We start from the raw sequence: 112,175 nt of genomic DNA, 5'->3' as shown, positions 1-112,175 counted from the left end.
GTACAGGGCATCGTGGAATCCAGCCACCAGGCCGTAGAGACCGCCTTGATCGCGCTCCGGACCGGCCAGTGGTATGTGGGAATTGGTGTTGGCCCCATCAATGAGCCGCTGCCCAACCTGGTGAAAGACGCCTCAGGCCACGGGCTGGTATATGCCAGGCGGGCCGTGGACAGGCTCCGGTCCAGCAAGGAGCGGATACCCGTCGCGGTGGACGGCCCTCTGGCCGCTCTGGCTTCCGAAGCAGAAGCCGTACTGCGGCTTCTTGGCCACATTGTTCAACACCGCAGCGCTGCGGAGTGGCGGGTGCTGGACCTGCTGACGCCCGGAGTCCGGGGCCAGCAAAAAGCCGTTGCCCAGGAACTGGGTATCACTACGCAGGCTGTGAGCAAGGCACTGGCCCGCGCGCAATGGGCCGAAGAGCACGCAGCACGCCCGGCTGCTGCGCGGCTGTTGCAAATGATCCTCGAAGTGCGCTGACACCCGGGAAGGGGACAACTTACGTCGCAATGAGGATGCACTGCGGTGTTTGCTGTCCCCTTCCCGGGTTGGCAGGCCGGCTTACTGGTTGCTGACGTTGTCCTTGGCTGTCTCTGCCCGGTCCTGGACGTCGGCGGCCGCAGCCTGGCCTTCATCCTTGACGTTGGCAGCAGCTTCCGTGGCGCTGTCCTTGACGTTCTGCATGGCGTCCTGGGCGGGCTCGCGAAGGTGCTCCGCGACTTCCTGTGCCGCGTGGCTCAGCTCATCGGTCAGCGGCTGGGCTGCTTCCTTGACTGCCTGCGCTGCTTCGCGCTCCTTTTCAGAGGCCGGGAACAGCGAGGAGACCAGAAGGCCGGCGCCGAAAGCAATCAGCCCTGCGGCGACAGGGCTGCCCTGGGCCTTGCGGGTGATGGCCTGTGGGGCATCGCCGATATCCGAAACGACTCCGGACACAGTGTCCTGTGCTTGGTGGGCGGCGGTGCTTGCCCGGTCCTGGACGTCGTCGCGGGCGCCGAAAACAGCTGTCTTGATCTTGTCCACCCGGCGGTTGACGATGTGTGAAGGCGTGACTTTGTCAGCCACGGCATCAACGTTGGTGCTGAGCCGGCGGCGCGTTTCTTCAATGTCCGCGCGCAGGGCGTCGGGGTTCTGCGTCATCGTGTCTCCTCAGTGTTGGGTTTCAAAGCGGGTGGTATTTCCTTGACCGTCTCAGCGGTCCGGGGCATGCCTTTGATGGTGTTCAGTTCCTTGCGGCCCTTGACCGCCAGGACCGCAGCGACGATTCCCCAGATGACCGCGACGATGACGGCGGACCACCCGAGTCCAACGAGCTGGCCCAAGGCCCACCAGAGGGCTATGGACAGGAACAGCACCGTGATGTGGCCGGCGTAGGCAGCTCCGCCCAGCAGTCCGGCGCCCTTCCCTGCCTTGGTGGCGGACTCCTTGAGTTCCACCTTGGCCAGCTCCACTTCCTGGCGCATCAACGTCGAAACGTCACGCGTCAGGTCGCCCAGCAGCTCGCCGAGTGGCAGGTTTTCCGCCTTCTCGTGGGCCGCGGTGGGGGGCAAATCGGTGGGACTGCTCATCGGTTACCTCCGTACTGGGGGTTGTCCGGATCAAGCGGGCCCGCGAGCGGATCGCCCTGGGCCTTGATCCCACCGGCTTCGGTCTCCGGGTACGGGAGCGTGGAGCCTTCGAAGCCTCCGGTGGTTCCGGCGTCGTACCCAGGCGTTCCGGGAGTTCCCACGGTGGTTGCCGAGCCGTATCCTGCAGTGGTTGCCTGCGGTCCGGGCAGATCCACGGCCGGAGGCGTTACCGCTCCGCCGGAAGAGGGATAGTACTCCGCGCGGGGGGTGGTTGCCGGCGTCGTGCTTTGCGCCGAGGCGGCATCGGAGGCGTTACCGGCCATGCCACGGCCCAGTCGACCTGCAAGGACACCGGCTCCGGCGGCCAACAGGAGGAACGTCCCTGGCTTGCGGCGGGCGAAGCCCTTGACCTCGTCGAGCAGCGAACCGGGATCGCGGCCTTCCAGCCACTGCGCAACGGATGAAGACCGCTGGGCAGCCTGTTGGACGAGATCCGTGGCAACGCCGCCGTCCTGGGTGGAATTTGCCATGGTCGACAGTTCGTCAGAGATGGAGCGCAGCCCTTCGGCAACGCGCTGCTGCTGGACCTGGGCCTGATCGGCAAGCTCACCCTTGGTCTGGGTGAGCAGCTGGCGGGCGTTCACCTTGACCTCACGGGCTACGTGGCCGGCCTCGGTTTTGGCGGTGTCCACCACTCCGCTGGCCGCGTCACCGACGGCTCCGGCCACACCCGCGGCCTCTTGCTTGGCAGTTTCAACGGTGCCGGAATCCGCAGATCCGGTACCGGAACCTGCGGAACCAGTTGTTAACGTGGCATCGGTTTCAACGTCCGGCGAGTCCAGGTAGCTTCCGGAAAAAGGCTCGGTCCCTGCGTGGGCTCCGCCTCTCGGCGCCGCGAAGCTTCCGTCCTGCGGCGATTGGCGCTCAGTCATTGTTGCTCTCTTTCCACAGTTGGCAGGCTGCGGACAGCAGCCGGAATAGTAAGCATCATTACTATCAATGGGTGTGTACCCGGATGCCGTGGTTCTAATCACATGAATCCAGTAATCATGGTTCCGCTCACGTTCAGCGCTTTCCGCTCGACACCAGGGCACATACCTGCGACCGTTGGATTGATGAGCCCCATGCCCTCCAGGCGACGGCTGATTCCCGCGCTGCGTAAAACCGTCACACGCCATCGACTCCTGTTCGCCGCCAAAACAGCCATCGCTGCTGGATTGGCCTGGTACATCGCCCCCTTCATGCCCGGCCCCGCCGCTGAATACCCGTACTACGCGCCCCTGGGTGCCTTGGTCAGCATGCACCCCACCGTGGCGGACTCCGCCAAGCACGGACTCCAGAGCCTGGCCGGCCTGGTGCTGGGTATCGGCATGGCCTTCGCCATCACCACGGTCACCGCACCAACGGCCTTTGCCGTCGCCTTGGTCGTGGGACTTGGCGTGCTGATCGGCGGCCTGCCCCGGCTGGGAAGTGCCTCTGAGTGGATTCCCATGGCTGCGTTGTTCGTCCTGGTGTTGGGCGACTCGAACACGGAGGGGTTCTCCTTCGCGTACGTCCTGCAGATGGCATTGGGCGTCGCCGTCGGGTTCGCCGTCAACTGGCTGGTGGTTCCGCCCCTGCACCTGGACGACATCGACCCCGCGATCGCCGGCCACCAGGAAGCACTTTCACGGCAGCTCAAAGACATGGCGAAGGCCATGGAGGAGTCCTGGCCGCCCAACCACGAAGCATGGGCGAGCCGCAGCGACGAACTGTCCCTCACTGCGGCCGCGGTGCGGACAGCGGTGCACCAAGCGGAGCTGAGCGCCAAAGCGAATCCCAGGTCCCGGCGTCGTGCGACCCGCCTACCGGCCGATCTCTCAGGTTTGCGGACCCTCGAACGGCTCACTTTCCACGTCCAGGACATCACCGACGTCCTGGCAAGTGCCATCTGGGAAGAAGGCGCCGGAACAGTCATCCCGGACGCTGTGGTGGGCTACCTTTCGGAGTCATTGGAAGCCGCGGCCTCCGTCGTGGACCACTGGCGTGACGGGGAATCCGGCGAACTGACCAGACGCATGGCTGAGGCGAAGGACAGCATCACCGCCCTGAGCAACGCCGTGGCCGAGGCTGCGGCGGGCCAGGCACCCGTGAACGCACCGGCTTCCGTGGCCATGAGCCTGCGCCGGATCCTGACCGTGGTGCTGTCGTCGGAATAGGCCTGGATCTACCTCAGCGCGGCCTCAGTGGCGGCGAACCCGACCGGCCCTTGCCCGCTCCGATTCCCTCCAGCATCTCTGCCAGGGACTCCAGCGAAGAATGCTTCGGCGACCAGCCCAGCAGGCTGTGCGCACGGGAACAATCCATGATGGGCGCGTTGGCCGCCATGTCCACCCAGCCGCCGTCGGTCACCTGCAGGCGCAAACGCCACGTGGCCTCGACGACGGCGCGAAGCACCGCGAGCGGGAACGGCAGCAAACGCCTGGCCTTGAAGATCCATGCGAGCGCGTTGGGGTCGATCACCGGTTCGGCGGCAATGTTGTAGGCGCCCTCGGCCTTGTGCTGCAACACCCGCCAGTACGCATCCGCGGCGTCCGCCGTGTGTACGGCCTGGAACACCAACTCTTTGGGTAGGGCCAGCACCGGGAGCCATGGCTTACGCGGAACCAGCCGGGGCAGGAGCCGGCCGAGGAAGTAGCGGCCCACTTCGCTTCCGCCTCCGGAGCTGAACATCAAAGCCGGGCGGAGGCGGGCCACCACAATGTCCGGGTTCTCTTTGGCGAACTCGTCCAGGAGGCGTTCCTGCTCCGCTTTGTCCGCGCTGTAGTGCGAGCTGCGGATACCGCCAGTGGGCCAGCCTTCCTTGGTGCGTTGGTCCTTCGGCGCCGGCGAGTAGGCTCCCACGGAGGAAGCGCAGACAAAGTGCCCCACCCCGGCTTTGCGCGCGGCTGCCAGGACGTTGGCCGTGCCCTCCACGTTGGTGCGTCGCAGCAGTTCCCTGTCGTGGTTGGGCTGGATGAGCCAGGCCAGATGAACCACGGCGTCGGCCCCGGCGAGGGCAGTTTCGAGTGCCGGTTGGTCCGTGGGCGAGCCGATGTCCAGGGTGTGCCACTCCACCCCGTGGTAGGGGGCGGCATCCGGATCCGGTTCCCGGCGTACCACGCCCACAAGTTCCAGGTCCCCGCCCTCTTCGGAACGCGCCTTCTGCAGCCGTTTGAGCAGTTCCGTTCCGCCGTGTCCGGTGGCTCCGATGATCGCAATGCGCATGCGTGGTTCCTCAGCCTTCCTGGTTCTCGCCGCTTGAGCGGATGCGTTCGAGCACCGCTGTGGTGGAATGCTCGGGCACGTAGTCCAGGATGGTCACCGTGCCGCCGTAGCTTTCCACGGCTTCCGTCTCCTGGAGCATTTCCGGGGTGTAGTCCCCGCCTTTCGCGTAGACATCGGGCTGCAGGAGTTCGATGAGCGGGATCGGCGTGGGGGTATCGAAAATAGTCACATGGTCGACGCAGCTCAGGGCGGCGATGACGGCGGCCCGGTCGGCTTCGTGGTTGACCGGGCGGTCGGGACCTTTGAGTTGCCGTACTGAGGAGTCGCTGTTCAGTGCCACCACCAGCACGTCGCCCAGCTGCTTGGCCTGGTTCAGGTAGCGGGTATGGCCGCGGTGGAGGACATCGAAGCAGCCGTTGGTGAGCACTATCCTGCGTCCCTCCCTGCGGTGCTCCTGGATGTGCGCAGCCAGCTCTGTGTCCGTCAACGCCGTGTCCGCGAAGCCGCTGAGGTGTTTGGTGAGTTCGCTGGTGGTGCAGACAGAGGTTCCCGGCCTGTGGACCACGACGTCGGCGGCCGCTTGTGCCAGATCCACACTGGTGGTCAGGGGCAAGCCTGCCGCCCGGGCCAGGGTCAGGGCGGCGACGAACGTGTCGCCGGCTCCGGAGGCCTGCTTCTCCGCCTGCGGCCGGGCCCAGGTCCGGTGCGTCGCCGGTTCCGTTGGCGTGCTGTCCGGACGGATGGTCAGCGTCCCCTCCCGGTCCAGGGTCACGACGACGGCGGCCGCACCAGAGGCGCGAAGGAGCTGGTCCGTATGCGCTTCCACGAAGGGGCACCGGGCGGCACCGCCCGGGAATTCCGCACCGATCAGCCTTGCTGCTTCCTGGGCGTTGGGGGTAGCCAGGTCCGGTCTGAGTCCGGCCCAGTCGGCTGGGATGTGGGCATCCACCACAACAAGCGTGTCCTGCCGGGGCTCCGGCACACCGCCGTCAACGCCGGGGGCCAAGTGATCCAGGATCGCACTGCGCACCGGGCCTTCCAGTGCCCCTGCGCCGTAGTCGCACAGCACCACGGCAGCGGAGCCACGAAGGGCCTCCGGCACTGCGGCGGCCATTTCCCCACGGCCCGCGTCGGGAATTTCCGTGGCGGCATCGTCCAGCCGCAACATCACTTGCCCGGCGCTGCTCACCCGGAACTTGGTAGTGGTGGTCATGGCAGGGTGCCGGACCAGATGGGAAACGTCGACTCCTGCTGCTTCGAGGGCGGCGGCCAGTGTTGCCCCGGCAGCGTCCTCGCCGATCAACGACACGAAGCGCACCTCGGCGCCCAAGGCTGCGAGGTTCATCGCGGTGTTGGCAGCACCGCCGGGAGCGAAGTCGCGGCGCTGGACCTGGACTACGGGAGCGGGGGCTTCGCGGCAGAACCTTTCGATGGTTCCCTCCCACCAACCGTCAAGGATGGAGTCGCCGATGACCGTCACGACAGGGCGTTCCTCGGCCAAACGGCCCGGCAACCAGTCAGCCAGGCCTTCTTGATTGGATAGGCGTGCCATGGGGTACCTTCCGGTAGAACGGCATGTTCCTGTTCCCGACAGGTACCCCGCGGCACGCGCTTCACACGCCGGACCCGGGAGTTTTCGCTACCTTGAAGAAAGAAACCGCTCATGGATGTTCGTTTGTGTCCCGGAATGGGGCCCGTGCTGGAAAAGTTCCGTGGAGTCCAGCGGATCGCGGTGCTCAGGGGCGGCGGACTGGGCGATTTGATCTACACCTACCCCGCCCTGAATGCACTGAAAAGCGCCTATCCGCAGGCCACCGTCACGCTGCTGGGCACGCCCGCGCACGCAGCCCTGGCCGCCGCTACGGACGGTCCGGTAGACGACGTCGAATTGCTTCCGGTGGCGCGCGGCGTCCACGACGGTCCCCGCAACGGCGAGCACTTCGAGGACGATGCTGAGGACACGGCCGCCCAGGAAGCCTTCTTTGAGGCGATGCGGGCCAGGGAGTTCGACCTTGCGCTCCAGATGCACGGTGGTGGCCGGTTTTCCAACCCCTTCCTGCTCCGGCTGGGGGCGCGGCACACGGCCGGAACGCGCACCAAGGACGCCGAACATCTGGAGCGGAACCTGGACTACGTCTACTACCAGAACGAACCGGAGCGCTGGCTGGAAGTAGCCGGCCTGGCCGGGGCACCCGGCGGTGTCCCCGCTGTCCTGCTTCCCAAGCACGGGCACCGGCAGAACATTGCCGGGTTAAGGGACCCTCTGCGGTCATCGCTGGTGGTGGTCCACCCGGGTGCCACCGATCCGCGAAGGCGGTGGCCGGCGTCGAACTTTGCCGAAGCTGCGGCGGGCATCGCGGCGGAAGGGGCGCAGGTGCTGGTCGTCGGCGACAGCTCGGAAAAGGCGTTGGCCCAGGAAGTTGCCGGGCTGGCCCGGCGGCAGCTCACGGAGTCCCATCGGCAGGCCGTGACGTCCGTGGCCGGCGAGCTCGACGTCGGAGATCTGGCGGCCCTGCTGGCAGAGGCGTCGGTAATGCTGGCCAGCGACAGCGGCCCACGGCACCTGGCACAAGCACTTGGCACTCCCACTGTGGGGGTCTTCTGGCTGGGCAACGCCATCAATGCCGGCCCGCGCGGGCGGGCCATGCACCGCGTCCACATGTCCTGGGTGACTCGCTGCCCTCGTTGCGGGGCGGACATCACCCAGGTCGGCTGGACGGCTCCGCACTGCGGCCACGACGACACCCTCATCAGGGGCATCGCCGTGGCCGACGTTGTTCAGGACGTGCTGGACCTTACGGCCACGAGCCTTCTTCTGCGGGGCAAATAAGGAGTTCGCGGACCTCGCTGCCGAACGGCTGCGAGAGGGCGAACACCACGGCCTGCGCCACATTGGCGGGGTCGTTGAGCTTGGAGTCGTCCTGCGGCTTGTACTGTTCGTCGCGGTCATCGAAGAAGTGGGTCTTCATGCCACCCGGGATGATGGTGGTGACCCCGATGACTCCCCCGGTTTCGGCCGCGAGTGCGCGGCTGAACCCGATCACGCCGAACTTTGACGCGCAGTACGCGGTGGCATCCGGCAGTGCCCGAAGGCCAAGGGTGGAGGCGATGGTGATGACCCGGCCGCGGGATCCCTTGAGGTACGGCAGGGCTGCCCGGACTACGGAGACCGTTCCCAGGAGGTTGACTCCGATGACCTTTTCCCATTCCTCGGCCGGAACGTCGCCCAGCTTTCCGCAGCGGTCGATCCCTGCGGCAGTGACCACTCCGTCCAGGCCACCCAGGCTTTCGGCGACTTCCTTGACGGCCGATTCCACGGCCTGCCGGTCGGAGACGTCCACTTCCAGGGCTTTGGCCCCCGAGACGTTGCTGACATCCCGGTCAAAGACGAACGGCCTGCCGCCGGCGTCGCGGATGGCCTCAACGATCGCAGCGCCAAGGCCGGAGCCGCCTCCGGTGACGATGACGCGTCCAGGTGTTTGCGTGTTCATGCGGTTCCTTTCGTTGATCCTGCTGATGGTCAGCTGACCTTGGCAAGGGCTGCAGCCAGGCCGCTGGTGGAGCGTGCCGGATGGAAGGGCACTGTGACACAGCGCCCTCCCCACGCCTCAAGGACGCGGGCTTCCGGCAATTCTTCGGGGGTGTAGTCGCCACCTTTGACCCAGATATCGGGCCGGATTCCGCGGAGGCAGGCTTCGGGGGTGTCTTCGTCAAAGACCACCACGGCGTCAACGCATTCGAGCGCCAGCAGCAACTCGGCACGGTCTTCCACACTGACAATGGGCCGATGCGCGCCTTTGAGCCGCCGGACGGATTCGTCCGAGTTCAGGCACACGATCAGGCAGTCGCCCATGCTTCGCGCCGCTGCCAGCGTCCGGGCGTGGCCCGCGTGGAGGAGGTCGAAGCATCCACCCGTGGCCACTACGGTGCCTCCGGCTTCGCGGGTGGATCGGGCCAGGCGGACTCCGTCCTGGCGGAGGTCGGCGCTATCCACCAGTTCCAGACCCTTGGGTTCGACGACGGGTCCCGCCCCGGGCGCCACCTGGACCGCTGTTTCGTCCACCACCATTGCGAGCGCCGCCGCACCGCCGGCGGCCAGGAATGCTGAAGCGTCCCCCACGGCCCGCGCGGCAGCTTCCGCCAGGCCCAGTCCTTTGCCCAGGTAAACAGCGAGGCTCCCGGCAAGACGGTCGCCGGCACCACAGGGATCGCTGACGTGGGTCTTCGGGGCCGGAATGCCCTGCGGCTGAGCGCCCGCCGCGAGCAGGACGGCGCCGTCCTCGCCCTTCGTCACCAGCACGGACGCGCTTCCCCACGCGTCCAGCAGGAACCGCCCGGCAACTTCGGCCCCAAGGTGGTTCCCCTCCAGGCCTGCGGCCTTGGCAAAGGCGAGTGCTTCGGCGAAGTTGGGTGTCACCACGGACACTCCCGCCACGGGGACCGAACCGGCGGGGTGCGGATCCCACACCACCGGAACATGCCGGGCAGCTTCCGCGAGCGACGCCCGGATAGCCGGGTTCGCGGTGATTCCCCGCCCGTAGTCTGCCACCACCACGGCGTCCGCCGACACGATGGCTCCGAGCATCTCCCCGGTGCTGGACGGGACGGGGGCCGGTGAACATCCTTGATCGAACCGGACCATCGGATGCGTTCCGATCCGCACCCGGGTCTTGGTGGGCGTGGGAGCCAGCGGGGCTCCGGCGAGCACGGAAACACCAGCCAGTGCGCGCCTGAGGTGGCTTGCACCGTCGTCGTCCGCCAGCGCGGTGACCAGCGTGACGTCGTAGCCGTCGCGCGCCAGCACGGTGGCGACCAGCCCTGCGCCACCCGCCCGACGCCGGACGTCCGCGACGTCGACCACCGGCACCGGCGCGTCGGGGCTCAGCCGGGTGGCGGCACCGTTGATGTCGACATCCAGGAGCAGATCGCCAACAACCGTGATCTTCATGCTCGGCCACCCACCTGAGTGCCGGCACGCCGTGCGATCTCCGCGTCAAAGGCCCGGCACACGGCGTGGACCGCGATGAGGTGGCCTTCCTGCGCGTTGGCTGCGATGGCGTCCACGGTGACGGCTTGGTCGCAGGCGTCGGCGAGCGGGTTGGGGCCAGGGCCGGTGAGGGCCCAGGTAACGATGCCGCGGTCACGCGCCGCACGGACAGCTTTGAGCAGGTTGGGACTGCGTCCGCTGGTGGACAGAAGCATCAGTACGTCACCTGCCCGGCCGTGGGCCCTGACCTGGCGCGCGAACACTTCCTCATAGCCGTAGTCGTTGGACAGTGCGGTGACCGCGGATGACTCGGCGTGGAGGGAGATCGCGGAGAAGGGCGCCCGTTCGTCGTCGAACCTGCCCACCAATTCGGCCGTGAAGTGCTGGGCTTCCGCCGCTGATCCGCCGTTGCCCGCCGCCAGAAGGCGCTGCCCGGACAGCAGCCTGGCTGCCAGCTCCGTTCCCCACCCGGACAGCCGGTGCGATTGCGAGCGCAAGGACTCCAACGCGGGGAGGACGTTGTCCAAGTGCCGGGTGACTTCGGTGTTGTGGGTTGGATCGCCGGGATCGGTGGCCCAACGCGCCGGCATGGCACCGGGTACGCGGCCCGGGAGCACGGACTCGGTAGTCACACGGCTTTCAAAGGTCACAGCGCCGTTCCTTCCAGTGGTTCCAGGACTTCATCGGCCTGCCGCGACAACCCGGCAGCCAGAACAGATCTGTACGCTTTCTCGGTGTCCGCGGCGATGCGTTCCCAGGAGTACCGGGAACGTGCCCGGCGGGCACCGGCGCGGCCCATGTCAGCACGAAGCTCCGGGTTTCCCAGCAACCTGGCCAGTGCTTCGGCAAGGGCTTCGGGATCCTTGGGCGGGACATGCAGTCCTGTCTTCTGGTCCACGACCGTTTCCCGGAGTCCGCCCACCGCTGCAGCCACCACGGGCACGCCGCAAGCCATTGCCTCGAGGGGAACGATGCCGAACGGCTCGTACCAGGGCGCGCAGACCACGGCATCCGCGCTGCGGAAAATCGCGGGCATGGAACCACGGGGCACTTGGCCGCGCATGGTCATCTTGTCCTCAACGCCGAGCTCTTTGGCCAAGGACCTGAGCCGTTGGGCTTCGGGATCCTCTTCGAGATTGAGGGCGTCCCCGGAACCACCAACAATAAGCAGCTCCACGTCGTTGAAGCCGGCCTCGGCCAGCAGGGGCAGGGCCTGGATGATCAGGTCCACTCCCTTGCGTTGCACGAGGCGACCCACGCTCAGGATCCGGTGCGTGCGGGACTTGGGCTCGGCGTCGGACGTTCCTGTGAAGAGGTTGAGGTCCACGCCGCAGGGCGCGATGGAGATTTTTGACCGGCTGATGCCCAGGGCTTTGAGTTCGAAGACCTCGTCCGGGCACGTGGCGATCACCCAGTCAGCGGTGCGGCCCACCCAGGGTTCCAGCCACTGCCGGGCGGGCGGGCTGGTGTCTGCGGCCCCCTGGTGCCTTCGTTTGACCGAGCCCAGCGCGTGGAAGGTCTGGACCACGGGCACGGGATCGGCAGCTCCCGCCCGACGCGATGCTTGAATTGCCGCGAGGCCGGACATCCAGAAGTGGGCATGGACCACGTCCGGCAGTTGGCCCGCCCAATCGGCGCAGATACCGTCCGCCAACTCGCCCGTGAAAGGCAGCAGTTCGTCCTTGGGAACCCTTTTGGCCGGACCCGCGTCAACGTTGACCACGGTGAGTCCTGGACCAACCTGCACCTTTGCGGGCAGTCCGGGATCGTCACGCCTGGTGTACACCGTGACCTGATGGCCACGGTCGGCCATGGCCGAGGACAGTGCCGCAACGTGGACGTTCTGTCCTCCGGCATCAACGCCTCCCAGGGCAGCCAGCGGACTGGCGTGTTCGGAAACCATGGAGATTTTCATGGGTGCGTCCTCTCTGTGTCATGGCTGGCGCTGGTGTCATGGCTGGCGGCTGTGTAGCGGCCGGCGGGCAGCCCGGCCAGGAGTTCGTCCCAGGCCCGGTGGAATTTGCCCAGACCGTACCGTTCCAAGGCAGCCTCCCTCGCGACGATCCCCATCGCGTACGCGTCCTCGGGGTCATCCAGCAACCGCTTTGCGAACCTTTGGAGTTCGCCGACATCGTTGGAGACCAGGCCTGCTCCGCGCGGTATCGCCCGGGCCGCTTCGGTGGTGGCCAGGGCCAGTACGGGCATGCCCAGGTGCATGGCTTCCAGCAACGCCAGGCCCAGCGAGGTCCACCGCAGGGGATGCAGGTAGAGGCGGCAGCGGGCAAGTTGCCCGTGGAGTTGCCGGGCGGGCAGGTCTCCGGAGATCCGGAGTCTGTCGTTGCCGAACCCAAGGCTCTCCAGGTCCAGTTCCCGGGGCAGTGCTTCGGCGCCCATTCCGAAGACCCTCAAAGGCCCCACGCCCGCGAATCCCGGGAGCAGGTCCGTTCCGGTGACGCGGCCGCGCCGGACGGGTTCGTTGACCACCACACCCATTTCTTCCAGCTCGCCGGTGTAGAGACGGCCAGGATCCGGGATGCCGTGTTCAATGACCGTGGTGCTTGCCGAGCCCGTGTCCCAGAAAAGCTGGTTGAAGTAGGTCACGTGGACCACCGGTATGCTGCTCTGGTCCGCCAACGGATGCAGCGTGAACGGAACGTCGCCTTTGGGGGTGTTGTGTTCCAGGTACACCGCTGGAAGATCGACACCCGGCCGGCGTCCCAGAATCCGCGCCACTGCCGCGATTTCCTCGGGGCGTTGCAGGACCACTGCGTCCACACTGTCCGGATCGAGTCCGGCCAGGTCCACTTCCTGAGCCGCGGCTGGCCAGTCACGGCCACCGCGCCCCAACCCCCAGGCGCCGCCGTCGGACGTTTTCGGAAGCAGGTATTTATGCCGGCCGCGGACGAAAGCCTCCATCCACCCGCCGTGGACGTGCCACACCAGGATCCTCATGGTTTCCACACCTTTCGCCGGCTGGTCAGGGAGGAGATGCCTCCCAGGAGCCTTTCCACCGCTTCGACCACCTGTTCCGGGGTTACGGAGCTCAGGCATGGGTGGCCGGGGACGGGACAAATGCGGGCACGGGAGTTCTTGCAGGCCGCGTCCTGGTCACCCAGCAGCTCCAAGGGGACGCCGTAAGGAGCCCAACGGATGGCCGGGACCACAGGCGCGAACAAGCACACCACCGGGGTTCCAACCGCTGCCGCCAGGTGGGCGGGCCCGGTATTTCCGGTCACTACGACGGCGGCCCCGGCCAGTATCGCCGCCAGCGTCCGGAGGTTGGTTCCGCCGCCGAGGTTCCTGGCAGAAGGGCCGGCCACCGTTGCCGTGAGAGACGCTTCGCTGGGGCCGCCCGTGACCACCACACGGTGACCGTAGGCTTCGAGCAATTCCACGGTTGCCGCATGGTGCAGTGCAGGCCAGGCCCTGGCCGGTGCCGCAGCGCCCGGGTGGACCACGATGTAGGGTCCCGCTTCAGCCAGTTCATCCGCCAATCCCTCATGGTCCGGGCCCGGGGTGATGCGCAGTTTGCCGTCGTCACCGTTGGGCAGGACGTAGCCGCCGGCTTCGGCGATGGTGAGGGCACGCACGGTTTCCGGCTGGTCTTCGGGGAAGTCCTCGCCAGGTTTCAGGCGGACGTCCAGGAGGGAGCCGGCGTAGTCCGTGGATGCGCCGGTGATTTTCGTGACCCCGGCGAGCCGCAGGAGCAACGCCAGCGGGAGCGGAGATTGGTGGAAGGACGTGAGGATCACGGCCTCCTGGATGCGGGAGCTGCGGACGAAATCAATGAGTCGGTTGGTCATTTCCCCGGTTACGGGTGGGGCCGGATTCACTATCCAAGGCGACGCCCACGTGTGCACCTGGGTCGCCCCTGGCAGCATCCCTGCGGCGGCTGCCCCTTCCGGGCCGCAAAGGAGGACGACGTCGTTGGGCCGGCTGCCGTCGGAACGTTTTCCGTTCGCCACAGCACGCAGGGCGGGCCCTGAGAGAAGGACGTCACCCATGCTGTCCAAACGGGCTACCAGGACGCGGCTCATGCAGGGGCGCCCTGTTCTTCCGGCGTCCCTGCGAGAAGCAGTTCCACGGCGTGGCCCAGGTCCATGGCCACCAGCCCTGCAGCGTCGATCTCCTCTTGCCGGGTCACAGGCGTGGGCACCAGCACTCCACGGGAGCCGGCAGCCGTGGCAGCCTCGATGTCGGAGCCGATATCGCCAATGAAGGCAATCTCTTCCGGCGCGATGTCCAAAGTGGTGCACGCGGCCAGGATCATTCCGGGAGCGGGCTTGCGGCATGCGCAGCCGTCTTCCGGTCCATGGGGGCAGATTTCCCACACGTCGAACGGGCCCAGCAGCTGCTCCACCTGGCGGTTCACCGATGCCACTTGGTCCAGGGTCAGCAGCCCGCGGGCCACGCCTGACTGGTTGCTTAACACTCCGGTGGCCAGGCCCGCCGCGCGGACTCTGTCCAGTGCTTCCAGGGCGCCGGCCATGGGCCGCACCAGCTGCGGATCGCCGTTGTACGGCACATCCACAACGAGTGTTCCATCGCGGTCAAACAGGACCGCCTTCAACGTTCCGGTTCCTCCCATACCCGCAACGTTCCCCAGTTCTCCTGACGCTAAACAACGCGGCAGTGAGAAGTTTCGTACCGCTAGACTCACAGCGGGAGGCCTCTATGGACATAGCTTTGGACAGTGACGGGAACCGGAACCAACCCCTGCTGCTTGCCCTGCGCGCCCTGAAACTCGGCGACCTCCTGGTGGCGGTTCCGGCGCTGCGGGGCTTGCGGCGGGCGTTTCCGGAGCACCGGATTTTGTATGCCGGGCCGGCCTGGATCGGGGGGGCCTTGGAGTTGGTGGGCGGTGTTGAACACCTGCCAACACCAGGGTTGGACGAGCCTCTCACCCTTCCGCACGGTTCGGTGGATGTGGCCGTCAACTTGCACGGAAACGGCGCGGAGAGCCGGCTCCGCATTCAGGAACTGGCCGCCAACCGCGTTGTTGCACACGCATCCGACGGAATCGCCGGACCTCCATGGATCACCGGCATTCCGGAACGTGAACGCTGGACCCGCCTGCTCACCTGGCATGGGATCGACGCCGATCCCCTCGACTACCGCCTCAACCGCCCCACCGTCTCCTCGCCACGCCCCGGCGCCACCGTGATCCATGTGGGTGCCGCGTACGGGAGCAGGTTGTGGCCCGTGGAACGGTTCGCCGACGTCGCTGTCGACCTCGCCGCTGCAGGGCACCGCATCGTCCTCACAGGGGGCGCTTCGGAGCGTGCCCGGGCGGAGGAGGTGGCCGCTTTGGCAAGGCTCAAGGGAGCAAACCTCGACGACGGCCTGCTGGCCGGGCAGCAGGGCCTCGCCGAATTCGCGGCAACCATCGCAGAAGCGCGCCTGGTGGTTTCCGCCGACACCGGCGCAGCCCACCTGGCATCCGCCTACGAGCGCCCTTCCGTGGTCCTCTTCGGGCCGGCGCCAGCGGAGGAGTGGGGACCGCCGCCAGGACCGCACGTGGTGCTGACCGCCGTCGAACTCCGCCGCGGTGATGTCTTCTCGGCCGAACCCGACCCCGCACTGTTGGCCGTCAGCGTCCGCGACGTCCTGGACGCCGTGGAGCGTCTTGGCTGCTAGGCAACGGCGGCGGTCAGGGGGCCGTCCCGTTCCGGAGCTGGGCTTCGTCGTCCAGCAGTTGCTTCTGGAGGGCAACCAGAACTCTTGAGAGTTTCCGTGACACCTGCATCTGCGAGATTCCCAGGGCTTCGGCGATGGTGGACTGCGTTTCCTCCTGGTAATAGCGCCGGTAGAGCAGGTGCCGGTCTTCCGCACTCAATCCGCGGATGGCGTTCCGCAGCGCAAGAACGTCTTCGAGCCTGTCTGTCGGGCAGCCGAAGGCGGACAAGGATCCGTGAAGTCCGTCGCGGCCTTCCGCGGCGGGGGCATCCAGCGAATCGGGCCGCTTGCTGGTTCCAGCCGTCAGGGCTTCCTGCACCAGGCCCGGCTCAAGCTTCAGGTCCGTTGCCACATCTTGCGGTGACGGCGTCCGCTGCAGGGTTTGGGTCATCTCTTCCGTGCGGGCCAACACTTGGCGCCGCACGTCCTGGATGGGACGCGGTGGCCGCACTACCCAGCAATGGTCGCGAAGGTACCTTTTCACCTCGCCGGCAATTGTTGGGGCTGCGTAGGCCGGGAAGCTGACGCCCTTGGCTTTGTCGTAGCCGCGTGCCGCCTTGATCAGGCCCATGTAGGCAACCTGGCGGACGTCATCCAGGTCATGGGTGTGGGCGGAGTATCGGGCGGCAATGGACTTGGCCAGATTGAGATGGTCCAGGACCAGGCTGTCCTGGAAGCTTTGCCGGATGCTCCCTTCGGGTGCATTGGCGGGGGGACGTGTCAGGACGTCGGACGGTGGGATTTGTCGCATGGGGCTTCAATCCTCAAACCTGCTGGGGTGGTGAGCCCACGGCAAGACTCCTTAAAAAGAGAAGCACACTTACTATTAGCTTTCAACGGGGTTAGGCTCAAAAGGTAGCCGCGTCCACCGAATCGGAGATTTACATGGAAGAACCACAGCTCGCAGCGCCGAGCACGGTCCTGGCCGATATCCAGGACATGCTGCTCAACACCCCGGATGTGGAAGTGTTCCTCGAGGAGTTGGCACGGCACTCGGCCGGCATGTTCAGCAACTCCGATTCAGAGGTCTACTGCGGAATTACGCTGATGCGTCAGAGGACCGCGGGCACGGTGGCCAGCAGCAGCGAACGTGCGCGGCGACTCGACGAGGTTCAATACGCGTTCGCCGATGGACCTTGCCTCCACGCCTGCCGCGAGGGCACCCAGGTCCACATACCCGACTTTGAAAAAGACAACACCTGGCCGGAATACAACGAGGCCATCACAGGCCACGGTGTACGTTCAGTGTTGGCCGTTCCCTTCCCGCTCCCGGACGACACGTCCACGGCGGGCCTGAACCTGTATTCCGACCGCCCCAACGCCTTCGACGCAGCGGCCGTGCAGCGCGCCAACGACTACGTGGTGCAGGCTTCCAAGGGTCTTCAGCTGGCCATACTGCTGGCACAGCACAGCCAAACAGCGGCAAACCTGCGTGCCGCGATGGAATCCCGCACCGTGATCGACGTGGCGACCGGCATCATCATCGCCCAGAACCGCTGCACCCAGGAAGAAGCGATCGAACTGATCAAGAAGGCTTCGAGCAACCGGAACGTCAAGCTCCGGGTGGTGGCACAGGCAATCGTCGAGTCAGCCGGGGGCGGGCAGGTTCAGACGTACTTCCAGTGAGTACGGATCCTTACAGCAGGCCGCGCAAAACCAGCGCCGCGCCGTCGTCGAGCACTGACGCGGTGACCTCGTCGGCGACGGCGAGCACCTCATCGGGAGCCTGGCCCATGGCGATGCCGCGGCCGGCCCAGGTGAGCATCTCGATGTCGTTGCGGCCGTCCCCGACGGCCACCGTGTTGGCCTGGTCCGTGCCGAGCCGACGGCGGAGGGCCTCCAGGGCGCTGGCCTTGGTGACGCCCTCAGCGGCAATATCCAGCCAGGCAGTCCAGCCGACGGAGTAGGTCACACCGGATAGCCCGATGTGCCGGATGGCCTCGTTGAACTCCTCGGAAGTGTTCTCGCTGCTGAACACCACTACGCGGACGGCTGTGGCATCGAGCATCGTCTGGAAATCGACACCGATGGACTCCACGCCGAAGCTGGCATCCTGGAAACGCTCCGTGGAAAGGAAGTTGCCGTCCTCGTCCTCCAGGGCGTACTTGGCGTTGGGCAGCCGTTCCCGCAGTGCCTTCAGGGCGGGGGCGGGGTCGAACGTTGCTTTGTGGATGATCTCGTAACCGGATTCCAAGGCGGGATCCAGTCGGAGGGTCACGCCGCCGTTGCAGCACACTGCATAGCCCCGCTCCATGCCGATCTGCTGGATGATCGGCAGCGTCGCGTTGAGGGACCGTCCGGTGGCGATCATGACGTCGTGCCCCTTGGCGACCACTGCCTGGGCAGCGGAGCGAACCTCGTGAGTCATGTGGCCGTCATGGTCAACCAGGGTGCCATCGACGTCCAGGGCGATCATGAGCTTGGTGTTTTCGTTGGGCTGGTCATCGATGCCAGCAACTGGAGTATCAGTCAAAATAGTCATGCTTCCAGTAGACCAGACACCGCCGACACTCAACTAGGACCGGCGCCACAGCGGGCGGTTAACGGAGCGTGAACAGTGTCATCACAGTGCGCTCCGGAGGATGGCGAGTTGCTGCGTTGCCCGGGTCATCGCCACGTACCGGTCCACGGCGCCTTCGATCCCGGCACCGAAATCGTCCGGGTCGATGAGGACCACGAGGTCGAATTCAAGGCCCTTGGACACCTCCGGGGTGAGCCGGCTGACCCGCTCCCACTGCGGGTTTTCGCCCAGGACCGGCTGGCTGATGACGCAGGCGGTGCCCTCACTGTTCGCATCGAGCCACGCATCCACTATCGTCTCCAGGTCCTCTCTCACGCCATGGACCACCGGGATCCCGCTGCTGCGGACCGAGGTGGGTGCGTTCGCGTCCGGGAGGGCGGCACGGATGACGGGTTCGGCCTCCACCATGACTTCTTCGGGAGTGCGGTAGTTGATGCTGAGGCCGGCCAGGGCAACATTTTCCATGCCCACCCGGTGAAGGCGTTCCTCCCACGATTCCGTAAACCCGTGCCGGGCCTGGGCGCGGTCCCCCACCACTGTGAAGCTACGGGACGGGCAGCGCTGCAGCAGCATCCGCCACTCTGCGTCCGTCAGCTCCTGGGCCTCGTCCACCACGATGTGCGCGAAAGGTCCGGTGAGGACATCCGGATCGGGTATTTCCACAGCGTCCTGGCCTGCCAGCTTCTCCCTCATGTCGTCGCCGCGCAGCATGTACATTTCCAGGTTCTCGGAATCATCGGCGGCAATGAGGTCGTCCACCACCCGGTCCATGAGTTCGCGCTCCGCCGCCAGGGCCGCCGCCTGCCGCCGGCGTCGCGTGGATGCCTCCGGGTCGCCGAGGCGCAACCGCGCCGAATCCAGCAACGGGAGGTCGGCCGTAGTCCACGCCTCCGGGTTTTCGCGATGAAGCATCTCCCGCTCCCCGGGCTGCAGGTGCGGAGCGCACAACCGGAGGTAGGCCGGCACGCGCCACAAATCGGCTACCAACGCCGCGTAATCAAGCAGTGGCCACGCCCGGTTAAAGGCCGACTGCAGCTCCGGACTCTGACTCAAAGCCCTGCGACGCATGGCCTCCGGCACATCGTGCTCGCCCAGCTTGTCCGCCAGGATCTCAAGCAAAGCATCCCAGACATCGTCCCGGGCTTCATTGTGCGGCGTACCGGGCTCGGCCGCGTCAAAAGCCTCCGCCCAATCGTCGCTGCCCAGCCAAATGTCGGCATAGGGGGTCTCCACTTCCATGCCCTCGGTTGGCGGCTCTTCGTAAAACCTCACACCGCGTTCAATTGCTTTGATCATCTCCACGGAAGATTTGAGCCGGGCCGCCTCAGCATCGCGTTCGACGCCGGCGCCGGCACCTTCGGGGACAAGGTCCCGCAACGTGCACGTTTGCACGCCCTCCTCCCCCAGGCTTGGGAGGACATCGGCCACGTACGCCAAATAGCGCTGATGCGGTCCGACGAACAGTACGTCGCTTCTTCCGTGGTTGTTGCGGTGGCTGAGCCGGGGATCGGAGTACAGAAGGTAGGCCGTGCGGTGCAGGGCAACCACCGTCTTACCGGTACCAGGACCGCCGTCGACCACCAGCGCCCCACGCGAGCCGGCACGGATGATCCGGTCCTGGTCGGATTGGATAGTCCCCAGGACATCCCGCATGCGCGGCGAGCGGCTGCTCCCAAGGCTCGCGATAAAGGCGGACTGGTCATCAAGCGCGGCATTTCCTTCCATGCCGTCAGCGGTGAAAACTTCGTCCCAGTAGTCGGTCACTCTGGCACGGGTCCAGCGGTACCGGCGCCGGCTCACCAGGCCCATCGGGTTGGCGTGTGTTGCTCCGAAGAACGGTTCGGCAGCGGGTGACCGCCAATCGATCAGGAGCCTCTTCCCCTGGCTGTCGGTGAGGCCCAGCCTGCCGACGTAAACCGGTTCCGGGCTACCGGGTGTCACCATGCGGCCAAGACACAGATCCAATCCAAAGCGGCGGAGTCCCCGCAGCCGGGCAGTAAGCCTGTGGATCTCCTGGTCGCGGTCCAAGGCAGCCTGGCCACGGCCGCCGGGCTGCTTGCGGGTGACCTCCAACCGGGCGGACAGTTCAGCGATCGATTCCTCAAGGCTGGTTGCAATGGCGTCGAACTGCCGCTCATCGGCGCCGATCAGTTGCGGATCCGCTTTGCGTGCAAGGTGCCCGGGCAGGGCAAAGGCACTGGTTCCCAGGCGGTTGTTTTCAGGCATCCCACGACTCCCTTTTGCGTTGGTTATGGGGTTCGGGGATCAATTGTTCGGCACCAGGGGGGCCTTGCCGCAAGCCCCCGGGTGGGTTATACATTGAATATGGAAGGGATAATTCCCTTCCTTTTTTGTGCCCGTTTCATGCCCGGGTTGCGTGCCCGCCCCTTGCGCGTTGGGTAGGGTTGCCGGATGCGTTCACGACTGACCGGAACCCAGCTCTCCGCACTCTACGACCTGGAAAACCGCTGGGCAGAGGACGACGATTTCTTCTTCGACTTCGTGAACGAGCAAGCAAACCGACGGGTCCTGGACCTGGGGTGCGGGACGGGGAGAATCACCTTGGCATTGGCCGCCCAGGGGCATGACATGGTGGGCGTCGATCCGAATCCCGACTCCCTCGCGGCCGCCCGCGGCAAGCCTGGCGCTGATGGTGTCAGGTGGATCGCAGGCACATCGGCCCAGATCCCGGAGGGGGAAGTTTTCGACGTCGCAATCATGACGGCGCACGTCGCCCAGGCCATCCACGACGACGGCGAATGGTCCCGTACGCTTGCCGACGTTCACCGCGCGTTGATACCCGGGGGGCGGTTGGCCTTCGATTCCCGGGACCCGGCTGCCCGCGCATGGGAAAGCTGGACGCCGACGGCGACGCGGCGCCGGCACACGCTTCCCGACGGCACAGCGGTGGAAACGTGGATGGAGAGTGATCAGCTCCCCGAAGGACTCGTTACCCTCACCGAATACCGTGTCCTCGACGAAAGCAGCAGTGAGACAGGGACCTCGATGCTTGCGTTCCGCCCAGAGGAACAACTGCGCCGGGATCTGGGCACAGCGGGATTCACCGTGGAAGGGATCCTCGGCGGCTGGGCCGGCGAAAGCGTGGGCAGCGGCCAGGGCGAGCTGATCGTCCTGGCGCGCAAGCCCAGCTGACTAAAGAACCGGAAGGACCTCAAGGCCACCAAGGTACTTCTGCAGCGCCTTGGGAACATTGACCGAACCATCAGGGTTCTGGTGGTGCTCCAGGATGGCCACGATCCAGCGCGTAGTGGCCAGGGTGCCGTTCAGCGTTGCAACGGCACGTGTTCCCTTGGCTACGCCTTCGTCGTTGACCACGCGTTCACGGATGTTCAGGCGACGGGCCTGGAACGTGGTGCAGTTGGACGTGGACGTGAGCTCTCGGTAGGCGTTCTGCGTGGGGACCCAGGCTTCACAGTCGAACTTCCGGGCCGCGGACATGCCGAGATCACCGGCAGCGGTGTCGATGACGCGGTAGGGAAGCTCGCACTTGGCTAGCATCTCCTCTTCCCAGGCCAGCAGGCGCTCGTGCTCGGCGGCTGCTTCTTCAACCGTGGTGTAGATGAACATCTCCACCTTGTTGAACTGGTGCACACGGATGATGCCGCGGGTGTCCTTGCCGTGCGAACCGGCCTCGCGGCGGTAGCAGGAGCTCTGGCCGGCATAGCGGATGGGGCCTGCTGAGAGGTCCAGGATTTCGTCTGCGTGGTAGCCGGCGAGGGCCACCTCCGAGGTTCCCACCAGGTAAAGGTCGTCTTCAGCGAGACGGTAGATCTCGGCGTCGTGCTTTACGTCGAAACCGGTGCCCTGCATGGTCTCCGGACGCACCAAAGTGGGGGTGATCATGGGGACGAAGCCGGCGTCGATGGCCTGCTCCATGGCCATCTGCAGCAGTGCCATTTCCAGCCGGGCGCCCACGCCGCGGAGGAAGTAGAAGCGTGAGCCGGAAACCTTGGCGCCACGCTCCATGTCGATCGCGCCGATCAGTTCACCGATTTCCAAGTGGTCCTTCGGCTCAAAGTCGGTGAACTCACGCGGTGTGCCGACGGTCTTGACCACAACGTAGTCGTCCTCGCCGCCCTCGGGAACGCCGTCCACTACCAGGTTGGGGATGACGCGCAGCAGCTCATCCTGCTTGGCCTGGGCAGCGGCTGCCTCTGCGGACGCGGCCTTCACCGAGTTGGCAAGTTCCTTGACCTCGGCCAGCAGGGCCTGCTTCTCCTCGCCCTTGGCCTGGGCCACCTTTTTGCCGAAGGCGTTCTGCTCGGCGCGGAGGGTCTCGTGGCGGATCAGCGCAGCACGGCGGTCGGAGTCAGCGGAGATGATCGCGTCCACAACGGACTCGTCGGCGCCACGGGCGCGCTGGCTGGCACGGAACTTGTCCGGATTTTCGCTGAGGTCTTTTACGTCGATCACCACACAAGACTATCGAATCAGCCACGGATTTCCGGTCCGCAGGGCCAAAAGCGGGCAGCTCTGCGGACGCGGCAAAGTCAGGGGTGCCCATGAGGATAGTGTTGGAGCACGATGAACGACTGGATCCTGTACGTGATTCTCGCTGGGGGCGTGGCTTTTGCCGTCTCGAGCTGGTGGGGCGTGCGCAGGCTGAAAGCCAGGCACATCAGGAGCGCGGTACGGGAGGAAGCACACAAGCCCGGCCCGGGAGACCAAAAGGTCGCCGTGATCCTCAACCCCGTGAAGAACAACGCCGCAGTGGCCCGCCAGGCGATCATTGATGCTTGCGACCTCGCCGGTTGGGACGCTCCGAAATTCTTCGAAACCACGGTGGAGGATCCCGGTTACGGCCAGTCGCGCCAGGCCTTGGCGGACGGGGCCGACGTCGTTCTGGCGTGCGGCGGCGACGGTACCGTACGCGTTGTGGCCGAGTCGCTGGCGCATAAGGACGTTGCCATGGGCCTGGTCCCGTTGGGCACGGGAAACCTGCTGGCACGCAACGTGGACCTGGACGTCACGAACCTCGCCGCGTGCATCCAGACGGCCTTGTTTGGCCACCAGCGCTACATCGATACCGCCACCATGGGGATCGAGAACGACATCACGGGGACCAAAGGGGAACACACTTTCCTGGTCATCGCGGGCATGGGCCTGGACGCTGAGGTCGTCGGAGACACGAAGGAAGACCTCAAGAAAAGCGTCGGCTGGCTCGCCTACACGGAGGCGGGTGTCCGGCACCTGCCCGGCCGCCGAAAACGCGTCACCATCACCATGGATGACGAGCCCGAACAGGCACGCAAAATCCGCAGTGTCCTGTTTGCCAACTGTGGTTTGATCCCCGGCGGCATCGACTTCATCCCGCAGGCCATGATCGACGACGGCATGCTGGACATCGTGGTGATGAGTCCCCGCAGCGCCTTTGGGTGGCTGGCCATGTACACAAAGGTCCTGTTCAAGCACAACCGGAACCTGCCCATGATGAGCTTCTACCGGTCCGGCAAAGTGGTGATCCGCAGCCAGGAACCCATGGCCACACAGCTCGACGGCGACCCGTCGGGTGAAGCGACGACCGTCACCGTTCAGGTGGCCCCGGGTTCCCTGCTGGTGCGGGTGCCGAAGGCAAAGTCCGTCTAGACCGAACCGGCGTCCGGCTGGGCGGCCTTCTCTTCAGCTTCCTCAGTGGCGGCTTTTGCGGCCGCGCGGGCCTCGGCCTGCTCCTTGATCATTGCTTGTTCTTCTTCAAAGCGGAGCCGGTCTGCCCGATCGGCTTCATCGCCATTCCAGTCGTCCTGGTTTTCGCCTGTGGGCTTCGGATTGACGATCATGCCCTGGCCGTCTTTGTCATCCCGGTGTACAGACATGACCGCTCCTTTCGTTGATGCATTCATCCATCGTTTGTGGATCAAGCAAGCATACGCACAGTTCTGCCAAGGGGAAAGGGCGTTGGCCGTGCCCTGTGGAGAAGGCTTACTGGCCCTTCAGGATCGAGTCGACCCAGGCATGCGCGGACGCGAAGGCAGCGTCTGAAGTGTGTGGGGCAACCACAGCAGGCTGCTTGTCGGCCCGCGCGTAGGAGCCAAGGAAGCGCGTTGCCGGGCTGATCCGGTGAAGGCCGGCCAAGGCATCAGCCACCCGGGAATCGGAGGCGTGGCCGTCGGCGTCGATGCTGAAGAAATAGTGGCCAAGGTACTGACCCGTGGGCCGGGATTCGATGCGGCTGAGGTTCACGCCCCGGGAGGCGAACTGGTCCAGGATTTCCATGAGGGCGCCGGGGTGGTCTTCGGGCAGTGGAACAACGACGGTGGTCTTGTCGGCACCGGTCCGTTCCGGCAAAGCCCCCGGCCGGCTCACCAGGATGAACCGGGTCACGGCGTCCGGGTTGTCTCCGATGTCCCGTGCCAGGACGTTGAGGCCGGGTTGCTCGTCGGCAATCAGCGGGCCGCAGATGGCGGCTTCGTAGGGCGCATCCTCGTCCAGCAACCCCATGGCCGCCGCTGCCGTGGACGAACCCGGTACGTAATCGGCCCCCGGCAAATGCGTATCCACCCAGAGCCGGCATTGCGCCCAGGCGTGCCCGTGCGTGGAGATCCGCTTGATGTCGGAAAGCCCGACGCGGCCTCGCCACGAGCACGAAGGTGATGGGAACAAGGGCCTCGCGGATGATCCGCAGCTCCTGTCCCGTGGCAATCGCGTCCAGGGTGGCAGTAACCCCGCCCTCCACCGAGTTTTCGATGGGAACCATGGCCGCGTCCGCTTCGCCCTGGCGCACCCGTTCGAGTGCCGTATTGACGTTGGTGCAGGGAATCCGTGTGGCGTCAGCAGCACCCGGAACCTGCAGGAGGGCCGCCTCAGTGAACGTGCCTTCAGGTCCCAGAAAGGTGTACGTAGCTGCTGGCATTGAGTATTCCTTGCTGGTTATATACGAGGTTGGTGACGGCCGGGTGGGGGCTACAGCACCACTGGCTTGAGGCCGTTGTCAGAGACCATCGGCTTGCCGGCTTCGAACCACATGTCCATTCCGCCGGCGACGTTCACGGCCGAGTAGCCCTGGCCCACCAGCCACTGGACCGCGCGGAAGGACCGCCCACCGGTCCTGCAGATGACGAAGAAGTCCTCGTCCGGATCAAGTTCGTCCAAGCGCGCGGGCAACTGGTCCATGGGGATATGGCGTGCACCTTCGGCGTGCCCGGCCACCCATTCGTAGTCTTCGCGGACGTCCAGGATGCTGGCACCGGCCGGAATATCGCCCACAGGCACGGTATCGAAGTCGCTCATGGTGGATCCTTCCCATCGATTAAGGTCAGCATCCAGCCTAGTCCCCGGAGCCTGACCCCGTAACGCGGCGGACGGCTTCGCTTGCGCGCAGTGGCTTGGGCGTTAAGACTGGTGACCAAGCACTCCCCCACAACCGGCTACTAGGAGCAACCCATGGCTGCTGGGCAACCCACGATTCTGGCCACCTCCGGCGGATACAAGCCGGGTGAGCGGACCAGGATCGAGTTCAACCACCTGATGCACTACGCCGTGGAACTGTCCGGCGTGACGGGCCGGGCGCCCCGGGTGACGCACATCGGCACGGCATCCGGTGATCAACGATGGTGGGCCGCTGAGATGGACCAGGCTGCGCGCATCGCCGGGTTCGACTTCAGCCACCTCAATCTCTTCACCATGCCCAACATCGACGATCCGGAAGCCCATCTGCTGGAACAGGACGTGGTGTGGGTCAATGGCGGCTCCGTTGTGAACCTGCTGGCCGTTTGGCGTGCACACGGACTGGACCGGATTTTGCGCAAGGCCTGGGAACACGGGGTTGTCCTTGCCGGGGTTTCAGCGGGATCGATTTGTTGGTACCAGGGCGGTGTGACGGACTCCTTCGGGCCGGAGTTGCGCCCGGTCACCGACGCCCTGGGCTTCCTCCCTTACGGCAACGGTGTCCACTACGATTCCGAGCTGCGCCGGGCGCCCGCAATCCACAAGCTCGTGGCCGACGGCACGCTGGGCGAGACGCACTGCACGGACGACGGCGTGGGGCTGGTTTACCGGGGCACGGACCTTGTGGAGGTGGTGTCCGAAATCAAGAACAAGGCCGCGTTCCGCGTGACTGCGGGCGCCGGCGAGAGCGTGGATGCCGTGGCTGTGGAGGAACGGTTGGAGTCGCGTTTCCTTGGCTGATCCGTCGACGCAGGATCTTTCCGGACTAACCGCGGTCCAGCTCCGCGACGCCCTCGCCGCCGGGAAGCTCTCCGCCCGCGAGGCAACAGCACACTTCGTGTCCATGATCGGGCAGCGCAACCCGCACCTTGGCGCCTTTGTCACTGTTACGGCCGAGCAGGCACTCCTCGATGCCAAGACGGCCGACACCCTCCATGCGCGGTTGGTCCGGGAGGGCCCCCTGGAAGAGCTGCCGCTGCTGCACGGCATGCCGACGGCTTTCAAGGACCTCACCGATGTTGCCGGCGTCCCCACTACTCACGGCAGCGCCGCGCTGGACCACAAACCGGCGCCGGAGGACGGAGCCCTGGCGTCAACGCTGAAAGCCCAGGGTGTGGTTTCCCTGGGCAAGACCCAGGTGCCGGAATTCGGTTTGACGGCCTACAGCGAAAACCGCGTCGCACCGCCGTCGCGCAATCCGCATGCTCCGGGGCGAAGCTCCGGCGGCTCGTCGGGAGGCAGCGCTGCCGCGGTGGCCGCGGGACTTGTCCCGTTCGCACCAGGGACCGACGGCGGCGGCTCCATCCGGATTCCCGCCGCCGCCTGCGGGCTCGTGGGACTGAAACCGGGGCGGGGCCTGGTTCCTGCCGGGGCGGGCGCCGGGGATGCCGCCAAGTTGGTGGTTGCCGGGCCACTCGCACGGAATGCAGCGGACGCGGCGCTGCTCATGGACGCGCTGGTTCCCCCGGAACAAGCGCCCGACGGCGGCTTCCTCGCCAATGTCGGCCGGGCGCCGGAACCCCTGAGGATCGGCGTCAGCCTGGACAGCCCGTGGGCCGGTGTGTACCCCTTCGAGATCGGGCAGGAAGCGCGGGATGCCCTGGAACTGGGCGTGAAGCTGCTGGACGAAGCCGGACACAGCGTGGGCGAAGCGGAAATCCGATACGACAACCGCTACCCGGAGGCGTTCACCACCGCCTGGACTGCCGGCGTCGGGAGTGCCCGGATAGCACCCCCGCGCGAGCCACTGCTGACCCCGCTGACCAGAACCTTCCGTCGTCGGGCACAACAGCGCAGCGCTTCCAAAGTCAGCGAGGCCTTGGCCTTTCTTCGGCAATTCGAACACGACACCATCGCGCAGTACGCAGAATGGGATCTCATTCTGATGCCTGCCTTGGCGCAAACGCCGCGCCCCATCGGGTGGTTCACAGGCGGTGGGCACAGCGGCGAGCCCTGGCCGAGCGAGTGGGCGGGCGACGCGGATGAGGATTACAAACGGCAGTGCCAGTATGCACCGTGGTCGTCAATGGTGAACGTGTGTGGACTGCCCGCTGTCAGCATCCCTGTTCACACCACGGCGGCCGGATTGCCCATGGGAATCCAGCTCATTGGCCCGGCAGGTTCAGAACTGAAACTCCTGCAGCTTGCGTGTTCCCTGGAGGCCGCAAAAATGCCTGTCTAGCATATGGAAGGTGGTTGCCTGGGGCATTCATCGATGTGACAATGCCCGCAGTCAGTGCCAGCATTAAGAAAATGAGCACACCCCAAACCACGGCTGAGTCCGCAAAGCCAGCGGGCGATACGTCGTTCTTCGGCCACCCAAAGATGTTGGCCAGCCTCTTCTCCGTGGAAATGTGGGAGCGTTTCTCCTTCTACGGCATGCAGGGAATCCTGCTCTACTACATGTACTTCACCGCCGAGCAGGGCGGTCTCTCCATCGACCAGGGCCTCGCCGCTGGTTTGGTGGGCGCGTACGGTGGCGGCGTTTACCTGTCGACGATCCTCGGCGCCTGGCTCGCCGACCGTCTCTTCGGTTCCGAGAAAGTCCTTTTCGGTTCGGCCATCATGATCATGGCCGGGCACATTGCTCTGGCTCTCCTGCCCGGCATTCCGGGCCTCATCGCCGGCCTGGTGTTGGTTGGCATTGGCTCCGGTGGCCTGAAAGCCAACGCAACGGCGCTGGTAGGTACCCTTTACGGTGAGAAGGATGAGCGCCGCGACGCCGGCTTCTCCATCTTCTACATGGGCATCAACCTGGGCGGTCTTATTGGCCCGCTGGTCACAGGTTGGCTGCAGACGAGTTACGGCTTCCACATCGGCTTCGGCGCTGCAGCGGTGGGTATGGCGATCGGCCTGGTCATCTACTCCTTGGGCCGCAAGCGCCTCCCGGACGAAGCACACCGCGTTCCCAACCCGCTCCCGGCGAAGGACCGCACCAAGTACGGCCTGATCTTCCTGGGCATCCTGATTGTGGTGGCCGTCCTGCTCGGCACTGGATTGGTCAACGCCAACAACCTGGCCAGCAGCATGGCTTACGCCGCGATCGGCGCCGCAGTGATCTACCTCTTCCTGATCTTCCGTAGCCCGTTGGTGACCGGCCTGGAGCGCAAGCGCGTAGTGGCCTTCATCCCCTTGTTCATTGCATCGGCCGGGTTCTGGGCGCTGTTCCAGCAGCAGTTCACGTTCATCGCCGTGTACTCGCAGGAGAAGCTGGACCGTAACCTGTTCGGCTGGGAAATGCCCGCCGCATGGGTCCAGTCCATCAACCCCGTCTTCATCATCATCTTCGCCGGTGTGATGGCTGCCCTGTGGACGAAGCTTGGCTCCAAGCAACCGAGTTCACCGTTGAAGTTCTCCGCGGGCCTGCTCATCATGGGCCTGGCGTTCCTGGCGTTCATCCCGCTGGCCGGAGAAGGCAAGACCCCGCTGCTGGCCCTGGTGGGGATCCTGTTCCTGTTCACCCTGGCCGAGTTGTTCCTGTCTCCCATCGGCCTGTCCGTGAGCACCAAGCTCGCACCGCAGGCATTCCACACCCAGATGGTGGCACTGTTCTTCCTGTCGGTCTCGCTTGGGACCACCTTGGCAGGCATCCTCGCGGGGCTGTACAACCCCGACGACGAGCTCCCCTACTTCCTGGGCATCGGCGGCGTGGCAGTGGTCCTGGCCGTTGGACTTGCCGCGGCATCGCCGGCAATCAAGAAGTTGATGGGCGGCGTTCGCTAGGACTTTTGCCCAGCGACACGCAAACGGACCAGCGCCGCCCACATCCGGGCAGCGCTGGTCCGTTTCTCTGTCCCCGGCGAATTTGGGTGGCGTACCCTGCGCTAACCAACGACGACGCCCCTTGCGTCAGGCGGGATTCCCACCTGACACAAGGGGCGGCGTCGAACGTTTTTGTTTTAGTAGCTGTACCTGTTGGTGGAGGCACCGATGGCTGCGAAGAAGATGATGCCGAACACCACCGTCAGCGCGATTCCGAGGTAACCCATCACCAAACCGGCGATCGCCATGCCCTTGCCTGCAGGTTCACGCTTAAGTGCGAGGTGGCCCAGGATCACGGCAGCGATCTGCGGGAGGATGAAGAATCCGAAGCCGATGTAGACGGCGATACCGCACACCATGCTGGCGATGCTCATGCCCTTGGGCTGGGTGGGCGTTGCGTAGTAGGCGGGCTGGCCATACGGAGACTGCGGCTGGCCGTAGGGCTGCTGGCCGAAAGCCTGCTGCTGGTACGGGCTCGGCGGCTGGCCGTAAGGCGAGGCAGGCTGCTGGCTGTAGTCACCGGGGGTGTAGGCGTCCTGGTTGCCCGGCTGGCCGTAAGCGTTCTGCTGGCCGTAAGCGTTCTGCTGGCCGTAAGCGTTCTGCTCATACGGCGGCAGCGGCTGGGTGGCGTTGCCCTGGTCGAACGACTGGGCTGGCGGCTCGAACGCCGGCGGCACGGGAGCGCCCGGGGCCGGCGGCACGGGAGCGCCCGGGGCCGGCGGCACGGGAGCGCCCGGGGCCGGCGGGTTCTGCTCGGGAGCGCTGAACTGCGCCGGAGGAACGTACTGCGGCGGCTCGTAGCCGGCCGGCTTATCCTCGTTACCCTTGGATGGCTGATCTGACATAGGAATCCCCCTGAATGTGGTCTTTGATCCCAACACTACCGCCGTCCGGGGCCGCATATAAGGTAGCGCGCATTGTGGCGGCCGGCTGTCTTGGCGGAAGGCCGGCACTAAGGTCACTTATGGTAAACGCGGAGTGAACCTTTGGGCGATACCGGGAGATATCGTCCGAAGAAGTCCGCCATTCGGCGTCACAGGGGCCGGATCACGGACATTTCGTGTCAGCGGGGCCTTCGGTCTGGCATGCTGGACCCCATGGCTAGCCGAGCGGGCACAGTTGCCCTTCCCCAGGACCTTGTTGACATCACAGCCCTGCTGGACGCGTATTTCGACGTAGCTCCGGACTTGGGCGATCCCGCGCAGCGCGTGGCGTTTGGAACGTCGGGGCACCGCGGTTCCAGCTTGAAGGCGTCGTTCAATGAGCCGCACATCCTTGCCATCACACAGGCAATCGTTGAGTACCGTGGCCGTCAGGGCATCACCGGGCCGCTGTTCATCGGCCGCGACACGCATGCCTTGAGCGAGCCGGCGCAGAACTCCGCATTGGAGGTGCTGGCCGCCAATGGTGTGACCGTTCTGGTGGATGCCCGCCACGGATACACACCCACTCCGGCCCTGAGCCACGCGATTCTCAAGTACAACCGTGAAGCTGCGCCGGGCACACCCCAGGCCGATGGCATCGTGGTTACCCCCAGCCACAACCCGCCGGGCGACGGTGGCTTCAAGTACAACCCCCCGCACGGTGGCCCGGCCGACACCGACGCCACTGGCTGGATCGCCGACCGCGCCAACCAGTTGCTCGAGAACGGGCTCCGCGGCGTCAAGCGCATGCCGCTCAACGATGCCCTGGCTGCTGACACCACCGGCAAGTTCGACTTCCTCAGCAGCTACGTCGACGACCTCCCGTCGGTGCTGAACCTCGACGCCATCCGCGAGGCCGGCGTCCGCATCGGCGCCGACCCCATGGGTGGAGCTTCCGTGGACTACTGGGGCGAGATCGGCGAGCGCCACCAGCTCAACCTGACCGTGGTGAACCCCACCGTGGACCCGCAGTGGGCCTTCATGACCCTCGACTGGGACGAGAAGATCCGCATGGACTGCTCATCGCCATCGGCCATGGCGTCGCTGATCAAGCGGATGTCCGACTCCACCGGCTCCTCGGGCGCGGGCTCAGCGTTCGATATTGCCACGGGTAACGACGCCGACGCCGACCGCCACGGGATCGTGACGCCCGACGGTGGGCTGATGAACCCGAACCACTACCTCGCCGTCGCCATCGACTACCTGTACCGCAACCGCAGCGGCTGGAACCCGGACTCAGTAGTCGGCAAGACGTTGGTGTCTTCCTCGATCATCGACCGCGTTGCCGCCGGACTCGGCCGCAAGCTGGTTGAAGTTCCGGTCGGCTTCAAGTGGTTCGTCCCGGGCCTCCTGTCCGGCGAAGGTGCTTTCGGCGGCGAAGAGTCGGCCGGCGCCTCCTTCAACAAGCTTGATGGCAGCGTGTGGACCACGGACAAGGACGGAATCCTGCTGGCCTTGCTGGCGTCGGAGATCACCGCTGTGACGGGCAAGTCGCCGTCGCAGTTGTACAAGGGCCTCACCGACCAGTTCGGCGCGCCTGTCTACGCCCGCATAGACGCAGCCGCCACGCGTGAGCAGAAGGCAAAGCTGGGCAAGCTCTCCGCTGCCGACGTCACTGCCACCTCCCTTGCCGGCGAAGAGATCACTGCCAAGCTCACCGAGGCCCCCGGCAACGGCGCTTCGATCGGTGGTCTGAAGGTCGTCACCGAGAACGCCTGGTTCGCGGCCCGCCCCTCCGGCACCGAGGACGTCTACAAGATCTATGCCGAGTCGTTCAAGGGCGCAGACCACCTAAAGCAAGTCCAGGAAGAGGCCAAGGCGCTGGTGGACGGGGTCATCGCGTAGTGTCGGGGCCGCTGATCGATGAGATGTCCCCAGCGGAGGAGGAGTGGATCCAGGATCTTCTCCGTTCATTCCAGCAAGTGGGTTCGGCGGTGGACGGCCCTGACAGGGATCAGCCCCGCACTGATGTCGAGTACATCGACGCGCTGTGGCAGATGACTGTCAACCATGTCGAGGATGAGCCCGATTTCGATCCCAACGCGATGATCAACATCATGGGCGCAGCTCTTGGAGATCACCTCATCAGGGAGGTCCCCGGGCTTCGGTGGGTGCTGGGCACCTACCCGGACGGCGTAACGGAAGCCACAGTGCACCACCAGATCGGCAACATTGTGGTGCATCCGATGAACTTCATCGGCAAACGCTGGCCCACCCGCTCGGAGGAACCGGGCACCTGGATATCGCAACAGGCAGCTGGCCTGGTCCAGGGGATTCAGGGGGCGCTTGCGGCGGCATCTGGTGGTACCAACGCCGCGCAAAACAGCTAGCGACACCCAAACGGATTGAGGACACCTGAATTTGGGTGTCCTCAATCCGTTTCTGCGTCATCAGGCGTTATGGGTGTCCTGGACGACGGCCCCGGGACTAGACGGTGCGGACGACGTCGTCGTAAGCGAACTTCGGCTTGGCTTCGCCCCAGGCGTCCGGGCCGGGCTGTCCGATGTTGACCACGAGGAAGCTCTTCTGGTCGCCGGCCGGGAAGAACTCGGCGTCGATGGCGGCGAAGTCAGCGCCGGTCATCGGGCCCGCGGCGAAACCGAGGGAGCGCACGGCCAGGATGAAGTAGCCGGCCTGGAGGTGGGCGTTGTTGTTGCCGGTGGAGGCAGCGAAGGCGGGATCGGCGTCGTACATTGCCTTGGGGGCGCCGTACTCGGGGAGGAACTTGTCCCACTGTCCCTGCCAGTCGGTGTCGTAAGACAGGATGGCGACCAGCGGAGCTGAGGCGGTCTTCGCCTGGTTGCCGCGGGACAGGTGGTCTACCAGCTTGGCCCGGGCTTCGTCGGAGCGGACGTACGTCACGCGGAGCGGCTGGGAGTTGAAGGCGGTGGGGCCGAACTTGGTGAGCTCGTAGATGGCGCGGGCCTGCTCCTCGGTGACCTCACCGGAGAAGCTGTTGGCGGTACGGGCTTCGGCAAAAATGGCGTCGACTGCTGCGGCGTCAATGACTGCTTCTTCGTGGGCAATCGTCATTTGTGAACCTTTCGCTGGGCCCTGACCCTGGGCTGGCCGGGCACTTCTGCTTTCCATGGTTGCAACTTCAACTTCCGCTGTCCTCTTCCCATGACGGCCCGTGACGTTGGGCACAGCGGGAAAATGGGTAGCATCGTTTTTACGAGCCGGCGCCCGTTGTGGGTTGGCGTCTCAACTGTGGGAATGACGACACCAGAAGGGGCCTGATGCCTACCTTTCCCCTGGCGGCCCCTCGACGGGCCCTGGCAGTGCTTGTCCTGCTGCTTCTGGCGTTCCTGCTCCCCTCCACGCAAGCTTGGGCCTTGGACCGGCAACCGGCCGACGGCGACGATCCCGGCCAGCGCTACTTCGGAACTTTGCTCGACTGGGACAAGGACTCAGCTGCGGACTACGCCCARCGCCTCGGCGAGCCAGCTGCCCTGTACGGACAGAACGTATCCATGCCCATGGACGAAGGCGGCCTGGATTACCTCAGGGGTTACTTCTCCCAGGTAGCCGGCCAAGGCTCCCACGCGCTGCTCACCGTACGTCCCGGAATTTCCCTCCGGGACGTCAGCGACGACGCCGCGGCCACTTTTGCGCGTCAAATCACGACGGCGGCTGCCGGCTTCAGGGGCAAGGTCTTCGTCCGCTTCGCACCGGAAATGAACGCCCCATGGGTGGCTTGGGGCCAGGAACCCGAAGCATACCGGGCAGCATTTGGCCGGGTTGCTGCCGCGCTCAAGAGCAGCCTGCCAGATCCCGTGATGGTGTGGTCGCCGACAGCGGAGAAGGACTACCCGTTCCAGACGGCCACGTCCACGCCACCCAAAGGCGTCCCCTTGGCCTCGCTGGACACCAACGCTAACGGCGTCTGGGACCTCGACGACTCCGCGTTTGACCCCTATTACCCGGGCGATGACGTTGTGGACTGGATAGGCCTGTCCATTTATCACGACACCACCGGTGCAGGCTCCGCCCAGAACACCCTCCCTGCGGCCGACGAGTTCAACGATTCCCTGCACGCGTCCAGTGGTGGCACCGGAACGGACAATTTTTATGGCACCTATGCACAAGCCCGGAACAAGCCGCTGCTGATCGAAACCGGGGCTTTCTACTCGCCAGGAGCCGGCGGCGCCGCAGAGATTGACGTCAAGCAGACGTGGTGGCACCAGGTCTTCGCGTCGGTGGCCCAGCCCGAGAATGGGTCCGTCCGGGCAGTGGTCTGGAACGAAACCACCGATGCTCGCGATCAGAGCAAGGTGTCCATTGACTGGCGCGCCACCGCCCAACCGTTGCTGGCCGCTCCGTTCCGAACCTCTTTGGACACCTCTGGCCTAAGGGTCGGTCCTGTCACCGAGAAGGGGCTGAAGGACGTTCCGGGTCTTGAGATCCCGCAAACGAAGTCCGGCAGTGTGATCCGTGGATGGGCTGCATGGGCTACAGCCGGAACGGTCCTCGTGGCCGTCTCGGCACTCTGGTTTCTGTCATCGCGGGCGGCCCCCAACAAGTGGTCGTACACGGGTTCAGGCAGGCGGGATGCCAGGATCGACATGCTCCGCGGACTGGCGATCGTCTTCGTGGTGGTCAACCACGTGGGCATCAACTCGGTTTTCCAACTGCTGAGCCAGGAGACCATCGGAGTGGTCTCCGGGGCGGAACTCTTTGTCATGCTCTCCGGGGTGGTGCTCGGCATGGTCTACGGGCCGCGCATCTCCACGGAGCTGGGGGACGTGGTTGACGGGACAACCAAGCGGGCGTGGAAGCTCTACTTCACCGCCCTGGCCGTGGTCCTGATTGTCTACGGTCTGAGCCTGCTCCCCTTCATTAACGCCGCTGCCGTCACCACCTTCACCGATCAAGGCACAGGCGCAGCCGGGCATTCAGCCGCCGGAACGACCTATGACCTCTACGCCGGGATGGAAGGTTTGCTGCAGTTTCCGGTCCCGCAAGGCCTGATTCCGGCCCTGCTGTTGTTGCAGGTCGGTCCGTGGCAGTTCAACATCATGGGCCTCTACGTCATCCTGTTGTTGATCAGCCCTTTGATCCTGGTGGCACTGTCCCGCGGACTCACCTGGCTGGTGCTTACGGTCAGTCTGGCGCTCTACATCGGTGGATCCGTGTTCCGGTTCCGGTTGCTTCCCTCGCAGTTCGAGGACTCCTTTCCCCTGCTTGTGTGGCAGTTGCTGTTCGTCCTCGGCATGACTGCGGGGTTCCACCGCCAACGAATCATCGACTGGTTCGCCCATCCCCGTCAGCGGATTCTTCTGGGCGTGTGCGTTTTCCTGGCCGCAGCCTGCGCGCTTTTCTCGTGGAGCGGACCCTATCTGACAAACCAGTTGGATGTGCGCCTTGCCCTCATCCCGGAGACCACGTTCAGGTACCTCTACGACACCTTCTTCGGCCGCACTTATCTGGGCCCGGGCCGTGTTGTGAATGTCCTCGTCATTACCATCGCCCTTTATGCCCTCCTGAGTGCGTTCTGGAAGCCGCTCTCACGCGCTGTTGGCTGGTTCTTCATACCTCTTGGCCAAGCCACCCTGTACGTGTTCATCATGCACGTGTTCTTCATCGTGGCTATCGCCAACATCCCGGCGCTGCGGGACGGCAACCTCTGGCTGAACTCGGCCGTGTACGCAGCTTTACTCGCCATTCTGTGGGTCATGGTGAAAACGAAGTTCCTCTTCAAGCTGGTTCCACGGTAAGCAGCTTTAGCGGGGCGGGGCGGGTACTTTGGCGGTAATGTTGCACCGAATCCCAATACTCTTCTGAGGAAGGCTCCGCCATGAGCATGCTCGGCACCAAATGGAAGCTCCACGGTAATGGCAAGTCCATCCGCCCCGGTCACGTGGTGGCACCCGATGAGCGGCTCGCCTGGCCCCTGACCATCGGCATCGGCATGCAGCATGTAGTTGCGATGTTCGGGGCGACTTTCCTGGTCCCGATCATCACGGGCATGCCGCCGGCCACCACGCTGTTCTTTTCCGGTATCGGAACACTGCTGTTCCTGGTGATCACCAAGGGGCGAGTGCCCAGCTACCTGGGATCGAGCTTCGCGTTCATCGCCCCGATCATGGCGTCCCAGCAGCAGTACGGCGTTGGTGGCGCCTTGGGCGGCGTGGTGCTTGCCGGCGTCGTACTGGCGCTTATTGGTGCGGTGGTCCAGAAGTTCGGCGCCGAATGGATCAACCGGCTCATGCCGCCGATCGTCACCGGCGCCATTGTGGCGCTGATCGGCCTGAACCTGGCTCCGGCGGCGAAGGCGAACTTCGACCTGGCGCCCGTTACCGCGCTCATCACGCTGGTGACGATCATCCTGGTTTCTGTACTGTTCCGAGGCATCCTTGGGCGCCTGAGCATTCTGGTGGGCGTCGTTGTCGGTTACCTCGTGGCGATGATGCGCGGCGAGGTCAGCTACGAAAAGATGGATGCCGCAGCCTGGGTTGGCTTGCCGTTTTTCCAGACGCCCGAATTCCACATCGGCGTAGTGGGTCTGTTTGTGCCGGTGGTGCTGGTGCTGGTGGCTGAGAACGTGGGGCACGTGAAGTCGGTAGCCGCCATGACGGGCCAGAACCTCGACGGCGTCTCCGGCCGCGCGCTGATGGCCGACGGCGCCGCTACGGTACTTGCCGGGTTCGGCGGCGGTTCCGGTACCACGACGTACGCGGAGAACATCGGCGTCATGGCGGCCACCAAGGTCTATTCGACGGCGGCCTACTGGGTGGCCGGCGTCTTCGCCATCCTGCTGAGCTTCTCCCCGAAATTCGGCGAACTGATCGCGACCGTGCCCCCTGGTGTCCTGGGCGGTGCTGCGACCATGCTCTACGGCATGATCGGCGTGCTTGGCGTGAAGATCTGGGTTCAGAACAAGGTCAACTTCTCCAACCCGATCAACCTCACCACCGCTGCTGTGGCCTTGATCATCGGCATCGCGGACTACACCTGGACCATCGGTGAGCTGAAGTTCACGGGCATTGCCCTTGGCTCCGCTGCTGCGCTGGTGATCTACCACGGCATGAAGGGACTGGCTCGCTGGCGCGGGACCGTCGCTGAGCCGGAAACCGAGACGGCGGGGCTGCCGCCAGCGGTGAAGTCGGCGATGAACGCTGCGGCCAAGCGGGGCGGGAAGAAAGGGAAGTAGGCGGTAGCAAGCGAGGCGCCGCATGCGACCCATTACCGACGCTGAGCGGAAAGTGCTCGACCTGTTTCTTTCCGTCGAATTCGACGGCGTCGGTGCCTTCCGGAAGCAAGCGATGCACATTCTTGGAGTCGAGCCGGACTGCATTTGCGGTTGCCCTTCAATCAAGTTCCATGTCGACCGGGCGAAAGCGCCCGCCGCTCCGGAATTTTGCCTGATGCCTACAGAGGTCGAAGAACTTGCTCGGCCCGCCGGTGTCCCATCGTCGGTGCTATGTTTCGTCGACAAAGAGGGCTATCTTGCAAGCCTGGAATGCGTGTACTACGACGGTATTGTCACGGAATGGCCTGACACCGACCGTTGTGCAGTCATCCTCCGGGACACCGGTCGGAAAATGACTTCAGTATTACTACCGAGTGGGGCCCTCGTGCGCCCCGATGATGAGGAAGATCCTTGGGCATCTTTTGGGGAGGCCGGCTTGGGATTCACAGCAACGACCCGCAAGGGCTGGACTGAGACATATAGCGCCAGCGGGGAGTTGGTCTCGCGGGTTAGGTCGACGTAGGGCTGTCATTATCTGATTTCTGCGTGTTGACGGGGAGAACGCTCAAACCTCTAGGCTGAGGCCATGCAAGAAGACCCATCAGGAAGGGCACGCGTGGCGAAGCCTCGGGCGCAGATTACGGTCCGGACCTACCTCATCTGCCTCGCGGCGCTTGTAGCCTTGTCCTTCGGCGCTCCCGCAGTGGAGAAGCTTTTGCGGCCCAAATCTGAAAGGGTCTGCACCACCGAGAACGTGGTCATTTCCCATGAGAACCGAAGCCGCACCTCCTATAAGCTCGACACCTCGTGCGGGCAACTCGTGGTGGACGACTCGATCGCCGAGGAAGCCGACCGGACCATCAAGAAACAAACGACGTACCGCATGGTCATCGCTTCAGGCCTCCTGGGTGAGTACCTGGTTGAGTTACCCGTGGAACTTCAACCCTGACTGCCCTGACAAATGAGATGGCCTATGACGCAACGACACCCGAGCACGACGCAAAGCGCTGATCCAGAAAACGTTCACGTCTCCGTAGTCCGGGAAACGATCATTCCCGTTCTACTGAACGGCTTGGTCGGCATCATCGTGGTGGCAGGGCTTTGGATCACCGTGGTTCCGCCGGAATCACCGGGCAGGCTGGTCCAACTGGCTTTGGGGGGCCTTGTTGTCCTGGGACTCTGCCTTCGGTCAAGGTTTCCTTGGCTAGCTGCCGCTTGGACCGGCGTTGTGACGGCCGTTGGCTGGAGCTTGGGAATGACCGAGGATCCTTTCCTGGTGACAGGGCTCTGCCTGTACGTTGCCGCGGAACGATTCGGGACACGCCTCTTTCCTGCATGGCTGATCGTGCTGGAAATTCTTCTGTTTGCGTCCTTGCTTCTGGTCTCTGCGGAGGGCGCCGAAGCGAGCATCCGGGGCATCATCCTGGGCGCCGTCATCATCGGGGCCGCATGGGTCTTGGGAATTCGCACCCAACGCATGCGTTGCGAAACCGAGCGCAATGCCCGGGCCCAGGAACGGCTTCGCCTCGCACGGGATATCCACGACGTACTGTCCCACACCCTGGGAGGGATTGGGGTGCGGGCGGGCGTCGTGGCCCATGTAAAGTCGTCCACCCCCGACGATCTGCGATCTGCACTGCAGGGCATCGAGTCCGACGCCCGTGATGCGTTGGGCCAACTTCAGGTCTTGATGCGACAGGAACGCAGCGAAACGGCTGATGACGCTCCGCCGGGAAGCCTTCCGGAACTGGTGCGGGAGCTGTCGCAGCCGGCCATACGGGCCGGTATATCTGTGGTGATCGACGCCGACGAAAGTGCCCACGATCTTCCGGCCGCGCAGCGAACCACCGCGTATCGAATCATTCAGGAAGCCCTGACGAACGTGATCCGGCATTCCGGAGCAGGAACCTGCCGGATCACCATCAGGACTGAGGGCGACGACCTGCGGATCAGCGTCCTCGACGACGGCCCGGGGGCGGCTTTGGCTTCCAAGAACGGTCACGGACTCACAGGCATGCGTGAACGGGCTCAGTTATTGGGCGGGACCTTCGAAGCAGGACGGGAGACCAATGGATACCGTGTGGCTGTTTCACTGCCGGGAACTGCAGGGAGGGCGCACAGCCGATGAATGAAATCAGTGTGCTCATCGCAGACGACGATGCTCACATCAGGACGTCACTGCGCCTCTTGATCGACGACGAGCCGGACATGACGGTGTCCGCCGTGGCTGTGGACGGCGCGGAGGCCGTGGAGTCCATCTTGGAGCATCAACCGGATGTGGCCCTCATGGATGTTCGAATGCCACGGATGACAGGCCTTGAAGCTGCAGGCGTTCTGGCCTCCCGGAAATCCAGCACCCGGTTGGTCATGCTGACCACCTTCGATATGGACGATTACGTGTACCAAGCTCTCCGACAGGGCGCCTCCGGCTTTCTCCTCAAGAATGCGCCGCTGCCGGACATCCTCAAGGCAATCCGGACCGCACATGAAGGTAACGCCCTCCTCGCCCCGGAGATCACCCGCCGCCTCATAGACCGCTTCACCCAGAGCCCGGGCGCACACGACCGCATCAGCGAACTGACAGTCCGCGAACGCGAAACCTTGACCCTCATCGGACAAGGCGCCTCCAACAACGAAATAGCGGCTGCCCTGTTTCTCACGCGAACCACGGTGCGGACCTATGTGAGTAGAATCCTGACGAAACTGGACGCGCGGGACAGAGCCCAACTTGTTGTCATCGCCTACGAAGGCGGCCTGGTGCGTCCTACGCCCATCTAAAGCCTTCCCAAGAGCGTGCCACGACTGTCAACACCTGCAGACAGACAAGCGATGCCGGCCCGGATTGACTTGAGTCATGCCAGCATCTTCCACAGCGACCCTCGACGTGCGGCCGGGGTTACGAACCACCATGGCCCGCGCCGTCAGGGCCGAGACCACCAAACTCCTGACGCTGCGTCTTTGCCTCAACACCATGGCGGGAACGGTGCTGCTCACGGTGCTTCTTTCCTGGATACTGACAAACCTGATCGACGCTGCCCATAAGGCAGGGAGGCCGGAGGAGGCAGCTGGCCTTGAGGGAGGTACGGCCTTTCTGGTCATCCTTCACTATGGACAAATAGGGGTCATCCTTCTTGCTGCGTGGTCGATGCACCAGGAGTCGGACAGCGGCTCGCTTCGTAGCACCTTGATCAGCCTCCCGCAGCGCAGTGCCGTGTTGGCGGCCAAAGCGATCGTGATTGTCGTTGCCGTTTTCGTCACGGCTGTCCTGAGCGTATTTGGGTCGGCAGTTATTCGTTGCGCGGTCATCGACTGCACCGCCGAGGGCAGCCGGATAGCAGCAACTCCACAAGCGGCATCAGGAATCCTATGGGGCGTGGTCCTTTACTGGATACTCATCGCCCTGTTCACCTACGCCTTGTCGGTGGTCCTTCGCAGCGGATTGGCGGCCATGGGCACGGTCTTGGCGATGGCCCTCATTGTCTCCACCTATATGGTGAACATCACCTCCCTGGCCAAGTTCCTGCCGGATCAGGCGGGCGCCCAGCTCTACCAACTGCCACCTTCCGCGCCGGGCGATTTGGGACCTGCGACGGGCGGATTGGTCCTCGTGGTGTGGGTGGTCGCAGCGTTGGTCGCTGCTCTTGTTCTGTTCCGCCGCCAACCAGTTCGCCGCTAAGTGACATCGACTACCGAGGAGATCAGACAGTGATCGAGATTAAGAATTTGAGCAAGAAATACGGGCAGTCGGACGGAATTATCGACGTCTCACTGACGGCCGAGCCCGGGAAAGTCACCGCTTTTCTCGGCCCGAACGGGGCTGGCAAGTCGACCACTTTCCGTCTGCTTCTCGGCCTCGACCGGGCGGACAGCGGGTCCGCGCTCATCGAAGGAAAGCCTTACCGGGACCTCATCGCCCCCCTCTGGACCGTTGGAGCTCAGTTCGATGGCTCAGGAGCCCACAAGGGTCGCACAGCCAAGGCCCATCTCACTTGGCTGGCTCAGTCCAATGGCATCCCGCATTCGAGGATCGGTGAAGTCCTCGAGCTCGTCGGACTTTCGGACGCCGCCCGGAAACGCGTGGGAGCGTACTCACTGGGGATGGGTCAACGGCTGGGGATCGCCGCGGCCCTCCTCCGCGATCCACGCATTATTGTTCTCGATGAGCCGACCAACGGCTTGGATCCCGAAGGTATCCGCTGGATCCGGGGGCTTCTGAGAACCCTCGCGGCCAACGGCAAGACTGTCCTTATCTCCAGCCATCTCATTAACGAGGTCCAGCACGTAGCTGACCATATCGTCGTCATTTCCGGTGGCCGCATCGTCCAGTCTGGAAACGTCGTTGATCTGGTAGCCGGTCACCATGACCTGGAAGCCGCCTACTTTGACTGGACCGGCAACGCAGCTAAGGGAAGCGCCGCATGACTGCACTCGTCGACACTGCCCGAACGCCCAGTCTGTTCCGCGCCGAACTCACCAAGCTCGTCACGTTAAGGTCCGTGTGGATCACTGCCGCCCTGACGTGGCTCATCGTCGTCCTCGTCGGGTGGTCCCAGGCGGGTCCGGTGGGGGAAGCGCTCCGAACGAATGACCCCGGCCTGGCCCCAGGGGCGAGTCCGGAGACGGTGGGCTTTGACTGGGTTGCGCTGGGACTGATTGGAATCATCGTTATCGGCGTCATTTCCGCATCGAGTGAGTACGTGTCGGGCCAACTGCGGACAAGCCTGGTGGCCGCGCCGAACCGCGAGCGCCTCTACGTGGCAAAATGCACTGCGTTGACCGTGTTTGTCACGCTGCTGGGTCTGGTGACCATCCCGCTGCTGAGCCTGCTGTCCCAATCCGGTCTCGGCGAACTTTCCGTCGTCAACGGAACCGTTCCGGCAAGCCTTAGTCTCCGCTGGGTTGGTGCCATCGCTTTCTGGGATGCCATAGCCCTCATTGGGTTCGCGCTGGGCATCTTGCTCAAGCAGACGCTGATACCGCTGTTTGCGCTGATTGTAGTGTCGCAACTGTCATTGATGTTGCTCTTGCTGACTCCGGCTTTTGCCTACCTACCCACAGTGGCCGGGGTCCTGCTGTTTGATCCCGGCTTGGTGACGGGGTCATACCCGGCCGCGGACCTGGGTGCTCTCACCGCTGCGATAGTTACCTTCACCTGGACAGCCGGCCTCGTGGGTTTTGCAGGGTTCAAGTTCAGCACGCGGGACGCCCGCGGATAGCTGAACCACGACGGCGGTCCTCACCTCAGACTGAGGCGGGGACCGCCGTCGGGCTTGGCTTAGCGACGTACGAGTCCGGTTTTCGCTGCGACTGAATATGTCCGGTTAGGCGTATGTTCACCAACCCCATCGAAATAGTCAGCTTGCTTACTAAAGCATCCTTCCCTAGGCTGGTTCAGGTCAGACAAACAACTCTCGCAGCACCGGCACATGCCCAAAAAGCAGCCGAACAAGAGGAGGAACAATGTCAGAACACAACATCGCAGGCAAGAAGGTCGCATTCCTTTTGACGGACGGCGTGGAGCAGGTGGAACTCACCAGCCCGTGGCAGGCCATCAAGGACGCCGGAGGCGAGCCCACCCTGGTAGCCCTCGACAAAGGCAAGCTCCAGGGTTTCAACGGCGTGGACAAGGGCGACACGTTCGACGTCGATCTCGCAGTTGCGGACGCCAACGCCTCGGACTTCGACGCCCTGGTTCTCCCGGGCGGCGTCGTCAACGCGGACAACCTCCGCGTGGACAAGGACGCCCAGAACTTCACGCGCTCCTTCTTCGAGCAGCACAAGCCAGTCGCTTCGATCTGCCACGGACCGTGGATCCTCATCGAAGCCGGAGTGATCAAGGGCCGCAACGTCACCTCGTACCACACGCTCCAGACGGACCTGAAGAACGCTGGCGCCAACTGGAGCGATGAAGAAGTGGTGTGCGACCAGGGACTGGTCACCAGCCGCAACCCGGACGACCTCCCCGCCTTCAATGCCAAGGTTGTTGAAGAGATCTCGGAAGGCCAGCACGCCGGCCAGACGGCTTAGCGGCCACCAGCGTCCTTAAGGCGAGTGCCGCCGTCGTACTTTCACAAGAAGTACGACGGCGGCACTTGCGTTTAACTGCCAGGCAGGCCTCGTTCGCCCGGGCACTTGAGTGATTTGTAAAATATATAGACTGGTCTATTATTTCTTTATGCCATCCAAAGGAACCCTGACAAGAGAACGGCTCACAGAGCCCCTGCTCCAGCCCGTCCAGACCAGCGGTGTTGACGCCGAAGACGCGCGGCCGCCGGTGGCCGTTCTTGTGCCATCGGCGGAGACTGCGACCATAGCCTCTCGCGCCACGCAGAGCACCCAACCCCTTGCTGCGGCCGCTGGTGCGGTAGTGGAGCTTGTCAACCAGCGTTGCCAGACCGCCGGGAGGACCCGATGACACCCCGCGCAGACTCCCGCAACGCCCTGGTCTTCGGGGCCTCGGGAATGGTCGGCCGGCACCTCGTCCTGACCCTTGCAAAGGCTGGCGCGAACGTGACAGCGGCAGTCCGGACCGCCGAGTCCGGAGCGCGTGTGGAGCGATGGGTCAGGGAGCATGGCCTGGAACGTAGCATCAGGACGACGATCGTCGACTTCGATGCTCCCGGGATCGTCGCGGGTGGACCATCGACATTGCCGTTCATCACCGAGATCCACAACTGCGCCGGGACCTACCGATTCGGGATGACCGCCCAGGAGGCACGCAGCGCAAATGTTGGCATCGTCGAGAAACTGATCGACTTCGCAAAGGACCTCCCCAACCTGCAGCGCGTCGTCCACGTGTCGGGCTACCGGGTGGGCGGACAGGACCCCGCCACTGTCCCATGGTCAGATGACCACCGCATCGCGGTCTACAAGGAACTTGGCGCCTACGAGGCTTCGAAAGTGGAATCCGACGCCATCTTCCAAGCACGTGCCTTGGAGCACGGAGTCCCCTGGACGATCGTCAATCCGTCCAGCCTGATCGGCGACAGCGTGACCGGGGAGTCCGACCAGCTCATCGGCCTGGCTACCACCATCGCGCAAGTCTGGGAGGGAGCCGTAGCCGCACTGCCCGGAAACGGATCGACGTTCCTCCCGGTCGTCACGGTCGACTACTTGGCTGCCTTCATGACCGCAGCAGCGGTCGATCCCACTGCTGCGGGCAAGGCTTATTGGGTTCTCGACGACGCTACCCCGCCGCTGGCTGACCTGCTCACCCACGTCGGGCGGCACCTCGGAGTCAAGGTTCCGCGGGTACGGATGCCGGTCGGCGTCATCAAGCGACTCCCGCAGCGGATCACCAGGGCGGATCCCGAGACACTTTCCTTCATGTCCGCCGACCGCTATCCGACAGAGTCAGCCATCGAGTTCGCAGACAGACACGGGATACGGATGCCGGACGTACTGGTGTCCCTGGAACGGTGGGCCGACTACTTGGCCGCACACCGGTTTGGCGACGCCTTGGCTGACGGCCGCCGATTCGTCGATGCCGGCGGTGTAAGGACATTCGAACTCGGAGTAGCCGGATCCACCCGGGTGGTCCTTCCCGGCTTGCCGGTCAACGCAGACACATGGGCCGGCGTCGCTTCGGGTGTCGGCGCGCGCGTCGTCGACCTTCCCGGACTCGGCCTCAGCGGAGGAACAGGCATTCAGGACTGGGAGCAGTGGCTTCCCGATGTGCTGGGCGGTGAACCTGCTGACCTCATCGGCCATTCCATCGGCGCGGCTGCGGCAGTGGTCGCGGCGGACCGGTTCCCGGAGCGGGTCAAGTCCCTGACACTGGTCGCACCGTTCTTCCTCCAAACCCCAACGGGCGTCCCAGCCGGGCTTCGGCCGCTCGTATCCACCTACCTGCGACACACCAGTCCGGCGCGGCTGTCACGCCAACTGACCGGATCAGAAGCGAACGCGGCTGCTCTCCAGTCCAGCCTCAGTGACATCAAACGAAGCAGCGCCAAGAAGGTTGCCAAGCAACTCGCCCTTGCAGGATCGAAACAGTGGCGTAGCGAACTCCAGGAGGCCCTGGGGCGATTCACCGGCCCGGTCCGCATCATTACGGGAAGCGAGGACCCAATCGCCCCGGGCATGGTTGGGCAGCTCGAATCACTTCCGAACGTTGAGCTCGTCTCGATGCCGGGCGCAGGGCACCATCCGCAGCTGACTCATATAGATCCACTCGTCACACTCATCACGCAATCCGTCGGGTGAACAGGGCGCCCGGGTCCAGCTGTTGAGAAATACACATGCCGATTGAGATCCACCAACGAGCTCTGACCTGGAGGGTAGCCAGAGGTTCAAACTGGCTACATATTTCAAAGCCAGTTCAGGGGATGCTGGAGTGATGTTGTCTTGCGTGAACTGGCCATCAACGGACGAGTGTGGGCCTCCGGACTGGACCCGCAACCGAACAGCCACTAACTCTCAAACGGGCGAGTAAACGAACACCGCAACCCAAACGCCGGATGTCAACCGCCAAAGCCACAACAAAATGGAGCACCGTCGGTCCACAGGCTGGTGGCACTTAGGAACCGAAGGACGCTGTCCCACTTCCTTGGAAGTGGAACAGCCAAGAGTGGGACGCTGCCCAGCAGCTGATGGGGTCAGTTAGTGCAGAGAAGTTTGGAGCCGATCTTCGCATCCTTGGCCCAGGACGGGACCAGGCCGCACTTTGCGATCAACAGCCGCCGGTCAAGGGCTCCCTCGTCCAGTCGTTCGGCCACGATTGGCACAATCTGGGTCGGGGCGACGTTCCAGCTCGGCCCAGGAGGGTTGCCTTCAACCTCCTTGGCCTCGAAATGGCTCAGAAGATCGCTCGTTGCTTTGGACATCACGTATCTGCCGCAAATGAGCCCATTCTGCCCACAAAACCTTCAAAGCGTGGCCAGCCGCGGGCCGGCGCCCGGGTACTTCTTGAGGACCTCGCGCAGCTCCCCCTCCCATGACGGAGCTCGCGGTCGCTGTCCTGAGGTGTGGTGTCCCGCGTTGGTACCCATACTCAATCATTACCTCGCTGATTCTTCTCTTGCCGTGGCGCTCATTCGAGCGGCTTTTCCCAATCCGCGAGGTCACGCAGGGATCCAATCACTTGGTAGAGCGCTAGTCTGGCAGCCTCCGTTTTCAGGAATGGGGTCAAGGGAGGTGGCCAATTGAGAGGCTTGTTGTCCGCTGGCCAGATCAGCTTTGCGGGAGTGGCATCGACTCCTCGTTGTGCGTCAAGCCAGATATAGCGGTTATCGGCATTCCAGGGAAGATCTGGTTTGAAGTACTGCTGGATGAAATAGATGCCCTCTATTCCAAGGAAAGAACTCGCTGTGTTGTTTGGTTGGGCCAGTGCCGCTTGGGGGTCCGTGCCTGCGTCCAAGACCAAACGATGGGGTTGGTGCCAGATTGAAACGGTGGACCATGGGGAGTTTGTAATCCCCATATAGATGCGTGCGGACGAAGGTGGCCGGCGGGTCTTCATGAAGGAAGTGAAATCTTCGTCCACGAAGACCCTGTCCTCGACAGGAAGGTACTGGTCATACATAAGAAGGCACTTATATACCCACGCCGCCAGATAAAGCTTTCCTTCAGGGGACACCAAGTGCGGCATGGGAGGTGTCTTCTTGGCCATCTTTCTTAGGATCGGTTTGACTGAAGTCTCCAGTCTCGACATCCAGCCGTTGTTGCAAGCAGCGCAGACGCTCTTTACTTTTACCTCGTGGACGTTCGGCGTCCTCGTACCCCGAGCTTCATCGACCTTGACATAGGTTCCTTGAGAGTTCTTCCTCACGACCGTCTGACGGAAAGGAGCCTGGTAGGAGCCCTTGCGTTGGATGAAGGCCTGAGGAGCGGCAAATTGCCGTAACCACTGGGGAAAGACGTGTTCCACCGTCAAAGGAAACCCACCGCAGAAGACACATGTTCTCATGAGCGCAAAGGCTATCCCGTTTTGTCTGGCTTGGGAGCCACCCTCGTTGAGCGGCACTCATTGATGCGTGCAAAGGACGCTTGTGCGCACTTTGGGACGTTCGTCGGCAACGACCTCACCGTTACTAAGTTGGCAAGCATCGGTCCGGCGGTTCCATCGGCGTTCAGGTGCCATGGTTTTATTTGCACATGAGCAATTCGGACCTGATCGCACTAGTCGCTGGTGTCGTGACACTCGTTGGGGCAGTAATTACGGCACTGCAGTACAGGCGCAGCAACCCCAAATCACGGATATCCGCAGACGTCAGGGCCGCCCCAATAGTAAACAAGCTCGGGCAAGGCAGCGGTTGGGACAAGCTCGTGGTCCAACACTCCGGCAACGTTGTGCAGAACCCCTACGTGCTGATTGTCACTCTTGAATCAACTGGACGAGCGGATATCCAGAGCAGCAGATTTGATGCCGGAAAACCACTCATCCTCGAATGTGGCGCGCCTATTATCGCTCTGCTGAGTGACGATCCTGAAGCCGATCTGGGTAGAGTAAACCCGGCTGGGTTGTTCCGGGCCGAAGGCGATAACGTCCTTTTCGGTCCTGCTCTGTTAAAGAAAGGCCGCCCCGCCCAAACAACGGTGCTGCTCGACGGACGACCTAAGTGGGCGTGGAATGACCGGAACCTCATTGACGTCAAGATCCAGCCTGGCCGAGGTCGAGACGCCGTGGGCTTTCTCCGAGGACATTTCTCATTAGGCACCATTGCAGCAATAGCCACCGTAGGTGCCCTACTTGTGGCTGTGGCGACATTTGCCCTGCAGTTCTTCGGACCTCAGCTTGGGATCGGGAGTCGTTCGGTTCCCCCACCCGTACAAACCCGTTTGGACGGCACCTACCCACAAGCTGGTTGCTCCGTAGATGCCATAACGCTGAAGAGTATCCCCATTGCCAGGGCCTCAGAGCCTTCCCCGTTCGCGTTAGTGACCGTACTGCACTCTCCTGGATGCGAAACGAGCTGGGTCCACGTCAGCAACCAACTCAGCGGAACAACGGTCACGAAGTACATCGAACGAGGCCCTGCTGAGGGCCTCCCTTCAGTTAGCTTCACATCGCCGGATATCACTGGAGATGTGCAAGCAACACCCGAGGCAAAGAACTCCTTCACACCCCAGGTGTACGCACCCGGCTGCGTCCTTGTACGAGTGGAGTTCACGGACGCAACCGGTATTCGTCTGGGTGAGGTGCCTCTGCAGCCTGTGTGTTGATGCTGGAGTAGGCGACAAGAGCAACGTGTCCCACTTCCTTGGATACGGAACGCGGCAGCTGGGACTCCGTTGACGTAAAAGAGAGACGCTGTCGGGTTCACCGACCTGGTAGGCCGCTTAGGCGGGAGCTGGAGCCACTCGGTCGTCCTGCATGGGATCAGGAGGAAGCGGAGCTGGCAGCACCGGGGCGTTGATGAGGGAACGGTCGTAAACGACCAAGGCGTTGTTCTCGATGATCTGTTGCTTCGAGGTCACAAGACCTGTCCGTTTGTCCCGGGTCAGCCTCATCACCCGGTTATGGCGGTAAACCTTATTCCCGGACTCGTAGAAGTAGGCGTCCTCTTCACGGATGTGGAATTTCACATCCGGGACGTGCTCGGCGCGAAGTTCACCACACAGGTATTCGTCGTTGGTACTTACCAGGAATTGGAAAGCCTGGTCCGTGTCATTGCGAACCCGGTAGTCCAAGTAGTTGTAGATGATCGAAGTGCCCGAACCAAACGGGATCTGACGATTGAAGTCCGGAAACAAGTCCAGGTCCCCGTGGTGGTGATGCTCCACCACAGTCAGCTCGCTGTGCAAGACCATCCAATGCAGAAGGTTCGTGAATTGACACAGGCCGCCACCAATTCCGGAATCGGCTCGGCCATGGTTGATGACCAGGCCCTCGCGGTATCCCTTGGCTTCAGTGCAACTCCCTACCAGCTTCCAGAACGAAAAGGTCTCGCCGGGACGAATGACGACAGAGTTCACCAGAGGCGCGGCGATCCCCAGACTTACCGCCTTATTTTCCTGGAGGTGCAAGTCCACGTTGCCCAGCTTGCGGCGGATCAGTGAGTTGTGACGGTAGACAACCGCAGGAAGGACCTCTTCCGGCTGGCGCCGCGCAAAGACTGTGGGAGAGAACAGGTCGCGCAATTTGCGGTTCAGGATCATGCGCTGCACAGAAATGCGGTATGTGATCGGCGAAAGTTCGCAGAAGAGTTTTCGTGCCATGGTTCCCCCGGTAAAAACGCCCACCCAGGGCAAGCCAAACCGGAACGCCCGGCGTCAAGGCTATCTTTCCAGACGCTTGAAGAAATCGAGTAATCGGTGAAACGGTCCGTCCTGAGCCAGTGGAACATGGGCCATCCAACCAACGCCTGAGGTTCATGCGATACCAGATGCCGGCGCAGGTGCCTTAGGTGCCGACCGGGATCGTCCCAGTTCCTTAGAAGTGGGACACCAGCAATGGAACACTCCCCCACCCATCCGAATCTGTCGTTTTCAGAAGCCGACTGCACAAAATCCCGCTGAATTTTGGGGTTTGTGCAGACGGGTTGCGATCAGTGACTGGCCGGTACTCCTGTGCACAAGTGCCCGTTTGTTCAGCACTCCTGTTCACAATCCGCGCCATTGATTTGTCTCGGAACGTTAGGGATTCGAGGCACCTCGGTTATAAGACATGGAGGGGGTTCAGAGAAGGAGCCGGCGCCCGCGGGCGGGATCGCTTATCGGATCAGCTGGTCACTTGTAGGACTAGAACACGATCGAGTCGAAGACGGCGCGTGCCTCTCTCATCAACTCCGGATTGATTGATTCGTCGATACGGCCCACCGCGACGACAGCCCGCTTGCCGTTCAGGTCGACCACCCGGTAGGTTTCGCGTTCGCCCCGGGTGGAGTACCAGCGTGAGCAGGCTTGTGTATGTCTTGAGTAAATGCATAATTCACCGCCGTCGCAGGCGTTCATGTCCACGTTGGCCTCGACGAAGTGGTCGAACTCGAAGCCTGAGTAGTTGCCCACCGTGACCTTGACGGGAGGGGTGCTTGCCGTTGACGACTGCGCCGCCATCGCGTCAACGAAGGCCTCGGCCGACGGACCGTCATCGGAAAGGGCGCCCCTCCACTTGCATGCGTCCATCGCCACATAGTTGACAGGCAAAAGAGTTATGTGGACGGCCCATTCAGCTGGATGATCCGGGTCGTCCTTGCCCACACTTCCGCCGTCGAGAGCAAACCAGCCGTCTGGGACGGTGATCTCGAAAGGTTCAGTATGGCCGGCGACGGGGACGAGGTATGTGCCGGCGTCAATGTCTCCACTCTCCGGCAGCGGCGGGAACGGGCGGGGGTCGTTTCCGTCCGGCAGTGGCGGGGCCGTGCGGGCCTCCAAAGTTGGAGAATTGGTGGACGGGAGGGCGACGTTATCGGGCTCATACTCGCACCCGCAAAGACATCCAATCAGGGCGACAATCACCAAGGCCAAGAGATGGCGCAACCGCTGACCGGCCTTTTCGAGGGGTGTCATGGAGCTCATTGATCCACCAGCCACTACAGGGTGCTGTGAGGCCCCGCAGCCGGGTGGCCCCGCGGGCGGCCCGAGATGGAAGGCCGTCGCCTCAAGTCTCCTCCGGCAGAGAACCCGTGACAAGGAAGAACTGCCCGGAGATCAGTTTCGACTCATGCAATCCCCCGAAATGACGAAAGCGCGTCGCTGAAGCAGCGGCGAGGAAACGCCAAATGATTGTGTCAACTTAGATTGGCCCCGGTAGGACGTATATTTTTGGCCCCAGCAGTCTGATGGCGTCGGTTCGCTGCTGCCGGACGTGCAATTGAATCAGTTCTGTTGGGGAACACCTCCACTGTGAGGAGCCCTCTTTAGGTTTGGGTTCCTTCCATGGCGCTGGCTCTACCGGCCATGTGGCCCTACGCATTAGTGGTCGTGGCGTAAACCCTCGTGGAGCTGATCGGGGAACCGGGGGGCGCCTGCCGCAGCCAGCGCGAACCGGGATCTGGCTCCGTCAACTTCCGCGTCGGACGTCGTCAAGAACGACTTTAATGGGGACCGCAAGGCTGACATTCTGGCCCGTGATGGCGCCGGCGACCTGTGGCTTTACCCCGGAAATGGCTCGGCGGGATGGATGCCACGTGTGCAGGTATCCGCCGGCTGGAATAACCAGACTAATAGCCTAGGGATCGGCGACTTCCAAGGCGACGGATTCGTTGACGTAGCCGTCTCCAACCGTGGCGGGATGTGGATAGAGCGCGGTGATGGAAAGGGCGGTTGGCTGAACTCAGCGTGGGCGGGATATGGCTGGTTCTTCGGGTCGGAGGCCATCGGTGTCGGTGATTTCAATAGTGATGGCACAGCTGATGTCGTGGGCCGCGACAGTTCCGGTGTCCTGTGGCTCTACCCCGGCAACGGAACCGGCGGCTGGTTGCCACAGAGCGTGACCGGCGCCGGCTGGAACGCCATGAACTCCCTTGTTGGACCCGGCGACTTCAATGGGGACGGAAAAACGACATCATAGCCCGGGACTCCATCGGCGACTTGTACCTTTACGAGGGCAGCGGTGGATCCGCATGGCCCACATCGAGGAAAGTGGGCAGCGGCTGGAACATCATGACGGAGATCCTATAACTGTCCTAGCCGGACGTGGTGCCCATTTCCGGATCCGAGGCCATGGGATGTAGACGTCCGGTGGAGGATCCATCACCGTACATGTTCTGGCTAACTCGTTGTATGTCGCTGCGTCCAGGCATCGATCCAGTCCGCGATCAAAGTGTTGCCCATGCGACGCGCGTAGTCAGATGCGGTCATGTAAGACTCGCCCGCAAAAATGCCCGGTGAAGCTGCCGAAACGCTACACAGTTTCCTGTCCCATTTTCTTGGAACTGGGACACACTCGGTGGGACACTTCCGAGTCGCGGACTCAGTCGGGGCAGCATGCCGGATGTCGCGTGATGCCGCGCCGACCCCTTGGAGGCATCCTCTAACGTGCATGTTGTGCAGACGGCTTTGGGCACTCATTCAGACACAGTCCAGCAATGATGAAATCCCAGTCCAGCGTCCCCGACACACTGTCGTCCCGCATGTTGTCCCAAAACATCCCCTTCCAACAGCTATAACAAAGACAACTTCCGGGACAGCTGGGTCGCCGACTCACGAGCGAACCCGCACCCGTTCCGGGTACGCAGGGACCCGGCCAAACGGCCTGGCTGGGGATCAAACCCGTGCCAGCTCCCGCCGTCGTAATGTTGCGCAGGTCACACCTGGCACATACGCTGGGGTGCGCTGCAGCGTGGCAGCAAGGATGAAAGGCAGAAAATTGGCCAGCGACAAGCTCTCCGTAGTTGTTCGCGTCGACGTAGACGGCGAACAGATCCAGATCGCAGCAACGGGCCGCGTCACCACCTCGAGCCTTCAGGGGCTTTACCCGGTGGTTCAGCGGACTAAGGGCCTGGGCGGCGGGCTCGGCGTGGAAATGGACCTTTCGGAAGCGACCATCGACGCAGATGCGCTGGACCAACTGAGGATCTACGCTGAACTCCATGAGGTGCCTGTCCGCCTCAACACTGCGCCCGGCAACGTCGGCAATGTGACCGCCCTGCCCTCCCGGAAACTCCAGACAGCAAGCCGGGCAGCCTAAGAGGAGAACGCATGCGAAAAGTAACCGCCGGACTGTTCCACTCCGTGGATGGCGTGGTCCAGGATCCGTTCAAGTTCCAGTTCGACAGCTTCGACGAGGACCTCGGCAAGGGCCTGACCAAGATGATCAACACCGTGGATACCGTGGTGCTGGGCAGGGTCAGCTACCAAGAGTGGGCCGGCTACTGGCCAAACGCCACCCAGGACGATGATTTCGCCGCCTTCATCAATCCTGTCGAAAAATTCGTGGCGTCCCGGACCCTGACCGAACCGCTGGAGTGGCAGAACTCGCATCTGATCAAGGGTTCTTTGGATGACTTCATCACGGGCCTCAAGAACCGCGACGGCGGAGAGATCGCCGTATGCGGCAGCATCTCGGTGGTCCGCCAACTCCTGTTTGCGGGCCTGCTGGACGAGCTGACCCTGATGACGCACCCGGTGGTGGCGGGCAGCGGCCGGCGCCTTTTCGAGGACGGCGATCCCCAAAACCGGCTCGTTCTGGAGGACCAGTACGGCACCAGCAAAGGCAACGTTGTGAGCACCTACAGCCTGCGCAAGGACTAGAGAACGCTCGACGGCGGCAGCCGGCTGCCGTCGTCGACCCGCCTCAGCGCTCACCCCAGCAGCAACGCCGCGCCCAGCTCGCTCCGGAAGTAGAGCACACTGTGGCCGTAGCGCGTGGAAGTCACGAGCCCGGCATTGCGGAGCACCCTGAGATGCTGATTGACCGCGGACGTGGTCACGCCAAAGCGCACTCCAAGCTCGGTGGATGAGGCAGGCGCAGCGAGCGCCGTCAACAGGCTGGTTCGGGCCTCGCCGAGCAGCGCCACCACAGCGGCAGGGCTTCTCACTTGCTCCGCTTCCCACATGGCTCCTTGACCGCGGGCCGGGTACATCAGCATCGGCGGGTCACCGTGGTTCACGGGAGCAGAGGCCCTGCGGGTGAACATGGTGGGTACGAGAGTCAGCCCCAGGCCATCAGTCTTCTCGGTCCGTGACGCAGGGTTCTTCAACCGCACGGAGATGACCCGGCCGTCGAATTCCACGGCACCGGACAAGTCGTTGAGCATTGTGAACAGCCCGCCCTGGGCGAGTTGCCTGCCGCGGTAAACGATGTCTGCTTCCAGGATGGTGCGCATGCGCAGCCAGTGCGGTGCGAAGCACGTTTCCCAAAAGTCCTTGAGGATTTGCACGAGGCGCCGGATCGCCGGGCCAACGGGTCCGGCAAAGACTGCGGGCACTTCGCCATGCACCCGGATCAGGTCGCCGTGGAACTGCTCGGCTGAAATTCCCTCCAATGCCGCGAACTCGTCGTCGATCCTGGTGAGAGGGGAATCAGGCCTGGGATTCAGGAAGTCCGGCGTCCAGAGCCGGTGGTCAACCAGCGCCAGCAGACCATCCAGATCCAGGCGGGAACGGGCTTCCTCCGTGCGGCGCAACCACGGCAGCTGAAGAGGGTACTGGCTGGGATCACGGATGGCCCTCAGAGAGAGCCCCAGTTCACACATGGGCGAGATGCCGAAGCGCACCCCGCCCAGGTCGGCGCCCGACAGTACGTACTTCAACATGAAGCATAACGCTACATCACTACCGGCCATCCTCGGCGGGTGACAGAACTGGGGGGTGACCAAAACTCCGGCAGACACCATTACCCCTCCCCGGCACGGCCTCCGCGCCGCCCTTTCCGAACCCAGCCTTAGGATCCTCGCTTCGGCCATTCTGGTCTCCACGGTGGGTCGCGGCATCTTCCTTACCCTGACGGTTCTGTACTTCAGCCGCTTCGTCGGACTCAGCGCCGTGGAAATCGCCGTCATCCTCTCTGTTTCCAGCGGGGTCGGCGTCGCGACGTCGTACATTGGCGGCCGCCTTGCGGACCACTTATCCGCGCGCCGGCTGCTGGTGGTGATGGTCGCCGTCGAAGGTCTCGCTATCGCAAGCTATACGTTCGCCGGGAACTTCGGCACCGCCGTCGTGATTGCCTGCATTACGGTAGGCGTGGACCGCGCCGCGAACGCCAAGCTCAGCGATCATCGCGCGTGCCTTCGATGGCCCGAACCGCGTCAACGCCCGCGCTGTCCTCCGCACCATCACAAACCTGGGCATCGCGACGGGTGGCATGATCGCCGGATTGGCGTTGCTGGCCGGGACGGCCGACGCGTTCCGCGTGATGATGATCAGTGCCGGCGTCGTCTATGTCCTCAGCGCACTGCACCTCCGCCGCCTTCCCAGCCGCGTCGACGCGCCGCGACACGACCCCGCCAACCCTGCGCCGAAGCGTGGCATCTCCCCCTTCAAGGATCGCCGCTACGTTCTGTTGACGGTGCTGTCCGGTATTTTCGGCATGCAGTTCGGACTCGCTGAGATGGGCGTTCCACTGTGGATTTCACAGGACACCAGCGCGCCGGATGTGCTGATATCGGTGGTCCTGGTCATCAACACTGTGTGCGTCGTCCTGCTGCAGGTGCCGCTCTCCCGCGGCACAGACCATCCTGCCCGTGCCGGGAAGATCGTGCTGACCGGTGGGGTGCTCATGGCCGCGGCTTGCGCGCTCTACGCACTGGCGGGCGGAGTGCCGGTGGTCGCCGCCATCATTCTCCTGTGCGGTGCCGCACTCCTGCACTCGTTGGCGGAAATCCTTTCGCAAGCGGGGGCGTGGGGACTCAGCTTCGAGCTCGCCAATCCGCTCCAGGCCGGCGCTTACCAGGGAATGTTCGGCATGGGATCCGCCCTGGGGGCCATGCTCGCACCTCTCGTGGTGACCGCTACCGTCGTCGAACACGGCACGCTGGGTTGGGCCATCCTGGGAGCGGTCTTTGTTGCCTCGGCGGCGGGCGTAGCGCTGATAGCGCGGAAAGCCACGACGACGGCGGTACTCGCCTAACGGGGCGGGCGCAGGGTCCGCCGCCGCCCACCGGCGGGCTGCGCACTTGGTTCCGGCGGGGGTTCCTCGTCCGAGCATTCCGGACACTGCCCATCAGGAAACTCGCCCACTTGCGGCCAGATCCACCCCTCCAAGCACAGGTCATTCCTGCACGACTCTTGCGCCATTGACTGTCCCCCTAAGCCACGTTCCTTTCTACTAAGGTGCACAAAAGCACTGATTCGTTACGCGAAAATCCGACCCCGGGGCGAGACCGCCGCGAGCAACATCACCACGGAGACGGAGGGATTGAGCCGCCCACCCTGAAACCATGGAAAGGAACGAGTGAAGGGGAATCATGGGGGAATGGGTCTGGCCGGCGTACGTGGGCGTGTTGGGAGGAGTGGCCCTCTTTGGCGTGTTCATGGTGCCGATCGTGGCCGTCCAGTACAGGATGTACGGCCGGTTCACGTGGCGCCGGTTTCTGGGTGCCGCGGGGCTCAGCATCTACGGCGTTGCTCTGGTGGCTTACACGCTGCTACCCCTGCCTGACCCGACCCTGTTGAAATGCGGCCCGGGCGGCAGCACCTTCCAGGCGCTCCCCTTCCAATTCCTGGACGATATCCAACGTGATACCTCGGGCTTGGGGATCACGGGGACACTGACCAGCCGTGCCATGTTGCAAGTTGTATTCAACGTGGTGCTTTTCGTTCCTTGGGGTGTGATCGCGCGCCGCTACTTGTCGTGGAACATTGCCGTCTCTACGCTGACAGGCGCCCTCGCCTCGGGCCTCATCGAAGCGACTCAATTCACTGGTTTGTGGGGCATTTACGACTGTGCCTACCGCCTTGCCGATGTCGACGATCTCATCACCAACACCCTGGGTGCCCTGATCGGTGCCATGATTGCGCCTTTGGTCCTCTGGTTCATGCCGCAACGACGCGACCTCCGCGCAGCCCGTGGCCAGAGCCGCCCCGTCACTGTCCGTCGGCGCTGGCTCGGGATGATCATCGACTACGTGGCGCTAACGTTCCTTGGCTTCGGCTTCGTTGTGATTTACAGGGTGGGGTTGCTCGCGATCGGTGCAGACCTTCCCGGAGCGGACGACGCCGTCTCCCTCGTCCTCATGCATCTCGTTCCCGGGTTCCTGGTGTTCTACCTGCCGGCGCTTGTGGGTTCCGGCGCATCACTCGGCCAGCGCGCCGTGTGGCTGCAACCGCATTGGCCGGCCACCCGCCGTCGGGCGTTGCTCCGGGCCAGCACCACCGGCGGACTCTATGTTGTGTTGTCGTTCCTGACTGCCCTGATACCGGCAACGGCGTTCGGTCCGCTCTCCGGCCTGCTGCTCCTGGCCGCCTTCGTGGCGGTTCCCCTGACAAAATCGCGGGGACTTTCGGGCGTCCTGACGGGTGCGGAGATGGTTGACTCGCGTGAAATCGAACGACGCCGGGTGGCTGGCCCAGCTCCTCGACCCGCCTAGGGGCCGCACGCCACCTCGGCAGCCGGCTGGTGCGCGAGGTGCGTGTGGCCGGCTCGAGGGGGGGTCTGCTTTCGGGCCGGCCACACTGTCCACTTGGGCAAGCGGACGAGCGCACCTCCAGCTCGCCGACAAAAAGCGGCATGGATCGTTGCGCCGTGACCGGCCGAGGAGGGGGTCTCAACACCTCATAGGCCGTGGCTGCTGTTCTACATCCGGAATGCGCTCTGCAACCTGTCACTACTTAGTAGTGGCACCACCTGATGGAACGTGTCATGGTCCAGGTCACTTTCTTTTTATTTTTTTCCGGGTCCGTCTTTCGGGACCGTCCGGCTACTTTTTCCCGGCCTTCAGATCGGAGACAACTTTGGCGATACGTCGCGCGCGGGTCTCAGCAGTCCTGGCGTCTCCGATCGGTTCCACATAACGCCGCTGGGCACTGTAGTTGAGCGTCCGGTAGAAGGCTTTCGCTTCGGGTTCGGCATCCAGGGCTGCAGCGAGATCGTCCGGGACTTCCATTACACGCGGCTGGGTGTCGACTTCCAGGCCGACCTCCACCGTGTCACCGGCAGCAGCGCCGGTAAGCGCGCGGTTCGCCGCGCTCACGCCCACCATGTACTTTCCACCCATCACCGCGATGCTGCTGCGATAGCTTTGGCCGTTGATGGTCACCACCACGGGCGGCTTCTTCCCAGCCCCCAGCGCATCAACGACATCGGCGGGAACCTCTATGCCGGCCTTGTTTCCATCGCCCACGATGGTGGTTGTGAATTGCATGACCCAAGTATGCCGTCAGCCGCCAGTAGACGCACCCGGTCAGTAGTACTAGGTTTCACATAACGCCCGGAACAGCCAACCCAAGGAGCAGGACCATGGACGAGCAGGATCTTCTGGAACGAATCCAGGCATTGGTGGAAGAAGAGCATCATCTGCGCGACTCGGCGGGATCGGAGACCGACGGTGACGACAGCCGCGCGCGTCTCTCCCAGCTGGAAGCCCAGCTGGACCAGTGCTGGGACTTGCTGCGGCAGCGCCGGGCCAAGAAGCATGCCGGGGAGAACCCGGACGACGCCGAGGCCCGCCCGATCAGCGAAGTCGAGGGTTACAGGCAGTAGTTCTGCCGGGCGAACCTAGGCGCCCTCGAGAACCTGGCTGGTCGCCCACGCCAAGTACTTGGCGGCGTTGGCGACTGCATCGGCAACATCCGGAACGCCGTCCTTGCGCTGCGCGACGTCCAGCAACTGCGCCGCAGCCACGATCCCGTGCTTCGCGAGATCCTCGGGGGTCACAGTGATACGGCCTGCCACCGCGATCACCGGAATGCCGTGCACGCTCGCCGCGTCAGCCAGTGCGATGGGCGCCTTTCCGGTGAGGGACTGTTCATCCATGGACCCCTCCCCGGTAATCACAAGATCGGCTTCGCTCAAGTGCGAGGCGAGCCCGGTGAGACCGGCCACCAGCGCGAAACCACCTTCCAGCGCAGCATCCGTAAACGCCAGGAACGACGCCGGGAACCCGCCCGCCGCTCCAGCTCCCGGAACGTTCACGTCGCGGCCGGTGGCTTCCCGGAGGAGCGATGCCCAGTTGCGGAGCCCGGCGTCGAGCTTTTCGACCGCGTCCTCATCCGCACCCTTTTGCGGACCGAAAACGTGCGCGGCACCTTCCGGCCCGTACAGCGGGTTTCGGACGTCGACGGCGATGCGGAACTTCACGGCCGACAGCCGGGGATCCAGCTCCGAGACGTCGAGGGCAACTGCGTCTGCGAGTGAACCGCCGCCCAGCGGGACCACATTTCCTGCCGTATCGAGCGGTTTGAGCCCCAGCGCACGCAAGGCTCCGCTGCCGCCGTCGGACATTGCCGAGCCGCCCACACCGAGCACGATCTCAGTGGCCCCGGCATCCAGGGCGGCGGCGATCAGTTGCCCGCAACCGTAGCTGTGGGCGCGCAGGGAATTCTCCGGAGTCGGCTCCATATGCGCCAGGCCTGAGGCCATGGCCGTTTCGATCACAGCGGTCACCCCGCCGAAGGAGTCCTTCCGGATCCCCCAGGAGGCACCGACCGGCTTGAGGATGGGACCAACTACGGCGTTGTTCCGTTCCTCATAGCCCGCGGCAATGGCGGCATCCAGCGTGCCTTCGCCGCCGTCGGCTACCGGGAACTGCGTGGTCACGGCATCCGGGTAAACGCGGAGCGCGCCCTCGGCCATGGCTGACGCGGCTTCGGCGGCGGTCAGGGATCCCTTGAACTTGTCCGGGGCAATGAGGATACGCATGGGACCATCTTGCCAGCTTTGCCGGGAAAGCGCTTGCCCGAACGTAACGTTGCGTTGACGGCGTCGCAGTAGTTCCCGCCGCACGTCTCCCCTCGCACCAGGGGACTACCCGCCCAGCACCCGCACAGGGTCACCCGCCAACCAGGCCTTGACGTCCTCAAACGCCTCCCCGTAGAACTTCCGGTAGCTCTCGTGCGTCACGTACCCGATGTGCGGCGTGAGGACAGTCCGCCGGGAATGCAGGAGCGCGTGCCCTGCGGGAAGGGGCTCCTCCTCGAAGACATCAAGGGCGGCGCCCCGGATCCAGCCCTCCTCCAGGGCACGGATCAGGGCAACCTCGTCAACCAAGGGGCCCCGGGCGGTATTGACCAAGACCCCGTCGGGACCCAGAAGGCGCAATTCCTCCGAGCCCACAATGCCCTCGGTTCGCTCGGAGAGCCGCAGGTGCAGCGTCACGATGTCCGACTCGCTGAACAACTCCTCTTTACTGACCAAGCGGGCACCTGCCGCCTCAGCGGTCTCCGCGGTGAGGTTCTGGCTCCATGCGAGGACGTCCATGCCGAACGCCTTGGCGTAACCGGCCATGCGCTTGCCGATCTTCCCCAGGCCAACAATGCCAAGCGTCTTGCCTTCAAGTTCAAATCCGACGCCGGTCTGCCACTCCCCCGCCCGCAGTGAGTTCTCCTCCACAGGCAGGTTCCGTGCGAAAGCGAGCAGCAGGGCCCAGGTGAGCTCCGGCGCCGCGGCAGGGGATCCACCCGTTCCGCACACCACGATCCCCCGCTCGGATGCGGCCTCCATGTCAATCGCGGCATTGGCCATGCCGGTGGTCACCAGAAGCTTCAGATTGGGCAAGGAATCCAGGACACTTTGCGGAAAGCGGGTCCGCTCACGCATCGCGACAACGATGTCGAACGGCGTCAACGCGGCCACGGCCTGCTCCTCCGAGACGAACGGTGCGCTGAAAACGCTGACCTTCACGCCGTCGTCGGGCAGTGAATCCCAAGGCGCGTAGTCCCCGGAAACCTGCTGGTAGTCGTCAAGAATGGCTAAACGGAACTTCGTCACGGCTGTCTCCTCCCGCAGCGGCTGGTGGTACTGACCACCATCTCACGTTAGGTTTTTGAGTGTGACGCAAAATGTGACCTCCGCCATGCCCAAGCCCGAGCACCCCCGCCCGCAACTGGTCCGCGACAAGTGGATGAACCTCAACGGCACCTGGGGTTTTGAGATCGACGCCGGGGACTCCGGCGTGGAGCGCGGGCTCGCCACCCGCGAACTCAACAGCTCGATTCTGGTCCCGTTCGCCCCGGAATCGGCCCTTTCCGGGATCGAGCACGTCGATTTCATGGAAGCCGTCTGGTACCGAAGGACCGTGAGCATTCCCCCGGAATGGTCCGGACACAACGTGCTCCTCCACTTCGGCGCTGTGGACCACGACGCGACAGTCTGGGTGAATGGCGTCGAAGTTGCGCGGCACAGGGGTGGTTTCACTCCGTTCACGGCCGACCTGGGTGGCATCGCAGAGCCTGGGACGGATGCCGTCATCGTTGTCCGCGCCAGGGACTCGCGGCACGGGATGCAGGCACGCGGCAAGCAAGCCACCTGGTACAACAACACGCATTGCCAGTACACGCGCACCACCGGAATCTGGCAGACGGTGTGGATGGAGGCCGTGCCCGAGGTTTACATCAAGCGCCTCCGGATGACCCCCAGCCTGGCCGATTCAAACATCACAGTGGAGGTCCCGCTCAGCCGGAACCGGAGCGGGCACACAGTCACTGCCGTCCTCAGCGATAAGGAAGACCTGCGGATTGAGGCGGAGGCCAAGGCAGACCTGGACCTCACGCCGTCGCTCCGGCTCACCATCCCAGCCGAAGCGATGCGCCCCTGGTCGCCGGAGGACCCGTTCCTTTACGACCTTGACGTGAGCGTGCGGGACAGCGCCGGCGAGGTGGTGGATCACGTGAGCAGTTATGCTGCCATCCGCTCGATTGCCTTGGACGGCAAGGTTGTCCGCATCAATGGCAATGCGGTTTTCCAGCGGCTGGTCCTGGACCAGGGCTACTGGCCGGACTCGTTGATGACCGCCCCCGATGAGGCCGCCTTGGTCAAGGACATCGAGCTGTCCATGGCTGCGGGATTCAACGGCGCCAGGTTGCACCAGAAGGTTTTCGAAGAGCGTTTCCTGTACCACGCGGACCGTTTGGGCTATCTGGTGTGGGGCGAATTCGGTGACTGGGGTGTGTCGGGCGGCGGCACCATCGGCCACAACCAACAACCGACTGCCAGCTTTGTGGCGCAGTGGCTGGAAGTCCTGCAGCGCGACTTTAACCACCCGTCCATCGTCGGCTGGTGTCCCCTCAACGAGACCCACCAAGTGCTGCATGACCGCCTCACCGTTCTGGACGATGTCACCCAGGCCATGTTCCTGGCCACCAAGCTCGCGGACCCCACACGGCCCGTGATCGACGCATCAGGCTACTCCCACCGGATCCGGGAAACGGACATCTACGATTCCCACTCCTACGAACAAGATCCCGACCGCTTCCGCATGGAACAGCAGGGCCTTGCTGACGAGAAGCCATACATTAACCGGAAGGACGACGGCGAGGAGTACTCGGTACCGTACGCCGGGCAGCCATACTTCGTCTCCGAATTCGGCGGTATCTGGTGGAACGAGGCCGAAGCGCGCCAAGCAGCAGAGGCGGCAGGCACCGACGTCGAAAGTTCCTGGGGCTACGGCCAGCGCGTCAGCAGCGAAGAGGAGTTCTATGCCCGCTTCGAGGGACTCTGTGGCGTCCTGCTGGATAATCCGGACATGTTTGGGTACTGCTACACGCAGCTGACGGATGTCTTCCAGGAGAAGAACGGCATCTTCACGTTCGATCGCAGCCCCAAGTTCGACCTCGAGAGGATCCGGGCCAGCCAGCTCCGCCGGGATGACACTTAATGCCAATGTGAGTGCTTGGAACCATCATCCAATGCCATGTCGCGGGAGCTCAGCGGACTACCTAGACCCACTGGCCTCGACGGACCAGGACTTCCTTGAGCAGATCCAGGCGGTCGGACACGATCCCGTCCACGCCAAGATCCAGGAGCCGCTCCATCTCGGCGGGTTCGTTGATGGTCCACACATGCACGTGGCGGCCCAGGCGGTGCGCGCGGCGCAGGAACCCGGCCGCCACCACCTGCACCGGCCCGTAGCGGACAGGAACCTGGAAAACGTCGACGCCGGCAAGCAGCCTGCGTGCCAAAGGTGCCGGCAGCACGGGGCCCAGGAGGACAAACAGAGCGGTGAGCGAACTGCCGGCCGAGGAAGCCACGCGACGGGACAGCTTGGCCAGGACTGCCCTGCGGCGCCTGTCGGAAAAGCTGGTGACCAGTACGCGATCATGGATCCCGTGCCGCTCAATGGCCTCGGCCATCGGGCGCACCGAATTCCAGTCCTTGATATCCAGGTTCAACCGGGCATCCGGCAACGCGGCCACCAGCTCATCAAAGGTCGGAACGGGTTCCACACCACCGATTCGTGCCCCGGCTACCTCTGCTGCCGTCAACTCCGCGATCTTGCCGACAGAATCGGTCACGCGGTCCAAGGAGGAGTCGTGGAAGACCAGCAGCACGCCGTCCGACGTGGTGTGGACGTCCGTTTCAAGGTGCACGGTGCCGAGTTCCGCCGCGGCTTTGAAAGCCGCCATGGAGTTCTCCAGGCCATCCAGTGAGAAACCGCGGTGCGCGAAGGCCAAAGGTCCCAGCGAACCGTCCTTGCGGAGGAAATAGGGCAGCGTCACACCCGTAGCGTAGCCGAACGGCTCTCCCGACGGCGCGTGTGCCAAGCGCGTGCGTCACGCGCCGCGCGTCGGGCTTGGCGCGTCAGGCTTCGTGCGGAACTATCGCCACGCCGTCGCTGACGTGAACCAGCGTCCTGCCGCGGCCGCCGTCGAGCTCCACCCACACGGCGGTGGCATCGCCGGTGACGGCGTCAATCACTCCCGCCGACTCATACCCGGGCGTGAGCGTGACGCTGACGCGGTCGCCCTGGCGCAAGGAGCGCCAGTGGTGATCCGGTTCGACGCGCCGCAGCGGCGCCGTGTTGAAATCGTTGATCCTGCGCTTGGCCATGATTCCCCCTGCATTTCGACTGGTAGACACGATGCGAACGGGTCCGTGGCTGGAAGCCTACGGGCGCAAGGTGAACGCCGGTTGTATGGAGGCTGGGAAGTCGGTGACAGCCTGAAACTGCGAGACTAGGGACATGACTGTGTTGATTGCCGGATGCGGCGACCTTGGAACCGAAGCCGGACTTCGCTTCGCTGCGGCGGGCCACGAGGTTGTGGGCTTGCGGCGTTCCCCCGGGAAGCTGCCTCCGCAGATCCGTGGCGTCTACGCGGACCTTTCCGTGGAGCTCCCGGAGCTGCCGGCCGATGTGGACATTGTGGTGGTGGCCGTCGCAGCCGACGCCTCCACAGAAGAGGCCTATCGCGCGGCCTACCTGAACGGCGTGAAGAACGTCCTGGATGCGCTGGAACGGCAATCCATTGAACCGCGGCGGATCCTCTTCGTCTCCTCCACCGCTGTGTACAAGGATTCCGGTGGAGCTGTTGTGGACGAGTCAACACCCACGGAGCCCACGCGGTTCAGCGGCAAGGTCCTGCTGGAAGCGGAGGAACTGCTGTTCGCCCGGACACGCGGAACGGGCACCCGGCCAATCTCCCTCCGGCTCGGCGGGATCTACGGCCCGGGACGCACCCGGCTGATCGACCAGGTCCGGAGCGGCAAGGCCGTCATCCCCGCCCAACCCCGGCACACCAACCGCGTCCACAGGGACGACGCCGCCGCCATGATCGTCCACCTGACCACCATGGGAGCTGCCCCGGACGAGGTTTACGTGGGCGTTGACGATCACGCCGCCGAAATGGGCGACGTCATGCGGTTCCTCGCGTCCGAGCTGCAGTGCCCTGAACCCCCGACGGCGGCACCTGAGGGCGCGTCCGACGCCGGCCCCGGCGACAAGCGCTGCTCCAACAAACGGCTCCGGGCGACGGGTTTCGAGTTCACGTTCCCGAGCTACAAAGAGGGGTACCGCGCGTTGCTTTCCGGCGAGGGCGTACGCCACCCGTGAAGCCCGTGCTGCGTGCCACAGGACAGCAGGGATGGGGGCGGGCCTACTTCGCAATGCAGGCGGTTGCCGGGCTGGCTTGGTGGACCCTGGTTTTCCTGGCACCCCCGGTGCGTGCAGCCACCCTGGGCACCCTTGACCCCGTCGCTGTGGCCGCCCTCGACATTCCGCTGTTCGTGCTCTGTTCGGCCCTCGCAGCTTGTGGCATCCGGTGGGCGGCCGTGGTGGCCACGGGCTGGACTGCTTTGGTGGCAGCCGCGCTGGCTGTCTACGCCACATTCACCACGGAAGCGGGCCTGGGCGTCCTGATGATGATTGCCGCTACCGCCTGCTCAGGCCTGGCGCTCTGCTTCGTCCTGCTGGGGCGGGTTCCCACGGACTGGATCATCCGCGGCCCGTTCGCGTTCCGCTCCGCCGCTTCGAACCGGCCTGCAACGGCCCACGTGAGCGCGACCATCGCGCAAATGATCCTCTTCTGGGGCTTCTTCCTTGTCGCAGTCCCGCTGGTCATCTCATGGTTGGAAGGTCGATGGCTGGTGTCCCTGCCTGTCCCGCAGTTTGCCGTCATCGCAGGCGCCGTGGTCCTGGTGCTGGCGAGCATTCTCGGCGTCTCGTCCGCTGTAACCATGTCATCCAAGGGCCGCGGCACCCCGCTGCCGTCGGCCATGCCCAACCGCCTCGTCATCGCCGGGCCGTATCGCTGGGTCCGCAATCCGATGGCCGTTGCGGGCATCGCCCAGGGCATCGGGGTGGGACTCATCCTGGGGTCCTGGCTCGTGGTCGCCTACGCGATGATCGGCTCGTTGGTCTGGAACTACGCCGTTCGGCCGCTGGAGGAAGCGGACCTCGAAAACCGCTTTGGAGCCGAATTCCGCCGCTACCGTTCGTCAGTGAGCTGTTGGCTTCCCCGCGTCGGGCGGAACTTCGGGCGGAGCTAGACCCGCTGCTCCGTCAGTTTCGCCTCGAGAACCTGGGCCACGCCGTCGTCGTCGAAATGCGGCGCCTGCCGGCCGGCAGCGAGGATCGCTTCCGGGTGCCCGCTGGCCATGGCGTAACCGTGGCCGGCCCAGCGGAGCATCTCGATGTCATTGGGCATGTCCCCGAACGCCACAACATCGGCGGCTTCGATCCCCAGGGACTCTGCGTACTTGGCCAGCGTGACTGCCTTGTTGATCCCCGGCACGGACATTTCCAGCATCGCAGTCCGGGGAGCTGAGTGCGTGGTGGACACGAGGTGCGCGACAGCCGGCTGCACCTCGGCCAGGAACTCGTCCGGCGTCCCCTTGCGGGTAATGGCAAGGAACTTTACGACGGCGTCATCCGCCGTGAGCGTCTGGTCCAGCGGTTTGGGGGTGAACTCGGCAAGCAGTTCGCTGGTTTCACTTTCGATGAACCCCGGTTCCAGCTGGAAGCCGGTGAGCGTCTCCACAGCGAACAGGGCGTCAGGCCGGATGGACTTGATGATGCGGCGGGCCTCAAAAACGGACTCCGCATCGAGGACGCACGAGGAGAGTGCCTTCTCCGTTTCCAAGTCCCACACCACGGCGCCGTTGGAACAGATCACGATTCCGCTGTGCCCGAGCTGCTCCTGGAGCGGGTACAACCAGCGCGGCGGACGGCCCGTGACGAAGACGAGTTCCACTCCGGCATCGCGGCATGCCTGGAATGCCTTGATGGTCCGGGCACTGATTTTTCCGTCGTGACCGAGGATGGTGCCGTCTATATCGCTTGCTACGAGCCGCATCATGCCAGTCTACGTTGGAGCGAAACAGGCGGCTGCGCACCGGAAAGCCTCCACATTTCCAAAACCGGGAGCATAGGCTGAGTTGATGAGTGACAAGACCATGAGCGAAGAACACAGCACACGCGGCGCGTACGTCACCGGCGGTGAGTTCACCCGCGACACCAACTACATCGAGGACCGCATCACCCGCGACGGCGCTGCCGGCCCAAACGGAGAGCCCGGCTGGCCCGTAGAGCCCGGGCGCTACAGGTTGATCGCGGCCCGCGCTTGTCCGTGGGCCAACCGCTCCGTAATTGTGCGGCGGCTCCTGGGACTTGAGGATGTCATCAGCCTCGGCCAGCCTGGCCCCACCCACGATGCCCGCTCCTGGACTTTCGACCTTGATCCCGGCGGCAAGGACCCCGTACTGGGGATCGAGCGCCTGCAGGAGGCGTTCTTCCGCCGCTTCCCGGACTACCCGCGAGGCATCACCGTCCCGGCCATTGTCGATATCCCCAGCGGCGAAGTGGTGACCAACAACTACCCGCAGATCACGCTCGACTTTTCCACGGAGTGGACGGAGTTCCACCGCCCCGGGGCGCCCCAGCTGTATCCGGAGCACCTCCGCGAGGAAATCGACCAGGTCAACAAGCGCGTATTTACCGAGGTCAACAACGGCGTCTACCGTTGCGGCTTCGCAGGATCACAGGAAGCCTACGATGCCGCCTACGCGCGCCTGTGGACTGCTTTGGACTGGCTGGAAGAACGGCTCAGCAGCCAGCGGTATCTTGTGGGCGACTCCATCACTGAGGCTGACGTCCGGCTCTTCACCACCTTGGCACGCTTCGACGCCGTCTATCACGGACACTTCAAGTGCAACCGGAACAAGCTGAGCGAAATGCCTGCGTTGTGGGGCTACGCAAGGGACCTCTTCCAGACACCCGGCTTTGGGGACACCATCGACTTCGTCCAGATCAAGCAGCACTACTACATCGTCCACGAAGACATTAATCCCACGCAGATTGTCCCCGCCGGTCCGGATCTGTCCGGCTGGCTGACGCCCCATGGACGGGAATCCCTGGGCGGCAGTCCGTTCGGAGACGGCACTCCCCCGGGTCCGGTGAAGGCCGGGGAAGAAGTAGCTCCGGGGCATGGCGCCGGCTAGCCGCTGGTGCGTGTCAGGCCGGCCCGTGGTTCAGCTCGGCACGCGTCGGCGGGTTGGCGCCGGCGCGTGAAACGGTCACGGCGGCGGCGCGGCTGGCATGCTCCATGATCGCCGCGAGCATTTCTGCGGGCATGGCCCTCAGTTCCCCGCGGTTCTGCGCGCCGTCCAACCCATGATCCACAATCGCGGACAGCAGCCCTGCCATGAACGAGTCGCCGGCACCCACGGTGTCCACGACATTCACGGACGGGGCCGGAACTTCGGTTTCGCCGGCCCGGGTGATACCCCACGGGCCGCGTGAACCGCGCGTCACCACCACCAGGGCCGGACCTTCTTCGCCGCCCAGGGACAGCCAGCGACGCGCGGATTCCGTAGGATCGACGCCGGGATACAGCCACTCGAGGTCTTCGTCGGAAGCCTTCACGACGTCGGCCAGCGCTACGAAGCGCTCGGCTTGCGTCCGCGCGTACTCAACGTCCGTAATGATGCTTGGCCGGCAGTTGGGGTCGAAGCTGATGGTGCTGTTCGGGTGGGCATGCTCGACGGCGGCAAGAACCTCCGCGGCGCCAGGCTCCAGGAAGGTGGCAATGGAGCCCGTGTGCAGCAACGTGGCGCCCTGCAGCATCAGGGGCAACCTACCGGCGAGGCCGGGGAGTTCCCAGGTGAGGTCGAAGGCGTAGGTGGCGGCGCCGTCGTCGTCGATCCGGGCGGTGGCCACGCTGGTTGGCTTCTCATCCGGCGGAAGCGGCACCATCACGGAGCTTGAGCGCAGGTGCGCTGCGACGGAGTCTCCGTAGGCGTCCTTGCCGTAGCGGCCGATGAACTGCACCGGGTGGTCCAGCCTGGCCAAGCCGACGGCAACGTTGAGCGGACTGCCGCCAACGTGCGCCTCAATTCCAGAGGAGCGTTGGACGACGTCTACCAGGGCCTCACCAATGACTGTCAGCATGGGTCAACTCTGCCAGAGGTGAAGCGCAGCAACCCAACAATTACGACAGCAGTCGCTGCACCAACTCGCGGCACTTCTTGTAGGCAACGGCCTTGGGGTCGATGAGATCGAAATGGTCACCCGGGACCCGCAGCAGCTGGGCGGAGCTCCCGGCCGCCGTGGCTGCGGCAACGTAGGCCTCGGACTGGCTTGCAGGAACGTCCTCGTCTTCCGTGGCGTGAACGGCATAGACGGGGACGTTGATCGGCAGCGAGCTCATGGGGTCGGCGTATTTATGCCGTTTGGGGAATCTGGCCGAATCCCCGCCCATCAGGTTGCAGACGGCGCCGTTGCTGAGGTTGAGCTTCTCGGCTGCCGCAAGGTTCAGGAGGCCGGACTGGCTCACCACGCCCGTCAGGTGCACGGCGTTGTCCTCCGGTGCCCGCTGGAGCTGGCGGTCGGCGTCGGGGGCTCCGATCGCAGAGAGGCGGTGCCTGCCCGCAGCCCATACCGCGAGGTGTCCTCCGGCGGAGTGGCCCAGTGCCACCACTTTGCCGAGCTGGAGGTCGTGGTCCCCGGCTATCTGCGACAGGTGGTCGATCCCGGCCAGGATGTCCTCGAACGTATGGGGCCATCCACCGCCGTTCCCGGCCCGCCGGTATTCAAGGTTCCAGGCGGTAATTCCGTGCGCTGCGAGGTCCCGCGCCAGCGGTTCGCCGAGCTCTGCGCCGTATTGCGAGCGCCAGTAGCCGCCATGGATCACAACGGCTACTCCACCGGCCACAGCTGATGCGCCGCGATGGTTTCCGTTGTTCGGTTCAGGTATGAAGAGTTCGCCCCACTGACTGGGGTGTTCGCCGTAGCTGTACTTGTGCCGCAACATTGCGCCCTCCTTTGTACTGAGCCTATCGTGACGGTTCCGAAGTTTGGCTAGAGGCACCCCGACGGCGGGTGGCCCGGTTCAGTGTCGCAGCCGCCACGTAAGCTGGGGGCATGGCAAGCAATTGGGACAGCCTGGACCAGGCCCAGCGGGATGCAGTGGATGCGAATGTGGCCCTCTACGAGCGTGTCCGCCCTGCTTTGAAGCGGGTCACGCGGGACGTACTGCTGACCCTGCGGGACATGTTGAACGACGCTGAAGTCACCCCGTTGTTCGTCACCGGCCGGACCAAGACCGTGGAGTCGTTCCGGGAAAAAATCTCCCGCACGGATGATCCCCTGGAACCGGGTGGTCCGCGCGTCCTGAAATTCCCGGACCCTTTCCGCACGTTGAACGACATGGTGGGCATCCGTGTCATCACCAAGCTCCCTGCGGAGAACGCAGCGGTGGCCAACATCATCAAGCGTCAGCGCCAGCTCTTCGATTGCCGGGGCGACCGCGAGAAGGACATCGGTTCCATCGAGTCCGGCACTTATGGCTACTCCAGCCGCCACCTCATCCTGCGCACCATCCAGAATGAAACGGTCAAGGAGTACCAGCACGTCTTCAATCCGGACATGCCAGCCAACGGCAGTTACTTCTTTGAATGCCAGATCCGTACTGTTTTCGCGCACGCCTGGAGCGAGATCGAGCACGACATCCGCTTCAAGGCGGAGGACCCGCGCGCATGGACCCCGCATTTCGACCGGCAGTTCACGGCCACGGCGGCCATGTTGGAGACGGTTGAGAGCGCTTTCGCGGACCTTCACGAGCGGTACGAGGAAGTCCGTGGCTACTGGGACCTGGAGGGTGAAGGCGGCTCGCCCCTGACTCCCAACCGCGTTCGTGACGTCTGGCGTACGCTCCTGCCGCACGTTGACCGTAAAGTTGATGACGACTGGGGATGGGCCGCCGAGCTGCTCGCTGCCCACGGACTTACCAAGACCGTGGAACTGGCCGGGCTTCTCAGCGCCAACCGGATCACAGAGGTCCGCAAGGCCCTGGACCATCGCTACTCACCCGGTCCCGACCGCCTCCTGGATGACCTCCTCTTGTGGCAGTACGGAACCGAACACATTGATCTCACTGCTGAGGCGCCCGACGCCGTTCCGCACCCGCGGCGCGACAGCCTCCAGCGGCGTCTTAAGCAGATTGAGCGCTACCGCCAGACTGCACTGTAAGAAACCTGCCCTGTAAGGACCCATGACTCCGGAGCAACTCATGTCATTGCGGGCGACTTTTCGCTCGCCCCGCCGGCTGCTGACGGAGTCCCTCGCGGGACTCGTGGTGGCTTTGGCCTTGATCCCGGAAGCCATCGCATTCTCGGTGATTGCCGGCGTGGATCCGCGTATTGGCTTGTTCGCATCGTTCACCATGGGCGTGGTGACGGCTCTGGTGGGTGGCCGCCCGGCCATGATCTCCGCTGCGACGGGAGCCGTGGCGTTGGTGATCGCCCCCGTCATGAAGGAGCACGGACTCGACTACCTGATCGCTACGATCATCCTGGCCGGCGTCTTCCAGGTCGTCCTCGCGGTCCTCGGTGTGACGCGGCTGATGCGGTTCATTCCCCGTTCGGTGATGATCGGCTTCGTCAACGCCCTGGCCATCCTGGTGTTCATGTCCCAGATGCCGGAACTCTTCAACGTGCCGTGGATGGTCTATCCGATTGTCATTGTTGGTTTGGTGATCGTGTTCGGGCTGCCTCGGCTCACCACTGCCATTCCCGCACCGCTGGTGGCGATCGTGGCCATCACCCTGGTGACAGCCCTCGGCAACATCGATGTTCCCACCGTCAGCGACAAGGGCGAACTCCCGGACAGCCTGCCAGGATTCTTCCTGCCCAACGTTCCACTGAACCTGGAGACGTTCCGGATCATCGCTCCCTTCGCCCTTTCCATGGCGCTGGTGGGCCTGCTGGAATCGCTCATGACTGCCAAACTGGTGGACGACATCACGGATACCCGCTCCGATAAGACCCGGGTGTCTTGGGGGCAGGGTGTGGCCAACATCGTCACCGGTTTCCTTGGTGGCCTGGGAGGCTGCGCGGTGATCGGGCAGACCATGATCAACGTGAAGGGCTCCGGTGCAAGGAGCCGGCTCTCGACCTTCCTGGCCGGGGTGTTCCTGCTGCTCCTGGTAGTGGTGCTCGGTGACGTGGTGGGCATGATCCCGATGGCTGCCCTGGTGGCCGTGATGATCTTCGTTTCACTGATCACATTCGATTGGCACTCCGTACGGCCATCGACGTTGAAGCGGCTGCCCAAGTCCGAGACCGCCGTCATGATCCTGACTGTTGCCGCTGTGGTGGCGACGCACAACCTGGCGGTCGGGGTCGGCGTCGGCGTCTTGGCCGCCATGGTGCTGTTCGCCCGGCGCGTGGCGCATTTCGCGACCGTCGAACGGACCGAACTGGAGCTGAACGGCGAGAGGGTTGCGACGTACACCGTGGATGGGGAGTTGTTCTTCGCCTCTTCCAACGATCTCTATACGCAGTTCGACTACGCGAAGGATTCCTCAGACGGCATAGATCGGGTAATCATCGACCTGCATGGATCGCATATTTGGGACGCGTCCTCCGTGTCGGTGCTGGATTCGGTGACGGAGAAGTACCGGAACCATGGCCGCGAGGTCGAATTCATCGGACTGAACGAGGCCAGCGTCCGCATGCGTGAGCGCCTGGCGGGGAAACTCAACTCCTGACCCGGCTGGGTTCAGAAACAGCGGTCATCTGACATATACGCCTGCCTGCAAGTAAAGAATTCGTTCGGGCTGCCGGGCAGGTGTGAGCATGGATGAATGCTTGAGGCAACCAATAACGCACCAGAGTCTGAAGAAACAGCCGCGCCAGTGAACGCCGCCCTCGCCGCCGAGGCCAGGATTGCGCGGGTTGCCGTCACGGTGTTCCCGCTCCTTGTTGTGGCTGCCGGTGTCCTTGGCTTCCTCGTACCGGACCTCTTCAAACCCATGGGCGTCTCGGTCCCGTATCTGCTGGGCGTCATCATGTTCTGCATGGGCCTGACCCTGACCCCTCCGGATTTCGCCTCAGTGGCCCGACGTCCGTGGGCCGTAGCACTCGGCATCGTGGCACACTACGTGATCATGCCCGGCGCCGGCTGGCTCATTGCCGTGCTGCTCCAGCTGCCCCCGGAGCTGGCGGTGGGCCTGATCCTCGTGGGCTGCGCGCCGTCGGGTACCGCGTCCAATGTGATGGCCTTCCTGGCCAAGGGCGACGTTGCACTCTCTGTTGCCGTGGCATCGGTTTCAACGCTGATCGCTCCTCTGGTGACACCCGCGTTGACGCTGTTCCTGGCCGGTTCTTTCCTCCACATCGACGCCGGTGCCATGGTCCTGGACATCGTCAAGACCGTGCTGCTTCCCGTCATCGCAGGCCTCCTGGCGAGGTTGTTCCTTTCCAAGCTCGTTGCCAAGGTGCTTCCGGCACTTCCGTGGGCATCCGCCGTCGTGATTTCCCTGATCGTTGCAATTGTTGTGGCCGGCAGCGCCAGCAAGATCGTGGCAGCAGGCGGCATCGTGTTCCTGGCTGTTGTCCTCCACAACGGCTTCGGTCTTGGCCTCGGCTACCTGGCAGGCAAGCTCGGCCGCCTGGATGACAAGGCGCGCCGTGCGTTGGCGTTCGAGGTCGGAATGCAGAACTCCGGACTTGCCGCGACCCTGGCCACAGCACACTTCGGTGCTTTGGCCGCGCTGCCCTCCGCCGTGTTCTCGCTGTGGCACAACGTTTCTGGTGCGATCGTTGCAGCGTGGCTCGCGCGACGTCCGCTGAAGGACTGACTTTTGCGCTCTTGGGGACTGGCTTCCGGCCTCAGTCCTTAAGGCTTCCACGAGGCCCGAAAGTCGCGAGCTGATGGGTCTTGACGCCGCACTTGCATTTTGCAAGTATGACCGCATGAGCCTCTTTATTACTTGCCCGGTTGAGAGCGTCGAACGTGCCACCGCCTTCTATACCGCCCTCGGCTGGACCCTCAACACCGAGATGTCCGATCACAACGTGTCGTGTTTCGCGATCGCCCCCGAGCAGTACGTCATGCTCGGCAGCCGTGAGATGTACGCCAGCGTCGGTGGCGCCGAGGAACTGGTCGGTGGACCTGACACTCCCTCGAAGGTCACGGTCTCCTTCGACCTCGGCAGCCGCGAAGCAGTGGACGAGCTCACCGAACGCGCCGGCGCCGCCGGCGGGCGGATCGGTGACACCGACCACTACCCCTTCATGTACCAGCGCCAGTTCGACGACCCCGATGGCTACCACTACTCGCCGTTTTGGATGAAGCCGGACTCCGATCCGACCGCGTGAGCAACCTCGCCGCGGCCCTCGACGTCGTCGGCTCACGGTGGGCCCTGCTCATCGTGGAACGGCTGCTCGACGGGCCACAACGCTACGGCGATTTGCAGCGGGACCTCGGAGTGCCTACCAACATGCTCGCGACGCGCCTGCGTGAGCTCGAAGCCGCCGGCGTCCTGTCCCGGCTGCCCCTGCGCCACAACACCCGGGCCTACACGCTGACCGATAGAGGGCGGGCCCTGGGCGAAGCAATCAACGCACTGGCCCGTTGGGGCGAGGAGTTGCCCGGGAACGACGCCCAGACGTAGGCCTTGGTGCGCCGCGGTCTTGACGCTACTGCGCCGCCGTCTTGCTGCCGTCCACCGTGGCGGCGTCCCTTGTGGTGCCGCGACGGTGCAGCTTCCACGGAGAGGCGACCCGGACGCCGTCGGCGGGAGCCGTTCCCTCCAGGCGGTCGAGCAGCATCCGGACCACCTTCTCGAAAATGGGATCGGGACCCACCGTCGTCAGTGCGGGATCGAACTCCTGCCCCTCGGTGGAGTTCCCCACTCCTACGATCTGCACGTCCTCGGGCACGCGCAGGCCCAGCCGGAAGGCGGCCCGTACCGCCTGGAGCGCTTCCATGTCATCAGTGCAGAGGATGGCCGTGGGGCGGACCGGAAGCTGCAGCAATTCAAGCGCCGCCTGATACGCCTCGGCCGGGCGATGGTGAGATGTCCGGACGAGGGACTGATCGAGCGGAATGCTCGCCTTTTCAAGCCCACTGGCGTAAGCAGCGAACCGGCTCTTGGGCCGGTCAGTGGAATCTGACCTCCGAATGCAAGCGATCCTTCGATGCGACGCCGTCAGGAACTCCATGCAGTCCGCCAGCCCGGCGTCGGTCTCGGGCGCGAGGACGTCGAACCCGGCAGGATTCATGGTTTCCGAAATCACCACTTGGGCTACGCCGCGGCGAGCCAGTTCCGTGACGGTTTCGTCCTCCGTTTTAGCCTCCGGGAAGTACCCGATGATGACACCGTCCGCGCCGCCGGACATCATGAATTTCCGCCAGTCCTCGCCCAAGAGGATCACAGGCTGATAGCCACGTTCCGGAAGGATGTTCGCCGCCGCAGTGGCCAACGCCCGGTCCCACGGCCATTCGAGGTTTCCAATCGCGACGGCCACCACGTCTGTCTTGCCGCGCCGCATCCCGCGCGCGGCCTGGTTGGGAACGTAGCCCAACTCCTTCACGGCCGACAGGACGCGGTCCTGGGTGGGCTGGCTGATCCGGGTAGTGCCTCCGTGGCGGCCGGAAAGCACGTAAGAGACGGTGGTCAGCGATACGCCCGCTGCCGTGGCAACATCCCGGATGGTGGGCTTGAGTCCCTTGCTCACGGCGGCTCCTGACAGACGATTGATTCTTGAACTCTATCTTCACCGAGGTGGACTCCCCTTGACGCACTTAGTTGTGAACGTTAACAATTGCGGGAGCCAACATGCATTCAAAAGGGAAGAATTCAATGAAGAACTGGGCAGGAAACCTTGAGTATTCGTCCGCGGGCATCCAGCGGCCCGCGTCGGTGGAGGAGCTGCGCGAGCTCGTGGCCCAGGCGACCCGGATCAAGGCCTTGGGCTCCCGGCACTCGTTCAATACGGTCGCGGACACCGAGGGCACGCACATTCTCTTGGATGCCCTCCCCCAGGAAATCGTCCTCGACCGGGAAAAGAGCACGGTAAAGGTCAGCGGCGGCATCAGCTACGGAGCCTTGGGCCGCTCGCTTGAAGAGCAGGGTTACGCCATCCACAACCTCGCCTCTCTTCCCCACATCTCCGTAGCGGGCGCCATCCAAACCGGCACGCATGGCAGTGGAGTCAATAACCCCTCCCTGGCTGCCGCCGTCGTGAGTGTCGACCTTGTGCGCGCCTCAGGCGAGCTGGTCACCCTTACAGCCGACGACGACGAATTCCTCGCCAGCGTGGTGGGCGTGGGAGCCCTGGGCATTGTGACAGGACTGGAGCTTGCCGTCCGCCCCAGCTACGAGGTCCGGCAACGCGTGCTCACGGATCTGTCCTGGGATGCGGCGTTGGCCAACTTCGAAACCATCGCTTCCAGTGCCTACAGCGTCAGTTTCTTCACGAACTACACGGGTGACACCATCGCCCAAGTGTGGCTCAAGGCGCTGGACACCGAAGCTCCCCTGGCGGAGCTGTTCGGAGCAACGCCGGCGACGGCGGCACTGCACCCGCTCCCGGACATGTCAGCCGAGAACTGCACCGAGCAGCTCGATGTCGCGGGAAAGTGGCTGGACCGTTTGCCGCACTTCCGCCACGAATTCACCCCAAGCAACGGGGAAGAACTGCAGAGCGAATTCCTCCTGCCGCTGGAACATGCACCCGCCGCTCTGGCCGCCGTCCGAGGTCTCGCGGACAAGCTTGCACCCCTGCTGTTCATCTCCGAAATCCGGACGATTGCCGCCGATGACTTCTGGCTCAGCCCGTTCTACCAGCAGCAAAGCGTGGCGCTGCACTTTACCTGGAAGCCGATGCAGGCCGAGGTCAAGGCCGTGCTCCCAGAACTCGAGGCAGCCCTGCGCCCGTTTGGCGCACGCCCGCACTGGGGCAAGCTCTTCACTCCCGGCGAGTACGACTTCGCCGCCCTCTACCCGCGTTTCGAGGACTTCCGGGCTCTCGTTAGCGCCAACGATCCCACGGGCAAATTCCGAAACGCCCTGCTGGACACGGTGCTGGGCGTGACGGTTACTTCATAGCGCGTCGGGCCGCGGCCACGATCCCGGAGTCTGTGGCGTCCAGCGCCTGTGCCCCACCTCCAGGCCCTGCCGGGTGGGGGTCCACGTAACTCGTACGCGCTGACAAGTGCACGGCTGCGATTCCCGTTGCAAGCAGCGCGGGAATGTCTTCAACACGCACGCCTCCACCTGCCATGATCTGTACCCCGTCAGGTGCCTGGCGGACCATGTTCGCAAGCATTTCCACGCCTTGGATACTCCGGACCGCCCCGCCGGACGTGAGGACCCTGCCCACACCGGTGCCTTCCAGCCGGGCCAACTCGGCGAGGGCGTCGCTGCTCGCATCCAGGGCGCGGTGGAACGTCACCGGAAGCTCTCCCGCGGCATCGACGAATCGTTCCAACGCGGCCAGGTCAATCCGGCCATCGGGAGTGAGGGCACCCACCACCACGCCACCCACTCCAGTACCCCGGAGGGCGGCGATGTCCGCGCACATGGCGCGGACGTCGTCGTCGGAATAGACGTAACCACCGCCGCGGTTCCGCACCAGTACGTGGACGTAGCCCTCCGGGGCCACGTCGACGGCCAACTGCACAGTGCCCATGGACGGCGTCAGGCCGCCAACACCCAGGGCCGTGCACAGCTCTACCCGGGTGGCTCCACCCTCCAGTGCGGCCCGCACACCGGCAACGTCCTGAACGGCTATCTCCAGGTCAACCATCAGCGGCGGTGCACCACGGCCGACAATGCCGGTTGCGCGTCTGTGTCGGAGAAGGGAAAGACGCCCTCGGCCAAGTGGGAGTGGCCCAGCCGCAGCAGGTCCTGGTCCACGCCTCCGGGTGTCAGGAGGAGTTTCCAGCCGGCTGCGGCGTCATAGAGTTCCGGTTCCAGGTAGCCGATCTTGACCACGATGATGTCGAACGACGCCGGATCCAGCCCGAGCTGGGCGAAGTCGCCGATGTGGTGGAACGGCTTTCGGCGCTCGGTCACGATGGCGAAGACGTTGCCTACTTGTATCACTGCCTGGGTCCCCGCCACGGGGTCCCCTTCGGTGATGGAGTAGACAATGCCGTTGAGGCGGACGGGGCCGTGGACGTTGGCGTCAACGCGGGCACCAGCCTCGACGTCGATCTCACTTCCGACGCCGGCGGCCACGGCGGCTGCCACGGCATCGGCGTCGAAAATGGAGGCGTGCACCAAGCGGAACGGACCGGCAGCAAGTTCAGGACTCGTGACAAGTTGCTGCAACGTCCAGGTGACGTCCCCAGCGCCGCCCGCTGTCGGGTTATCTCCGGTGTCCGAGAGGAAGTACGGGCGCGGCGCTCCAGGGTCGAGGGCTGCGGCGAGCCCCTCGGCCAAGGTGGCGGTTTCGGCCACGAACTCGAAATCCCGGCGCGCGTCCCAGTACAACCGGGCGAGGCGTTCCGCTTCGGAGCTGATGAGCTGTTCGTCGTCGCCTGTGACCACTACACAAGCCTGGCAGCGCGGCTCGTCGGCCCATGCGTAGCCCACCCAGATGGCCGCATCCACTACGCCGTCCAGCGCGGCCACCAGCGGAACTTCCGCGTAGATGCTCCGGGCCGGTTCGATGCGCGTGCTGGTCTTTTCACCCGGCAGCAACACCGGAACGGGTACCCAGGCCTTGGCTGGACGTCGGGCTTGCACGTCAGCGCCAGTTGCGGCACGAAGGCGGGTCAGCAGGTTGAAGACCGCGCGTTCCTTGGTGTTCATGGCGTCCTCGTGAGGTGCCATCCGGTAGCACGTGATCAGGTCCACCGCGCTGAGCAGTTCGAAGGAAACGTTGCCGTGCAGGTCCATGGATGTGGAAACCAACGTGTCATGCCCCAGTGCGGCGCGGACATGGCGGGCGAGGTCGCCTTCGGCATCCTCCATTCCCAGCACGCTCATGGCGCCATGGATGTCCAGGTAGAAGGCGTCGAACGGGCCCTCTTGGTGGATACGGTCAACGATCTCGTCGCGGAAGGCAGCGTAGAGGTCCGAATCCACGGCACCGCCCGGCAACGAGCGTGCGTGCATCAACGGAACCCAGTCGGCGGCCTCACCCAGGTCCCTGCCGGCATCCAGGAACGGGTAATAGGCCCGGAGCGTCGCGCCGCGACGAACCGTGAAGGCCTCAGTCCCGCTGATGTGGGGAGAAAACGTGCTTGATTCGATGGAGATCCCGGCGATGCCGATCCGCGGCCGGGCGAGCCCCTCTTCATGGAGTGGAGCCAGGGCGGGGCACCAGACCTCGGACTGTTCAGGGGCGGTGTGTAAAAGTGAAGTCATCGTGTTCCTCGTACGAATCCAGTGCGTTGTTCAAAAGTGTGAATCATGGCGCGCGCTTCCGTGGCACGCTCCTTCCAGATGTTGACGGTTTCGGCCGGGTCCGAGGACAGGTCGAAAAACTGCCCCGGACCGTGGCCGGAGTCGTCCGGCTCACCTTGGGGGGCCGAGAATCCGCCGGAACCAGTGCCGTATATGGCCTTTGCCGGACCGCTGCGGAGTACCAGGGTCCCGTCAAAAGCCTGTTGGGCCAGAAGCCGGCCCTGTTCAGCATCCCGTTCGCCGGCGAGCAGGCCTGCGAAAGACTCTCCGTCGCCGTACTCGGATTGCGCGCCGGCGGCCGCTTCCTCGGAGCCGGTGGAAGAGGGCTCGACGGCGGCGCCCGCGGCTCCGGCAGTTACGTCCGACACGGTGGCGCGAACGTCCAGGAGACTCACGAGGGAATCACAGACTCCGGCTGCGGAGCCTGCGCCAGCGACGATCAGCGGAACCCGGTGCCCTGCCTCCCAGGCGTCCGCTTTCTGGCCGCGCCACGGACCGTTGGGGAGGTGCCCCGTGAGTCCGCCATCGGCGTCGAGCATGTCTTCCGTGAACATCGTCGGTGCGCCGTTGTCGCTGGTGAAGACCACCAGCGTCCGCTCCAGGTCGTCCCCCAACGCTTCCATCAACTGCCCGACCATCCAGTCCACCAGGACCACGGCGTCGCCACGAGGACCGGCAGCCGTGGAGCCGTGCACGAAAGCTGGCGGGACGCAGGGGCGATGGGGTGCGGCCGTGGCGATGTACGCGAAGAACTCCTGGCCCGCGCGCCGCTGTTCCCCGATCCACGCGACCGCCTGCTCAGTGACAGTGGTGTCCACGGCGTCATCCCGCCAACCCGGCGATGCCAGGCCTGGACGTTGCGAGGAGACCAGGTCCGTCTTCTCCACCAACGGCGTGCCGACGGCGTGATCCTGGTCCAAGAAGCAATACGGCGGCATATCAAGTGATCCGGCGATGCCGAAGAAGCGGTCGAAACCCAAGGCCGTGGGCCCTCCCGTGAATGGCGCCGAGTAATCGATGCCACGACCGTTGCCTTGCATGTCAGGGGCGAATCCCGCCGCGAAGGCATCAGGCGCGCTGCCATCCAGCCAGGTCCACCCCAGGCCCAGATGCCATTTGCCGAATGCCCCCGTGCTGTAGCCGCGGGCTTTCAGGTCACGGGCCAGCGTTGGAGCATCGTGGGCAATGATCGCCGGATCCGCGCCGCCCAGGACGCCGCTCTTGAGCGGGCTTCGCCAGGGATAGTCGCCGGTGAGCAGCGAGTATCGGCTGGGCGTGCACACCGCTGAGGAGGCATGGGCGTCGGTAAACCGCATTCCGCGGCGGGCAAGCTCATCGATGTTGGGCGTTTGGATGGCCTCGGCGCCTTGGCAGGAGAGGTCGCCCCAACCGAGGTCATCAGCCAGGATGACCACCACGTTGGGACGGCCGTGCCCGGAAGATCCGACGTCCATCTAGGCTCCCACCTGGTCGACCAGGGACACGCTTCCGGGTACGCTGCCGGACAGCAGGTCCACCGCGTACGCCGCGGCACCAATAAAGCCGGCGTCCGGTCCAAGCTGCGCCAACCGCACCGGCGGGGTCTGTTCGCGTCCGCGCTCAGCCAGCAGCCCCGCAAGCCTCAGCTCAGTGGGGTCGGTCAAGGCGGCACCGGCAGCGCTGACGCCGCCTCCAAGCAGGAACAAGTCCGGGTCCAACAACATGGCCACTTGGCTGAGGCCATAGCCCAGCCAGTGCCCCAGTTCAGCGAAGTCTGCCTCGCTGGCCGCCGGGTGCCCCAAGGCCGTTCCGCTGGCATAGCGATCCAGGCAACCCCGGCTCCCGCAACCGCACGGGCGGCCATCCGGGACCACCGTCATGTGCCCTGCCTCCCCGGCCCAACCATGCGCCCCGGAGACCAGCTGACCGTTGACCAGCAGGCCACCGCCGATGCCCGTGCCCACGGTCAGCATGGCCACGTTGCTCACACCGCGCGCCGCGCCGAACCGGAACTCCGCCCACAGCGCGGCGTTGGCGTCATTGAGGACGACGGCGCGCACATCGGCGCGCTCTTCGATCCAGTCCGCGAGCCGCGCCTCCTTGAGGGCGAGGTTTGCCGCGTTGGCGACGCTGCGATGGTCAGTGGACACATATCCGGGGACGGCTACGCCCACTGTGGTGCCGCCGTCGGCGTCCAATTGTCCCAGCATCCACGCCACCGCAGCGGCGATATTTACGCCACCCTGGGGAGTTGCGAGCTGTTCGCGGGCAAGGATGTTTCCCTTGGAGTCGATGACACCGGCGGCGATTTTGGTACCGCCGATGTCGATGCCCACCAACCGCTGGCTCATACGGGGTGTCCCTGCTTGTTGGTGTGCGGAATGGCGAAGACGGCCACTGCCGAGTCCTTCAGGGTCTCAGGAACAACGAACTTGTCGCCCGCCTCACTGGCACCAAGCCAGTGCCCGCCGGTGGTGGGAAGCGGCAATACAGGGAGTTCCGCGGCAGGATCCATCACCAACACATAGGTGGCGCGGGCGCCAACAGTCAGCGCCACGTGTTCCCGTCCCAAAGGGTCTCCGGCGAACGGACGAGTACAGTAGATCGCTTCCCCGTTGACGTCCATCCAAGCGGCCAGGCCCTCGAGCCTGTCGCGGTAGATCGCAGGAATGGTGCCATCGGCATTAAGCCCGATATTCAACAGCAGGTTGCCGTTGCGGGACACCACAGACACCAAGTGACGGACAATCTCCGCGACGCTGAGGACGTCCGATTCGGTTTCGTTGCGGTTGACGCCAAACGAACGACCCAGCCCCCGGCAAGACTCCCAATTCTTGTCGGACAGCGAGCCGATGTCGCTGTATTCGCGCGTCAGATACCCGTGCGACGGAACGCCCCAGCGGTCGTTGACGATGCCCTCCGGCACCGCTGCGAGGTACTTGCGGAACAGTGCGGCGACGCCGAAATCTGCGGCCGACTTGCCGGCGTCGGGCCATTCGATATCGTTCCACAAAATGTCCGGAGCAAACCGGTCCACCAGCTCACCAACCTGGTCAAAGGCGTAGCGGGCGAACTGCTCGTCGTTCCGGCGCAACCGGAAAACATCGGGATCGGAGTTGATGGCACGCAGATCGCTCACATGCCAGTCCAACGCGCCGGAGAAGTATGCACCGAACTTGAGTCCGGCGTCGCGTGCTGCCGCCGCGAATTCAGCCAGCAGGTCCCGGCCAGGGCCTCGGCGGACACTGTTGAAGCCAGTCGTCTCCGTATCCCAAAGGCAAAAACCGTCGTGGTGCTTGGCAGTAGGCACAACGTAGCGCGCGCCGGCCCGTCGAAACAGCTCGACGCATTCATTGGCGTCGAAGGACTCCGCTGTCCACAGTTCAGCGAGGTCCTCATAGCTCGTACCTGGTCCGAATGTCTCGCGCTGGTAGGCCTCGGCGCTGCTACCTGGAAGCCGGACCGTGTTGCCGTACCACTCAGCATATTTGTGATCCCTATAGGCATCCTCCACGGGGGTGGGCGCATTGCCTGTCTCGGCAAACGCCGGCACTGAATAAAGTCCCCAATGGACGAAGATTCCGAATTTGGCGTCTTTGAGCCACTGCGGGAAGGTCCAATCGGGGTATTCCGGTGCTTCCGCGCCGAAGTCGGGACCTACTCGGTCCTCAAAATAGAACATGTTCAGCCTTGGAGTTAGAAGGAATGTGGGCTAACGGCCGGCCAGGCCAACTGTTGCGATGCCCTTGACCAGGTGCTTTTGGAGTGCGACCACCAACAGCAACGTGGGCAGGATGGCAATGACCGATGCCGCCATGACCAGATTCCAGGAGCTGCCATGCTCGCCGAAGAAGGTCTGCAACCCCAGTGAGACGTTGCCTAGCTCGTTGACGTCGTTGACCACGATCAGGGGCCACAGGAAGCTGTTCCAGAACGTGATGAACGTCCACACGGCCAAGACAGCCAGTGAAGGCTTGGCCAGCGGCAGGATGATCCGGCTGAAGGTACGCCATTGGCTGCACCCGTCCATCCTGGATGCCTCCACCAGCTCATACGGGATATTCACGAAGAACTGGCGGAGCAGGAAGGCGCCGAACGCCCCGAAGGCCCACGGCAGGATCAGTGCCTGCCAGGTATTGATCCAGCCCAGCTTCTGCATGAGCAAAAACATCGGAATGACAAGGACTTCCTGCGGGATCATCATGGTTGCCAGATAGAGCAGCATGAACTTGTCACGCCCGCGCCAGCGAAGGATGCCGAAGCTGTAAGCCGCCAACGCGGATACCGCCACCACGATGACCGTGCCGATGATCGAGACCACCAGGCCGTTGAAGATGAAGCGCAGGAATGGCGTGTACTCGAAGACTTCCACAAAGTTCTGCCACCGGAACTCCGCTCCGAACAGTGACGGCGGCTGGGCGAAGATCTCGCCGTTGGACTTGAAAGCGGAGAAGAAGGTGAAAACGATCGGGAAGAGGAAGAGCAGGACCACCCCTGCAATCAAGATTTCGCTGACCAGTTTGAATGGGCGGAAGCGCCCTTTGGCCTTCTTGCCCGCACGTTCCGCCGAAACAGCGGACGCTCGCGACGTTGTCTGGTTACTGGTCATAGTGGACCCATTTCTTTTGTCCCAGCCACTGGATCATCGTGACTACAAGAATCAAGGCGAAGAGGATAATGGCAGGTGCTGCAGCGGCACCAAGCTCGCCACCCTGGAAGGCTGTTTGGTAGACGTTCATGACCACTGTGACCGTTGACGTGCCCGGACCACCGGCAGTGAGCACGAACGGTTCGGAGAACATCTGGAACGCCGAGATCATAGTGACGGTGGAAGCGAAGAAAATTGCCGGGGTCAGGAGCGGCAGCTTGATCTTCAACAGCGCTGTGAGACCCGATGCGCCGTCGAGCATGGAGGCATCAAGTACGTCCTGCGGCAATTGGTCGATGGCTGCCGAGAAGATGAGCATGTTGTAGCCGAAGCCCTGCCACAGGATCACGACGACGACGGCGAGCATGGCCGTACTGCTGTCCCCGAGCAGGTTGGGCATGTGGAGGCCGAACATGGACTGCAAGGTCGAATCCAGGATGCCGTCCGGCTGATAGATCAGCTTCCAAATGACAGCCGTAGCAACAGACGGTGTCACTACCGGCAGGAAGAACAAGACACGGTACAGCTTGGAAAACCGGCTGGTTGAAACCCAAAATGCCGTAGCGATGGTCAGGACCAGGTTGAGTGGCACCACGATGACGGTGAACAACAGCGTGTTGGTGAGTGCCGCTGGGAACTGGCTTCCCGCAGCAAACAAGTCCTTGTAGTTGTCGAGCCCGGCGAACGTGACGTCACCATACGTAGGCCAATTGAAGAAGCTCGTGGCAATGGCCAGGAGCGTGGGCAGAAGGATGAAGAGCGTCATCCCCACGGCACTGGGCGTCAAAAAGCCCAGTGCCGCGCGGGAGTCCGTCTTCTTCTTCCGTGGCACGCTCACCGGCTCCGGCGCAGGGCGCCGCGGCGGTGAAGCAATGGTGGCCGTCAAGGTGATGCCTTTCTCGTCGGGCTCGGGATTCGGAAGAAACAGCGGACGCTACTTGGCGCCGCTCTCCTGGACGTTTTTGAGGGCTTCCTCCGGGGAGATCTTGTCCGTGTAGGCCTGCTGGAACTGCTGTCCCATCAGCTTGGTGACCTTGTCCCAGTTGCCCGTGCTGATGAATGGCACCGCCTTCTCCGAGGAAGCCTTCACCACTGCGGCCACCTGGTCCGAGTAACCCGGATTGGTGGGATCGATGTCTGTCTTCAGGCCCTGGATGAATGCGTCCGTAGCGGCGAGTCGTGCCGGCTGGTTGCCGGCCTTGGCCGAGGCGGCCTGTGAGGCCGCGTCGGTCAGCACGCCAATGGCCTTGGCCGCCGCTTCCTTGTTCTTGCAGGTCTTGGAGATACCGAAGCCTGAGTTGGCCGAGAATGTACCGGCGCCGTTCGCGCCCTGCGGCAGGGCCACTACTCCCACCTTGAACCCGGCAGCATCGGTGACGTTGCTCTTGATGTTCCAGGTTCCGTCCACAGCCATCGCCGTATTGCCCGCAACAAACTGTTGTTCACCCCAGGCAACATCGGAGGAGCTGGCCGGAACTGAGCTGATCTTCTCGTCCGTCGCCAGTCCGGTGTACCAGCCGAACGCGTCGGTGACCTTATCGTCCGTCAACTGCAGGGCGCCGTCGTCGGAAACCGGTCGGGCTCCGTTGAAAGCCAGCAGCTGGGAGTACATATGCAGGTCCGAGAAGGACTCACCGAAAGCGGGCTTACCCATGGAGGCCGAAACCTTTTTGCCCGCGGCGATGAATTCGTCCGTGGTCCAGCCGCTCTTGGGCTCTTCAACACCTGCGGCCTTGAATGCATCTTTGTTGTAATACATGACCATGGTGGACAGGCCGTAGGGAAGTGCGTACTGCTTGTCCGAAGACTGCAAAGCCTTGAGAGCGCCGGGGCTCCACTCATCGGCCTTGAAGCCGGCGGCTTCGGCCAGCGGTCCCTCCATGGGCTCCATGGCTTTGGCGAAGGCGGGAAGGCGCAGGGACTGCATGCTCACAATGCAGGGAGCAGTACCGCCGGCAAGTTGGGACTGCAGCTTGGTGAAGTAATCGGCGAAGGGCGCGGTGGTCAGGTTCACCTTGATGTTCGGGTACTTCTCAGTGACCTGCGCTGCCAGTTCTTTCCAGGTCTTATTGCCCTCTTCACCCTGGGACCAGAATGACCAGTCGAGCGTGACGTCCGAGCTGGATGCGTCGGAGGAACCGGAGGTGTTTGAGGAACCGCAGGCTGCAGCGCCGAACATGACGGCGGTGCCGGCGACGACTGCGGCTAGCTTCGTTGCTAATTTCATTCTTCGTCCTTCTGAGTTTGGTGGAGGGTGCGGGAACCCGGTCCTATAATTAATTCGGTACCGAATTAACTACGGTCCGGTTAGACTATGCGGACGCTCCGGCCGGAGTCAAGAGAGAGGTGTTTCACATTTCGAGCACTCGCCCACGCGCCCGTCCGACCCCTGCCAGTGAGGTTGTCAGCCGCGCCGAGATCCTGGGACTGCTCGCCGACAGGGGCCCACTCAGCCGTGGTGAGATCGCCAAGCAACTCGGCCTCGGTGCGGCAACGGTGACAGCACAGGTACGTAACCTCATGGCCGAGGGCATGGTCCGCGACCTCCCTGCCGGACAAAGCGCCGGGGCCGGACGCCCCAAGGTGCCGGTCCAGCTGGTGCCGGATGCCGCCGTCGTCATCGGACTGGGAATCACACCCCGCAGCGTAGCTGTGGTGACTATGCTGCTGGACGGAAAGATCCTCACGTCAGACGTCGTCCCTTTCAGCCCCGATAACGACCCCGTGGACCAGCTGGCCGGCGTGGTGATGGGGCAGATGCGGGCCATGGCACACCCCGGGCGCACCGTCGCAGTGGGCATTTCGGTCTCGGGCGCTGTAGACCAGAACTCCTCCACGGTGATCATTTCCGCCACCCTCAATTGGGAGAACTTCGACCTCGGCCAACAGCTCCGACGGGCAGTGGACCTGCCCGTCTTCGTTTCCAACGACCTGTTTGCCTTGGCAACCCGGGAGATCAGTTTCGGCCTGGGCCGCCGGCACGATGACTTCCTGCTGTTGGGCCTCGGGCCCGGCGTGGGCATGGGTATCGTCAACCGCAGGTCGGTTTTCTACGGTCCCGGCGGCGCCTCCACCGAGTTCGGCCACATGTCTGTGGATCCCGAGGGGCCCCGCTGCGTTTGTGGAAACCGGGGCTGCCTCCAGGTCTACGCGGGGCTGCGGGAGCTGCTGGCAGCCGCGCCCGATCTGGCCCCCGAAGCGACACTGGAAGATCTTGCCGCCCTGGCCAGGGACCCGGGCTCTCCTGCGGGTTCATACTTGGACCGGACCGGGCGGCTGCTGGGCCGCTCCCTCGGCGGCACGGTGAACCTGCTCGGCATCTCAACCATCATCGTCACGGGCGAGACGACCGCGTTGTGGGGATATCTGCGCAACGGCTTTGAGCAAGGGCTTCAGGAGACTGTGCTGCGCTTCCACCACCCCCTGACCATCACCGTCCGGGAGTGGACCGAAGCTGAAGGTGCCATCGGGGCGGCGGGCATGGCCCTGCACAACGCCGTTGTGTTGAACCGTTCAGACCCGGCGGCGTAAGACGGTTGCATCACACCCTGTTCCCCTGCCGTTCAGCGAGGGAACAGGGTGTGGAAACGCGCTGGCGAACCCGCTACTCGATGTGGGCGAGCACTGCGCCCGCCAAGACCACTCCACCGGGAGCCGAGAGCACTTCCGAGAGGGTGCCTGCGCGGTGTGCCGGGACCTGGGTTTCCATCTTCATGGCTTCCAGAACCACCAGGGGGTCTCCGGCAGCTACCTCGGCTCCGGGTTCCACCAGCCACTTGACGACGGTGCCGGACATGCTGGAGACGAGGGCGGATTCGGCGGGTGATTCATCGGCGCCGAGGGAACCCGGCAGCCCCGTGACATCCGTAGCGGCCGGAAGCCCTTGTCCGGAGCGCGCCCAGCCATCAAGCAAATCCGCAGGAAGTCCCACGGCAAGCCGCTTGCCGTCGACGTCAACAGTGATGGTCCGGCGTTCTCCGCCCGGCGCCACCGCGCTGTAGTCAGGGTCCACGGGGATCTGGGCGGCGAAGTCAGTCTCGATCCACCGGGTGTGTACGCGGAGTCCGGCCACTGAAGTGAAGTCGTCAGCCTCCAGGACCGCCCGGTGGAATGGCAGCACCGTGGCCAAGCCTGTGATGGTGAAATCGGCCAGGGCCCTACGGGCGCGACGAAGTGCCTGCTGCCGGTCAGCTCCGGACACGATCAGTTTCGCCAACAGGGAATCGAACTGCGGTGGAACGTTCGACCCCGCACGCACTCCGGTATCCACCCGGATGCCCGGCCCTATAGGCACCTCGAAAAGTCCGACTGTGCCAGGGGAGGGCAGGAATCCACGGCCGACGTCTTCAGCGTTGATCCGGAATTCGAAGGAGTGCCCCTTGGCGACGGGGTCCTCGGACACACTCAAAGGCAGGCCCGMAGCCACGCGGAACTGTTCCTGTACCAGGTCGATCCCCGCTGTTTCCTCGGTGATCGGGTGCTCCACCTGAAGTCGGGTATTGACCTCAAGGAACGCGACGGCACCGTCTGCCGAAACGAGGAACTCCACTGTTCCGGCACCGTAGTAGCCGGCTTCACGAATGATCGCCTTGGAACCGTCGTAGATCTTTTGCCGCTGTGCGTCGCTGAGGAAGGGCGCGGGTGCCTCTTCCACGAGCTTTTGGTGGCGGCGTTGGAGGGAGCAGTCACGGGTACCCACCACAATGACGTTGCCCTGCTTGTCGGCGATGATCTGCGCTTCCACGTGCCGCGGCCGGTCCAGGTACTGCTCCACGAAGCACTCGCCACGACCGAATGCGGCCACGGCTTCACGGACAGCGGAGTCGAAGGCCTCTTCCACTTCAGCGAGCTCGCGGACCACCTTGAGTCCCCGTCCGCCGCCACCGAAAGCAGCCTTGATGGCCATCGGAAGCCCGTGTTCCTCGGCAAAAGCGCGTGCTTCCGCCGCGGAGGAGACAGGTCCGTCGCTGCCCGCGACCAACGGCGCACCGGCCCGGACGGCAATCTCACGGGCAGTAATCTTGTTGCCCAACTGACGGATGGACTCCGGAGAGGGACCGATCCACTCCAGCCCGGCGTCGATCACTGCTTGTGCGAAGTCCGCGTTTTCGGAGAGGAAGCCGTATCCGGGGTGGACCGCGTCCGCGCCGGACTGCGCGGCGATGCCAAGCAGCTTCCCGATGTTCAGGTAGGTGTCAGCAGGGCTGTTTCCGCCCAGGCTGTAGGCTTCATCGGCTGCGCCAACGTGCATGGCGTCGGCGTCGATATCCGCGTAGACGGCTACCGACGAGATGCCGGCATCGTCGCAGGCTCGGGCGACGCGGACGGCGATTTCGCCGCGGTTCGCGATCAGGACCTTACGCATCAAATACTCACTTCTCTGGGGTTTTGCTGAAGTCTGGGGAATCGTGGACGAACCGGAATCGGATACGGCCGCCGATGGGCACCTGCGCTGCGCGGTCGAGGTGCTCATCACGCACCACGCCGATCACGGGATAGCCACCGGTGATCGGATGGTCCGCCAGGAACAGGACCGGCAGTCCGGCAGGCGGGATCTGGAGCGCACCCGCCATGGTGCCCTCACTGGGAAGCTCGCCTTCGCGGGTCCGCTTCAACGGGGTGCCGTCCAGTCGCATGCCCACACGGTTGGACTGCGGGGTGACCAGCCAGTCCTGGCTCGTGAGGGAGTCGAGCGCAGCCTGGTCGAACCAATCGGCGCGCGGTCCGGGAACGACGTCCAGCACCGTGACGCCCTCGTCCGGGAACCCGGGTTGCAGCTCAGGGCTGCCCACCGCTGTTGATTCGGTGGCGTCACCGGCGGGAAGCTCCTGGCCGATGACCAGCGGGGCAGGCCCGATGCCGGACATCGTGTCTGCCGAACGGCTCCCAAGAACCTCGGGCACATCCACTCCGCCGCGGATTGCCACGTAGTTCCGGAATCCCGACTCGGGGGCGCCCAAGGTGAGGACTTCGCCGTCGAGCAGTGCGAAAGGTGCAGCCATGGGAACGGTCCGCTGGCCGCCGGGACTGACTTCGTCGCCGTCGTCGTCAAACCACGACGGCGACTGGACGGTCAGCGTTGTCGGCGCACCAGTGACGGCAAGGACTTGGTCTCCAACAGCTTCCACAGTCAGCCCGCCGTTGACGGACTCAATGGCCGCCGCAGAAGGGGCATTGCCCACCAGGCGGTTGGACCTGCGGAGGGAGGCCCGGTCCAGGGCACCGGCCGCGGAGACGCCGAGCGGGCCGAATCCGCGGCGGCCGAGGTCCTCTATGAGGCTCAGGGCACCTGGGTTGAGGATCCGCAGGCCCGGTCCCGTGTGGTGGTCTGAATCGGCGTCGGAATCATGGGCCGAGGCAGTGACAACCTCGCGGACGGCCCGGTATTGGACCCGGTCACCGGGCCTCACGAGTGCCGGTTGCGGACGGTTCAGGTCCCACATCCGTGCACCGGTCCGGCCGATCAGCTGCCAGCCGCCCGGGGAACGGCGGGGGTAGACGGCCGAGTACTGGCCACCGAGGGCGACGGAACCGGCCGGGACCGCTGTGCGCGGGGACGAACGTCGAGGCACGGTAAGGACCTCGTTTTCGCCCACCATGTACCCAAAACCCGGTGCGAAGCCCGCGAAGGCAACGGTCCAGACCTGACCTGTGTGGGCCGCAATGACGCCGTCGACGCTCAGGCCGGTCAACTCCGCGACGTCGGCGAGGTCGTCGCCGTCGTACACGGTGTCGATGACCACCAGCCCGGAGTCAGTAACCTCCGGAACGGTGAGTTCCAACTCGAGCAGCCGGGCGCCGATGGCGCGGGTAGCTGCGGCGGACTCACCCACCACCATCACTGTTTCAGCAGCGGCGAGAACGTCCACCTGTCCCGGGAGCGGGGACTTGTACAGCATGTCCTGGAGGGCAAGGACATCCTGCAGTCCGTCCAGTTCGGCCAGGACAGCACGGGTGCCAACCGGCCTGACGGAGAGTACCTTTTTTGCGGTGGTGGTGTGCATTGCGGTTTCCATGACTCGTTACACTGCCGGCTGGGACTGCGCCGCCTGCAACAAGCGCTCTTCCTCTTCAGGCTCCGGATCGCGACCCAGGAGCATGCCCACGATGGTGACAACGGATGCCACCAGAATGTAAACAGCAATCAGGTACCAGCCGTGATTCGCCGCACCGTAGAGCGCTGTGAAAATGATCGGTGCAACCGCTCCGCCGATCACGCCGGCCAGGGTGTATGCCAGCGAACTGCCCGCATAACGGAGCCTCGCCGGGAACTGTTCGGTGATGAAAGCCGCCTGCGGACCGTACATGAAGGCGTGCAATGCCAATCCGATGACCGTGCCGATGGTCAGCATGAGCACAGACCTGCCCTGGATCATCAGGAAGAACAGCGGGATGAACGCAGCGGTTGCGGCTGCAGCGATGCCGTAGACCCAACGACGGTTGAAGCGGTCAGTCAGTGAGCCGGCCAGAGGGATCAGGAAGAGCTGGAAAGCTGACCCGATCAGGATGGCGGACAGTACGTTGCCGGTGGTCATGCCCAGTTCCTTGGTGGCATAGACGGCCACGAAAACCGTGAACAGCGCGTAAAGGATGTCGGGGCAGACCCGGGAGAGGGCGGCTGCCACCAGGGCCTTGGGCTGTTGGGTGAAGACTTCCTTGATGGGGGCCTTCGGGCGGTCGCCTTGGGCCTGGATGGCTTTGAAGACCGGGGTTTCTTCGAGCTTGAGGCGGATGACCAGGCCAAACACCACGAGGAGTGCGGAGGCAAGGAAGGCTACGCGCCAACCCCAGGAGAGGAACGCTTCGTTGCTCAAGCTGGCGGCAAGAATGGCGAGGACGCCGTTGGCCATGAGGTTGCCTGCGGGCGGGCCGATCTGAGCTGCCGAGGACCAGAATCCGCGCTTATTGGGATCGCCGAATTCACTGGACAGCAGTACCGCGCCTCCCCACTCACCACCTACGCCGATGCCCTGGGCGAGCCGCAGGAGGACAAGGATGGTGGGAGCCGCAACACCGATCACGGAGTAATCGGGCAGCGCACCGATGAGGACCGTGGCCACGCCAATCAGGACCAAAGTGAAGACCAGGACGTACTTGCGCCCGACCTTGTCGCCGAGGCGGCCGAAGATGATGCCACCGATCGGGCGTGCAAGATAACCAACTGCGAACGCTGAGAAGGAGAGGAGCAGCGCAACGAATTCGTCGTTGCCCCGGAAGAAGATCTTTGGGAACACGAGGGCCGAGGCCACCGAGTAGATGGCGAAGTCGTAGTACTCCAGCGAGGTGCCGGTCAGGCTTGCGACGTAGGCCTTGAGTGCGCCGGGCGGTGGCTTCCTTGTCACTGCCTTTGCTGCGTTGTTGGTGCTGGTCATGATGCCCTCCGGGGGGATGAGGTGTGTGGTGCGGAGCCCAGGTTCAAACGGATGGGAGGAACGAGCCGACGGCTACGCCGGCCTCGCCCAGTACGGACTTCACCGCGGTAGCCATAGCAACGGCTCCCGGTGAGTCACCATGCACGCAGATGCTCTCTGCGCGGATCTTGAGGATGGAACCGTCGATTGCCTTTACCGACTGTTCGGTGGCCATACGCAGGACGTGTTCGGCCACTTCGGCTGGGTCATGCAGGACGGCACCCGGCTGGGAACGGGAAACGAGGGTTCCGTCCAGGTTGTAGGCGCGGTCCGCGAAGGCTTCGGAAACGCCCCGCAGGCCGGCTTCCTCAGCGATACGCAGGACTTCGGAGCCGGGAAGGCCAAGAATCGGGAGGTTGGGGTCCACCGATTTCACAGCTTCCACTACTGCCCGCGCCTGGGCTGTGTGCTTCACGATTGCGTTGTAGAGGCCACCATGGGGCTTGACGTATTCGACGCGCGCTCCCGTAGTGGCCGCCAGAGCCTGCAAGGCCCCGATCTGGTACACGACGTCGTCCGCCAACTCCTTGGGATCGATATCCATGAAGCGGCGGCCGAAACCCGCGAGGTCGCGGTAGCCGACATGGGCACCAATTACGACGCCGGCCTGGACCGCCTTCGCGCAGGTGCTGCGGATGACGCTGGGGTCGCCGGCGTGGAATCCGCATGCAACGTTGGCACTGGAAACGGACTGGAACATGGCAGCGTCGTCCCCGAGTGTCCAGCGCCCGAAGGACTCGCCGACGTCGCTGTTCAGATCGATGGTTGCCATGGTGTGATCCCTGCCTCGTGATGTGCGTTACATCCAGCATGCACCAATCTGCTGGATTGTTCAACAATCCAGCGATCCGAATTTTCGGCAATCGTGTAATTTTGGAGTCATGGCCAGTGCAGATCAGGAATCAAGCGAACATGCTGGCTTCGACGGCGCGCGCGCCAGGATGCGCCTCAGGGTGCCGTCCGTGGCTGAGCGGGTCGCAGAGGAACTGCGCTATCAACTGGCCGAAGGCTTCCTTGTTCCGGGCGCCAAACTCACTGAGGCCACCATCGCAGAAGATCTGGGAGTCTCCCGGAACACCGTGCGCGAAGCGTTTGCCGAACTCGCCGGCGAGAGACTGCTCATCCGGCAGCCAAACAGGGGCGTATATGTGGCCACCCTTGAAGCCGGTGACATCCACGATGTCTACACCGTGCGCCGTGCCATCGAGGTCAGTTCCATTCGCGCAGGCGGCTCACCGGAGCGCGTCGCCGCCGTCAGGGCCGCCGTCGAAGAGGGAAAGCTGGCTGCGGCCGCCAATGACAATGAAGGTCTGGGCAGCGCCAACCAGCATTTCCATGGAGCGATCGTTGCCCTCGCGGAAAGCAACCGGCTGAACACGATCATGGCCCAGATCCTGGCCGAGATGCGGCTCTATTTCCACAAGGCCACCATGAACGCACATTTCTACAGTGACTGGCTCGCGGAAAACGAGCAGATCTGCGCTGCACTGGAAGCCGGCGAACTGGAACGTGCGGGCGACCTGCTCCTGGCCTATCTCAACCGTTCGGAACAGCAGCAGGCTGCCATCCACGGCGAGTAGTCAGCGCTTGCCCTTCTTGCGCGAACCCTTGCCCCGGCCCTTGTCAGGATTGGGAGCGTAGCGCTGTGCGACGGCAGGCTTTTTGGGGCCCCCGCCACGACGATCAGGCTTGGGTGCTTTCTTGGGCTTTTCCTGTTGGGCGGATGGTTGACGCGAGCTCTGGGCCGTCCTGCCCCGCACGATTCCAATGAATTCCTCGATCACCGGCGAATCCGTTCCCACCGGCCACGCCAAGCCGATCTGTGTTCCGGGCGCACCCGTCAAACGCCGCATGACAGTGTCCTTGGCGTTCAAATGCCTGGCGACCGACATGGGCATGATCACCAGCCCGGCTCCGGAAGCAACCACCTGGAGGGCCATGTCCGGGCCACCCATTTCCCCTACGTCAAGGAAGTTCTCCTCCGCCAGGTCATCCAGCGCCACTTCCTCGAACACCGAGATTTCGTGGCCTTTGGGCGCCACGACCACCGGCTGCTCTTCATACAAAGGGATGACGTTCAGGCCTTCGCGGTCCACGGGCAACCTGACAAAGCTGAGGTCCGCGGAACCGTCACGCAGCACCGAAAGCTGCGCGTCGTCGTCGGACATGAACGCGTGCAGCGCGACATCCGGCATCCGTTCTTCCCACCGGCGGATCCACTTGCCGGGGGTAACGCCCGCCACGTAGGCGAAGCGAAGCCCGGGTTGGGACTCGGGGGTTTCGGCGGAATCTTCAGCATCTGGCACACACTCACAGTACCGGCCAGATACCCTTGAAGCATGACGTCCTCGAACTCCCAGTCCATGAAGCCGGCAACAGTCGCCAAGAAACTCGGCATCTACCTGCCCGCGACACCCCAGGAATTCCAGGATTCGTCCATCACCCGCGAGGAATTCGCCGAACTTCAGGCAAACCCGCCGGAGTGGCTCGCCGAACTCCGCCGCAACGGCCCGCACCCGCGTCCCGTCGTGGCACAGAAACTCAACGTCTCCATCAGCGGCCTGGCCCGCGGCGGCGTTGAAGATGCACTCACGACGGCGGAAATCACCGAGCTGCTGCAGGCTCCCCCGCAGTGGCTGGTCACCGAGCGTGCCACCCACGCCGCTGTCCGCTCCGAGGCACAGCGTGTGAAGGAAGAGGCTGCCAGGAAGGCCGCCACCAAGGAAGCCCGGGACAACGCCGCCGCAAAGCGCGACGCTCCCAAGACGTCCAAGCGCGACCACGCGTAAAGTTTTCTGAAAGGTGCGGCCGGGGACCGGTGGTCTCCGGCCGCAACTCTTTTAAGCGCTAGTCCTGGTGGAGCTGGACGAAGTTGCCGCAACCGTCGTCGAAAACTGCGCTGATTCCTGACGGATCCTCGGCCGGCTCGCCCTTGAAAGTCACGCCTGCAGCCAGCAGGCGTTGGTACTCGGCCTGGACATCCGGAACGCCCAGGACAACAGCGGGCATCCCGGCTTCGTAGACGGCGTTCATGTAGTTCGCGCCGATCGGGTTGTCGCTGGGTTCCAGCAGCAGCCCGGTTGCATTGTTGTCCGCTCCGGGATTCTTGATAATGAAGAGGTTGTACTCGGGCATGGCCATCAGGGTCTCAAACCCCAGCGTCTCCGTGTAGAACGTGTGAGCTGCTGCCGGGTCCTTGACGTGGATGCTGCACATTTTCAGTCTCATGGTGCCAAGGCTACGCCGGGGGTACGACAGTTGACCCCTCGCGTCCACTCACGCGCTGGCGCATACTGAATCAATAGCAGCGAAGTCGCCTGGAGGTGTCCGATGCCCGCCATGATGCTCCTGTGGGGCGTTGCCCTGGTTCTTGCAACTGCGGCAACCACGTACGTCTTGCATAAGAAACTCACGCATGGACGTGGCCGGGAGCCGGACGGGCTTTTTTGGGACGTGTTCGCCGGGCTCGTGGTCATAATGCCCGCTGTTTTGGTGCCGTCAGTGCAGTGGCCGCCAGCCGGGGTCATCATGGTTTTCGTGTGCTTTGCAACCGCTGCGACCACCTTCGCCGGCGCCCGCAAAGTGGAGCGCATCCACGCCGCCGAGCCCCGCCGTCGTGCCGGGTTTGCTGACGATGCCGCCCTCCATGCCCACATCCTTGCCCAGTGGCGCCGCTACGAACTGGACCCCGCGCAGGCCATCGATTTTCCGGCCATGACGGACGTTCGGACTACGGAAACGGCGGCACTCACCAGGGCCATGCGGGAAGCCGAGTACTGCCGGGTGACTGCCGGCACCGACTATCGCGCCGCCGTCGAGCGCCTGGCCGTGGCCCTTGCGGCAGCGGAGCGGGCAGCAGGTGTACCGACGTCCGCAATCCCTTCACCGAGGTGACACTTAGTGACAATCCCGGCGGGCAACATTGTCATTAGGAGCCAACTCGACGGGAGGAAACTAGAGGACCTTGCCCTTGAAGAACCCGGGCCGCAGCCGATACATCACCAGCATCACCACAACGCCCAGCAGGATCACACCCATCCCCAGCACAAACACCAGGCCTACCCCGCCTACGGACGAGCCCGAGCCATACGCGGGATCCATCGAGTCCATGGCCGTCTTCACGAACATCACCAGCAGGATCACCCCGCCCAGCAACGGTGCCAGGAACTTGAAGAAGAATGCACGGACACCGCTGAAGGCTGAAGCGCGGAAGAACCAAACACAGGCCAGAGCTGTAATGCCGTAATAGAAGCAGATCATCATGCCCAGGGCGGTGATGGTGTCCCACAGGGCATTCTCGGACACAGTCCGGGTGATCACGTAGAACGCGGCTGCCGCGATGGCCGCGGCGATGGTGGCAAAGCTCGGCGACTTGAACGTGGGGCTGATCCGCCCAAAGCGGGGCGAAATGGCGCGGTAGTGGCCCATGGCCAGCATGGTGCGGGCCGGTGAAACGAAGGTCGACTGCAAGGACGCGGCGGAACTGCTCAGGATGGCCAAGGACATGAGGATCGCGAACGGACCCATCACCGGACCCGCCAGAACCGCGAAGATGCTGGACTGGTTCTCCGGGTTGCCGGCGCCCAGGCCGGTCTCGCCGACGCCCGCGAAGGACAAGGTAGCCAGTGCGACGGTCATGTAGATGATCACGATGACCAGCACGGTGATGGTTGCCGCACGGCCGGGCGTCTTTTCCGGATTCTTCGTCTCCTCATTCATGGTCAGAGTGACGTCCCAGCCCCAGTAAATGAAGATCGAGAGCGAGACACCTGCAGCGAATGACGAGAACGAATCGACGGCGAACGGGTTGAACCAGTCAGGCGAAATGGCAGTGGCATCGAAGGCCGTGCCGTTGGCTACATGCACGAACGCCGAGACCGCGAACCATCCCAGGACCAGCAACTGGAAGGCCACCAGCACGTACTGGACGCCTTTGGTGGTTTCCATGCCGCGGTACGAAATCCAACAAGCCAGCGCAATGAAAACCAGTGTGGTGGCAATGTTCAGCGGCAGGATTTTGCTGAGCTCGCCCAGCTCCGGGTTGCTGAAGATCTGCCCGAGCATCAGGTAGAAGAAGTCCACGGCAACGGCCGCCAGATTGGACAGCACAATGATGGTCGCCGCGATCAGTCCCCAGCCGCCCATCCATCCGATCCACGGACCAAACGCCCGCGTCGCCCACGTGAAGGAGGTGCCGGCGTCGGGCATGGCGTTGTTCAGTTCGCGGTAGCCGAGCGCCACCAGCAGCATGGGGATGAAGCCCACAAGGAAGATGGCCGGCAAGTGCACGCCCACCTCGGACACGGTGGGCCCCAGGGCGGCGGTCAGCGTGTACGCGGGAGCGATGCAGGAAACGCCGATCACGACGGCGCCAATCAGGCCCACCGATCCGGCTTTCAGTCCCTTTTCACTCAGGGTTGATTCTTTCGACTGGACCGTCTTTGGTGCAGTAGACATGGGTATTGCCTCTCAGGCGATTGCTAGGAGCTTTGGCGCGTGTAATCGCGGGGAACCACGATCATGGGAACGGGAAGGGCGCGCAGGATCCGGTTGGCGGTGCTGCCAAGGAACGTGGCACGGTGCTGGGCGAGGCGGCTGGAGCCGATCAGCAGGATTTCGCCGTCTTCCCAGTCGAGGCGGTCCACGGCTTCTTCTATGGTCCGGCCCTGCGCCACGACGATTTCGGGCTCAGGCAGCGGTGCGTCCGGGGTTGAACTTCCAACGGCGGCAAGCCGGTCGGCGGCGTGCATCCAGGCGGCGTCTGCCAGCGTCAGCGAGTTACCGCCGTCGAGCGCCAACAGGGAAACGAGCCGAAGCGGCAGGTGCCGGTCGCGTGCGGACTCGACGGCGACGTCGAGCAGTTCGTCTGCGCCGGGACGCGTCCCGAAACCACAGCTGAGCCGGGTGATGGCATCTGTCCGCTGGTAGCCGTGGGGTGCCAGCGCCACCGGGACCGGCGACGAATGAAGCAGTGAACCCGCCACGGAACCAATGGTGAACCGCTTGAACAAGCCGCCGTTCGTGGCGCCGATGACCAGGGCCGCGGCGTCCATCTCGACAGCTGCGTCAATCAGCGCCTGGGCCTCGGAATCACCGCGGCGGATGTGTCCGTGCGCCGTGATGTCATCCGGGACCAAGGCGAGGCCCTCATCAAGCCAGCGCTGGGCTTGCTGGTTGAGGATGTCGTCGTAGCCGGCTTCGGGTGGGTACACGGCATTGAACGGGGAGTCCTCCGGGATCACCAGGACCAGGTCCAGGCTGACATCCTGGTTCCGGGCCAAGGCGACGGCAAGGTGGACGGCGTCGTGGCCCCTTGCGTTGGCGGTGTAACCAACTACGTAGCGCATGGTGGTCCCTTTCAGTTCTTAAACAGTGCAGCCGGCAGGCCGGGAAATGGTGCTCCCCCGGCCTGCCGGTGTGGTTTCACAGCGATCAGACAGTCACTGATGCCAGTTTGTTGGCTTCGACGATCCGCGCGGCGGTTGCCTGGCCCATGCGGACTGCGCCGTCAACGTGCTGGTAGCCTTCGGCGGCGAGGTCGGACGAGGACCAGAAGATCGGGCCGACGTTCGCGTGCTGGTCCTTGCCGTAGCGGTGCAGGCCTCCGAGGTCGTAGCTGGAAGCGTACGCGCCACGGGTCCACTCTTCGGAGCCCCAGTCGGACTCGTAGTAAACCTCGGGGGTGAGGGCCTTGTCGCCCAGGAATCCGGCGATGGACTCCAGGATGGCCTTCTTGCGGTCTTCGGCGCTGAGCTCGAACACGGCGTCGGCCTTCTCGTCGGACACAAAGCCAACCAGGGTTCCGCGGGTGTCGCCGTAGTTGGTGTTGTCGTAGACCTCCTGCACCAGCGCACCGGCGCTGAAGCCCGTGCCGGACAGTCCGTCTTCACGCCAGAACGGCGTGTCGTACACAGCGTGGACCTTGATGACCAGGCCCAACGACTGGTGCTGGTGCATCTGGTGCTGGCGGCGCGGGAGCGGCGGGTCGAAGGAAACGCGTGAGTACAGGTTCGGCGGAACGGCCATGATCACGTAACGGGCGTTGACGGTGGCCTGCTCGGAAACAACGGTCACGCCGTTGTCGTCCCACTTGATGGTGCGCACCGGGCTGTTAAGGACGACATCGGCACCCAGTTCTGCTGCCTGGAGCAGTGAAACCTGCTGCATGCCGCCGATGACGCGCTTGTCCAGGATGAAGTCTTCGTCCGTGAGGTGCGTGAACGAACCGGCAGAGGCGGCCATCAGGACTGCCTGCAATGCCGAGAAGGCGTGCGCGGGCTTGGTGAGCATGCCGCCGGCGATGAAGAGGCCGATGTTGTTGCAGGCTTCTTCGTCTGTGGAGTTCCGGCGGAGCCAGTGGTGGAAGGAGATGGTGTCCAGCTCGCGTGCCTTGGGGTGTGCCCAGGGCTCGGTGGGGCCGATCTCTGCTGCGAGTTCGTCCAGGATGGCGACGAGCTTGTCCATCTCGGCCTTGGTGGTTTCGTTGACCGGGAAGGTGTCACCGGTGTACTGCGTGCGCTTGCCGTCTGCGCCGATGTAGACGGATTCGCCATCGCGGTAGCGTGGGTACATTTTCAGGCCGAGCTCGTCCAGCAGGTCCATGAGGGCCGTCTGGTCCGGCGAAACCCACTGGCCGCCGATCTCCAGCATGGCGCCGTCGATGGTGTCGGTCCAGGTGCGGCCGCCCACGCGGTCGCGTGCTTCGAGCACTGCGACGCTGAGCCCGGCCTTCTTCAGTTCACGTGCCGCCGTCAGCCCTGACGGCCCGGCACCGACGATCACAACGTCGCGATCAAGATTCTGCATGATGTCCTCTCCGTGGCCGTCCGTTGGTGGCTGACCAATAAATGAATGGCATTCATTTATCTCCATAGTAGCGGCTGAGTGCGCGGCTGTGAAGAGCCGATGGAATAATGCTGGGGACACAGGCAGCAGAAAGGCTCCCGATGCCCGAACCCACCCCAGCCCCATCCGCCACTTCCCGGCGCCGCGCCGGCCGACCAACGGCGGCGGTTCTGGACCAGGACGGCATCACGACGGCGGCGCTCAAGCTGATCAGCAGCAAGGGTTACGACGGACTCACCATGGCAGCGTTGGCCCGCACACTGGGAGTAGCCCCCTCTGCCTTGTACAACCACGTGTCCTCCAAGGACGACGTGCTCGTCCTGCTCGAGGACCACTTGGCCGCGATGGTTGATGTGTCGGCGTTCGGGATTGAGCCCTGGGAAGAGGCCGTTCGCAAGTGGGCATGGTCCTACAGGGATGTGTTCTCCGAGCACACGCCGCTTATTCCGATCATCGCCGTCCTGCCTGTCGCCAATGCTCCCAAGACCCTGGCCATGTACGAGGCCGTGACGGCCGGCTTCCGCGACGCAGGCTTCCCGGAGGAGAAAATCATCTCCGCGATTGTGGCTATCGAGGCCTTTGTCTTCGGGGCCGCTTACGACGTCACCGCACCTGAGGACATCTTCGACGCCGGTACCCTCGCCGACCAGGTCCCCAACTTCACTGCCGCCGTGGACCGGCTGGCCTTGGAACAGCATGAGCGGCCCACTGACATTGCCTTCAGCTTGGGCTTGGAGGCTTTGATTACGGGCTTTGGGGCTCTGCGGGGGTAAGGCAGCGTGGCACCACAGCATCGAACCCTCCCGATGCCAATCCGAGCACGCGCAGGGGCGAGACTGGCCCCGGGCAAAATCCTATAAGGTGGCCTAGTGTTGCTTGACCGTGCGGGGATAGCAATGTGAACTTGAGGACAGTGATCTTGTCGAACTTGCCCCCGAGGTCCACGGCACCGCTTGCGCGACGAGGTCCGCCTGCCCGGAACCCACTTGAGGCTGCTGTCGCCCATGGATGAGATATACGCCAAGGAGGCCCCGACGATGCCGCGTCGCAACATGAGTGCTTCGGTGCGTCAGCAGGAGATAAACGCCCGACTGACCACCCTGATCAACCAGTCCGATGCCGTACTCGTCGCCCGGGTCACCGACGTGCTTGTCGGTTTCAACCTCACACCGACGCAGTATGCGGCTCTCCTCATGCTTGAATGCAATCCCGGATCCTCAAGTGCTCAGCTGGCCCGCCTGGTCAATGTGACGCCACAGTCGATGGGGGTGATCATGACCAAGCTCGAAGGACGTGCGCTGGTCACACGGGAGCCGGCCGAGATTCATTCGCGAGCGCTGGCCACCACATTGACCCTCAAAGGCCATCGGGTCATGGAAGCGGCCGACGAGGCGGTTCGAAAGGTTGAGCTGGAGTTGCGCGACGCTTTTACCGAATCCGAGGTTGAGCAGCTTCGCGAGTTGCTGCGGCGAGCTCGCCAAGCCCTCGCATCTTAGGCATCAACGAGTTCTCAGCCTCGCTTTAGGGCGTTTTCCCCAAGACGGCAGTCTTCTCTCGAATCATCCTTGCGCTCTCCGTCGAAGTTCTATATAAGTTAACTTATATGAATAAACTGACTTATATAGGAGGAATCAATGGGGGAGAACCCTGCAACGCACCCCACGCCTCGCGTTGAGGACGGCCATGGAGGCTCTTGGGCCATCCAGCCGCTGGAGGGGCTTGCCATTGCTTTGAGCAACAGCGAGCGCGATCACCTGGCGGAAGTAGCACGGGAAATCGCCCACCGTCACTCGAGTCGGCCGTCTGGCTATCACCTCGACGACTCGGCACTCATGGTTGATTGCAGTATTGCCATGTACCGCGAGGCGCCAGTCAGGCTCGTCAGGACTCTTCTCGAATTCCGTCATCATGGCAACGCGGAGGGTGCGCTCCTGCTGCGCAACGTGCCCATTGACGCAGAACTGCCCATCACGCCACGCACCGGCAATTACGACGGGAGCTGGCGGGTCGTGGAGATCGCCAGCATCATCCAGCTGATGGTGATGAACGTGCTCGGCGACGTCATCTCATATGCCGACGAGAAGCAAGGCCGGATTATCCAGGACGTCGTTCCCGTCCAAGGCTCTGAGCACCGGCAGGAGAACTCCGGCACCTGCCTCCTTGAGTTACACACCGAGGACGGCTTCCATCCGGCCCGCCCCCGTTTCATCAGTTTGCTCGGACTGCGCGCCGACCATGAACGACAGGCATGGACGCTCGCAAGCGGTATCCGCAGCGCTCTGGCCGGGCTGGACGGCGGAAGCCGGACAACTCTTGCACGGCCAATCTTCCGCATTCGAATTGCCAGTTCATTCGTTGGCGATGACAACGTCTTTTCCGCCCCGATGGCGGTGCTCCAAGGATCGCCCTCAGATCCGGAGCTCTGCGTCGACTTCCACGCCATGTCCTCTCTGTATCCGGAGGGAGAGCGCGCGCTTGCCAACCTGAGGCAGGCACTCCTGTCCAACCTGCATGGCCACGTCCTTGAGGGAGGAGACATGGTGGTCGTTGACAATGACAAAGCCGTGCATGGGCGCACCAACTTCAGTGCCCGTGCTGACGACGCGGACAGATGGTTACGGCGTTGCTTTGCGGTGCCGGACCTGCGGCGCTCGATCGCCTCGCGGGTCCCGCAGTCGCGGGTACACGTGCCGATTCACTCTGCAGACCATCCTTTTGCCCGAAGTCAGGTGTCTGAGTGGCTCGATCCCGCAGCCATCACCAAAGGAACCGTTGCTAGATGACTACGAAATCCACCACAATTCCGGCCTCGGGCATCACGAGTGGACGACAAGTCCGGCCCGGCTTGTTGCTCCTGGTAACCGGTGTCTGCTTCCTGATGGTGATGATGGACAACACCATCCTCAATGTCGCTCTTCGCGACATCCAGAACGACCTCTCCGCGACGACGTCCCAACTGCAATGGGCAGTGGACTCCTACATCCTTGTCTACGCCGCTCTCATGTTCACCGCAGGCGTGCTAGCCGACCGTTACGGACGGCGGCGCGTGCTGGCCTTGGGCCTCCTAGTGTTCGCAGTTGCATCGGCATTTTCGGCCTGGGCGGTCACCCCCGAACAGCTGATCCTCTGGCGTGCGGTGATGGGAGTCGGCGGGGCCGTTGTACCTCCGGCCACACTGGCCATCATTAAGGACGGCATCCCGGAAAAGGACCAGGGCAAGGCGATGGGTGTCTGGGCCGCGCTCGGCGGTATCTCGGTCGCGTTAGGCCCGATCATCGGTGGTACCCTCCTCGAAGGCTTCTGGTGGGGGTCGGTATTCCTGATAAACCTTCCCGTGGCCGCCGTCTGCCTCGTTCTGCTGTTCGTTGCGTTGCCGGAATCCCGTAGCAGCGTCAAACCGGCCCTCGATGTCCCGGGCCTGATACTGTCCGCTGCCGCCATCTCTGCGCTTGTGTACGGCGTCATCGAGGCGGGCGCGACTTCTGACTGGCTAGCGCCCCGTACTGGTGGGCTAATCCTCCTGGGGCTGGTGCTTTCAGCGGTGCTGGTCGCTGTCGAACGGCGCAAAACGTCCCCAGCCTTGGACATAACGTTGTTCCGGAGCCCGGCATTCGCCGGCGGGACGCTCTCGATCTCGTTAGCCTTTTTCGCGCTCACAGGAGGGACTTTCCTGCTGGTCTTTTTCGCCCAGCTGGTACTCGGCCATTCCCCTCTGGAGCTTGGCCTGATCCTGCTGCCGGTCGCGTTCGGTTCCATCATCTCGGCGATCAACAGCGCGGCAATGGTGCGCATTGCCGGCTTCAAGGCATCCATCACCGGCGGCCTGCTGCTCCTGACTACAGCGCTGGGCAGCTTCGTCGTCATCGACGCGGACTCTTCGTTGATCCTCTTGGAGGCAGGATTGCTGGTCGCCGGACTTGGCATGGGCTTGGTCATGGGGGCCACCACCACACTGGCCATGTCAGCGGTCGAGGTCGCGAAAGCCGGCGTCGGAGGTGCGGTCAACAACACCCTGCGTCAGGTCGGAGCGGCCCTGGGCGTCGCCGTGATGGGTTCGGTCCTGTCCATGACCTATCAGAACCGGCTTGGCGGCTCGTTGGACTGGCTCCCCGCGGATCTGCGCGAGCGCGCCCAAGGCTCTCTGGGGTCCACCTCATACGTCTTGAACCAAGTGGCAACATCCGAGCCCAAACAGCTCCCAGCTATCGAGGCTGCCCTCGCGAATGCCCAAGCTGCCTTTGTGGACTCCATGCACCTCACGTTCTGGATCTGCATCGGAATCCTCCTCATCGGCGCACTCGCTGCTGCAATCTGGATTCCCACCAGGATCCAGGGCACCGCCGAGGAAGCTCCAGCATGAGGGCCACTGTCACCGGACGAGCCGATCCTCATACCGAGTTGCCTGAAATCGATAACCCGGCCGCTGCGCGCGCACTTGACCCGGATGAGTTCTACAAGGTATTGACCTCCCGGAATACCGGCATCGTTAGCGAGGCCGACCAGCAGTCAGTGGTCCAAGCCCGGATTCTCATTGCTGGTTGCGGCTCCATTGGCGGGGCCGCCGTCGAACCCCTAATCCGGTTCGGCTTCCAAAGACTGGTCCTAGCCGACCCCGGCATGTATGAACTCAACAATCTCAACCGCCAGAACGCCACCGTCGGGGACCTCGGGCGCAACAAGGCGGCCGTCGCGGCCGAGCGCGCTCGGGCGATCAATCCACACGCTGACATACAAATCATCGAGGAAGGTGTGCAGGAGGGCACCGTTGACGAGTTGCTCCATGACGTCGCCCTGATTATCGACGGCGTCGACATCACCACACGTGGTGGGTTGGCCGCCAAAGGGTTGCTGCACGAGCGTGCCCGGGCGGCGCGACTCCCGCTCTTCACCGGATGGGACATGTCAGGGGCACAGTATGTGAGGGTCTACGATTACCGGCGTGGCCTCCGGATCTTCGACGGCCAGGTCACTCGTGAGCAGATGGAAACACTTCCGATGTGGAACCTGCTGGCCCGGCTGGTGCCCGCGCGCCGAGTGCCACGGGACCTGATCCGGCTTGTCCACGCCAGTGGCGGGCAGGAAGGCTTTGCATTCCCGCAGCTGGTGCATGCCGCCGATCAGTTCGGTGCCCTCGCCACAGGCCTTGCCTTCCGAATCGTGACCGGACAGCCGGTTGCCCACCACATCGCCGTCAACATCCACGCCGTAGCTTCGCCCTGGCGGCAACGTCTCGTCGAATCCGTGATGCAACCAGTGGCCGCCGGCCGACTGCTCGCCTCACTCATCTCTCACGCACGGCCCCGCTGACTTCCGCATCATTTTCATTTTTCATCAACCGACAAGGAGTTCCACCATGCCTATTTACGCTGACTCCGAGACCGCCTACGCCGTTTTCGGCGAACTCTTCCGCATCCTGAGCGAAGACAACACCTTCACTGACGGGCTTCGCGAGAACAACTTGAGCGTCCGTCTCCTGCACACCAGCCCTGACGCTGTCATCCATGTATCCCCCGAAGGAGTTCTGCGCGGCGACGAGGCCCCGGACACCGCCGCCATCAGCATCAAAATGAGCTGCGACACCGCTCACAAGCTCTGGAACGGATCACTCCTGATGCCAGCCGCACTGGCCATGGGCAAAGTACGGATCAAGGGCAAGGTCGCCAAAGTACTTGAGCTCGTCCCGATCCTGCAGCCTGCTTTCGACTGTTACCCCCAGATCGCTGCCGCGCATGGCATCGCGGACGTTGCGAGACAGCCCCTGGTTCCCGAAGATAAGGACGAATCATGACTGCAGCTCTTGAGACCGAGTTGAACTTCGACCTGCTTCCCGCCTCCGTGATCGCGTTCCGCGACCTCGCCCGCGAGTTTGCTCAGGACATTGTCGCCCCCAAAGCGATCGAGCTTGACCAACAAGACGCTGACGCTTTTGACTGGGACGTCATCGCGGCGGGCCATGACATCGGCCTGACCCGGGCATTGTTACCGATTGAAATCGGCGGCCTCGGCGTGGGCGTCCTCGGCGTAGCCGTGGCCATGGAAGAACTGGCGGCGGCCTGTCCGGGCATAGCCCTCGCCTTCGGCGCAACCATGCTCGGACAAACGCCGGTTCTGCTCTCCGGCGATTTAAAGCTCCAAGACCAGTTCCTCACGCAGTTCACGGGTGAGAAAGCGGTCCTCGCCTGCAACGCTGTTGCCGAGGAAGACGCAGGCACGGACTTGGTGATCCCACAGCACTTCGCCGACGCCCGCATGCGGACCACACTGAGACGCGAGGGCGACCAATATGTCCTGAACGGACACAAGCGCTTCATCACGAACGGTGCTGTCGCGTCCTTCGCCACGGTCTATGCCAACCTGGAGGACTACCCAGGAGCCACCGGACTGACCTGCATCGTCGTACCGTTGGATGCCGATGGGGTCCGGCGTGGAGTGGTCTTGGACAAAATGGGCTATCGGGCATGTCTGGGCAGCGAAATTTGGTTCGACGACGTGCGCCTGCCAGCAGGCAACCTCATCGGCGGAGAGGCCCAGGGTTCGGCGATCAATATCGCACAGGGCAACATGGCCCGCACCACGGTTGCGGCAGTTTCCACCGGCATCGCCCGGCACGCGTTCGAGCTGGCCCGAGACTGGTGCGGTGAGCGGCTCCGGGGAGGCAAGCTGCTCAAGGACCACCAGATGACCGCGCGCCGGTTGGCGGATATGAAGATCGACGTCGAGGCAGCCCGGCTGATGTACCTCAGGTCCGCTGTAAAGGTCGATTCGCAACTGCCCGCGCCGGAAGTGGAGCCGGCCATGGCTAAGCTGTTTGCTGACCGGGTGGCTATCGACACTGCCAATACCGCCGTCGCGCTCATGGGGTCACGCGGCTACATGAAAGAGTACGGCCTCGAAAAAGTGCTGCGAGATGCGTTCGGTACCCGCATCTTTGAGGGCACACCGGAGGCACTCGCCCTCGGGATCACGGACTGCCTCTACCGGGACGACGATGATGACTTCTGAACCAGCCACAAATGAGGCGATGGCCACATCCACCCAAGAGTCCGAGGCCGGGCTTGATGCGGCGTATGTCCAGCACCTGCTCGGCTTCCAGCGGAAAGTCCGACTGAGGTCACTTGCCAGCGAACTCGGCAACGACGCAATCTGCCGCGTCGAAGGGGTAGGGGACGGGCTCACAACCGTGGTCTTCAGGACCGATCAGGTAGATCGGGAGACACTTCTGGCACTCCTTGGCTTCCGGTTGGCGGAGTTCCTTAACCTGGGCATGATGAGCGCGTCTCTCGCCCGGGGGCTCAACCTGCTGCACGAGCCGGTCGAAGGCACCCAGAACACTATCCATGCAGTATGTCTCGACGAGACGGGCCGGATCCAGGGCTACTTGGCCCTCGTCGGGGCAGAGCTGCCTCAGCCTGGCCTGCTCGACGCCCCGGGGCGGGAGATGTTCCCGGTCGAGACGGCGCATCACGTTGATTTGCTCGGCAGGTTCGCGCATACCGGGCTAACCACGCATGACACATGGGAGATCAAACGGTTCGTGCGGGCTGGTGGTGAGCCACTCGACAGTAATCGTGACCGGATTCCATGGCACCTCATCCTGGCCATGGGTAGGACGAGTTTGGCGCTCGACGAAGTGCGGCTCGTGATCGGAGACAGCCGCAAGGACGGCGCACTCCAGCACTTGGGCCTCATCGGCTTCGACCCTGTCACCTTGCCCCACACCCAACCGTCGTTGCCACATCACCACCTCATGTGGCCCTCGTACGAGCGTGAAGTGACCGCCAGGCCATTCGCCTCGCTTGTGCCCGACAAACTCGGCAAGGTCCTGGATCTCATCGAAGGATTGCTTCGAGGCCAGCACGGCGAGGGCTGGCAGAAGCATCTTGTGCTCAGGCTTCTGGCGATGCAAGCGGAGCGGTCGGTCGTGAGGGGCAACGACGACCCGGCACTCGAGGAGGCAAATAATGTCATCCCTGCATGAGCTCAGCGCAAGGGCACAGGCGGCGCTCATCAAATCAGGCAACCTGACGTCCATCGCGCTGACCGAGCACTACCTCGCCCGGATAAGCCGCCTGGACGGGCGGCTGGGTGCCTACGTCCGTGTAACCGATGAGCTCGCGCTCCGACAGGCCGCGGCAGCCGACCACCTAATCCGGAGCCAGGGCACCGACGCCGTTGGCCCACTCCATGGAGTCCCTGTGGCAATAAAGGACAACATCGACGTCGAAGACGTCCCCACCGGCTGGGGCATCGCCGAGCGGACCGAGGGAGCCGTAGGCGATGACCATCTGGTCGGCTTGCTTCGTGCTGCCCACCAGCCGATACTTGGCAAGACCCACTTGCCGGAATTCGCGCTTTCCTGCCACGCAGAAAACCATATCGGCGGGGACACAAGGAACCCTTGGTCAGAGAAGCACACTCCCGGGGGTTCGAGTGGAGGCTCGGCCGCCGCCGTATCCGCCGGCCTTGCGCCGCTGGCGCTCGGAACCGACGCCGGCGGTTCGGTGCGGATTCCGGCCTCCTGCTGCGGGCTGGTCGGCGTTCGGCCCAGCAACGGGACAGTGAGCGGAAACCCTGGCGATCCTGCGGTCACAGGCCTATCAGTCCCGGGTGTACTGGCGCGTGACGCCGGGGACGCTGCGGCGCTACTGGCCGTGATCGCAGGGCAGGCACCAGGGGATCTCTCCGCAGCGAGGACCTGGCAAGGCCAGGTGGGCCAACTCCGGATCGGGCTCTCGGTACGGCCCATGGTACCCGGATTGGAGCCTGCACCCGTATGCGTCCGGGCTGCTCAGGATCTCGCCTCCGACCTCGCCCGGATGGGGCATGAAGTGGTGCCAGTGGAGCTGGGCGAGGACAACGTCGTCGCCCAGGCCTTCCGTGATACTTGGTCGGTCGTCGCTGCGTCCTACGAGGTTGACGACGAATCGTCCTTGGGAGCCTTCACGAGGATGATGCGCGAACAGGGTCGTGCAGTGACCGGCGTGCAACTCCACGAATCGCTGGCCTTGTTCCGGGGTGTGGCACTCATGCTCGAAGAGTTTGTCTTCGGGGGTGTCGACTTCCTGGTCACGCCGACGCTTGCCACCCCGCCCCCGCTCCGTGGGGCATTCACAACGTCCGCCAACGAGGAAGAGAGCTTCGCAGCCATGAGCCGCTTTATGCCCTATACCCCGATGTACAACATTGCAGGCATGCCGGCCGTGTCTGTTCCCGTCAGCAAAGCAGACGGCTTGCCGATCGGGGCGATGATCGGCGGGCGGCATGGCAGCGAAGGCCGGTTGCTCCTTGAAGTGGACCGTATCCTCGGCGATCGTGGCGCCTTGGGGCTTGCACCGGGATGGGCATGAGCGCCCGCGCGGCCGTACTAGTGCATGGCTTCTCCGGCACGCCTGCCAGCATGGCTCCACTCGCCGCCGCCCTGCGTGAGCGGGGGTGGCATGTCGAGACGCCCGTTCTGGCTGGCCATGATACCCGCTGGCAGGATCTTCGCGACACGTCATGGCGTGACTGGTATGCGTCGGTTGATCACGCCGTCGAATCCGCAAAGCAGGCGACGACGGCCGGCCAGGTCGCCTTGGTCGGACTGTCCGTTGGAGGAGCGCTCTCGCTGCGCGCGGGCGCCGTGCGCAGCGACATCAGTCGGATTGTTCTTGTAAATCCGTCGCTCGGAGTACAGAACCCGTTCCTGCCGCTAGTGCCGATGCTGAAGGGGATTCTGCGCAGCATTCCCAACGGTCAAAGTCAGGTGAAGGACCCGTCCGTGGAATACACCAGCTACCCGAGGCTGCCGCTGAACGCCATCCAACAGCTATCACAGCTGTGGCGTGACGTCGGTGGATATCTACCTTCCGTCACTGCGCCCCTACTGGTTTTCCGGTCGCTCGCCGATGGCGAACAGGGGAGAACGTCCGCACTCAAGGCACTCGAAGGAGTGTCCTCAGCATCCACAAAGGAAATCCTGCTGCACCGTAGCGGCCATGTGGCCACCCTGGACTACGATTCGGCGCTGATCGCCGCCGAGACTGCTACTTTCCTGAAGAGCTGACCTGGGTTTGCTCGGCTCAACCTCTCATCATCATGGTTAGCGTCTTCGCAGGCTTCATCTTTCTCTCACGTGACCATGGTGCGACCACTAGGCTTCGCCATGGCCTTCGGAGTTCTTGTGGACGCTTTCATCGTTCGAATGACCGTTACCCCACGCCATCATGTACCTGCTCGGGGAGAAGGCCTGGTGGCTGCTTGCTGGCATCGCAAAGATCCTGCCGGACGTCGACCTGGAAGGTACCCGCGTCCGCAAACCGACTGACGATTCCCGGACCAGCGAACTGGTGCATAAGGATCCCGGGACTCTTCGGGGAGCGGGCGAGGATAGCTTCTTGTAATACAAGTACTCAGCTTGTATCTTAAGTAGTAGGCAAGGATGCCCCGCCCCTTAGGAGACCCAGTGAGTACCGTAGACCTCATCCGCCACGTCAAACTGTCCACGGCGCGACTGCCGCTCAGCGTTCCCATCAGCGACGCCAAGGTCTTCACCGGCAGGCAGAAGCCGATGACGGAAGTAGTGTTCCTCTTCGCCGAGATCACCACGGAGCAGGGACACCGCGGCCTCGGTTTCAGCTACTCCAAGCGCGCCGGCGGGCCGGCCCAGTACGCCCACGCCAAGGAGGTCGCGGAGGGCATCATTGGCGAGGACCCCAACGACATCGGCAAGATCTACACCAAGCTCCTCTGGGCCGGCGCCTCGGTGGGAAGGTCAGGCGTGGCGACGCAGGCTCTCGCCGCGATAGACATTGCCCTCTACGACCTCAAAGCCAAGCGCGCCGGACTCCCGCTGGCCAAGCTGCTGGGGTCCTACCGTGATTCCGTCCAGACCTACAACACCTCCGGCGGCTTCCTCAACGCCACCCTGGCAGAGGTCAAGGAACGCGCCACGCAGTCAATCGACGACGGCATCGGCGGCATCAAGATCAAGGTGGGCCTGCCCGACTCCAAAGAAGACCTCCGCCGCGTGGCGGGAGTCCGCGAACACATTGGCTGGGACGTTCCGCTCATGGTCGACGCGAACCAACAGTGGGACCGGGCAACGGCGCTGCGGATGGGCCGCCAACTGGAGGAATTCAACCTCATCTGGATCGAAGAACCACTCGATGCCTATGACTTCGAGGGCCACGCCCACCTCGCACAGCTCCTGGACACGCCTATCGCCACCGGTGAGATGCTTGCCTCTGTCGCCGAGCACAAGGGCCTCATCAACGCCAACGGCTGCGACATCATCCAGCCGGACGCGCCGCGCGTCGGAGGCATTACCCAGTTCCTGCGCCTGGCGGCACTGGCCGATGAAAGAGGTCTTGGCCTGGCACCGCACTTTGCCATGGAGATCCACCTCCACCTGGCCGCCGCCTACCCGCGCGAGCCGTGGGTGGAACACTTCGATTGGCTGGACCCGCTGTTCGAGGAGCGGCTGGAGACGAAGAACGGTCGCATGATCGTCCCGGACCGTCCCGGACTCGGCGTCACGTTGAGCGAACAGGCCCGTGCGTGGACCACCGAAACCGTGGAGTTCGGCGCGTAATCTGGAACGCATGAGCCGAAACCTGACTGCGGATCTCGCCGCCGACCTCCGCAACCGCATTGTCGACGGCGTCATCCAACCGGGCGAGAAGCTCCCCAGCGAGAACACCCTCATCAGCGAATTCGGGGTGAGCCGAACCGTGGTCCGCTCCGCATTGACGCGGCTGCAGGCCGAAGGCCTTGTGGAAACCGAACGTGGGCGGGGCAGCTTTGCCCTGACTCCGCCCGCCGAAGGTCCGACCCAGGCACCGGGAACCCGGCCTGTGTCCAGCATGGAAGAACGGCTGCAGATGCTCGACTTCCGGATCGGCGTCGAAGCAGAGGCAGCTGCCCTTGCTGCCCGGAACCACAGCGAACGACAACTCAAGGCCGTCCACGGTGCCTTGGAACAATTCACTGCGAACGTTTCGCATCCGGCGCACGCCATGAAAGCTGATTTCGAGTTCCATCGTGCTGTGGCTGCGGCTTCAGGCAACCCCTTTTATACAGACTGCATCGCCGCCCTCGGCCAGACCATGATCACTATGCCCCGCCCACGCCTCGTCGGCGGGGATGACCGGGAAACCCGCGAACGCTTCGATCAAGTGGTCCACGAGCATTCCTCTATCTACGCAGCAATCGCGGACGGCGATCCCGTTGCTGCCGCGGCAGCCATGCGCCTTCACCTCAGCAACTCACGACGCCGGCTGGCAGGTTCCGGCCGCAGCTAGCCTCGCGCGGGGCTGACCACAAAACAAAAGAGCCCCGGTCCTAAGACCGGGGCTCTTTCGATTGCGTGCGCGAGGGGGGATTTGAACCCCCACACCCTTTCGGATACTGGCACCTGAAGCCAGCGCGTCTGCCGTTCCGCCACTCGCGCGCAACTTCTTTTTCCGGACTTCGCTGGTCTCCCAGCTTCGTTTCCTTCAAAAGCAGCGAGATCAAGCATAACGGACATCCGGAGCAAAACACCAATCGGGCTGGGAGGCACCCTCCGGAAAGGCGGTGGACGGCCTGGAAACCGCAGAACTTCAAGGGATTTTCAACCCCTGCGAGCCCCGCCAGCAAGGGCCGCCGT

Annotated in this window: 108 protein-coding genes, 1 tRNA gene and 3 pseudogenes (1 of these 112 running past the window's edge); 58 read left to right on the top strand and 54 right to left on the bottom strand. The window is 63.8% G+C overall.

All coding sequences use genetic code 11. The annotated features are described in order from the left end of the window. Positions 1–477, top strand: the 3' portion of a protein-coding gene (locus AB4Y81_RS06145; protein WP_018778353.1) for a hypothetical protein. It extends 123 nt beyond the left edge of the window; the window shows 477 of its 600 coding nt (coding positions 124–600); the start codon falls outside the window, past its left edge; its stop codon occupies positions 475–477. Positions 478–558: 81 nt separating this feature from the next. On the opposite strand, the gene AB4Y81_RS06140 is transcribed toward AB4Y81_RS06145, so the two are convergent. From AB4Y81_RS06140 to AB4Y81_RS06130, 3 genes are read right to left on the bottom strand one after another with little or no spacing between them, the layout of a single operon-like run. Beyond that, positions 559–1,134 carry a DUF3618 domain-containing protein gene (locus AB4Y81_RS06140; RefSeq protein ID WP_018778354.1) on the bottom strand — a complete coding sequence of 192 codons (576 nt, stop codon included), beginning with the start codon at positions 1,132–1,134 and terminating at the stop codon, positions 559–561. Further along, positions 1,131–1,562, bottom strand: a complete 432-nt coding sequence (locus AB4Y81_RS06135; RefSeq protein WP_018778355.1) for a phage holin family protein — start codon at positions 1,560–1,562, stop codon at positions 1,131–1,133. Before AB4Y81_RS06135 ends, AB4Y81_RS06140 begins: the two co-directional genes overlap by 4 nt. Continuing rightward, entirely contained in the window at positions 1,559–2,494 is a 936-nt protein-coding gene (locus AB4Y81_RS06130) for a hypothetical protein (RefSeq protein ID WP_179128415.1), read from the bottom strand. The genes AB4Y81_RS06135 and AB4Y81_RS06130 overlap by 4 nt, the downstream gene beginning before the upstream one ends. Positions 2,495–2,677: 183 nt before the next feature. Here AB4Y81_RS06130 and AB4Y81_RS06125 point away from each other — a divergent pair, with 183 nt between their 5' ends. Next, positions 2,678–3,760 carry an FUSC family protein gene (locus tag AB4Y81_RS06125; RefSeq protein ID WP_231949192.1) on the top strand — a complete coding sequence of 361 codons (1,083 nt, stop codon included), beginning with the start codon at positions 2,678–2,680 and terminating at the stop codon, positions 3,758–3,760. Between the two features lie 13 nt (positions 3,761–3,773). Here AB4Y81_RS06125 and AB4Y81_RS06120 read toward each other — a convergent pair whose 3' ends face one another. Both AB4Y81_RS06120 and rfaE2 read right to left on the bottom strand, forming a co-directional pair. Then, complete coding sequence (locus tag AB4Y81_RS06120; protein ID WP_441995523.1) at positions 3,774–4,808, bottom strand: NAD-dependent epimerase/dehydratase family protein; 1,035 nt, start codon at positions 4,806–4,808, stop codon at positions 3,774–3,776. Positions 4,809–4,818: 10 nt separating this feature from the next. Further along, positions 4,819–6,360 carry a D-glycero-beta-D-manno-heptose 1-phosphate adenylyltransferase gene (gene rfaE2, locus AB4Y81_RS06115; protein ID WP_079581983.1) on the bottom strand — a complete coding sequence of 514 codons (1,542 nt, stop codon included), beginning with the start codon at positions 6,358–6,360 and terminating at the stop codon, positions 4,819–4,821. Positions 6,361–6,471: 111 nt separating this feature from the next. Here rfaE2 and AB4Y81_RS06110 point away from each other — a divergent pair, with 111 nt between their 5' ends. After that, a complete protein-coding gene (locus AB4Y81_RS06110; protein WP_441995522.1) occupies positions 6,472–7,638 on the top strand; it encodes a glycosyltransferase family 9 protein in 1,167 nt (388 codons plus the stop codon). Here the strand turns inward: AB4Y81_RS06110 and AB4Y81_RS06105 are convergent. From AB4Y81_RS06105 to AB4Y81_RS06075, 7 genes are read right to left on the bottom strand one after another with little or no spacing between them, the layout of a single operon-like run. After that, entirely contained in the window at positions 7,604–8,299 is a 696-nt protein-coding gene (locus AB4Y81_RS06105; RefSeq protein WP_441995521.1) for an SDR family oxidoreductase, read from the bottom strand. The genes AB4Y81_RS06110 and AB4Y81_RS06105 overlap by 35 nt on opposite strands. A 29-nt stretch (positions 8,300–8,328) precedes the next feature. Next, entirely contained in the window at positions 8,329–9,756 is a 1,428-nt protein-coding gene (locus tag AB4Y81_RS06100; protein WP_441995520.1) for a PfkB family carbohydrate kinase, read from the bottom strand. Next, positions 9,753–10,385 (bottom strand): D-sedoheptulose-7-phosphate isomerase, encoded by a 633-nt coding sequence (locus tag AB4Y81_RS06095; protein WP_441995536.1) that lies wholly within the window; start codon positions 10,383–10,385, stop codon positions 9,753–9,755. Before AB4Y81_RS06095 ends, AB4Y81_RS06100 begins: the two co-directional genes overlap by 4 nt. A 56-nt stretch (positions 10,386–10,441) precedes the next feature. Then, positions 10,442–11,710, bottom strand: a complete 1,269-nt coding sequence (locus tag AB4Y81_RS06090; protein ID WP_441995519.1) for a glycosyltransferase — start codon at positions 11,708–11,710, stop codon at positions 10,442–10,444. Beyond that, positions 11,707–12,747: a glycosyltransferase gene (locus tag AB4Y81_RS06085; RefSeq protein WP_441995518.1), complete on the bottom strand. Its 1,041-nt coding sequence runs from the start codon at positions 12,745–12,747 to the stop codon at positions 11,707–11,709. Before AB4Y81_RS06085 ends, AB4Y81_RS06090 begins: the two co-directional genes overlap by 4 nt. Beyond that, the gene (locus tag AB4Y81_RS06080) at positions 12,744–13,832 is read right to left on the bottom strand and encodes a glycosyltransferase family 9 protein (RefSeq protein WP_441995517.1); all 1,089 of its coding nucleotides are present in this window, start codon (positions 13,830–13,832) and stop codon (positions 12,744–12,746) included. The genes AB4Y81_RS06085 and AB4Y81_RS06080 overlap by 4 nt, the downstream gene beginning before the upstream one ends. Next, the gene (locus tag AB4Y81_RS06075; RefSeq protein ID WP_018778367.1) at positions 13,829–14,383 is read right to left on the bottom strand and encodes a D-glycero-alpha-D-manno-heptose-1,7-bisphosphate 7-phosphatase; all 555 of its coding nucleotides are present in this window, start codon (positions 14,381–14,383) and stop codon (positions 13,829–13,831) included. The genes AB4Y81_RS06080 and AB4Y81_RS06075 overlap by 4 nt, the downstream gene beginning before the upstream one ends. An 86-nt stretch (positions 14,384–14,469) precedes the next feature. On the opposite strand from AB4Y81_RS06075, the gene AB4Y81_RS06070 reads away from it, so the two are divergent. Next, a complete protein-coding gene (locus AB4Y81_RS06070; RefSeq protein ID WP_441995516.1) occupies positions 14,470–15,432 on the top strand; it encodes a glycosyltransferase family 9 protein in 963 nt (320 codons plus the stop codon). Between the two features lie 13 nt (positions 15,433–15,445). On the opposite strand, the gene AB4Y81_RS06065 is transcribed toward AB4Y81_RS06070, so the two are convergent. Beyond that, a complete protein-coding gene (locus AB4Y81_RS06065; RefSeq protein WP_275777255.1) occupies positions 15,446–16,222 on the bottom strand; it encodes a sigma-70 family RNA polymerase sigma factor in 777 nt (258 codons plus the stop codon). Positions 16,223–16,356: 134 nt separating this feature from the next. Between AB4Y81_RS06065 and AB4Y81_RS06060 the strand changes: the two genes are divergently transcribed. Beyond that, a complete protein-coding gene (locus AB4Y81_RS06060; protein ID WP_018778370.1) occupies positions 16,357–17,097 on the top strand; it encodes a GAF and ANTAR domain-containing protein in 741 nt (246 codons plus the stop codon). Between the two features lie 10 nt (positions 17,098–17,107). Here the strand turns inward: AB4Y81_RS06060 and AB4Y81_RS06055 are convergent, their stop codons facing one another. Then, positions 17,108–17,953, bottom strand: a complete 846-nt coding sequence (locus AB4Y81_RS06055) for an HAD family hydrolase (RefSeq protein ID WP_275777252.1) — start codon at positions 17,951–17,953, stop codon at positions 17,108–17,110. A gap of 81 nt (positions 17,954–18,034) precedes the next feature. After that, entirely contained in the window at positions 18,035–20,218 is a 2,184-nt protein-coding gene (gene helR / locus AB4Y81_RS06050) for an RNA polymerase recycling motor ATPase HelR (protein WP_441995515.1), read from the bottom strand. Between the two features lie 186 nt (positions 20,219–20,404). On the opposite strand from helR, the gene AB4Y81_RS06045 reads away from it, so the two are divergent. After that, on the top strand, positions 20,405–21,145 hold the full coding sequence (locus AB4Y81_RS06045; RefSeq protein WP_189076514.1) for a class I SAM-dependent methyltransferase: 741 nt from the start codon (positions 20,405–20,407) through the stop codon (positions 21,143–21,145). On the opposite strand, the gene serS is transcribed toward AB4Y81_RS06045, so the two are convergent. Beyond that, complete coding sequence (serS, locus tag AB4Y81_RS06040; protein WP_026267258.1) at positions 21,146–22,426, bottom strand: serine--tRNA ligase; 1,281 nt, start codon at positions 22,424–22,426, stop codon at positions 21,146–21,148. A 111-nt stretch (positions 22,427–22,537) separates the two neighbouring features. On the opposite strand from serS, the gene AB4Y81_RS06035 reads away from it, so the two are divergent. Further along, the gene (locus AB4Y81_RS06035; protein WP_441995514.1) at positions 22,538–23,599 is read left to right on the top strand and encodes a diacylglycerol/lipid kinase family protein; all 1,062 of its coding nucleotides are present in this window, start codon (positions 22,538–22,540) and stop codon (positions 23,597–23,599) included. Here the strand turns inward: AB4Y81_RS06035 and AB4Y81_RS06030 are convergent. From AB4Y81_RS06030 to AB4Y81_RS06020, 3 genes and pseudogenes are all read right to left on the bottom strand, one after another. Beyond that, positions 23,596–23,826, bottom strand: coding sequence for a hypothetical protein (locus AB4Y81_RS06030; RefSeq protein ID WP_018778376.1), 231 nt, complete (start codon positions 23,824–23,826; stop codon positions 23,596–23,598). The genes AB4Y81_RS06035 and AB4Y81_RS06030 overlap by 4 nt on opposite strands. Positions 23,827–23,932: 106 nt before the next feature. Next, positions 23,933–24,863 (bottom strand): annotated as a pseudogene (gene pheA / locus AB4Y81_RS06025) (prephenate dehydratase). A 50-nt stretch (positions 24,864–24,913) separates the two neighbouring features. Then, on the bottom strand, positions 24,914–25,240 hold the full coding sequence (locus AB4Y81_RS06020; RefSeq protein WP_018778378.1) for a rhodanese-like domain-containing protein: 327 nt from the start codon (positions 25,238–25,240) through the stop codon (positions 24,914–24,916). Between the two features lie 153 nt (positions 25,241–25,393). Here AB4Y81_RS06020 and AB4Y81_RS06015 point away from each other — a divergent pair, with 153 nt between their 5' ends. From AB4Y81_RS06015 to AB4Y81_RS06005, 3 genes are read left to right on the top strand one after another with little or no spacing between them, the layout of a single operon-like run. Beyond that, positions 25,394–26,137, top strand: coding sequence for a Type 1 glutamine amidotransferase-like domain-containing protein (locus AB4Y81_RS06015; RefSeq protein WP_416428113.1), 744 nt, complete (start codon positions 25,394–25,396; stop codon positions 26,135–26,137). Continuing rightward, on the top strand, positions 26,130–27,578 hold the full coding sequence (locus AB4Y81_RS06010; protein WP_441995513.1) for an amidase: 1,449 nt from the start codon (positions 26,130–26,132) through the stop codon (positions 27,576–27,578). The genes AB4Y81_RS06015 and AB4Y81_RS06010 overlap by 8 nt, the downstream gene beginning before the upstream one ends. Before the next feature lie 41 nt (positions 27,579–27,619). Further along, a complete protein-coding gene (locus AB4Y81_RS06005) occupies positions 27,620–29,119 on the top strand; it encodes a peptide MFS transporter (protein ID WP_039239111.1) in 1,500 nt (499 codons plus the stop codon). Between the two features lie 176 nt (positions 29,120–29,295). Here the strand turns inward: AB4Y81_RS06005 and AB4Y81_RS06000 are convergent, their stop codons facing one another. Next, positions 29,296–30,003: a DUF4190 domain-containing protein gene (locus tag AB4Y81_RS06000; RefSeq protein ID WP_441995512.1), complete on the bottom strand. Its 708-nt coding sequence runs from the start codon at positions 30,001–30,003 to the stop codon at positions 29,296–29,298. A gap of 252 nt (positions 30,004–30,255) precedes the next feature. On the opposite strand from AB4Y81_RS06000, the gene pgm reads away from it, so the two are divergent. Together pgm and AB4Y81_RS05990 are read left to right on the top strand one after the other, a co-directional pair. Next, the gene (pgm, locus tag AB4Y81_RS05995; RefSeq protein ID WP_026267259.1) at positions 30,256–31,926 is read left to right on the top strand and encodes a phosphoglucomutase (alpha-D-glucose-1,6-bisphosphate-dependent); all 1,671 of its coding nucleotides are present in this window, start codon (positions 30,256–30,258) and stop codon (positions 31,924–31,926) included. A 23-nt stretch (positions 31,927–31,949) separates the two neighbouring features. Further along, positions 31,950–32,411, top strand: coding sequence for a DUF3806 domain-containing protein (locus AB4Y81_RS05990; RefSeq protein ID WP_156369826.1), 462 nt, complete (start codon positions 31,950–31,952; stop codon positions 32,409–32,411). A gap of 97 nt (positions 32,412–32,508) precedes the next feature. Here AB4Y81_RS05990 and AB4Y81_RS05985 read toward each other — a convergent pair whose 3' ends face one another. Next, on the bottom strand, positions 32,509–33,114 hold the full coding sequence (locus tag AB4Y81_RS05985) for a malonic semialdehyde reductase (protein ID WP_018778385.1): 606 nt from the start codon (positions 33,112–33,114) through the stop codon (positions 32,509–32,511). A 206-nt stretch (positions 33,115–33,320) separates the two neighbouring features. On the opposite strand from AB4Y81_RS05985, the gene opgC reads away from it, so the two are divergent. The 11 genes from opgC (at position 33,321) to AB4Y81_RS05930 (ending at position 45,478) form a co-directional block, all read left to right on the top strand. Further along, positions 33,321–35,798: an OpgC domain-containing protein gene (gene opgC / locus AB4Y81_RS05980; protein WP_441995511.1), complete on the top strand. Its 2,478-nt coding sequence runs from the start codon at positions 33,321–33,323 to the stop codon at positions 35,796–35,798. An 80-nt stretch (positions 35,799–35,878) separates the two neighbouring features. Continuing rightward, the gene (locus AB4Y81_RS05975; RefSeq protein ID WP_018778387.1) at positions 35,879–37,234 is read left to right on the top strand and encodes a uracil-xanthine permease family protein; all 1,356 of its coding nucleotides are present in this window, start codon (positions 35,879–35,881) and stop codon (positions 37,232–37,234) included. Between the two features lie 22 nt (positions 37,235–37,256). Continuing rightward, positions 37,257–37,796, top strand: coding sequence for a hypothetical protein (locus AB4Y81_RS05970; RefSeq protein ID WP_441995510.1), 540 nt, complete (start codon positions 37,257–37,259; stop codon positions 37,794–37,796). Positions 37,797–37,859: 63 nt separating this feature from the next. After that, positions 37,860–38,222, top strand: coding sequence for a hypothetical protein (locus AB4Y81_RS05965; protein WP_306879487.1), 363 nt, complete (start codon positions 37,860–37,862; stop codon positions 38,220–38,222). Positions 38,223–38,246: 24 nt separating this feature from the next. Further along, on the top strand, positions 38,247–39,401 hold the full coding sequence (locus AB4Y81_RS05960) for a sensor histidine kinase (protein WP_018778394.1): 1,155 nt from the start codon (positions 38,247–38,249) through the stop codon (positions 39,399–39,401). After that, positions 39,398–40,051: a response regulator transcription factor gene (locus tag AB4Y81_RS05955; RefSeq protein ID WP_441995509.1), complete on the top strand. Its 654-nt coding sequence runs from the start codon at positions 39,398–39,400 to the stop codon at positions 40,049–40,051. Before AB4Y81_RS05960 ends, AB4Y81_RS05955 begins: the two co-directional genes overlap by 4 nt. Positions 40,052–40,127: 76 nt before the next feature. Further along, positions 40,128–40,949, top strand: coding sequence for a hypothetical protein (locus AB4Y81_RS05950; RefSeq protein ID WP_413304520.1), 822 nt, complete (start codon positions 40,128–40,130; stop codon positions 40,947–40,949). 47 nt (positions 40,950–40,996) lie between these two features. Further along, positions 40,997–41,695 carry an ABC transporter ATP-binding protein gene (locus AB4Y81_RS05945; protein WP_441995508.1) on the top strand — a complete coding sequence of 233 codons (699 nt, stop codon included), beginning with the start codon at positions 40,997–40,999 and terminating at the stop codon, positions 41,693–41,695. Then, positions 41,692–42,489 carry a hypothetical protein gene (locus AB4Y81_RS05940; RefSeq protein ID WP_441995507.1) on the top strand — a complete coding sequence of 266 codons (798 nt, stop codon included), beginning with the start codon at positions 41,692–41,694 and terminating at the stop codon, positions 42,487–42,489. Before AB4Y81_RS05945 ends, AB4Y81_RS05940 begins: the two co-directional genes overlap by 4 nt. Positions 42,490–42,733: 244 nt before the next feature. Continuing rightward, positions 42,734–43,300, top strand: coding sequence for a type 1 glutamine amidotransferase domain-containing protein (locus tag AB4Y81_RS05935; RefSeq protein ID WP_018778399.1), 567 nt, complete (start codon positions 42,734–42,736; stop codon positions 43,298–43,300). A 384-nt stretch (positions 43,301–43,684) separates the two neighbouring features. Then, positions 43,685–45,478 (top strand): alpha/beta fold hydrolase, encoded by a 1,794-nt coding sequence (locus AB4Y81_RS05930; protein ID WP_441995506.1) that lies wholly within the window; start codon positions 43,685–43,687, stop codon positions 45,476–45,478. Positions 45,479–45,870: 392 nt separating this feature from the next. On the opposite strand, the gene AB4Y81_RS05925 is transcribed toward AB4Y81_RS05930, so the two are convergent. Together AB4Y81_RS05925 and AB4Y81_RS05920 are read right to left on the bottom strand one after the other, a co-directional pair. Beyond that, positions 45,871–46,098: an SOS response-associated peptidase family protein gene (locus AB4Y81_RS05925; protein ID WP_229778659.1), complete on the bottom strand. Its 228-nt coding sequence runs from the start codon at positions 46,096–46,098 to the stop codon at positions 45,871–45,873. A 206-nt stretch (positions 46,099–46,304) separates the two neighbouring features. Beyond that, positions 46,305–47,237, bottom strand: coding sequence for a hypothetical protein (locus AB4Y81_RS05920; protein WP_156369828.1), 933 nt, complete (start codon positions 47,235–47,237; stop codon positions 46,305–46,307). A gap of 131 nt (positions 47,238–47,368) precedes the next feature. Between AB4Y81_RS05920 and AB4Y81_RS05915 the strand changes: the two genes are divergently transcribed. After that, positions 47,369–48,436 (top strand): hypothetical protein, encoded by a 1,068-nt coding sequence (locus tag AB4Y81_RS05915; protein ID WP_441995505.1) that lies wholly within the window; start codon positions 47,369–47,371, stop codon positions 48,434–48,436. Between the two features lie 117 nt (positions 48,437–48,553). Here the strand turns inward: AB4Y81_RS05915 and AB4Y81_RS05910 are convergent, their stop codons facing one another. Continuing rightward, positions 48,554–49,432 carry a VanW family protein gene (locus AB4Y81_RS05910; protein ID WP_055976812.1) on the bottom strand — a complete coding sequence of 293 codons (879 nt, stop codon included), beginning with the start codon at positions 49,430–49,432 and terminating at the stop codon, positions 48,554–48,556. Positions 49,433–49,954: 522 nt separating this feature from the next. After that, positions 49,955–50,731 (bottom strand): hypothetical protein, encoded by a 777-nt coding sequence (locus tag AB4Y81_RS05905; protein WP_189076497.1) that lies wholly within the window; start codon positions 50,729–50,731, stop codon positions 49,955–49,957. A gap of 475 nt (positions 50,732–51,206) precedes the next feature. Between AB4Y81_RS05905 and AB4Y81_RS05900 the strand changes: the two genes are divergently transcribed. The 3 genes from AB4Y81_RS05900 to AB4Y81_RS05890 all read left to right on the top strand — a co-directional run bounded on the left by AB4Y81_RS05900 (position 51,207) and on the right by AB4Y81_RS05890 (position 53,407). Further along, entirely contained in the window at positions 51,207–51,725 is a 519-nt protein-coding gene (locus AB4Y81_RS05900) for an FG-GAP repeat domain-containing protein (protein ID WP_441995535.1), read from the top strand. A 798-nt stretch (positions 51,726–52,523) separates the two neighbouring features. After that, positions 52,524–52,844, top strand: coding sequence for a hypothetical protein (locus AB4Y81_RS05895; protein WP_318257130.1), 321 nt, complete (start codon positions 52,524–52,526; stop codon positions 52,842–52,844). 11 nt (positions 52,845–52,855) lie between these two features. Next, positions 52,856–53,407 (top strand): dihydrofolate reductase family protein, encoded by a 552-nt coding sequence (locus tag AB4Y81_RS05890; RefSeq protein ID WP_441995504.1) that lies wholly within the window; start codon positions 52,856–52,858, stop codon positions 53,405–53,407. 50 nt (positions 53,408–53,457) lie between these two features. Here the strand turns inward: AB4Y81_RS05890 and AB4Y81_RS05885 are convergent, their stop codons facing one another. Further along, a complete protein-coding gene (locus AB4Y81_RS05885) occupies positions 53,458–54,411 on the bottom strand; it encodes a DUF5937 family protein (protein WP_441995503.1) in 954 nt (317 codons plus the stop codon). Positions 54,412–54,466: 55 nt separating this feature from the next. On the opposite strand from AB4Y81_RS05885, the pseudogene AB4Y81_RS05880 reads away from it, so the two are divergent. Continuing rightward, positions 54,467–54,781: pseudogene (locus tag AB4Y81_RS05880) on the top strand (MFS transporter); the annotation flags it as partial. Here the strand turns inward: AB4Y81_RS05880 and AB4Y81_RS05875 are convergent. Then, positions 54,722–54,874, bottom strand: coding sequence for a hypothetical protein (locus AB4Y81_RS05875; RefSeq protein ID WP_441995538.1), 153 nt, complete (start codon positions 54,872–54,874; stop codon positions 54,722–54,724). The pseudogene AB4Y81_RS05880 and the gene AB4Y81_RS05875 sit on opposite strands and share 60 nt — an antisense overlap. Between AB4Y81_RS05875 and AB4Y81_RS05870 the strand changes: the two genes are divergently transcribed. Beyond that, positions 54,870–55,724 (top strand): MFS transporter, encoded by an 855-nt coding sequence (locus tag AB4Y81_RS05870; RefSeq protein ID WP_441995534.1) that lies wholly within the window; start codon positions 54,870–54,872, stop codon positions 55,722–55,724. The two genes, AB4Y81_RS05875 and AB4Y81_RS05870, sit on opposite strands and share 5 nt — an antisense overlap. 337 nt (positions 55,725–56,061) lie before the next feature. Then, positions 56,062–57,183: a VanZ family protein gene (locus AB4Y81_RS05865; protein ID WP_441995502.1), complete on the top strand. Its 1,122-nt coding sequence runs from the start codon at positions 56,062–56,064 to the stop codon at positions 57,181–57,183. 330 nt (positions 57,184–57,513) lie between these two features. Here AB4Y81_RS05865 and AB4Y81_RS05860 read toward each other — a convergent pair whose 3' ends face one another. Then, positions 57,514–57,957, bottom strand: a complete 444-nt coding sequence (locus tag AB4Y81_RS05860; RefSeq protein WP_441995501.1) for a YdeI/OmpD-associated family protein — start codon at positions 57,955–57,957, stop codon at positions 57,514–57,516. A gap of 95 nt (positions 57,958–58,052) precedes the next feature. Here AB4Y81_RS05860 and AB4Y81_RS05855 point away from each other — a divergent pair, with 95 nt between their 5' ends. Continuing rightward, positions 58,053–58,295, top strand: coding sequence for a DUF2630 family protein (locus tag AB4Y81_RS05855; protein WP_018778415.1), 243 nt, complete (start codon positions 58,053–58,055; stop codon positions 58,293–58,295). Positions 58,296–58,310: 15 nt separating this feature from the next. Here AB4Y81_RS05855 and AB4Y81_RS05850 read toward each other — a convergent pair whose 3' ends face one another. Both AB4Y81_RS05850 and AB4Y81_RS05845 read right to left on the bottom strand, forming a co-directional pair. Next, entirely contained in the window at positions 58,311–59,453 is a 1,143-nt protein-coding gene (locus AB4Y81_RS05850; protein ID WP_064722295.1) for a glycerate kinase, read from the bottom strand. 105 nt (positions 59,454–59,558) lie between these two features. Next, positions 59,559–60,521 (bottom strand): D-2-hydroxyacid dehydrogenase family protein, encoded by a 963-nt coding sequence (locus tag AB4Y81_RS05845; protein WP_018778417.1) that lies wholly within the window; start codon positions 60,519–60,521, stop codon positions 59,559–59,561. A 73-nt stretch (positions 60,522–60,594) separates the two neighbouring features. On the opposite strand from AB4Y81_RS05845, the gene AB4Y81_RS05840 reads away from it, so the two are divergent. After that, entirely contained in the window at positions 60,595–62,406 is a 1,812-nt protein-coding gene (locus AB4Y81_RS05840; RefSeq protein WP_441995533.1) for a glycoside hydrolase family 2 protein, read from the top strand. Between the two features lie 61 nt (positions 62,407–62,467). Here AB4Y81_RS05840 and AB4Y81_RS05835 read toward each other — a convergent pair whose 3' ends face one another. Both AB4Y81_RS05835 and AB4Y81_RS05830 read right to left on the bottom strand, forming a co-directional pair. Next, positions 62,468–63,247, bottom strand: a complete 780-nt coding sequence (locus tag AB4Y81_RS05835) for a glycerophosphodiester phosphodiesterase (protein ID WP_441995500.1) — start codon at positions 63,245–63,247, stop codon at positions 62,468–62,470. 82 nt (positions 63,248–63,329) lie between these two features. Further along, complete coding sequence (locus AB4Y81_RS05830) at positions 63,330–63,578, bottom strand: hypothetical protein (protein WP_039239057.1); 249 nt, start codon at positions 63,576–63,578, stop codon at positions 63,330–63,332. Positions 63,579–63,711: 133 nt separating this feature from the next. Here AB4Y81_RS05830 and AB4Y81_RS05825 point away from each other — a divergent pair, with 133 nt between their 5' ends. Together AB4Y81_RS05825 and AB4Y81_RS05820 are read left to right on the top strand one after the other, a co-directional pair. Continuing rightward, entirely contained in the window at positions 63,712–64,578 is an 867-nt protein-coding gene (locus AB4Y81_RS05825) for an NAD-dependent epimerase/dehydratase family protein (RefSeq protein WP_416428104.1), read from the top strand. 53 nt (positions 64,579–64,631) lie between these two features. After that, complete coding sequence (locus tag AB4Y81_RS05820) at positions 64,632–65,513, top strand: methyltransferase family protein (protein ID WP_441995532.1); 882 nt, start codon at positions 64,632–64,634, stop codon at positions 65,511–65,513. On the opposite strand, the gene AB4Y81_RS05815 is transcribed toward AB4Y81_RS05820, so the two are convergent. Next, positions 65,510–66,319, bottom strand: coding sequence for an HAD family hydrolase (locus AB4Y81_RS05815; protein WP_441995499.1), 810 nt, complete (start codon positions 66,317–66,319; stop codon positions 65,510–65,512). The genes AB4Y81_RS05820 and AB4Y81_RS05815 overlap by 4 nt on opposite strands. An 85-nt stretch (positions 66,320–66,404) precedes the next feature. On the opposite strand from AB4Y81_RS05815, the gene AB4Y81_RS05810 reads away from it, so the two are divergent. Further along, positions 66,405–67,463 (top strand): glutathione S-transferase family protein, encoded by a 1,059-nt coding sequence (locus tag AB4Y81_RS05810; protein ID WP_018778424.1) that lies wholly within the window; start codon positions 66,405–66,407, stop codon positions 67,461–67,463. A 13-nt stretch (positions 67,464–67,476) separates the two neighbouring features. Here AB4Y81_RS05810 and AB4Y81_RS05805 read toward each other — a convergent pair whose 3' ends face one another. Together AB4Y81_RS05805 and AB4Y81_RS05800 are read right to left on the bottom strand one after the other, a co-directional pair. Further along, a complete protein-coding gene (locus AB4Y81_RS05805) occupies positions 67,477–68,412 on the bottom strand; it encodes a carbohydrate kinase family protein (protein ID WP_018778425.1) in 936 nt (311 codons plus the stop codon). Between the two features lie 40 nt (positions 68,413–68,452). Further along, positions 68,453–69,274, bottom strand: a complete 822-nt coding sequence (locus AB4Y81_RS05800) for an alpha/beta fold hydrolase (RefSeq protein WP_039239051.1) — start codon at positions 69,272–69,274, stop codon at positions 68,453–68,455. A gap of 110 nt (positions 69,275–69,384) precedes the next feature. Here AB4Y81_RS05800 and AB4Y81_RS05795 point away from each other — a divergent pair, with 110 nt between their 5' ends. From AB4Y81_RS05795 to AB4Y81_RS05775, 5 genes are all read left to right on the top strand, one after another. Beyond that, positions 69,385–70,491 (top strand): GTP pyrophosphokinase, encoded by a 1,107-nt coding sequence (locus AB4Y81_RS05795; RefSeq protein WP_018778427.1) that lies wholly within the window; start codon positions 69,385–69,387, stop codon positions 70,489–70,491. Between the two features lie 22 nt (positions 70,492–70,513). After that, complete coding sequence (locus tag AB4Y81_RS05790) at positions 70,514–72,010, top strand: SulP family inorganic anion transporter (protein ID WP_018778428.1); 1,497 nt, start codon at positions 70,514–70,516, stop codon at positions 72,008–72,010. A gap of 96 nt (positions 72,011–72,106) precedes the next feature. Then, positions 72,107–73,102: a bile acid:sodium symporter family protein gene (locus AB4Y81_RS05785; RefSeq protein ID WP_018778429.1), complete on the top strand. Its 996-nt coding sequence runs from the start codon at positions 72,107–72,109 to the stop codon at positions 73,100–73,102. 115 nt (positions 73,103–73,217) lie between these two features. Beyond that, the gene (locus AB4Y81_RS05780) at positions 73,218–73,622 is read left to right on the top strand and encodes a VOC family protein (RefSeq protein ID WP_441995498.1); all 405 of its coding nucleotides are present in this window, start codon (positions 73,218–73,220) and stop codon (positions 73,620–73,622) included. After that, entirely contained in the window at positions 73,619–73,918 is a 300-nt protein-coding gene (locus tag AB4Y81_RS05775) for a winged helix-turn-helix transcriptional regulator (RefSeq protein WP_018778431.1), read from the top strand. The genes AB4Y81_RS05780 and AB4Y81_RS05775 overlap by 4 nt, the downstream gene beginning before the upstream one ends. A gap of 25 nt (positions 73,919–73,943) precedes the next feature. Here AB4Y81_RS05775 and AB4Y81_RS05770 read toward each other — a convergent pair whose 3' ends face one another. Beyond that, on the bottom strand, positions 73,944–74,984 hold the full coding sequence (locus AB4Y81_RS05770) for a LacI family DNA-binding transcriptional regulator (RefSeq protein ID WP_441995497.1): 1,041 nt from the start codon (positions 74,982–74,984) through the stop codon (positions 73,944–73,946). 125 nt (positions 74,985–75,109) lie between these two features. Here AB4Y81_RS05770 and AB4Y81_RS05765 point away from each other — a divergent pair, with 125 nt between their 5' ends. Further along, positions 75,110–76,357 (top strand): D-arabinono-1,4-lactone oxidase, encoded by a 1,248-nt coding sequence (locus tag AB4Y81_RS05765; RefSeq protein ID WP_441995496.1) that lies wholly within the window; start codon positions 75,110–75,112, stop codon positions 76,355–76,357. On the opposite strand, the gene AB4Y81_RS05760 is transcribed toward AB4Y81_RS05765, so the two are convergent. The 8 genes from AB4Y81_RS05760 to AB4Y81_RS05725 are packed head-to-tail and all read right to left on the bottom strand — an operon-like array spanning position 76,347 to position 85,518. After that, entirely contained in the window at positions 76,347–77,057 is a 711-nt protein-coding gene (locus AB4Y81_RS05760; protein ID WP_275777175.1) for a copper homeostasis protein CutC, read from the bottom strand. The genes AB4Y81_RS05765 and AB4Y81_RS05760 overlap by 11 nt on opposite strands. Then, positions 77,057–78,625, bottom strand: a complete 1,569-nt coding sequence (locus tag AB4Y81_RS05755) for a M81 family metallopeptidase (protein ID WP_275777173.1) — start codon at positions 78,623–78,625, stop codon at positions 77,057–77,059. The genes AB4Y81_RS05760 and AB4Y81_RS05755 overlap by 1 nt, the downstream gene beginning before the upstream one ends. Further along, on the bottom strand, positions 78,622–80,118 hold the full coding sequence (locus tag AB4Y81_RS05750; protein WP_110504834.1) for a sulfatase family protein: 1,497 nt from the start codon (positions 80,116–80,118) through the stop codon (positions 78,622–78,624). Before AB4Y81_RS05750 ends, AB4Y81_RS05755 begins: the two co-directional genes overlap by 4 nt. Beyond that, positions 80,119–80,994 (bottom strand): ROK family protein, encoded by an 876-nt coding sequence (locus AB4Y81_RS05745; protein WP_110504833.1) that lies wholly within the window; start codon positions 80,992–80,994, stop codon positions 80,119–80,121. Next, on the bottom strand, positions 80,991–82,325 hold the full coding sequence (locus AB4Y81_RS05740; protein WP_110504832.1) for an alpha-L-fucosidase: 1,335 nt from the start codon (positions 82,323–82,325) through the stop codon (positions 80,991–80,993). Before AB4Y81_RS05740 ends, AB4Y81_RS05745 begins: the two co-directional genes overlap by 4 nt. 30 nt (positions 82,326–82,355) lie before the next feature. Further along, positions 82,356–83,252 (bottom strand): carbohydrate ABC transporter permease, encoded by an 897-nt coding sequence (locus AB4Y81_RS05735; RefSeq protein ID WP_110504831.1) that lies wholly within the window; start codon positions 83,250–83,252, stop codon positions 82,356–82,358. Then, positions 83,242–84,177: a carbohydrate ABC transporter permease gene (locus AB4Y81_RS05730; RefSeq protein WP_110504830.1), complete on the bottom strand. Its 936-nt coding sequence runs from the start codon at positions 84,175–84,177 to the stop codon at positions 83,242–83,244. Before AB4Y81_RS05730 ends, AB4Y81_RS05735 begins: the two co-directional genes overlap by 11 nt. A gap of 48 nt (positions 84,178–84,225) precedes the next feature. Then, entirely contained in the window at positions 84,226–85,518 is a 1,293-nt protein-coding gene (locus AB4Y81_RS05725) for an ABC transporter substrate-binding protein (RefSeq protein ID WP_110504829.1), read from the bottom strand. A 119-nt stretch (positions 85,519–85,637) separates the two neighbouring features. Between AB4Y81_RS05725 and AB4Y81_RS05720 the strand changes: the two genes are divergently transcribed. Beyond that, the gene (locus AB4Y81_RS05720; protein WP_110504828.1) at positions 85,638–86,822 is read left to right on the top strand and encodes an ROK family protein; all 1,185 of its coding nucleotides are present in this window, start codon (positions 85,638–85,640) and stop codon (positions 86,820–86,822) included. A 73-nt stretch (positions 86,823–86,895) separates the two neighbouring features. On the opposite strand, the gene AB4Y81_RS05715 is transcribed toward AB4Y81_RS05720, so the two are convergent. The 4 genes from AB4Y81_RS05715 to AB4Y81_RS05700 are packed head-to-tail and all read right to left on the bottom strand — an operon-like array spanning position 86,896 to position 92,474. Then, positions 86,896–88,656: an acetyl/propionyl/methylcrotonyl-CoA carboxylase subunit alpha gene (locus tag AB4Y81_RS05715; RefSeq protein WP_441995495.1), complete on the bottom strand. Its 1,761-nt coding sequence runs from the start codon at positions 88,654–88,656 to the stop codon at positions 86,896–86,898. 7 nt (positions 88,657–88,663) lie between these two features. After that, positions 88,664–90,307, bottom strand: coding sequence for a 5-oxoprolinase/urea amidolyase family protein (locus AB4Y81_RS05710; protein ID WP_441995494.1), 1,644 nt, complete (start codon positions 90,305–90,307; stop codon positions 88,664–88,666). Between the two features lie 6 nt (positions 90,308–90,313). Beyond that, positions 90,314–91,663, bottom strand: coding sequence for an MFS transporter (locus tag AB4Y81_RS05705; protein WP_441995493.1), 1,350 nt, complete (start codon positions 91,661–91,663; stop codon positions 90,314–90,316). A 43-nt stretch (positions 91,664–91,706) separates the two neighbouring features. After that, entirely contained in the window at positions 91,707–92,474 is a 768-nt protein-coding gene (locus AB4Y81_RS05700; protein ID WP_441995492.1) for a LamB/YcsF family protein, read from the bottom strand. Positions 92,475–92,583: 109 nt separating this feature from the next. Between AB4Y81_RS05700 and AB4Y81_RS05695 the strand changes: the two genes are divergently transcribed. Beyond that, on the top strand, positions 92,584–93,282 hold the full coding sequence (locus AB4Y81_RS05695) for a GntR family transcriptional regulator (protein WP_018778438.1): 699 nt from the start codon (positions 92,584–92,586) through the stop codon (positions 93,280–93,282). Here the strand turns inward: AB4Y81_RS05695 and AB4Y81_RS05690 are convergent, their stop codons facing one another. Next, a complete protein-coding gene (locus AB4Y81_RS05690) occupies positions 93,283–94,008 on the bottom strand; it encodes a LysR family transcriptional regulator substrate-binding protein (protein ID WP_441995491.1) in 726 nt (241 codons plus the stop codon). Positions 94,009–94,041: 33 nt separating this feature from the next. Here AB4Y81_RS05690 and AB4Y81_RS05685 point away from each other — a divergent pair, with 33 nt between their 5' ends. Next, positions 94,042–94,491 carry a DUF5997 family protein gene (locus tag AB4Y81_RS05685; RefSeq protein ID WP_018778440.1) on the top strand — a complete coding sequence of 150 codons (450 nt, stop codon included), beginning with the start codon at positions 94,042–94,044 and terminating at the stop codon, positions 94,489–94,491. A 58-nt stretch (positions 94,492–94,549) separates the two neighbouring features. Here the strand turns inward: AB4Y81_RS05685 and AB4Y81_RS05680 are convergent, their stop codons facing one another. Beyond that, positions 94,550–94,930, bottom strand: a complete 381-nt coding sequence (locus AB4Y81_RS05680) for a VOC family protein (protein ID WP_079582030.1) — start codon at positions 94,928–94,930, stop codon at positions 94,550–94,552. 102 nt (positions 94,931–95,032) lie between these two features. Between AB4Y81_RS05680 and AB4Y81_RS05675 the strand changes: the two genes are divergently transcribed. Further along, on the top strand, positions 95,033–95,596 hold the full coding sequence (locus tag AB4Y81_RS05675) for a hypothetical protein (protein WP_441995490.1): 564 nt from the start codon (positions 95,033–95,035) through the stop codon (positions 95,594–95,596). A gap of 60 nt (positions 95,597–95,656) precedes the next feature. Here the strand turns inward: AB4Y81_RS05675 and AB4Y81_RS05670 are convergent, their stop codons facing one another. The 3 genes from AB4Y81_RS05670 to AB4Y81_RS05660 form a co-directional block, all read right to left on the bottom strand. Continuing rightward, a complete protein-coding gene (locus AB4Y81_RS05670) occupies positions 95,657–97,159 on the bottom strand; it encodes an APC family permease (RefSeq protein ID WP_018778443.1) in 1,503 nt (500 codons plus the stop codon). Positions 97,160–97,182: 23 nt separating this feature from the next. Then, a complete protein-coding gene (locus AB4Y81_RS05665) occupies positions 97,183–98,049 on the bottom strand; it encodes a universal stress protein (protein ID WP_039239024.1) in 867 nt (288 codons plus the stop codon). An 85-nt stretch (positions 98,050–98,134) separates the two neighbouring features. Then, positions 98,135–99,508, bottom strand: coding sequence for a flavin monoamine oxidase family protein (locus tag AB4Y81_RS05660; RefSeq protein ID WP_441995489.1), 1,374 nt, complete (start codon positions 99,506–99,508; stop codon positions 98,135–98,137). 107 nt (positions 99,509–99,615) lie between these two features. On the opposite strand from AB4Y81_RS05660, the gene AB4Y81_RS05655 reads away from it, so the two are divergent. From AB4Y81_RS05655 to AB4Y81_RS05595, 13 genes and pseudogenes are all read left to right on the top strand, one after another. Beyond that, positions 99,616–100,320 (top strand): TetR/AcrR family transcriptional regulator, encoded by a 705-nt coding sequence (locus AB4Y81_RS05655; RefSeq protein ID WP_189076478.1) that lies wholly within the window; start codon positions 99,616–99,618, stop codon positions 100,318–100,320. A 231-nt stretch (positions 100,321–100,551) separates the two neighbouring features. Beyond that, positions 100,552–101,043 carry a MarR family winged helix-turn-helix transcriptional regulator gene (locus AB4Y81_RS05650; RefSeq protein WP_189076477.1) on the top strand — a complete coding sequence of 164 codons (492 nt, stop codon included), beginning with the start codon at positions 100,552–100,554 and terminating at the stop codon, positions 101,041–101,043. 138 nt (positions 101,044–101,181) lie between these two features. Beyond that, positions 101,182–102,330, top strand: a complete 1,149-nt coding sequence (locus AB4Y81_RS05645; RefSeq protein ID WP_189076476.1) for a TauD/TfdA family dioxygenase — start codon at positions 101,182–101,184, stop codon at positions 102,328–102,330. Continuing rightward, entirely contained in the window at positions 102,327–103,907 is a 1,581-nt protein-coding gene (locus AB4Y81_RS05640; protein WP_441995488.1) for an MFS transporter, read from the top strand. Before AB4Y81_RS05645 ends, AB4Y81_RS05640 begins: the two co-directional genes overlap by 4 nt. Further along, entirely contained in the window at positions 103,904–104,854 is a 951-nt protein-coding gene (locus tag AB4Y81_RS05635) for a ThiF family adenylyltransferase (RefSeq protein ID WP_189076474.1), read from the top strand. Before AB4Y81_RS05640 ends, AB4Y81_RS05635 begins: the two co-directional genes overlap by 4 nt. Positions 104,855–104,900: 46 nt before the next feature. Then, on the top strand, positions 104,901–105,335 hold the full coding sequence (locus AB4Y81_RS05630) for a hypothetical protein (RefSeq protein ID WP_189076473.1): 435 nt from the start codon (positions 104,901–104,903) through the stop codon (positions 105,333–105,335). Further along, positions 105,332–106,549, top strand: coding sequence for an acyl-CoA dehydrogenase family protein (locus AB4Y81_RS05625; RefSeq protein WP_441995487.1), 1,218 nt, complete (start codon positions 105,332–105,334; stop codon positions 106,547–106,549). Before AB4Y81_RS05630 ends, AB4Y81_RS05625 begins: the two co-directional genes overlap by 4 nt. Positions 106,550–106,568: 19 nt before the next feature. Then, entirely contained in the window at positions 106,569–107,525 is a 957-nt protein-coding gene (locus AB4Y81_RS05620; protein WP_189076471.1) for a hypothetical protein, read from the top strand. Then, entirely contained in the window at positions 107,509–108,894 is a 1,386-nt protein-coding gene (locus tag AB4Y81_RS05615) for an amidase (protein ID WP_189076470.1), read from the top strand. The genes AB4Y81_RS05620 and AB4Y81_RS05615 overlap by 17 nt, the downstream gene beginning before the upstream one ends. Then, positions 108,891–109,592 carry an alpha/beta hydrolase gene (locus AB4Y81_RS05610; RefSeq protein WP_441995486.1) on the top strand — a complete coding sequence of 234 codons (702 nt, stop codon included), beginning with the start codon at positions 108,891–108,893 and terminating at the stop codon, positions 109,590–109,592. The genes AB4Y81_RS05615 and AB4Y81_RS05610 overlap by 4 nt, the downstream gene beginning before the upstream one ends. 26 nt (positions 109,593–109,618) lie before the next feature. Continuing rightward, positions 109,619–109,929: pseudogene (locus AB4Y81_RS05605) on the top strand (MMPL family transporter); the annotation flags it as partial. Between the two features lie 62 nt (positions 109,930–109,991). Beyond that, a complete protein-coding gene (locus AB4Y81_RS05600) occupies positions 109,992–111,119 on the top strand; it encodes an L-talarate/galactarate dehydratase (RefSeq protein ID WP_189076468.1) in 1,128 nt (375 codons plus the stop codon). A gap of 10 nt (positions 111,120–111,129) precedes the next feature. Continuing rightward, the gene (locus tag AB4Y81_RS05595; RefSeq protein WP_189076467.1) at positions 111,130–111,828 is read left to right on the top strand and encodes a FadR/GntR family transcriptional regulator; all 699 of its coding nucleotides are present in this window, start codon (positions 111,130–111,132) and stop codon (positions 111,826–111,828) included. A gap of 66 nt (positions 111,829–111,894) precedes the next feature. Here the strand turns inward: AB4Y81_RS05595 and AB4Y81_RS05590 are convergent. Further along, positions 111,895–111,977 (bottom strand) — tRNA-Leu (locus AB4Y81_RS05590). Between the last annotated feature and the right edge of the window lie 198 nt (positions 111,978–112,175).

The organism is Paenarthrobacter sp. TAF1 (assembly GCF_052113825.1).
Classification (GTDB): Bacteria; Actinomycetota; Actinomycetes; order Actinomycetales; family Micrococcaceae; genus Arthrobacter; species Arthrobacter nicotinovorans.
This window is presented reverse-complemented; position numbering and strand designations above follow the sequence as displayed.

Coding starts and splice junctions, on each gene's coding strand:
- AB4Y81_RS06140 (WP_018778354.1), bottom strand. CDS start 1,134: ATGACGCAGAACCCCGACGCCCTGCGCGCGGACATTGAAGAAACGCGC.
- AB4Y81_RS06135 (WP_018778355.1), bottom strand. CDS start 1,562: ATGAGCAGTCCCACCGATTTGCCCCCCACCGCGGCCCACGAGAAGGCG.
- AB4Y81_RS06130 (WP_179128415.1), bottom strand. CDS start 2,494: ATGACTGAGCGCCAATCGCCGCAGGACGGAAGCTTCGCGGCGCCGAGA.
- AB4Y81_RS06125 (WP_231949192.1), top strand. CDS start 2,678: ATGAGCCCCATGCCCTCCAGGCGACGGCTGATTCCCGCGCTGCGTAAA.
- AB4Y81_RS06120 (WP_441995523.1), bottom strand. CDS start 4,808: ATGCGCATTGCGATCATCGGAGCCACCGGACACGGCGGAACGGAACTG.
- rfaE2 (WP_079581983.1), bottom strand. CDS start 6,360: ATGGCACGCCTATCCAATCAAGAAGGCCTGGCTGACTGGTTGCCGGGC.
- AB4Y81_RS06110 (WP_441995522.1), top strand. CDS start 6,472: ATGGATGTTCGTTTGTGTCCCGGAATGGGGCCCGTGCTGGAAAAGTTC.
- AB4Y81_RS06105 (WP_441995521.1), bottom strand. CDS start 8,299: ATGAACACGCAAACACCTGGACGCGTCATCGTCACCGGAGGCGGCTCC.
- AB4Y81_RS06100 (WP_441995520.1), bottom strand. CDS start 9,756: ATGAAGATCACGGTTGTTGGCGATCTGCTCCTGGATGTCGACATCAAC.
- AB4Y81_RS06095 (WP_441995536.1), bottom strand. CDS start 10,385: ATGCCGGCGCGTTGGGCCACCGATCCCGGCGATCCAACCCACAACACC.
- AB4Y81_RS06090 (WP_441995519.1), bottom strand. CDS start 11,710: ATGAAAATCTCCATGGTTTCCGAACACGCCAGTCCGCTGGCTGCCCTG.
- AB4Y81_RS06085 (WP_441995518.1), bottom strand. CDS start 12,747: ATGAGGATCCTGGTGTGGCACGTCCACGGCGGGTGGATGGAGGCTTTC.
- AB4Y81_RS06080 (WP_441995517.1), bottom strand. CDS start 13,832: ATGAGCCGCGTCCTGGTAGCCCGTTTGGACAGCATGGGTGACGTCCTT.
- AB4Y81_RS06075 (WP_018778367.1), bottom strand. CDS start 14,383: ATGGGAGGAACCGGAACGTTGAAGGCGGTCCTGTTTGACCGCGATGGA.
- AB4Y81_RS06070 (WP_441995516.1), top strand. CDS start 14,470: ATGGACATAGCTTTGGACAGTGACGGGAACCGGAACCAACCCCTGCTG.
- AB4Y81_RS06065 (WP_275777255.1), bottom strand. CDS start 16,222: ATGCGACAAATCCCACCGTCCGACGTCCTGACACGTCCCCCCGCCAAT.
- AB4Y81_RS06060 (WP_018778370.1), top strand. CDS start 16,357: ATGGAAGAACCACAGCTCGCAGCGCCGAGCACGGTCCTGGCCGATATC.
- AB4Y81_RS06055 (WP_275777252.1), bottom strand. CDS start 17,953: ATGACTATTTTGACTGATACTCCAGTTGCTGGCATCGATGACCAGCCC.
- helR (WP_441995515.1), bottom strand. CDS start 20,218: ATGCCTGAAAACAACCGCCTGGGAACCAGTGCCTTTGCCCTGCCCGGG.
- AB4Y81_RS06045 (WP_189076514.1), top strand. CDS start 20,405: ATGCGTTCACGACTGACCGGAACCCAGCTCTCCGCACTCTACGACCTG.
- AB4Y81_RS06035 (WP_441995514.1), top strand. CDS start 22,538: ATGAACGACTGGATCCTGTACGTGATTCTCGCTGGGGGCGTGGCTTTT.
- AB4Y81_RS06030 (WP_018778376.1), bottom strand. CDS start 23,826: ATGTCTGTACACCGGGATGACAAAGACGGCCAGGGCATGATCGTCAAT.
- AB4Y81_RS06020 (WP_018778378.1), bottom strand. CDS start 25,240: ATGAGCGACTTCGATACCGTGCCTGTGGGCGATATTCCGGCCGGTGCC.
- AB4Y81_RS06015 (WP_416428113.1), top strand. CDS start 25,394: ATGGCTGCTGGGCAACCCACGATTCTGGCCACCTCCGGCGGATACAAG.
- AB4Y81_RS06005 (WP_039239111.1), top strand. CDS start 27,620: ATGCCCGCAGTCAGTGCCAGCATTAAGAAAATGAGCACACCCCAAACC.
- AB4Y81_RS06000 (WP_441995512.1), bottom strand. CDS start 30,003: ATGTCAGATCAGCCATCCAAGGGTAACGAGGATAAGCCGGCCGGCTAC.
- pgm (WP_026267259.1), top strand. CDS start 30,256: ATGGCTAGCCGAGCGGGCACAGTTGCCCTTCCCCAGGACCTTGTTGAC.
- AB4Y81_RS05990 (WP_156369826.1), top strand. CDS start 31,950: ATGTCCCCAGCGGAGGAGGAGTGGATCCAGGATCTTCTCCGTTCATTC.
- AB4Y81_RS05985 (WP_018778385.1), bottom strand. CDS start 33,114: ATGACGATTGCCCACGAAGAAGCAGTCATTGACGCCGCAGCAGTCGAC.
- AB4Y81_RS05975 (WP_018778387.1), top strand. CDS start 35,879: ATGAGCATGCTCGGCACCAAATGGAAGCTCCACGGTAATGGCAAGTCC.
- AB4Y81_RS05970 (WP_441995510.1), top strand. CDS start 37,257: ATGCGACCCATTACCGACGCTGAGCGGAAAGTGCTCGACCTGTTTCTT.
- AB4Y81_RS05965 (WP_306879487.1), top strand. CDS start 37,860: ATGCAAGAAGACCCATCAGGAAGGGCACGCGTGGCGAAGCCTCGGGCG.
- AB4Y81_RS05960 (WP_018778394.1), top strand. CDS start 38,247: ATGACGCAACGACACCCGAGCACGACGCAAAGCGCTGATCCAGAAAAC.
- AB4Y81_RS05955 (WP_441995509.1), top strand. CDS start 39,398: ATGAATGAAATCAGTGTGCTCATCGCAGACGACGATGCTCACATCAGG.
- AB4Y81_RS05950 (WP_413304520.1), top strand. CDS start 40,128: ATGCCAGCATCTTCCACAGCGACCCTCGACGTGCGGCCGGGGTTACGA.
- AB4Y81_RS05940 (WP_441995507.1), top strand. CDS start 41,692: ATGACTGCACTCGTCGACACTGCCCGAACGCCCAGTCTGTTCCGCGCC.
- AB4Y81_RS05935 (WP_018778399.1), top strand. CDS start 42,734: ATGTCAGAACACAACATCGCAGGCAAGAAGGTCGCATTCCTTTTGACG.
- AB4Y81_RS05930 (WP_441995506.1), top strand. CDS start 43,685: ATGACACCCCGCGCAGACTCCCGCAACGCCCTGGTCTTCGGGGCCTCG.
- AB4Y81_RS05925 (WP_229778659.1), bottom strand. CDS start 46,098: ATGTCCAAAGCAACGAGCGATCTTCTGAGCCATTTCGAGGCCAAGGAG.
- AB4Y81_RS05915 (WP_441995505.1), top strand. CDS start 47,369: ATGAGCAATTCGGACCTGATCGCACTAGTCGCTGGTGTCGTGACACTC.
- AB4Y81_RS05910 (WP_055976812.1), bottom strand. CDS start 49,432: ATGGCACGAAAACTCTTCTGCGAACTTTCGCCGATCACATACCGCATT.
- AB4Y81_RS05905 (WP_189076497.1), bottom strand. CDS start 50,731: ATGAGCTCCATGACACCCCTCGAAAAGGCCGGTCAGCGGTTGCGCCAT.
- AB4Y81_RS05890 (WP_441995504.1), top strand. CDS start 52,856: ATGCGAAAAGTAACCGCCGGACTGTTCCACTCCGTGGATGGCGTGGTC.
- AB4Y81_RS05885 (WP_441995503.1), bottom strand. CDS start 54,411: ATGTTGAAGTACGTACTGTCGGGCGCCGACCTGGGCGGGGTGCGCTTC.
- AB4Y81_RS05875 (WP_441995538.1), bottom strand. CDS start 54,874: ATGATCGCTGAGCTTGGCGTTCGCGGCGCGGTCCACGCCTACCGTAAT.
- AB4Y81_RS05865 (WP_441995502.1), top strand. CDS start 56,062: ATGGGGGAATGGGTCTGGCCGGCGTACGTGGGCGTGTTGGGAGGAGTG.
- AB4Y81_RS05860 (WP_441995501.1), bottom strand. CDS start 57,957: ATGCAATTCACAACCACCATCGTGGGCGATGGAAACAAGGCCGGCATA.
- AB4Y81_RS05855 (WP_018778415.1), top strand. CDS start 58,053: ATGGACGAGCAGGATCTTCTGGAACGAATCCAGGCATTGGTGGAAGAA.
- AB4Y81_RS05850 (WP_064722295.1), bottom strand. CDS start 59,453: ATGCGTATCCTCATTGCCCCGGACAAGTTCAAGGGATCCCTGACCGCC.
- AB4Y81_RS05830 (WP_039239057.1), bottom strand. CDS start 63,578: ATGGCCAAGCGCAGGATCAACGATTTCAACACGGCGCCGCTGCGGCGC.
- AB4Y81_RS05825 (WP_416428104.1), top strand. CDS start 63,712: ATGACTGTGTTGATTGCCGGATGCGGCGACCTTGGAACCGAAGCCGGA.
- AB4Y81_RS05820 (WP_441995532.1), top strand. CDS start 64,632: ATGCAGGCGGTTGCCGGGCTGGCTTGGTGGACCCTGGTTTTCCTGGCA.
- AB4Y81_RS05815 (WP_441995499.1), bottom strand. CDS start 66,319: ATGCGGCTCGTAGCAAGCGATATAGACGGCACCATCCTCGGTCACGAC.
- AB4Y81_RS05810 (WP_018778424.1), top strand. CDS start 66,405: ATGAGTGACAAGACCATGAGCGAAGAACACAGCACACGCGGCGCGTAC.
- AB4Y81_RS05805 (WP_018778425.1), bottom strand. CDS start 68,412: ATGCTGACAGTCATTGGTGAGGCCCTGGTAGACGTCGTCCAACGCTCC.
- AB4Y81_RS05800 (WP_039239051.1), bottom strand. CDS start 69,274: ATGTTGCGGCACAAGTACAGCTACGGCGAACACCCCAGTCAGTGGGGC.
- AB4Y81_RS05795 (WP_018778427.1), top strand. CDS start 69,385: ATGGCAAGCAATTGGGACAGCCTGGACCAGGCCCAGCGGGATGCAGTG.
- AB4Y81_RS05790 (WP_018778428.1), top strand. CDS start 70,514: ATGACTCCGGAGCAACTCATGTCATTGCGGGCGACTTTTCGCTCGCCC.
- AB4Y81_RS05785 (WP_018778429.1), top strand. CDS start 72,107: ATGCTTGAGGCAACCAATAACGCACCAGAGTCTGAAGAAACAGCCGCG.
- AB4Y81_RS05780 (WP_441995498.1), top strand. CDS start 73,218: ATGAGCCTCTTTATTACTTGCCCGGTTGAGAGCGTCGAACGTGCCACC.
- AB4Y81_RS05765 (WP_441995496.1), top strand. CDS start 75,110: ATGAAGAACTGGGCAGGAAACCTTGAGTATTCGTCCGCGGGCATCCAG.
- AB4Y81_RS05760 (WP_275777175.1), bottom strand. CDS start 77,057: ATGGTTGACCTGGAGATAGCCGTTCAGGACGTTGCCGGTGTGCGGGCC.
- AB4Y81_RS05755 (WP_275777173.1), bottom strand. CDS start 78,625: ATGACTTCACTTTTACACACCGCCCCTGAACAGTCCGAGGTCTGGTGC.
- AB4Y81_RS05750 (WP_110504834.1), bottom strand. CDS start 80,118: ATGGACGTCGGATCTTCCGGGCACGGCCGTCCCAACGTGGTGGTCATC.
- AB4Y81_RS05745 (WP_110504833.1), bottom strand. CDS start 80,994: ATGAGCCAGCGGTTGGTGGGCATCGACATCGGCGGTACCAAAATCGCC.
- AB4Y81_RS05740 (WP_110504832.1), bottom strand. CDS start 82,325: ATGTTCTATTTTGAGGACCGAGTAGGTCCCGACTTCGGCGCGGAAGCA.
- AB4Y81_RS05735 (WP_110504831.1), bottom strand. CDS start 83,252: ATGACCAGTAACCAGACAACGTCGCGAGCGTCCGCTGTTTCGGCGGAA.
- AB4Y81_RS05725 (WP_110504829.1), bottom strand. CDS start 85,518: ATGAAATTAGCAACGAAGCTAGCCGCAGTCGTCGCCGGCACCGCCGTC.
- AB4Y81_RS05710 (WP_441995494.1), bottom strand. CDS start 90,307: ATGGAAACCGCAATGCACACCACCACCGCAAAAAAGGTACTCTCCGTC.
- AB4Y81_RS05705 (WP_441995493.1), bottom strand. CDS start 91,663: ATGACCAGCACCAACAACGCAGCAAAGGCAGTGACAAGGAAGCCACCG.
- AB4Y81_RS05700 (WP_441995492.1), bottom strand. CDS start 92,474: ATGGCAACCATCGATCTGAACAGCGACGTCGGCGAGTCCTTCGGGCGC.
- AB4Y81_RS05695 (WP_018778438.1), top strand. CDS start 92,584: ATGGCCAGTGCAGATCAGGAATCAAGCGAACATGCTGGCTTCGACGGC.
- AB4Y81_RS05685 (WP_018778440.1), top strand. CDS start 94,042: ATGACGTCCTCGAACTCCCAGTCCATGAAGCCGGCAACAGTCGCCAAG.
- AB4Y81_RS05680 (WP_079582030.1), bottom strand. CDS start 94,930: ATGAGACTGAAAATGTGCAGCATCCACGTCAAGGACCCGGCAGCAGCT.
- AB4Y81_RS05675 (WP_441995490.1), top strand. CDS start 95,033: ATGCCCGCCATGATGCTCCTGTGGGGCGTTGCCCTGGTTCTTGCAACT.
- AB4Y81_RS05670 (WP_018778443.1), bottom strand. CDS start 97,159: ATGTCTACTGCACCAAAGACGGTCCAGTCGAAAGAATCAACCCTGAGT.
- AB4Y81_RS05665 (WP_039239024.1), bottom strand. CDS start 98,049: ATGCGCTACGTAGTTGGTTACACCGCCAACGCAAGGGGCCACGACGCC.
- AB4Y81_RS05660 (WP_441995489.1), bottom strand. CDS start 99,508: ATGCAGAATCTTGATCGCGACGTTGTGATCGTCGGTGCCGGGCCGTCA.
- AB4Y81_RS05655 (WP_189076478.1), top strand. CDS start 99,616: ATGCTGGGGACACAGGCAGCAGAAAGGCTCCCGATGCCCGAACCCACC.
- AB4Y81_RS05650 (WP_189076477.1), top strand. CDS start 100,552: ATGGATGAGATATACGCCAAGGAGGCCCCGACGATGCCGCGTCGCAAC.
- AB4Y81_RS05645 (WP_189076476.1), top strand. CDS start 101,182: ATGGGGGAGAACCCTGCAACGCACCCCACGCCTCGCGTTGAGGACGGC.
- AB4Y81_RS05640 (WP_441995488.1), top strand. CDS start 102,327: ATGACTACGAAATCCACCACAATTCCGGCCTCGGGCATCACGAGTGGA.
- AB4Y81_RS05635 (WP_189076474.1), top strand. CDS start 103,904: ATGAGGGCCACTGTCACCGGACGAGCCGATCCTCATACCGAGTTGCCT.
- AB4Y81_RS05630 (WP_189076473.1), top strand. CDS start 104,901: ATGCCTATTTACGCTGACTCCGAGACCGCCTACGCCGTTTTCGGCGAA.
- AB4Y81_RS05625 (WP_441995487.1), top strand. CDS start 105,332: ATGACTGCAGCTCTTGAGACCGAGTTGAACTTCGACCTGCTTCCCGCC.
- AB4Y81_RS05620 (WP_189076471.1), top strand. CDS start 106,569: ATGGCCACATCCACCCAAGAGTCCGAGGCCGGGCTTGATGCGGCGTAT.
- AB4Y81_RS05615 (WP_189076470.1), top strand. CDS start 107,509: ATGTCATCCCTGCATGAGCTCAGCGCAAGGGCACAGGCGGCGCTCATC.
- AB4Y81_RS05610 (WP_441995486.1), top strand. CDS start 108,891: ATGAGCGCCCGCGCGGCCGTACTAGTGCATGGCTTCTCCGGCACGCCT.
- AB4Y81_RS05595 (WP_189076467.1), top strand. CDS start 111,130: ATGAGCCGAAACCTGACTGCGGATCTCGCCGCCGACCTCCGCAACCGC.